Raw genomic sequence first — 104,800 nt, 5'->3', positions numbered from 1 at the left:
CATGATCGCGATCACCAGCGCACCGCGCTTGTACTTCGCGAGCTCCGAGGCCTCGGGCCGCTTCACCTTGATGATGATGTCGGCGTCCTTCAGCGCATCGGCGCTGACGGTGGCGCCGGCCGCCGTGAGCTCCGAATCGGGCAGGCCCGACTTGACGCCCGCGCCCGGCTCGACCGCGACCTCGGCGCCCAGCGCCTTGAACTTCTTGATGGTATCGGGCGAGACCGCAACCCGCGGCTCGGACGCATCGATTTCCTTGGCAACGGCGATCTTCACGCTCACAGCACCACTCTTTGAGAACCAACGAGGTCATTCACCAAATCGGCGACGCAAGCACGGCATTGCCCAGAGGATCGTCCTCGATCTCAGGTGGCCGCCTGCGTCGCAGGATTTTCCAGCTTGCCAACGCCGACGCATCGATCGCGCGGCGTCTCGAGCCCAAAGGAGACAATTCCGCCGGGCTCGAAGTCGGCGCAGCGCTGCGCAAACTTGACGATCTCAGCGCGAGCCTTGCGATCTCGCACCCTCATGAACGACGCGAGAAGAACAAGGCATTCGTCGGAACCCACCTCGTCCCTCGCTCGCGCGGTACCGCCCATGAGAGTCCCGTCATTCCTGCTCACCTACGGTCATCCACCCAAGTAAGCAGATCGTACGTGCTCATCGTCGATGAGATCCTTGCCGCTGCCGGAAAGAACGATCGAACCGGTCTCCAGAAGATACGCGTAGTCGCACATCTCGAGCGCCGAGTAGGCGTTCTGTTCGACCATCAAGACGGTCGTCCCGGCTTTCCTGATGCCATCGATGATCGAGAACACCTGTTCGACGATGTTGGGCGCCAGGCCGAGCGATGGCTCGTCGAACATCATGAGCCTGGGCTTGGACATGATCGCGCGGCCGATCGCCAGCATCTGCTGCTCACCGCCGGATAGCGTCCCGGCAACCTGATGCCGCCGCTCGGCCAACCGCGGAAACATCCCGAAGATCCGTTCCCGATCGGCCGCGATCTCCCGACGGTCGGTCCGCAGATACGCGCCCATGTCGAGATTTTCGTCGACGGTCATGTCAGGGAATACCCGCCGCCCCTCTGGGCAGTGTGCGATTCCCTTGCCCAGGATTTCCCGCGCTGAGCACTTCGTGATGTCGTGCCCATCGAACGTAATCCGTCCGGCGGCCGAAGGCAGGATGCCCGAGATCGCCCGCAACGTAGTGCTTTTGCCGGCACCGTTCGCTCCGATCAGCGCGACCAGCTGCCCCTGCCCGATCGACAAGGTGACGCCCTTGAGAGCTTCGACCTTGCCATACCGGCAAACAAGACCATTAATGTGCAGCATGCCGGCTGGCTCCTTCACCCAGATAGGCACGAATGACCTCGGGATTGCCGCGGATCGCCGCAGGCGGCCCTTCGGCAATGATGCGGCCGTAGTTGAGCACGACGATGCGATCGGAGACGCCCATGACCATGGGCACGTCGTGCTCCACCAGCAGAATCGACATACCGCGGCCGTGCAGCTTGTTGAGCAGTTCCATGAACCGGGCGGTTTCCGTCGCGTTCATGCCCGACACCGGCTCATCCAGCAAAAGCATCGACGGGTCTGTTGCAAGGGCAAGGGCGACGCCGAGCAAACGCTGGTCGCCATAAGACAGCGACCCGGCGAGTTCGTCGGCCCGGCGCGCGATCCCGACGATCTCGAGCAGCTCGTGCGCAAGACTCCTCAACTCCGCCTCCGCGCGCCCTTCGCGCGGCAGCGCCAGCAGCGTATCCAGCAGCGTCGACCGGCTCCGCCGGTGCAGGCCGATCATCACATTTTCGAAGACAGTCACGCTCTGGAACACGCTGGTACGCTGAAAGGTCCGCGCCAGGCCGAGCGAGGTGACTTCATGCGGCTTGAGGTTGCTGAGCGAGGTATTCTTATAGCGCACCTCGCCCTTGGTCGGCCGCAGAAAGCCGGTGATGACGTTGAAGGCCGTCGTCTTGCCGGCGCCGTTCGGTCCGATCAGGCTGACGATCTCACCCTGGTTGACGACGAAGCTCATGTCGGTGATCGCAATCAGTCCACCGAAATGCACGGCGATATGCTCAACGGACAGAACCGGCTGCGAAGCGTTGGAGGGCATGGTGCTCATGGCGTGTCGTGCATCTTGGCTTGGAGAGGCTCCGGATCAACGCTGGTATTCGGCGCGGAGAACCACTTCTCGACGGCGGGGACAATTCCCTTCGGCAACACGAAGACGATGATGATCATCAGCAGGCCATAAAGAATCCACTGAATCTCGGGGGTGGCGAAAGATCGAGCGGCGACGGGAATGAAGCCGAAGATGAGACCGCCAACGATAGGTCCCGCAAGGGTCCCCTTGCCGCCCGAGATCACCATGATCACCATCGTGACCGTGTAAAGGAACGCAAACACGTCGGGGTCGATGATCTTGAGGTAATGGGCGTAGAGGCTGCCGGCGGCCCCCGCGATGCCGGCCGAAAAGATCGCGGCCAGCACCAAATAGCGGGTCACGTCGATCCCGACCGAGACTGCGAGCGACTCGTTCTCCTTGAGCGCGATCATTGCGCGCCCGACGCGGGAGTAAACCAGACGCTGGATGACGATGTAGGACACCACAAGGACGGCAAGCACGAGATAGTAGTTGGATTGCTTGCTGTAGAAGTCGAGATAGCCGACTCCCGGGAATCCCAGCGTCATCGGCGGGATCGAGGTCAAGGCCAGCGGGCCTTGGGTCAACTCGACCCAATTCAGTGCGACCAGCCGGACCACTTCCGCAAAGCTGATGGTCACGATGACGAAGTAGGCACCCCGCACCTTGAAGGACAGCTTCCCGACAGCATAGCCGCAGAGCGCTGCGACCAGGGTGCCGATCACGAACCCGGTCCAGACCGGCCAGGGCTCGTGAACCACGCGGATACCGCCGATCAACTCGACATCGAAGCCCAGCGATACGAGCGCGCTGGTGTAGGCTCCAATTCCGAAGAATGCGACGTGACCAAGGCTCAGCTGTCCGGTGTACCCGAGCAGGAGATTGAGGCTCATCGCCGCAACAATGAGGATACCCGTCGTGATGAAGGCGTTCAGCAAATACGGATCGTGCAGCCAAAGCGGGACGGATGCGAACGCTGCGAGCGCGATATAAGGGACCAAGCGCTTCATCCGATCCGCTCCGCGCGTGCAAACAGGCCGGTCGGCTTGAAGAGGAGAACGACGATGATGATCAGAAAGCCCATGGCATCGCGGTAGCCCGACGAAACGTAGCCGGCACCAAGCTCCTCGGCCAACGCCAGCAGGAAGCCGCCGATGGTGGCCCCGCCGATGCTGCCGAGGCCGCCCAGGATGACGATGGCGAAAGCCTTCAGCGAAGCGAGATTGCCCATTTGCGGGGAGATGACGTAGACGGGCCCGAGCAGTGCACCCGCCGCCGCCGCGAGGCTCGAGCCGATCGCGAACGTCGCCATGTAGATGAACTGGATGTTGACACCCATGAGCGACGCAGCGTCACGATCCTGGAAGGTGGCCCGCATCGCTTTTCCGAGCTTTGTGCGGTTGATCAGGAGATAGGACACGCCGATCAGGGCAAGGGCAGCGCAGAAGACGAACAAGCGCAACCAGGACACCGAAATCGAGCCAATGACGAGCGGAAGCTCCGGGAACGGGGTCGAAACCGACTTCGCGACACCACCCCAGACGAACTGCTCGCCATTCTGCATCACAATCATGGCGCCGATCATGACCAGCATGGTCGTATCGATGTCCGCGCCACGCATCGGGCGCAGCAGGACGACCTCGATCAGCGCACCGGCAAAGCAGCCCAGAACGACCGCCACGATCAGCGCAAGAAAGAAATTGAGGCCGAGCATCACGCCGACGAAATACAGCGCATAGGCCCCGAAGGAGTATAGCTCACCGTGCGCGAAATTGACGACGCGCATGATGCCGAAGATGAGCGTGAGCCCAATGCCCAGCAGGGCGTAGGTGCTGCCCAGAATGAGCGTGTTGACGATGTGTTGCAGAAGCTCGGTCATGCTGATTTTTTCGGCCGAAAGACCGCTGATCCTCTCTTCAGAGCATGTTCAATGGGCGAGGCAATGCCAAGGCGCCACCAATTATGGTGGCGCCTTCCGCAATCGTCGAGCTCAGGAGCCCGACAGGACGATCTTTTCGTTCACGATCTTGATCAGATAGAGGTTGGGCATGCTCTGGCCGCTTTCCTTGCCGGCCGGCCCCTGCTTCTGGAACTTGATCTGACCATTCAGGCCGGGAAAGTCGGTCGTCCAAAGCGCATCGGTGATCGCCGCGGGCTCTGCCTTGCCGGCCCGCTGGATCGCATTGGCGATCGTGCGAATTCCGTCGTAGCCGCGGAAGCTCTCGGTCGCACCGGCGATCGCATAGCCACGCTTCTTCCACTCGCCGAGGAAATACTTCGTTGCCGCCGGGTCCGGGGTCTTGTCCGGATACCAGGGCGCGAAGGTCGTCAGATGCATGGAGCCGTTCGCTGCGGCGCCGGCCTGCTCGATCAGCTGATCCGGATTCTGCGAGCCGCCGGTGGTGACGATCCGCTTGGTGATGCCGAGCGCTGCGGCTTGCTTCAACACCAGGGTGAGCTGCTCGACCGCGGTCGTGACCATGATCGTGTCCGAGTCGGTTGCCTTGATCTTGGCGAGCTGCGCGCTCATGTCCTGGGCGGCCTGATCCATGATCTCGACGAGGCCGACCTGAATGTTCTGGGCTTTCATGATCTTGCCGAAGTCCTCGGCTGATCCACGGCCCCAGTCATTGTTGATGACGAGGAAGTCCGCCTTCTTGATCCCGAGCGACGGCATGATGGCCTTGAACTCGGTCGCCTCGACCGACGACGGCGGCGAGATGCGGAAGATGTAGGAATTGCCCGACGTCGTGATCTTGCTCGAGGAGGAGGTCTCCACCACCATCGGGACCTTGTATTCCATGAGCTTCGGCATCACCGCGAGCGTCAGGCTCGAGCCCCAGGCGCCCATGATCACGGGCACCTTGTCGCCGGTGATCAACTTCTCGGCGACGGCGGCAGCCTCCGTCGGATTGCTCTTGTTGTCCTCGATGACCAGCTCGATCTTGCGACCGAGCAAGCCGCCCTTGGCGTTGATTTCGTCGGCGGCAATCTTGGCGCCGTTCACGACATAGGTACCGGAAGCGGCGAACGGACCGGTGAGCGGCTCATTGACACCGATCTTGATGGTCTGTGCCGCGGCGCCCGTCGCCAGTGCGGTCGACATTGCCGCGGCAAGGGCCGCGCCCGTAATCAATCCGTGTGCTCGCTTCATCTTTCCTCCTGTGCTCGCTTGAGCCATGCCTAGGGAACGAAACACCAGTGCAGCGCGCCAGCTTATGGTTGCTGGCCATTCGTCACCGCCGGGATGATCCTATCATCCTATTCTTAGTATCTTAAAGATACTTCTAATCCGTCGTCAAGCAGGCGCCCTGCTCTATTTTTGTTTTCGCAGTGCCCTCATTTGACGCAGCCGCTCATCATTTGCGCGATTACTTTCGCCTAGACCAATTTCGAAACTCCTTCGACGGACACGATGCCGCGCGTACCGATCAGGCGTTCGCCAGATTCGCTTCCTTGTTGAACTCGATGGTGAGTTGATCCCATTCACCCAGGCTGTCCTGAATTTTGCTCCAGAACGACTGCGAGCGGCGCCGCTCAAAATCGGCGACTGAAACGCCTTGCTGCTCGACCCAGGTGTAGTAGCCGAGGTTGAAGACGGCCCGGCGCGACAGCTCCGTCAGCTCGACGACATTGTCGGAGGCAGCGCCGAGCAGGCAGGCGCCGAAGATTTCGGCGGCGTTCACCTGATCAAGGCCGCGCGCGTAGTGCTTCTCTTCGAATTGCCTGCGTTCGCTGCCGTACATGGCAGCACTGTCCGTCGCCACGGCGACGATGGCCTTTTCCGGCCCGTAATTCATCTGCTTTGCCAGCTTGATCGAGGCGATGATGTTGGCGAGCCCGGAGATGCCGATATGGTCAAAGGCGCGCACCAGCGTGGGGTCGAGACCGCGGCGCGTCTCGAGATAATCCCGGCCTGCTTTCGAGCCGAACAGCAGGTTGAGCCGGTCCGTGGTTCGGTCCGAGACCCCGACGACGAAGTCGAGATTCATGACATTATGAATGAGCGGGATGTGCTTGTCGCCGATCCCCTGGATGTTGTGCTCGCCATAGCCATTGTTGAGCATCGTCGGACACTCGAGCGCCTCGACGGCAACGACTTTCGAGCCCCAACGTCTCTTGAGGAAATCACCCGCGGCGATCGTTCCCGACGACCCGGTTGCCGAAACGAAGGCCGCCAGTTCGTGGTTATCGTCCTGATTGAACGCCTTGAAGGCGTCTTCCGCCGCGCGCCCCGTGCATTCATGGTGGATGAGATAGTTCGAGAACGACGAGAACTGGTTGAGAATGACGTTGCTGTCGTCCCGCCTGAGCTCCGCGCACTTGTCGTAGATCTCCTTGACGTTGCTCTCGGTGCCGGGTGTCCGGATGATGTCGGCCGGATCCGTCACCCACTTCTCGAGCCATTCGAAGCGCTCGCGGCTCATCCCTTCGGGCAAGACGGCAACGCCGCGACAGCCGAGGATTCGTGAAACGGCGACACCGCCGCGACAATAATTGCCGGTGGAGGGCCAAACAGCCTTCTGTCCGGACGGATCGAACCGCCCGGTCACGAGCTGCTCGATCAAGGCGGCATAGGCCGGCAGGACCTTGTGCGCGCCGATCATCGGAAAGCGATCGCCGAGCAGCACGATGATCTTGGCATCGACGCCCGTGATCTCCTTTGGCAGCACGATATGCCCCGGCACCAGGTCCCTGCCCCTGCGGTTTTCCGCATTGTACCAGTGCATGCGCCAGAGGTTCGCTGCGCTCGGCTCATCCGGCCCGACCGCCGCGATGTCCTCCCATACCTTGGCCGACGGAAGCGGTGGATGCGCGAGCTGAGAGAAGGTCGGCAGCGTCAGGTTAAGTTTGCGCGCTTGCGCCGCGGCCTGCCGCCAGCCTTTCCTGTCGACAACACTCGGCTCGATTACAAACGCCATCTTCAAGTATCCCTGTTGGAGAGTTCTCTGCTCTCTTGGCCTCGCCCCGGGGTCCTTTAGCACCCCGCGGATCGCATTCCCGTGCCGGCCTGCCGCTCGCAGACCGCGTCAAATGAGCGCTGCCTCCGGACGTCGTCAGCGACGCCATACGTCGTCGTGCGCTGACGCGGCACACGGCCTGCGGAAACGATGATCGATTCGAGCTCCTGCGGCGTCATTTCCTGGCCGTGCGAGGCACCGGCCGAGCGGGAGATGCTCTCATCCATCAGCGTACCGCCGAGGTCGTTGACGCCAGCCGAAAGGCAGTGCCGCAGCCCCTCCGGTCCCATCTTGACCCAGGACGCCTGGATATTGGTGATGTGTGGGTTGAGCACGAGGCGCGACACCGCATGCATCAGGACCGCCTCGCGGAAGCTTGGCCCCGGACGCGCCCGGCCCTTGAGATAGACCGGCGCTTCCATGTGGACGAACGGCAACGGCACGAGCTCGGTAAATCCGCCGGTCTCGGCCTGCAAGCGCCGCAGCCGGAGCAGATGCCGCGCCCAATGGTCGTAGCGCTCGATATGGCCGAACATGATGGTGGCCGTCGATCGGAGCCCGATCGAATGCGCCGTGCGCATCACGTCGAGCCACTGCTGGGTCCTAATCTTGTCCGCGCAAAGCGTCTCACGCACCTCGTCGTCGAGGATCTCAGCAGCCGTTCCTGGCAAGGTGCCGAGGCCTGCCGCCTTCAGCTCCTGCAGGAATTCGGCGACAGAAATGCCAAGCGTGTGCGCGCCTTGATGGATCTCGAGCGGCGAGAACGCATGGAGATGCATGGCCGGGACGGCGCCCTTCACGGCCCGGCAGATATCCAGATACTTCTGCCCGGTGTAGGAAGGATGGATGCCGCCCTGCATGCACACCTCAGAAGCGCCGCGGTCCCAGGCCTCGGTGACTCGCTGCGCGACTTCGGACATTTCGAGGTCGTAGGGCCGGCCCCGCAAATTCTCGCTCATCTTGCCCTTCGAAAAGGCGCAGAATTGGCATTTGAAGGAGCAGATGTTTGTGTAGTTGATGTTGCGGCATACGACGTAGGACACCACATCGCCGTTGACGCTGCTTCGCAGTTCGTCGGCCGCTCGGCAAACGCTGGTGAAGTTGCTCTCGTGAGCGCGGAACAGCCTGACGATCTCGCCCTCCGAAAGCTCAGCGCCGCGCTGGGCCTTGGCAATGACCGATGTGACCTCGCCGCCATGCGCGGTGCGCGGAGCGGATTTCAGCCATCCGAGCTCGCGCGACGGAACTCCGCCGATGTGGCCGGGATGCCAGTCGTCTGTGCGCGGAAATCCATCCCCGTCGATGCGATCGAGGACCGACTTCAACAGCTTGTTGTCGAGCCAGCGCGAGGGATAGCGCGCGAAGCTCGGATAGATCGGCAACCGCTTCTCGAGCCGCTTGCCGGTTGACCGGGTTGCAGCCTCTAGCAGCCGCAGATGCGGCCACGGTGCTTCGGGATTGACGTGGTCGGGCGTGACAGGCGACACGCCGCCCCAATCATTGATCCCTGCCGCAACGACGCGCCCCAAAGCCGCCGGGCTCAAGTTCGGCGGCGCCTGAATGTTCATCTCCGGCTCGAAGATCAAGCGGGCGACAGCGATGGTCCAGAGATGATCGTCCACGGAAGGCGCCGGCGCATCGGCCATGCGCGTCCCAACCTTCGGCCGGAAGTTCTGGACGATGATCTCCTGCAGATGTCCGTGCGTATCATTCAGGTCGCGCAGCGCGAGCAATGCATCGATCCGTTCGGCCCTTGTCTCCCCGATGCCGATCAGGATTCCGGATGTGAATGGAATGGCCAGCTCGCCGGCAGTCTTGATTGTCTGAAGCCTGACGGCCGGCACCTTGTCCGGCGATCCGAAGTGGGGGCCGCCCTTCGCGCAAAGCCGATCGGAAGCTGACTCCAGCATGATCCCCTGAGAGACCGATACCTTGCGCAGCATGGCAAGGTCGAGCTCGCTCATGATCCCGGGATTGACGTGAGGCAGCAGGCCGGTCTGCTCGAAGACAGCCTTGGCGACCTCGGCGAGATACGACAGCGACGATTCGTGGCCCAGCCTTGTCAGCTCCTCACGCGCGACGCGGTAGCGAAGCTCGGGCTTATCGCCGAGCGTAAATAGCGCCTCATGGCAGCCGGCCTCCTTGCCGGCCTTGGCGATAGCGACCGCTTCCTCGATCGAGAGATACGGCTTCACGTTCGAACGCGGCGCGTGAGCGAACGTGCAGTAGTGACAGACATCGCGGCAAAGCTGGGTGAGCGGGATGAACACCTTGGGCGAATAGGTGATGACATCGCCGTGCGCGGCATCCCTTCGGCTGGCTGCGGCCGTCAGGAGCTCGCCAATATCAGCAAGATCGATCAGCTCGTAGGCTTCGCTTCGCGACAGGCGACGGTCGAACGGGAGATTCAAGACGGACGTCATCAGAACAGCCTCACGGGAACGGGATGGTCGTCGCTGCAGAAGCGCTCGGCAATCTTGAGCTCATCAAGAAACGAACCTGTCGTTCCGAGGTTCTGCGACGAGATCAGATACGGACCAAAATCGATTGGGCAGTCGATATCCTTGCCGATGCCATGGGACTTGAACACGCTGCAGCTCAGTTGCCGCTGCCGCGCCAGAGCACGGTGCGCCCGGAAACTCTCTTCGCCAAATCGAGGCTCCAGCATGTCCGGCGACCGCATCGCCAGAGCATTTGTGCCACCGTCGTAAAGCGCCGGCACGAGCACGATCGGCGTGTGGTCCAGTAACCGGATGACGTGCTCGAAGTCCTCCGGACGAGCGAACGGAATATCGGCAGGGACAACAAGAACCCGCCGTTCATACGGTTGGAACGCATCGAGGCCGCGCCGCACTGCGGCATTTACACCGGTCTCGACCTCATCAAAGATCATGGCCGCGCCAAAGTGCTTGGCGATCGCGAACGCTTCTGGATCGGCGCTCACCACGGCGATGCCGGCCAGTGAGCGCGTATCCCGCAGGTTTCCGAGAACATCGCACAGCATGGCTTGCGCCAGTTTTGCGCGCTCGGTCGCCACCAGGATATCGCCCAGCCTGCTCTTTGCCTGACTGAACCGTTTGACAGGCACCAGGGCCCAGGTTTCGGAATCGTCCATCGCTTTGCTCAGCTTTGTAATCGATCAAGAAATCGGAGACACTCGCGTGCCAACTGAACACGCTCATCCTTCGAGCGCATGATCGTGTTCGTGACATGCACGGGAATGCCGACCGCATCGGCGTCGGCCTGGTCTTCGCGATCCATCACCAAACCATCGAGGAAGCCATAGTGCCTGACGATCGAGGCGCAGTTCGTCGCGACGCCGAGCTCGTTCATGATCTTTGCGGTCGGCCCCTTGATGGCGCGGCCGCCGACCAGCGGCGAGACGGCAACGATCGGCGCCCTGGTCGCATCCAGGGCCGCCCGGATACCGGGTACAGCCAGGATCGGACCGATGCTGAGATACGGATTTGACGGACAGACAATGATGGCATCAGCCGCGCCAATGGCCGCCAATGCGGCGCCGGTCGCCGTTGCACCACTGGGGTTCTGGAATTCGATCTTCCTGACCTTGGGCCGCGCCTGCTGCTCGACGAAATAGCGTTGAAACGCCAGCTTCTGATCGGCCGTCACCACGATGGTGGCAAACGGATCGTCGGTCATCGGCAGGATGCGCGCTTCAATGCCGAGATGCGATGCAATCCTGCCGGTGAAATCGGTCAAAGTTACGCCAGCGCTCAGCGCGCGCGAGCGCAAGACGTGCATGGCAAGGTCGCGGTCTCCCAAACGAAACCACGTCTCGCCTTTCAGGCCGCCGAGCGCCTCCATGAAATTCCAGCTTTCGCCGGCTCGCCCCCAGCCACGCTCTTCGTCAGCAAGCTCGCCCAGCGTATAGACGACCGTATCGATGTCCGGCGAGATCGTGAGACCGAGATGCTCGAAGTCGTCACCTGTGTTGACGATCACGGCGAGCCTGGTGCCCAACAAGCGATTGAGGCCATAGGCAAGCTTGGCGCCGCCGACCCCGCCGCAAAGCGCAACAACGTTGAGGTCAGCGCCGCTCATCGGAACATATCCTGGCTCTTGGGTCGCGCGAGCGCGGCCGCGGGTGAGACCGGTCCATCAAGTGTGAGGCCACGGACGAGGATGATCGGCACCCCCTCGCCCGCTTGTCCCATCAGGAGTGAAGCGGCGCCGGCGATCTCATCGGCGATGGCAATCTCGGTGACGCGCATCGCCCGGCCGAACATGTCGGGGACGCCGATCTGGCTCAACAGCGAGGGGATGCCGGCAGCGCCGATCGCCACGCCGACGACACCATTGCGCCAGGGACGGCCGAAACTGTCGTTGATGATGATTCCAAGATCGAGATCACCGGCCACGTCCAGCGCCACCTTCAGCTTCTGCGCGGATCCGTCGGGATCTTTGGGCAGCAGCAGGACGCGCTCTTCGCCTTCACGATGCTCGATGTTCGATTGATCGATACCGGCGTTGGCCATGACGAAGCCGAGCCGGTGCGCGGCGATGACGACGTTCGGCCGTGTCTTGACCACTTCGGTGGATTCGCGCAGCACGACCTCAAGGAAGCGCGGATCCTTGCCGACCGTCGCCGCCAGTTCGAACGCCTCCGGGGAAGGCTCGACGTCGCTCAGCCGAACGTACCGCCCTTCCGATTTCGAGACGATTTTCTGCGCAATGACGAGGATGTCGCCGCGCTGCAGCTCGAGCGACATCCCGGCCAGGCCCTGCCTGATGAGCGCGGCAAGATCCGCGCCCGGCTCGACGCGCCGAATGTCCTGCAGGGCGATGTATTCGACTCGCGTCCCCACAGGCATGGATCAGACACCCGGGCTAGTGGACAGGCCGGTGATGCGGATGCCGGCGCCGGGCACCTTGTAGCGCCGATTGATCCCGATCAGCACGGATGTGAGCGCCTCGGCCGCCGCCGAATTCGCCAGCACGCCACCGTCGATGCCGGCGGATGCGACTTCGTTGGCGAGACCGATGACGACGTCGCGCGCCGCCTTGTCGTCGCCAAAGACCAGAACGTCGCAATCCGCCCGGCTGCCCTGATGCAGCTTGGTCGCACCCACATTGTGGAAGGCGGAGACGACCCGCACGCCGGGTCCGAGCAATTGCTGCGCGATCTGCGCGGCCGAGCCGGCGGACGGAAGCTGGACGACGGACACTTTCGGCGGCACCAGCGGGACCGCGGCATCCACGACGATCTTACCTTGAACCACGTCCTTGACTTCGTTCAGTGTCGCTTCATGGCTCGCGAACGGCACCGCAACGACCACGATGTCGCCAGCCCGCGCGGCGGCGGAATTGTCGTCGCCCGCGACGTCGCCGGTCATGACCTGCGCCGTGCTCCTGGCCTTCTCCGCAGAGCGTGAACCGAGAATGACTTTGTAACCGGCAGCAAGCCAGCATTTCGCGAGGCCGGATCCCAAGTCGCCGGTTCCTCCAAGGATGGCAATCGTCGGTTTCGTGTTCATGTCTCGGTGGCCTTTCCAGGATTAGTCGAGGGGCATTTCGGTGAGCGGCACGAGCCTGACGCCGGCCTTCTCGAGGCCCTCGCGTACTGCACGAGCCGTGGCGACGCCCGTGGGCTCGTCGCCATGGACGCACAGCGAGTGGACCTTGCATGTGATCTTCTTGCCGTTGCGGGAGGTGATTGTGTTGTTTAACACCATGTCGAGCACCTGCCGGGTGGCGACCGCCGCGTCCTTGATGACCGAGCCCGCGATCTTGCGTGATGTCAGATTGCCGTCGTCGTCGTACTGGCGATCGCAGAAGCCTTCGATAGCGACGGGAAGTCCGAGCTTGCGGCCAGCCTTCTCCATCTCGGACCCCGCGAGAGCCACATAGATGATGCGCGGATCGACGGCCTTGATGGCGCGGCCGATGGCCAGCGCATATTCGGCGTCTTCGGCGGCCATGTTGTTGAGTGCGCCGTGCGGCTTGAGGTGGGTGACCCGCTCGCCTTCGTAGGCCGCCATCGCCTGCAGCGCGCCAATCTGATAAGCGACCATGTATTCGAGGTCATCGGGGCGCATATCGATGCGCCGACGCCCGAAACCCCAGAGATCGTTGAAACCGGGATGGGCACCGATCGTGACGCCGAGGCGCTTGGCTTCGCGCACGACGTTGCGCATCACCCGCGGGTCACCGGCGTGAAAGCCGCAGGCGATATTCGCCGATCCGATGATCTTGAGGATTCCGGCATCGTCGCCGACGTCGTAGGCGCCGAACCCTTCGGCCATGTCGGCGTTCAAGTTGATCGATATGGTCATCCGTCACCTCGTCTGCTTGAGCTATAATGTCCTATCATTAGTAAGACAATCCCTTCTGCAAACAATTTTTCCTGCTTTTCCGAACGTCGCTTTGCAGCGGCGACAGCAGGCGGCCGCCTGACGAGATCCGTATTGAACTATCATCCCAATGATAGTATGTATCCCCAACCTTGGCAAGCTACGCTGCCCAATGACGACACGTCCGATCGGCGGCGGCAGCTCCCACCAAACAACTCATCGCGAAGGCCGGTTCGAATGTTCCTGTCGAATACAAGTTCATCTCACGACCAACCGCTTGACCCGGCGGATGCCGCCACGCTGGCGCGTGAAGAAGCCCGCGAAGTCGAGCGCTTTCTCGCCTTCCGACCGAACCACGCGGAAACGCCGCTGCGATCGCTGCCGGCGCTCGCCCGCGAATTCGAGGTGAAGTCCATCCACATCAAGGACGAATCGCATCGGCTCGGCCTCGGCAGCTTCAAGGCTCTGGGCGGATCCTACGCCGTCGTCAGGCTACTGCTGGAGCATGCCGGCAACAAGCTGGGCCGCGCGGTGGATATCAGCGAGATCGGTACACCTGCGATACGCGAGATCGCGCGCGGCCTGACGGTCGGCTGCGCCACCGACGGAAATCATGGGCGATCGGTCGCGGCCGGCGCGCAGATGGTCGGAGCCAAGGCGGTCATCTTCGTGCATTCCGGAGTTACCGATGAGCGCGTGCAGGCAATTGCCCGCTTCGGCGCAGAAATCGTGCGGGTGCCCGGCACTTACGACGACTCCGTCGCGGTCGCCGACAAGGTCTGCCAGGACAACCATTGGATCGTCGTCTCTGATACGTCCTGGCCCGGCTATGAGCGCATCCCCGGACTGGTCATGCAGGGCTATACGGCGATGCTGAACGAGATCCTCCGGCAGCAGCCGGAGACGCCCACCCACGTCTTCATCCAGGCCGGCGTCGGCGGCCTCGCAGCCGCGGTCGCCGGTTACTTTGATGTCGTCTTCGGCAAGAGCCGGCCGACATTCGTGGTCGTCGAGCCCGAACGGGCTGCCTGCCTCTATCAAAGCGCCATCGCGGGCGCGCCGATCAAGATCGCGCATGGCGAGCCGACGATCATGGCCATGCTCGAATGCTACGAGCCTTCTCTGGTTGCGTGGCGTATCCTGTCGCGGAAAGCGGACGCGTTCATGATGGTCGGCGAGGAAGGTGCTGCGGCAGCGATGCGCCGGCTCGCACATCCGACGGGCGACGATCCGGCCATTGTGGCCGGCGAAAGCGGTGCTGCCGGATTGGCCGGCCTTTGGCGCGCCGCCAAGAGCAGTGCCGCGCGTGAATCGCTGGGCTTGAACCAGGCGTCGCGCGTGCTGCTGATCAACACTGAAGGCGCGACCGACCAAAAGCGCTACACGGAAATCGTGGGCGCCTCGCCGGCCAGCATCCTCGCCTAGAGCATTTTCGGTTCTGATTACATCAGAACCGAAGCTCTGGATTCTTGTTTTGACGCGTTTTCTTCACGCGAACCGGTGGCCACTTCGCTCGAAAACGCGCTAGCGCGGATCAGGAGCGGGCCTTGCGCCCGCTCCTTCGTCAAGCCTTCGTTCGCTTCTTCGATTTTTCGAGAAGATCGGAACGGAGCGCGAAGCAACTGCGATGATAGTGGATATTGGCGACGTAGATGGCGATGTCGTTGCTATCGACCAGCACCAGGCGACAATCGGCGGTTGGTTCGCCGAGGCCGATCTTGAGCAGCTCGGCCGTCTCGGGATCGGCCACGCCGATCGTCACGACCTGATGAGCATGGGCGAGCGTGATGTCGTCCATCTCCATGATCTTCGTCAGCGCGGCCGTGTGGGTGAAGCGCTTGCGGTCCTTGAGATAGAGGTTGCGCGCCAGATGGAGGTTGACGACCGAAAACGGCTCGTCCTCGTTGTATTGCACGCTTCTGAGAAAAGCGTAGCTGGCGGCGGGCTGCCCTTCATGCGCAGCGAGCCGGGGCGGCTCCGCATTCTCCTCGACATAGACGCGCTTGAGGACGTTGTTCCTGACGGAATCGACCATCGACTCGAAATCATTGGCGAGGTTCAGCCAGTGACGATTCTTGGGTCTTCCGGACACGAACGTCCCGCGTCCCTGCTGCGCGTCGAGCAGACCCTCGTTCCGCAACATCTCGATCGCCTGCCGGACCGTAACGCGCGCGACGCCGAATTCGGTTTCGAGCTCCTCGATGGTCGAGATCTTGTCGCCCTCTTGCCATCGCCCGGACTCAACCCGTTGACGCATGACCGATGCAACCTGCACATAGAGGGGGACGCGGCTGCGCTCGTAATTTGGGACTAGCTTATTCATGATAGTAAGATAGTCCATTTCATCGCTGAAGGCGAGTTTTTATCGCCGAACAACTAAGGTCGTCGCAAGAGCCATCGAAGCGCTCGTCTCATATAATCCAACGCCATCGATCGCATGAGCGCGCCGGCGTCGAATTCCCTGACCATGGCCGGCTCGCCCTCGCCGCCTCCCGATCGATGGGAGAGCCGCGTCTCGAGGTTCTGGACAAAAACAGCGATGATTCGTCCGGCCACGTCCTGGATCAGGCCCGAGCGGCTGAACTGCGCCAGAGCCCCGGTCAAGGTGAAGCCGATGCTGAGATCGACCCTGGTTTGGTTTTCCACGTCACCCGGCTTGACGGCATAACCGATCAGACCGCGGGTTGAGGAGTTGCTGCGCTTATCCTTGCCTGCGCCGACAATCGTGCCCGTGCGGGTCGCATCGTCGCGCGCCACATCGGCGACGCCTTGAAATTCGGCAGAGATCGGCCCGACCTTGATCTTGATCTGGCCGTCGACGTGACCGTCGACCGGCTCTCCGGCCAGCGATGCGCCCGGCAGGCAGGCCGCGACCGCGCCGATGTCGGAGAAGAAATGCCAGACCTCATCGACCGGATGCCCGACGGTGAAGCTCTGCGTGAAGGTCGTTTGCGGCTTCCAGCTCGTATCCCTGAGCGAGGCCGCCGCTGCCGGAGCTTCGGCCTTTTTCACAGCTGGTGCGGCGTTTGCCTTGGGCCGAGCCGCAGCCGCGGCAACCGCGGTCGCGTTGCCGGAGCCCGACGGTCCAAGACGCGTCCGGTTTCCATTGGGAATCGCCGCGATCCCTCGCGCCCTGCGGTCCGCGATCACACCCTGGATGGCGCGGACGATGCCGACATAGCCGGTGCAGCGACAGAGGTTTCCGCTCATGGCCACGCGGATATCGCGCTCGCTGGGGTCCTGCATGCGCAGCACCACATCGCGCGCCGACACAACCATCCCCGGCGTGCAATAACCGCATTGAAGGCCATGTTCCCGTGTGAACGCCGCACGCAATTCGCGCGTGATCTCGTCGTCGTCAAGTCCTTCGATCGTCGTGACGTCGGCCTGCTGGCAAGCCATCGCGAACGTGATGCAGGAGCGCGTGGGCACGCCGTCGACGAGGAGAGTGCACGCGCCGCAGACGCCGTGCTCGCAACCCAGATGGGTGCCGGTCAGATTGAGCTTCTCGCGGAGAAAGTCCGCAAGATGCGTCCGCGGCTGGATCTCCGCGCTGACCGCGCTGCCGTTGACATTGAGGTTGCAGGTGCTCATTGCGGCCGTGCCTGCTCGATCGCGCGGCGCAGCGCGACGACATGGGTTTGCTTGTCCAGGGGATCGACCATCCCTGCCTTCTCCAGAATCTCGTCGACGGCCCCGCCGTCGAAACTATCGCTTAGCCGCGGAGCGCGGCCGTCTCCGATCACGTTGCCTGCCTTGGCAATGACGATCGGACGGCTCTCCGTCGCGCCGATCACCGCACGACTGATGCCGCGATCTGGGTCGGTCACGAAGGCGCCGATCGCGTGAGCAAATTCGCCGGTCTTGCGGCAGCTCTTGTAGTAACCCCAGCGCGCCGATTTGCTCAGTCGCGGCACCATGACGCGAACGAGAACTTCGCCGGGGCGCAGGTCGGCTTCAAGCGCGCCCACCATGTAGTCCTCAACGGCCACGGTCCGCTCACCGGCCGGGCCGCGCAGCACGACTTTTGCTCCAACCGCGGCGAGGATAGAGTGCCAGTCGGCCGACGGATCGGCATGGGTCAGGCTTCCGCCGATGGTGCCGCGATTGCGCACCGCGCGATACGCGATGCCGTTGGCCACCGTCGGTAGCGCACCGCGCGTGACGTCGGTGACGCGAAGGTCCTCGATATCGGCATGCGTGACACAAGCCCCGATCGAGATCTCGTCGGCCCCGTCACTGAAACAACGGAGCTCTTCGATCCCGGTAAGGTCGACGATCAGATCGGGCTGCACCAGCCTGAGATTCAACATCGGCCCGAGCGACTGGCTCCCGGCCATCATCTTGACGGTCCGGCTGTCGTCCGCGATGAGCCTGATCACCGCATCGACCGCATCGGGGCGTGCATAGTCGAAATTGACAGGTTTCACGCCGGCAACCCTTCCGCCAGTTCGGGCGCCTTCGCCTTGCGGCTCCCGGCTGCGGCCCGAATGGCTTCGAGAACACGCCGTGGCGTCATTGGCGTGTGCAAGACCTGGGCTCCAAGAGGCCGCAATGCGTCATTGACCGCGTTGCCGATCGCTCCGGGAGGCGCAATGGCACCGCCCTCGCCGATGCCTTTGACACCGAACTCCGTATAGGGCGCCAACGTCTCCATGTGGCCGAGCTTGGGCGCCGGCACCTCGGTCGGGCCCGGCAGCAGATAATCGGCAAAGGTCGATGCGAGCGGCTGCCCCGACGTATCAAAGTTCATCTCTTCATACATTGCGGTGCCGATGCCTTGCGCCAGCCCGCCATAGATTTGCCCGTCGACGACCATGGGGTTGATCAGCTGGCCACCGTCTTCGACGACCACGTAGTCGATCAACTCGATATCGCCCAACTCCGGATCGACGGCGACCACCGCGATATGGGTCGCATAGCTGAACGTGCCGGAATCACGCGCCGGCTTGTAGCCGATGGTGACCTCGAGGCCCCTCGGATCGACAGTTGCCGGCAGATCCTGCGGCCTGCGATACCAGGTGTGCGCAATTTCATCGATCTTCACGCTGTTGGACGGACCAACGACCGCGCCGTTCTCGAGCTTGACGCTCTCGACCTCGGTCTGCAGCAGATGCGCGCCAATGCCCTTGACGAGCTTGGCGAGCTCACGCGAGGCCGTCGCAACCGCGCCGCCGGACATCACCGCGCAGCGCGATCCCCAGCTGCCCGTCGAGTAAGGCGTGTACTCGGTGTCGCCGTGAACCAGCTTGATGCGCGCGACGTCGATGCCCAGGATCTCGTGCGCGACCTGCGGAAGCGTGGTCTCCATGCTCTGACCATGCGAATGCGCGCCGATCCGCAGCTCGAGGCCGCCGTCGGGGGTCATGCGGGCGGTTGCCTGTTCGTGTCCCGGAACCATCGGGATGCCCCAGCCTGCGTAGACGGACGTGCCGTGCGCGCCCTGCTCGCAATAGACTGATAGACCGACGCCGATCAACCGACCGTCCGGCTCGCCCTTCTTTTGGCGTGCGCGCAGACCGGCCAGATCGATCTTCGCCAGAGCCTGCCGCAGCGACTCCGGATAGTTTCCGCTGTCGAAATGCTTCTTGGTGATGTTGTCGAACGGCATCTGCTCCGGCCGCACCAAATTCTTGAGCCTCACCTCGTACGGCTCGAGACCGCATTCGTGTGCGATCGCGTCCATCATCAGTTCGATCGCATAGCAAACGCCGGTTCGGGCAACGCCGCGGTAAGGCAGGATCGGGCACTTGTTGGTGGACACCGACCAGGTGCGGCAGCGATAGGATGGGAAATCGTACGGCCCGGGCAGGATGCTGGCGATCTGCGCAGCCTCCAGACAGGCCGAAAACGGATAGGACGAATAAGCGCCGGAATCGACCGAAGCCTCGCACTCGACACCGCGCAGTTTCCCGTCGCGATCGGCATAGACGGTGATGTTGTAGTGATGCTCGCGGCAATTCGCGCCCGCCGTCAAATGCTCGCGACGATCCTCGATCCAGCGCACCGGATAGCCGCAGCGCATGGCGAGCCAGCCAAGGCAAACATCCTCCGTCAGCACGATACCCTTGTAGCCGAAGCCGCCGCCGACATCGGGCGAGACGATGCGGATCTTCAGCTGCTCGAGATTGAGGCATTCCGACAGGCCGTTGCGCACAATGTGCGGCTGCTGATTGCCGGTGTAAAGGACGAGCTGGTCCATCCGCTTGTGCCAGACCGCAACCGTGCCGCGGCCTTCCATCGGCGCCATGCTCTGCCGCGCGGTTGATATCTCGCGTGTGATCTTGATCGGAGCGTCGTAGGCCGCTTCCATGTTGATGTCGACAAACGTCTCGAGGAAGACATTGTCGCCCCACTCCTCGTGCACCAGGGCCGAGTCCGGACGCCGCGCCAGCAGCATGTCATGCACGGCCGGCAATTCCTCGAAATCAACTTCGACGGCGGCCGCAATGTCCTCGGCTTCCGCGCGGGTATCGGCGACGCACATAGCGATCAATTCGCCGACTTGTCGGACCTTCTCGAACGCAAGGATCGGCTGATCGGAAGGCTTGAAGCCCGGCAGTCCGGACACAGCGCGAATCGGACGCGTGTCGGCCGCGATATCCGACGCGATGAACACGCTGCCGCGGAGATGCGCCGGGATACGGATGTCCTTGATCCGCGCATGGGCAAGCGGGCTACGGACGAACGCGACATCGCGCATGCCGGGCAAACGAATATCGCCGACATATTCGCCCCGTCCGCGGAGAAAGCGATCATCTTCCTTTCGGGGAACGGAAGCTCCAACGCCCTGCTTTGCCACTCCGTCTCCCCTCTTGTCGCCCGTGTCCGGAGCGATCGACGGCTCGAACACAAATTCATTCTATTATCGCGAAGATAGCATCACTAGAATTGAGCGTCGAGTCTCGAGAACCCTCCCGCGTGCGACAATAGCGAGTTCGCACCACCGACGCCGCCAAAAAAAGGAGGGGCCCAAACCTTGGGCCCCTTCCCGATCGATCCGGCCCTTGAGATTACTTGGCTGGGGCGGAATTGCACCAGTCGTAGATGCTGAGCGCCATGACCTTGATGGCCGTCAGGTAATCATCGATCGAGACATACTCGTCGTTCGCATGCATGACCGCCGTCGAGCCGGGCCCGAAGATCACGGTCGGCGTATTCGCGTACTTGTTCAAGAACCGCGTATCCGCCGCACCCTGGCGCCCCGAGATCGTCGGCTTCTTGCCGGTTACTTCGGTATAGACATCGCAGACGGTGCGCACGATCGGGTGTTGGACCGGAATCTCGGAAGCCTCGGCGTCGTAGCCGACGAACTTCACGACGGGCGGATGGTCCTTCATCCAGGGATCCTGCGACGCAACCTCGGCAATCTTCTTGACGAGGCTCTGCTTGACGCCCTCGTGGTCCTCGCTCGGCACGGTACCGATCGATCCCTTCAGAACGGCGCTCGCCGGGAAGGCGCTCGGATAGTTGCCGGCCTGGAAGCTGCCGATGATGCAGGGCAAGGAGTCGATGGCGCTCGGGTAGAGTGCGTGCTTGACGTTCGCAACGCGCTCGTCTTCCAGCTCCTGCACGGCTTTCACGATCTTGTTGCCGAGCTCGATGGCGCTGATGCCGAGGTAGCGCTGCTGGATACCGGCGGGCTTACCTTCGATGTCGATCTGGAACCAGATGCGCCCGATGCAGGCCGGCTGCACGAACAGGTCGCTGGTTTCGCCGGAAATACCGGCATCCGCCTTGTATCCGCGGATGACGGTGTCGAGCGTGCCGTGTCCGCTGACTTCCTCGTCGATGACGATGTTGATCATGACATCGCCCTTCGGCGTGAGCCCAAGCTCCTTCAGGTACTGGACCGCGAGCACGTGGCTGGCGACGCCGCTCTTCATGTCGCACGAACCGCGGCCATAGATGCGTCCGTTCTTGATCGAGGCCGACCACGGATTGTCGCTCCATCCCTCGCCGTTGCCGACGGGGATCACGTCGGTGTGACCGTTGAGAAGCAGCGAGCGACCACCGCCGGTGCCCTTCAGGGTCGCAACGATATTGGGACGGTTCTCGTAGCCGCGGTCGACCGGGCGATAGCCGGGATGCTTCTTCAGCTCCTCCCAATTGGTCTCCCACATGTCGACCTCAAGACCGACCTCGGTCAGGTAGCCGTGCATATGCTTCTGGATCGCGGCTTCGTCGCCGGTCACGCTCGGGATCGCGACCATATCCTGGAGGAACTTGATCGCGTGATCTTTCGAAGCGTCGACCTTGTCGATGATCTTCTTGCGTACGGGGTCAGTCATCTGCTTGTCGCCTGTGTTGTGCGTTTTCCGATTTCGTTACTTGGCGCGCAGGCGCGGGATGATCTCACGCGCGATGGTTTCGACCTGGTCCGCCTGATACTTGTACGGGACGAAGATGATCTTCTGGACCCCAAGCGCGATGTGCTCGCGAAGCTGGGCGACGCACTCATCGACCGAGCCCATGATGGCGCTCTCGCGGCTGCAATCGCTGTGAGCCGGGAAATCCCATTCCTTGTTGAGCCAGTCCATCATGTCGGCTTCGACTGCCTGCCGCGATTTGCCGATCATGATCGGCAATTGCGAGGCGTTCTTCAAAGTCGAGGGATCCTTGCCGCCCTCCTTGGCGAAATTGACGATCTTGTCCCAGGACTTCTTGAAGTCGGCGGGACGATAGAAGTAGGTCAGCCAGCCATCCCCGTTTAGGGCGGCGCGCTTCAGCACGGGATCGGCGTATCCGCCGATCAGCAGCGGAATTTGCGGCTGCGCCGGCTTGGGGTACATCACCGCCTTCGAAATGTTGTGGCGCATGTATTCGCCGGAAACCGACTCTTCGGTCCACAGCCGGCGCATGATCTCGAGATTTTCATCCATGATCTTGCCGCGCTTTTCGAAGGGAATGCCGAGCGCGTCGAACTCCCGCTTGTACCATCCTGACGCCATGCCCATGATCAGGCGGCCCTCGGACAGCTGATCCATGCTCGATAGCTGCTTGGCGAGCGCCACCGCGTTGCGCAGCGGCAGCACCAGAATGCCGGTGCCCATCTTGATCCGCTTGGTGCGCGCGGCGATGCCCGTCAGCGTCGTCAGGGAGTCGATGATCGGGAAATTCGGATCCACGCCGAGAAGCATGTGATCCCAGACCCAGACCGAATCGTAGCCGAGTTCCTCGACCCGAACGCCATACTCGACGAGCGCCCGGGCGTTGGGCATTTCGGGATAAGCGGTGAAGTTGCGCGCGGCAATACCAAACGTGTTGGCGAGCGTGGTCATCAAGAGATCTCCGGACTTGGTGTAGCTTTAAGCGGTGAAGAGACGGTCGGGATCGAGCATCCGCAGCGTCTCGAGTTCGTGATCGGTCGGCGGCGACGTGACGTGGAGCATTTCGTCGAAGTCGAGCCTGAAGCCGGTATTGTCCTGCACTTCCTCGCGGCTGACGCCGGGATTGAGCGCCAGCACCTTGATGCGACGGGTCCTGTCGTCGAAGCCGAACACGGCGAGCTCGGTAATCACGCGCCACATGCCGCCGCTCGGCAGGCCGGAGTCGCGCCGGCTGGTGCCGCCGCGGATGAATCCGGGGCTCGTGATGAAATCGACCTTTTCGACGAAGCGACGCTTCTCGTGCTTCATCGCGACGATCATGTTGGTCAGGCTGGAGATGTCGTTGCCGCCGCCGGTACCCGGCAGGCGCGTCTTCGGCTTCGCCGGGTCGCCGATGAACGACGAGTTCAGATTGCCGAACTGATCGATCTGGGCGCCGCCCATGAAACCGACATCGACGTAACCGCGCTGGAGCAGCAGCAAGACATCGGCGCTGCCGAGGACCATGTTGGCGCGCTTGGTGCAGCGCTGGTCGTTGGTCGAGGGCGGCAATTTGCCCGGCTCGACGAAGGCGCCGACCACGCCGCCCTCGAACAGGATGGTCAGGGCCGGACAGCGGGTGCGCTGGGCCAGGGTTGCAGCGAGCAGCGGCGTGCCGATGCCGGCGAACACCACCTGCCCGTCCTGCAGCTGGCGCGCGCTCAAGATCGCGAGGATTTCGCTTGCGGTGTAGCGCTGCGCCTCAGTCATTATAGATGCTCCTGCCCTTCTGCGTTGCCTCCAACACCTCATCCATGCCGATCAGCGAGAGATATTCGTTCCAGGACTTCGGGCTGTAGAAATAGCGGTCGAGGTATTCCTGCATGCCCTTCACGGGATCCGCGTTGACCTGCGCGACATAGGCTTCCATGTGCCGCATCATGGGCTCATAGAGGCCGTAGCACTCGTGCGGCGCCGACCCGTAGGGAACCTCGACCACGGCGTCGACGCAGAAGAACGGGATCTTCGTCTGGTCCGGCGCGCGCCTGATCTGGTCGTTCGAGACGATCCGCTCGGTCGTGAGGATCACGCTGTTGGCAGCGAGCGCGAGGTCGATGTCCATGAACTGCAGGCCGTCGATCTGGGCGTTGCCGTAGGGGTCGCAGCGCTGGACATGGATCAGCGCGACGTCGGGATTGAGCGCGGGAACCAGCAGCAGCTTCTCGCCCGTGAACGGGCAGTCGATCTGCTTGGCCTCGGGACGCTGACCAACGATATCCGACCCCAGCATGGCGCGGGTCGGCAGGAACGGAACACCCATGCCGCCGGCGCGAAAGCGCATGCCGACCGCCATGTGGCTCCATTCTTCATAGCGCTTGCCGCCATTTTCCACGTGATGCCGCATCACCTTGGACAGGCCCCAGAGAATCCCCTGGGCGAACCAGCTGGTGACGACGTGGTTCGCAATGCCGGATCCGAACACGAGGTCGCCGTCCGTCGAGACGATGCAGCGCGAAATCGAAAGATCCTTGCGATGCTGGCGGATCAGCTCCCAGAGCATCGCCATCGGCGTGCGGGACATCGTTGACCCGCCAATTCCCACCTTCATGCCGTCTTGGACGAAACCTGCCGCTTCCTCGAGCGACACCACCTTCTCGCGCAGGCTTCGGTCGCGCTGCGCCATCTTCTCTCTGAGCCGCGTGTACGGCTCCACCAGGGTATCCGGCAAAACATCCTCCTTGTCGGCAATCGGCAGCGGCTGAGGAGCGAACCGCAGGCCCTTCCTGCCAATTGAACCTATCGTACTAATGTTAGTCCCATACGTCTAGCGGAATCTTCGCCACGCCCAATCGTGACGGATTCAGCCTCCGCGAAATGCCTTGGGTTTGCGATCGCCGAGCGCACAGTGAACCGACGAGCAATCCCTTCGCAGCCTGCTCTTCCCGACTTTCACGGCTCTCGCTATCCGCTGTGCGAGCGGCCGGAGTCGCCGCAGTGCTGACCTGGTCAGCTCAGGACGCGAACTCGAAGCGACGGCATAAGGACCATAAGCCGATAGATAGGATGTCCTGCCCTGCATCACGGCCTTTGGCACAGATCATGCTTATGAACCAGCGTCGCTTTCGAGAGCGTCGCATGAACCGCGCTGCTTCGATGGCGATCGCCCGGTTGAAGCGACCGCGTGGCGCGGCAGCGGGCGCAGAGGCGTCAACAAGAACCAATAAGAAAGGATGGACCGTGGAGCATTATCTTACCTCGACACCTGATCATCTTCATTGGGGACTGTGGGATGGCCGGCTCAGCCCCGTCATCAGAATTGCGTCTGGTGATCGGGTGACGATCGAGACGCTATCGGCCGAGCCGGACGAAGCACTCGATCTCGCGGACGACTCGGTCGAGTCGGTTGCTCGCAGCGACATCCTCGCTTCGCGCGGGGCTGCACCGCGGCTATTGACCGGGCCTATCCATATCGAGGGGGCCGAACCTGGTGACGCGCTCGAGGTCCGTGTCCTCGATGTCCGCCTGCGATCGGACTGGGGTTGGAACATGAGGACCCCGACGAGTGCCGCGCCGGAAGCGTCATTGGACTTCTGCTGCCGACATGTCCCGCTCGATCGCACGCGCAATATCGCGCGCCTGCCCTGGGGACGGGAGCTCAAGTTATCGCCGTGTTTCGGCAATTTTGGTGTCGCGCCGCCGGCGAACTGGGACCCCCGCGAGCCGAACGAAGCGAATGGTTTCAGCGGGCGCATCGACGACAGGGATCTCGGCGTCGGATGCACCGCCTATTTCCCGATTTTCGTCGCAGGCGCACTGTTCTCGGCGGGTCATGGCCATGCGTTGCTCGACGATGGAGCTGCGCAGCTCTCCGCCATCGAAACGGCGCTCGCCGGCACGTTCGAGTTTCATATTCGCCGCAATCTGCGTCTTGCGACCCCGCAGGTCGAGATCACATCCGCGTCGGTGAGCCTATCGATCGTCAATGCGCTGATACCGCAAGGCCGCAGCCGCCGCACGAACTAATGATGCACGCCGCGCACAGCGCCTTGGCTCGTCGGCGGCCGGCGCGATGACACCACCGTCTATTGCTGCTGCAACGCACGATCAACGATGGCCACGGCTTCCGGAGGTGCCTTGGCCTTCCACATTGCGATGGGCGCCGACGCAGCTTGCTTGAGCGCGGCGAGAACAGGAGCCGGCGCCGGCTCCGTGATCTGAACCCCGTTGGCCCGCATGCGTGCGTAATTCTCGGCCGTGCGATTGGCCAGGAGCTGGAACTGGCTTTGTTCCGTCTCGGCAGCCACCTGCATCACCTGCCGTTGAACCGATTCCGGGAGCGCTTCAAACACATCGGTCCTCACAAAGGCAATCGAGATCGGGATCGCGTAGTTGATCGCCGTGAAATGGGTGAGATCCTCCCAGAGCTTTCGGCCGGCACCGCCGTCGCCCGACGTCAGGATGGCATTCAACAGACGGCTTTTTACCCTGCCGATTGCCTCGTTGAACGGAAGGTACTCCGCCGTTGCACCGACCGCACGCATCACCTCGGCCGAATTGTAGTCATACGTCCGCGCGGCAATGGATCGCAGGTCCGCGGGCGTCGAGATCGGCTGGGCACTCCAGAGACCGGTGGACGGCCAAATGGTGATGTACAGGAGCTTGAGGCCATGCGCGGCCAACGCCTTCTCATAGAGTGGCCGCGCCCGCTCGTTGATGGACCGCGCCGCCTCGATGGACTGGACAACAAACGGCAGCGACGGCAGGCCAAACACCGGATCGGACGCTTCGAGCGGCCCGGCAAAGGCGTCGCCACCGGCAATCCGCCCCTCCTGAGCCGCACGCAACATTTCGCCGGAGCTGATCTTCAACTCGTTATCGAATGCATTCCGGACCGTAACATATCCGTGCGTCTGCGCGGACATGAGCTCCGCGAATTTTGCCAGACCGACACCGGAGATATTGCTTCGAGGATATTCCGTCGCCATTTGCCACGTCACTTGAGCGGACGCAGGTACGCTGAAGATGACCGTCGACGCGATAAGAAGCGCCGCCATGACAGAGCGCACGCCTGCCCAGTTGGTCGACGAAGGCAAAGCAGAATCCGAATTGAGCACCGGAATGTCCCGCGAGCACGGTTTGACTTCGATCAGTCTTGCCTATGCGGTCGGTGCCGTCAAATGACCCAGCTATCTGCGGCTCGTCGTGCGCTCGTTCCGTTCAATCGGTGTCGGCCTTCTCGCCACTCTGCACATGCCGTCCTAGATAAAACTCTCGAAGGCGAGCCGCTCGGCCGGCGTCAAATGCAGGCCATGCTTGGTGCGCCGATCCAGGTAGTCGGCGGACCTCGTGGCCCACTCCTTGTCGCGCAGATACACCGCTTCGCATTCATAGAAGTCGCCGCCGAAATGCCGGCCCAGATCGACCGAGCTGCGGGCCGACCCAAGCAGCTCGCGCGCGCGTGTCCCGTAGAGACGCGCATAGTGATGGATGAGCCTCTGCGGCAGATCTGGATAGTCGCGCGCGAGCCCCTTCGAGAAATCATCGAAGCTGCCGCCGATGTCGCCACCCGGCAGCGGCCGATCCGCGGTCCAGGCCGACGACAGTTTTGGAAACCACGGCGCGAGGCGCTGCATCGCCTGCTCCGCCAGCCGGCGGTACGTCGTGATCTTGCCGCCGAAGATCGAGAGCAGCGGCGGCGCGCCCTCGGCGCCATGAACCTCGAACACATAGTCGCGCGTCACCGCCGATGGATTATCGGCGTTGTCGTCGTAGAGCGGCCGAACGCCGGAGAAGGCGTGCACGATCTCGCCCTGCTGCGGCGGCGTCCGGAAATAGCGGCGCAGCACCTGCAACAGATAGTCGGTCTCGTCCTCACTGATCGCGACGTCCTCGGCGCGACCCTGATAGGGAATGTCGGTGGTGCCGATCAGCGCGAGATCGTTTTCATAGGGGTTGACGAAGATCACGCGCCGGTCGGTGTTCTGCAGCAGATAGGCCTGTGGCCCGTTCCAGAATTTCGGCACCACGATATGGCTGCCCTTGACCAGCCGCACGCTCTGGGCGGAGTTCAGCCCCGCCACGCCCTGGATGACATCCTGCACCCACGGCCCGGCGGCGTTGACCAGCGCGCGCGACCGCACGATTTGCGCCGTGCCGTCATCGCCCCGCATCTCGAGCAACCAGATCTCGCCGTCGCGGCGCGCACGCACCGCCCGCGTGCGCGGCAGGATGCGCGCACCGTTCTGCGCAGCATCGATCAGGTTGAGGATCACCAAGCGGGCATCATCAACCCAGCAATCCGAGTATTCAAAGCCGTGCCGGAATTCTCGACGCAGCGGCGCGCCGTCCGGGGCCCGCGACAGATCCAGGCTGCGGCTCGCCGGCAGCTGCTTGCGGCCGCCGAGATGGTCGTAGAGCAACAGCCCGGTGCGGACCAGCCAGGCCGGCCGCTGCTCCGGCGAATGCGGCAGCACGAAGCGCATCGGCCAGATGATATGGGGCGCGGACGCGAGCAGCACCTCGCGCTCGATCAGCGCCTCGCGGACCAGGCGAAACTCGTAATATTCGAGATAGCGCAGCCCACCATGGATCAGCTTGCCCGAGCGCGACGAGGTGCCCTCGGCGAAATCGTCCTTCTCGCAGATCAGCACCTTCAGTCCACGGCCGGCGGCGTCGCGGGCGATGCCGGCGCCGTTGATGCCGCCACCGATGACCGCGATATCGACCAGCCCGTGATCCCTGCCTGCGACCGGCGCAGTGCCCGTCATCGCTTGCTGCTACGCCGTTTCTCGGCGCGGCGCGGCGCCGCCTTTGCCGTGGCGCGGGCCTTGCTCGGCTTTGGCGCCTGCAACCCGTAGGTGGAGAACCCCTTCGCGGTGTCGGCGATCTCCTCGTCGCTCAGGATGATCCGCGAGTCGAGCGCAAGCGAGAGGTAGTATTGCCGCGCGATGGTCTCGAGCTCGACCGCGAGCCACATCGCCTTGTCGAGATTGGCGCCTAGCGCGATCATGCCGTGATTGGCGAGCAGGCAGCCGTTGCGGCCCTCCAGCGCGGCGATCGCATGATCAGACAATTCCTTGGTGCCGTAGCGCGCGTAGCCGGCGCAGCGGATGTCGGTGCCGCCGAATGCCGCCATCATGTAGTGGCAGGCCGGGATCGGCTTGCGCGCGATCGCAAGCACGGTCGCATAGGTCGAGTGGGTATGGACGATGGCGCCGACATCGGGCCGGGCGCGCGTGATGTCGAGATGAAAGCGCCATTCGGTGGACGGCTGCAGCGGCCCCTCCCACGTCCCATAGTCGCCCTCGAGCGGCATCGACGCGATCATCTCCGGTCTCATCGAATCATACGGGGTCGCCGACGGCGTGATCAGCATCCGGTCCTGGTAGCGGGCAGAGATGTTGCCTGATGTCCCCTGGTTGAGACCCGACGCATTCATCCATCGGCACTTGGCTATGATCGCCTCGCGCAATTGTCGCTCCTCACGGGTCATACGGACTGCCTTTCTCTTCAGCACGAATTGCCTCTTCAACACGGATTGCGTGGCGGTTCGCCGGCCAGATAGCGGCGAACCTCTTCCGCCGCCTGCTCGGCGGCCACGGTGACGGTACGCACCGAAGCGCCGGCGATATGCGGCGTCAGCGTGACGTTAGGAAGTCGCAAGAGCGGCCAGTCCGCCGGGACCGGCTCGACTGCGAAAGTGTCGAGCATGGCGCCGCCGAGATGTCCCGATGCCAGCGCATCATGCAGCGCCTCATAATCGACCAGCGGGCCGCGCGCGGTGTTGATCAGGAGCGCGCCCGGCTTGATCCGCGCCAGCGCGTCGCGCCCGATGAAGCGGGTGGTCTCCGGCGTCACCCGCGCGTGCAGCGTAACGACGTCGGCGCGGCCGAGCAATTCGCCGAGCGCGACATGCTCGACGCCGTCATTGCGGTCCTGGGCGCTGAGCTGGACATAGGGATCGGCGACCAGGATCTTGCAGCCGAAGGCTTTCAGCAGCTTCACCACGCGGCTGCCGATCGCGCCGTAGCCGACAATGCCGACCGTCATCTCGCCGAGCTCGCGCCCGGTGCGGTCGGCACGATAGAGATCGCCGCGCCATTCCCCGCCGCGCAGTGCCTCATGGCCGCTGCGGATCAGGCGTGTCTCGGCCAGAATAGCGCCGATGGTGAACTCCGCCACCGCGCTCGCATTGCGGCCGGGCGTATTGACCACCAGCACATTGTGATCGCGCGCCGCCTGCATGTCGATGTTGACCGGACCGCCGCGCGACACCACGACGAACTTCAGCTTCGGCAGCCGCTCCAGCATCGACCGCGAGATCGGCGCCAAATGGGTGACGAGCAGCTCGGCATCACCGACAAAGCCGATGATCTCGTCAGGCTGCCCCATGAATTCCTTCAGGCCGTCGAGTTTCGAGCCCGCGTAACCGTGCTCCATCGGCTCGTCCGGCCAGGGCTGCTCCAGACTGCGGATCTCGACGCCATTGCCGCATGCTGCCCGGATATGCTCGGCGAACACCGAGGGTAACATGAAGCGGTCGCCGACGATCGCGATGGACTTAGACATGGTCGCCTCCGGCGCGCAGCGCGGCGAGTTGCTTCCAGACCGGCCGCGACGCCAGCCTCGCATCGAGATAGGTCGGGAAGATGCTGGCGTAGCGCTTCGCCAGCGCGGCGTCAGGCGATTGCGGCGCGCTCAGATGCGGCGCGACCCACTGCTCGGCGCAGGCGCGCATGTCGGGATAGGCATCGATGGTGACGGCCGCGATCATCGCAACGCCCGCGGCGCCGGCCTCGCCGCGGCTACAGATCCGGACGTCGCAATCCAGTGCGGCGCCGAGGATGGCGCCAAGCGCACGGCTCTTTGCCGCGCCGCCCGTGATCCTGACATCGCGCGGCAGCGCCCCCATCGCGGCGTAGCAATCCCGTGCGGCGAAGGCCAAGCCCTCCATCACGCCGCGCATCAAATCTCCGTAGCGGTGGCGCGAGCGCAGGCCGAAGAATTGCGCGCTGGCCTCATGCGAGACGAACGGACCGCGCTCGCCGGCATCGGAGATGAACGGATGGAACAGCACCTCGCCCGGCCTGGCCCGCAGCACCTGGTCATCGAGCCGCCGGATCAGTTCGGCGCGCGTGCGCGTCACGCCCTCCGCCGCCAGCAAGTCGCATGCGAGATCGAGCATCCAGTCGATGTTCAGCGTCGCCGCCATGTTCGACTGCATCTGGGCATAGTGACCCGGCACCGGGAACGGCATGGTGTAGCCGGTTGCTTCCCGATTCAGCGTCACCGCATCTGCGCTCGAGACCAGCCGCATGTGCATGCCGGTCGAGCCGATGATGGTGCAGCCGACATCGGGTGACGGATCGTAGAGCCCGGCACCGAGCGCATTGCAGATCACGTCCACATAACCAAGGCAGACCGGCACGCCTTCCGGCAGGCCGATCTCGATCGCAGCAGCAGTCGTGAGCGGATGCGTCATGACCGCGCCGTCAACCACCGGCGGAAACAGCCGTGTCAGGTCGGCGATGCCGATCAACCGCGCGGTCTCCGCATCGAAGCCTCGCTTGCGGAAATCGCCGCAGGAGAACGTGGCCTCCGACGGATCGGTTGCCCGCTCGCCGGTGAGCAGGAAATAGAGCCAGTCCTTGCAATGGAAAGCTGTGCTCGCGTTGGCGATCGCCTCAGACCTGTGCGCATGCAGCCACGCCAGCTGCGGCCCCTGCTGACAGGCGTTGAGCCCGGAGCCGGTGCGGCGGTAGAGCGGCGTGTTGCGCTCGCTGGCGCGAATCTCCTCGACCAGCCGGCCGGCGCGCGAGTCGAGCCACAGCAGCGCCGGCGCCACCGGCCGGCCGTCGTCATCGATCAGCCAGGTGCCGTCGCCCTGCCCGGTCACCGCAATCACCGCGATCCGTGCGGACAAGTCAGGCACTGACTTCGCCAGCGCACGAATGACCGCGACCGTATCGGTCCAGGTCCGCGCCATGTCCTGCTCGACATGTCCGCCGGTCAGGCTGTTGTACGCATTCGGCTGCGAGACATCGGCAAGTTGCTCGCCGGTGAGCGTAAACGCCACCGCCTTGATCAGCGAGGTGCCGGCGTCGATGCCGATGATGACGTCGCGGCTAGCGGAAGCGGTCATCGTCAGGACACCTCCGCATGGCGGATGCAGGATCCGTCGCGGCCGAAGATGTGCAGGTGACGCGGCTCCAACGCGAACGGGACACTATCGCCCGGCCGCGCGGCGACCCGCCCCGGCATCACCGCGATCAGCATGCGGCCGCCGCAATCTCCGGCGACGTGCGACTGATCGCCGAGCCACTGGTTGGAGACGACCTTGACCCTGACGTCGCCGGTCCCGACCGCAATCTTCTGCGGACGAATGCCGATCCGCACCTGTGGTGTGCTGGCGAGCGCTTTCGCCGCCTCGCCGTCGAGCCCGGCGCCATCGATATCGAAACGCATATCCGTTCCGACCGATAGGCGGTAACCGCCATCCGACCGCGTCACGTCCGCATCGAGCAGGTTCATCGGCGGCTCGCCGATGAAGCTCGCCACGAACAGATTGGCGGGCCGGCCCTTCAATTCCTTTTCGCTGGCGAACTGCTGCAGCACGCCGCCTTCCATCACCGCGATACGGTCGGCCAGCGCGCTGGCTTCGGTCTGGTCGTGGGTGACAAAGATCGCGGTCATGCCGCGCTCGGCGAGCAGGCTCTTGATCCGGCCGCGCAGCACCGCGCGCAGCTGCGGTTCGAGCTGGCCCATCGGCTCATCGAGCAGATAGAGATCGGCATCGCGCACCAGCGCCCGCGCCAGAGACACGCGTTGCTGCTGGCCGCCGGAGATCGCGCGGGGATAGCTGTCGAGGATATCCTCGATCTCGACCAAACGGGCAATCTCGTCGACACGACGCGTCACTTCGTTGCGCGATAGCTGGGTGGATTTCAGCGCGAACGCGATGTTCTCGCGCACCGTGAGCGGTGGATAGAGCGAGTAGCCCTCGAAGGCCATTGCGACCTTGCGCCGCGCCGGCGGCAGCGCGTGGATGTGCCGCCCGCCGAGCGCAATCAATCCGGCCGAGACGTCCTCGAACCCCGCGATCATGCGCAAGGTCGAGGTCTTGCCGCAGCCCGACGATCCCAACAGCGCGACGATCTCGCCCTTCTCGACCGCCATGTCGAGGGCGCGCACGGCATGCACCGGCGGCTTGCCGCGGCTGCGGTAGACCTTGTCGATGCCTCGAAGCTCGAGCATGTCCATGACCATCCCGCTCCTATGCCGCCTTGAGCCGGTGCGACGGCCCGATCCGGAGCCCGGTCGCGCGATCGAACAGCATCGCCGCATCGGGCGCGAAGCGGACGAACACGGTGTCGTCAGCCGCACCTTGCGGCGCATCCGGCGGCAGCGCCGCCAGCCATTCGGTTCCGTCGGCAAGACGGAGCAGCAACACCGCCTTCTCGTGCATCGGCGTGATCGCAAGGATGCGCGCCGGGATGGCGTCGTCCGTGGATGCCGACGAGACCACGAGATCCTCCGGCCGGACGCCGAGCCAACACGCACCGGCAGGCGCGGCGCCATCGGCCGCACCGAGCCGTATCCTGGCGCCGGCGACCATGGCAGACTGCATGCCGTGCTCCGCGACCGGCGAAACCTCGGCGAGGTTGATGGTCGGGTCGCCGAACAGCCGCGCGACCGCGACCGACGCGGGCTGGGCATAGATATCGGCTGGTGTCGCGACCTGTGCGAGCCGGCCGTCGATCAGAACCGCAATGCGGTCGGCGATCGCCATCGCTTCGCGATAATCCTGGGTCACGTAGAGCACCGCGGCGGTCCCGCGCCGCAGCAGGTTCGGCAGTTCGAGCCGCATCTCGTAGCGCAGCTTGGCGTCGACGTTGCGCAAGGGATCATCGAGCAGCAGCACATCCGGATTGCCGATCAGCGCCCGCGCCAACGCGGTCCGCTGTTTCTGTCCGTTCGACAATTCGCGCGGCGTGTGGCCGAGCACGTGCTCGATCTTGAGCAGCTTGCTGATCGAGGCAACCCGGCCCGCGACATCGTCTCCGCCGGCCCGAGCGCGCAGGCCGCTCGCAATGTTGTCACGGGCCGTCATGTGCGGGAACAGGGCGAAATTCTGGAACGCCATGCCGATCCCGCGCCGCTCCGGCGGAGCGCCGACGACCGAGCGGCCGCCCACCAGGATGGCGCCGTCGTCGGGTTCGAACATGCCCGCGATCATGCGCAGCAACACGGTCTTGCCGCTGCCGGACGGCCCGAACACCGCCACGATCTCGCCGGGCTCGACAGCCAGCGACAGCCCGTCGGCGGGCCGTGCCGCACCGAAAGCCTTGCTTACCGAATTGATCTCGAGACGTGCCATCCGGTCAGCCTTTCACCGCGCCGAGCGAGAGACCCTCGACCAGATAGCGCTGCGCGTAGAGCGCGAGCAACAGGGTCGGCGTCACCGACAGCACGATCGCCGCCGCGATCTGGCCGTACTGGATTCCCGATGCGGTGACGAAGGCCAGCGCGCCGACCGTCACGGGCTGCTTGTCGGCGGAGGCCAGGATCAGGGCGAAGACGAAATTGTTCCAGCAGAAGATGAACGACAGCAGTCCGGCCGCGGCGATGCCCGGTCCCGCCAGCGGCACCGCGATCCTGGTGAAAGCTTCGCGCCAGGAATGCCCGGCCAACCGGTAGGCATGCTCGATATCGGGGCTGATATCCTCGAAATAGCCGCGCACGATCCACAGGATCAACGGCAGCGCGATCAGCTGATAGACCCAGACGATGCCGAAGTAGGTGTCGTTGAGACCGAGCTCCTGGTAGTACAGCGACAGCGGTAGCAGCACGAGCAGCGGCGGCGCGAAGCGGAACGAGAGCAGCGTGAACGCGATGGTCTCGCCGAGGCGGAACTTGAAGCGCGCAAAGGCGTAGGCGGCCGGCACGCCGAGCAGCAGCGCCAGCAGCACCGCCGCGCTCGACAGCACGACGCTGTTGAAGAGGTTGCGCATGAAGGAGATCTGCAGATTGCCGGCGGCGGTGCGCAGCTGGCCGGAGATCAGCGCCTCGTAGTTCGCAAGCGTCGGCTCGAACAGGATCCGCGGCGGAATCCGCAATATCTGATCGTTGCTCTGGAACGACATCAGGAAGATCCAGACGATCGGAAACATGAAGAAGATCAGGATCAGCGAGAGCGCCACGCCGCGGAAGATGCGACCGGCAAGACTGGAATGTTCCATCGCGCCCCTCCCCCTCACGCGTGGCCGTGCGCACGCGCACGCAGCCGCAGCCAGTTCTTGATGAAGATGTTGGACAGGATGTTGGTGATCAGCCAGAGGATCATCAGAAGCGCCGCCGACCTGCCGACATTGGTGTACTGGAAGAACTCCAGATAGGCCTGCACCTGGAACACCATCAGCCGGTCGCCCGGGCCGCCCTGCGTCATCGCATAGATGATGTCGAACTGCTGGATCGAGTCGAGCAGGCGGAACAGCGACGCCGTGATGATGTAGGGCGCAAGCATCGGCAGCGTGATCCGGAAGAAGACAAAACTCGCCGGCACGCCGTCGAGCGCCGCGGCCTCGAACGGCTGCCGCGGCAACGAGCGCAGGCCGGCCAGCAGCAGGATCATGATGAAGGGCGTGTAGACCCAGACGTCGACCAGCACGACCGTGAACAGCGCGCTTGACGGATCGGAGGCCCATTTGAAGTCGGTGACGCCGAACAGGCTGACCAGATAGGACAGGATGCCGAAGCTTGGATTGGTCATCAGCTTCCACATCAGCGCGGCAATCGCCGGCGCTGTCATCAGCGGCAGCAGCAGCATGATCGACACCGCATTGTGGAAGCGGCTCGGCCGGCGCAGCAGCAGCGCGATGCCGAGCCCGAGCAGAAGCTCGACCACGACCGTCACCGCGGTGTAGGTGATCGAGATCTGGAGCGTGTTCCAGAACGCCGGATCGGACAGGAAGTCGATGTAATTGCCGGCGCCGATGAAGCCGCGCAGGTAAGGCAGGTTCAGCCGGTAGCGCTGCAGCGAATAGACCGCCGCGGTCACGAACGGAACCAGGATCGCCACGCAGACGAGCAACGCCGGCAGGCTGAGCAGATAGGGCAAGAGGCGCACGCGCGGCCTTGGCTTGGCCGGCGCCGCCTGGGCGTTCGTCTGGAGAAGTTGGACCATGCTCATGATGATAAGAGATCGCGTTCGGCTGGCAAACGCCGCCGGCTCGGATGGGACAAGGCTCCGAGCCGGCGGATGGGTGCGGTGCGGGGGATCATGCACCGCACAGTTGATCCGTCAGCCGAGACCGGCTTGCTTGAGCTGGCGGTTGATGCTGTCGGCGAGCTTGTCGAGCCCCTCGTCGACGCTGACCTCCTTCGCGACCATCTTCTGCAGCGAGGCGGCCCATTCCGTCGTGAGATCGAAGAACAGCGGCTGCGCCGTGAAGTAGATCTTGGCGCCGGGCGACGACATGTCGTGCTGTTCCAGATAGCCAGGATACGATTTCGCGATGCGGTCGCGGAACTCGCTGTCCTTCCACACCGAGGTGCGCACCGGATTGACGAAGTCCATCTTGCGCGCACCGAACAGATCGTGCTCGACGGACGCGGCCCACTGCATGAACAGCCATGCGGCGTCCTTCTGCTTGGAGAAGGTCGACATCGCGAGCGACCAGATCCAGACGTTCGGGGTCGGCGCCTTGGCGGCCGGGTTGGCGGCAAACGGCGCGTAGCCGAGATTCCCCTTCTCCTTGTTGTCGCCGCCATTCATGAAGTAGCCGAGGATGTCGGCGTCGAAGATCATGCCGGAGGCGCCGGCGCCGAGATCGGTGCCGACCTGGTACCAGGTGTAGGTCGACCAGTTCTTCGGGCCCGAGGTCTGGATCATCTTGACCCATTTGTCGTGGAAGTCCTTCGAGGCCTTGGTGTTCATCGCGGCCTTCAGCTTGCCGCCCTCCATCACAAAATCTTTCTGGCCGAAGTTCGAATAGGCCGACAGGAAGCCGGGATGGATGGTCGCCCAGGAGCGCGAGCCGCGCACGCCGACGCCGTAGGGGCCGCCGGCGTCCTTGGTGATCTTGGCAGCGACGTCCAGCATCTCGTCAAGGTTCTTCGGCGGCTTGACGCCGACCTTGTCGAAGACGTTGCGGTTATAGGTGATGTTGTTGAGCTCATAGCCCCAGGGGATGCACCACTGCTTGGCCTTGCCCGAGCCGAGCTCGGAGCCGGCGACACCGTCCCACGCCGTGGAGGCGCGCAGGCCCGGCAGCACGTCGTCCCAGGCGAAGGCCGGATTGGTCTTGGCGGGATCCTTGATGTAGGTGTTGAGGTCCTCGATCCAGCCCGCCGGACCGTAGGTCCAGGTCATGTAGGCGCCGGTCATGAAGGCGTCGTACTGGTCCGACTTCGACGACAGCGCTGCCGTCACCTTGTCGAAATAGACGTCCTCGGGGAAGATGTCGTAGGTGACGTTCATGCCGGTCAGCGACTTGAACGCCTCGATGTCGCCGATCATCGCGTCGACATAAGGGTGCTTGTTGAGCAGCAGCTTGACGCTCTTGCCGCTCTGGGCCTTCCAGTTGAAGTCCGCGGCCATCGCCTTCGACATCGAGGAGGCGAAGGCGGCGTTGGCGGCGATACCCGCGATGCCGAGCTTGGCGGCACCGTCGAGGAGATCGCGGCGGCTGATGCGTTTGGCAGCGTAGGAGTCGAACAGATTCTTCTCGCGATCGAACATGTATTTCCTCTCCTTGTTGACGCTTGTTTTATTTGTCCTTCCGGGTCTTGCTTCTTGGCTTGCCGGATGTGGTCTCCGGCTTGTCGGTTGCGAGCGCCTTTGCGGTCACCTCGTCGATGATGAGGCCGTGCAGCACGCCGCTGCGCAGCACGCCGCGCAGCGCGGTCACCTTGGCCGGCCCGCCGGCGATGGCGACGATCCGGTGCTTCCTGAGATCGGCCATGCTCATGGAGGTGGCGCGGGCCGAGAGATCGGTGTCCAGCACCGCTCCGTCGGCGCTGAAGAAATGTCCGAGCAGATCGGCGCAGGCGCCGACACGCTTCAGCTCGGCGACCTCGTCGGGCTTGATCATGCCGCTCGACACCAGGAAGCCGTCGCGGCTGACCTGTCCGATGCCGACGAACAGCAGCGAGGCCTTGCGCGCCAGCGCGAACACGTCGGCGATGCCGAACTGCTGCATCAACACGGCGCGATCGGCGACCGAATTGGCGAACACCGGCACCGGCAGCAGATAGGCTTCTGCGCCGGTGCGTTCGGCGAGGCGATGGATCACATCGAACGGATTGGCGGCAAACTTCCGCGTCAGTCCGCCGAGCAGCGAGACGAATTGCGCGTCGCGCGCCGGGGTCTGCGGCATCTGCTCGACCACGGCGGCGAGCGTGCGGCCATGGCCGACGCCGATCACCTTGTCGTCGCCGCGCTCGAGGGTCTGGCGCAGGAAGCTCGCGCCTTCCAGCGCCAGCGCCTTCAGCGGCAGGTCGCTCTCGCCGAGATCCGGCGCGACGCGACAGAACGAAAGACCGAAGCGCTGCGTGAGGTCGTTCTCCAGCGCGACGCATTCGGCGACCGGCCCCTCGACGAAAACGCGGATCATGCCTTCGCGGCTGGCGCGCGCGATCAGGCGGTGCGCCTTGGTGCTCTGGATGTTGAGGCGGTCGGCGACCTCCGACTGGGTCAGCCCCGCCGCGAAGTACAGCCACGCCGCGCGGGTCGCGAGCGACGCCTCGCCGTCGATGATCGGCAGCCTGTCGGGCGGTGTGGCCATGTCCGGAAAAGTCCGCTTGCAAAATTCTTCACGTCCTGCAAAAAATTGCAGAGGCCGAACGGGGCGTCAATCCCCCAAACGTGCTGCAGCGCAACCAACGTCGATGCGCGCGCACCAGAGAGCGGTGAAGTCGGATGGGAGGTTTGTATCTCGGCATCGATGTCGGAACCGGCGGCGTCCGCGCCTGTGCGATCGATCCGCAGGCCGGCATTCGCGGCTTCGCTTCAGTTGCGCTGCCCGCACCGCGCGTCGACGGCAACGCCATCGACCAGACACCGGAGCTCTGGTGGCAAGCGGCAGTCGCTGCAATCGGCAAGCTCGGCGAGACCGTCGGTCTCGGCGACATCACGCGCATCGTCGTCGACGGCACGTCGGGCACGCTGCTGCTGGTCGACGCGGCCGGCCGCCCCTGCTCGCCGGGGCTGATGTACAATGATGCGCGCGCTACCCATGAGGCCGCGCGCGTAGCTGCAATCGCACCGCTCGAGAGCGGCGCGCATGGCGCGAGCAGCGCACTCGCCAAGCTGCTCTATCTGCTGGATCACGGCTATATCGGCGATGCGCGCCACGCCGTTCACCAGGCGGACTGGATCGCTGGCCGGCTCGCGAACCATCACGGCATCAGCGACGAGAACAACGCGCTGAAGCTCGGTTACGATCCGGTCGCGCGCGCCTGGCCGCCCTGGCTTGATCAGCTCGGCGTGCGCGACGATCTGCTTCCCGAGGTGCTGGAGCCGGGAACGCCATTCGCCGAGCTGGATCCGCAGGTCGCGCGGTCGCTGGGACTGCCGCCCACAGCGCAGGTCGCAGCCGGCACCACCGATGGCGTTGCGGCCTTCATCGCGACGCGGGCCGACCAGCCGGGCGATGCCGTCACCTCGCTCGGCACCACGCTGGTGGTGAAGCAGCTTGCGACCCAGCCGATCTTCGCGGCCGACCTGGGCGTCTATTCGCACCGGCTCGGCGCGCGCTGGCTCGCCGGCGGCGCCTCGAACTCCGGCGGCGCCGCGCTTCTGGTGCACTTCACCGCCGACGAGATGGAGCGCCTGACGCCGCAGGTGACGCCGGAGGCGCCGACCGGGCTCGACTATTATCCGCTTCCGAAACCCGGCGAACGCTTCCCGATCGCGGATCCACAGCTTGCCGCGCGGATCACGCCGCGCCCGGCGGAAGATTGCCGCTTCTTCCAGGGCCTGCTCGAAGGCATCGCCTCAGTCGAAGCCCTCGCCTACCGGCAGCTGGCGCGGCTCGGCGCACCACGCTTGCGGCGCGTCATCGGCATCGGCGGCGGCGCCAAGAACGATGCATGGACCAGGATCAGGCACCGCGTGCTCGGCGTTCCGGTCTCGGTCGCCGAACAGACCGAAGCGAGCTACGGCGCAGCATTGCTCGCGCTGAACGGAGGTCCGCCATGAAGGCCGATGCGACCGCGATCGCCGGCCTTCACGCCATCGTCGACCGCTTCGATCACGTGCTGCTCGACCAATGGGGTACGTTGCACGAGGGACTGGCGGTGTTCCCTGCAGCGCTGGACTGCGTGGCCAGACTGCGCGAGGCCGGCAAGCGCATCCTGATCCTTTCCAATTCCGGCAAGCGCGCGAGCAGCAACCAGCGGCGTCTCGCGGCGCTCGGCCTGCCGCCGGAGGCCTATGACGGTGTGTTGTCGTCGGGCGAGGTCACCTGGCACGGGCTGCATGCGCGCGAGCAGGCTCCCTTTGCCGAGCTCGGACGCGCTTGCTTGCTGATCTCGCGCGACGGCGACCGCTCGATCGTCGATGGCGCCGATCTCACGATGGCTTCGACCGTGTACGAGGCTGATTTCATCCTGCTCGGCGGGCTCGACGATGATACGGCCGAGCCAGAGCGCTGGCGTGCGCTGCTGACGGCGGCCGCCGCGCGGCGACTGCCGATGCTGTGCGCCAATCCGGACCTGGTCATGTTCGGCGCTGCGGGCCTGATCTCCGCTCCGGGCGCGCTTGCCGCGTTCTATCAATCGCTCGGCGGCACGGTGCTGTTCGTCGGCAAGCCGTATCCGCCGATGTTTGCCGCCGCGCGCGAGCAATTGGGGCATCCGCCGCCGGAGCGGATCCTCGTCATCGGCGATTCCCTCGATCACGATATCGCCGGTGGACGCACCGCCGGGATGCTGACCTTGCTGATCGGCTCCGGCGCGCACCGCGCGACGCTGTCGCAAGCGAGCGATCTGCCGCAGGCGGTCAAGACCGCGGCCGGCGCAGCGTCGCGGATGCCGCACTGGACGATGGACCATCTGACCTGGTGAGAACAGCCCGATGCGACCGCCTCAAACGCTGAACGAACTGCGCCGCATGTCGGCACGCGTCGGCGGCAATATCCTGCTGGTGCAAGGCGCCGGCGGCAATTCGTCGGTCAAGGATGGCGACGTGCTGTGGGTGAAGGCGTCAGGCACCTGGCTGGCCGATGCCGAGGACAAGGACATTTTCGTGCCGGTCGCCTTGTCGGCCGCGCGCACAGCACTGACGCAGGGCGACGAACGCGTGCCGCTTGCGCCGAATGCCGGAACGACGCTGCGCGCCTCGATCGAGACCTCGCTGCATGCTCTAATGCCGCACCGGATCGTGCTGCATGTCCATTCCGTCAACACCATCGCATGGGCAGTGCGAACCGACGCCCGCACCGAATTTGCCCGGCGAATGGACGGACTGGCCTGGCGCTACCTCACCTATCACCACCCGGGGCTGCCGCTCGCACGCGCGGTCAGCGCGGCGATCGCAGAGGATGCGGTCGACGTCCTGATCCTCGGCAATCACGGCCTGGTGGTCGGTGCTTACACCTGCGACGCGGCGGAGGCTTTGGTTGCCGAAATCGAGCAACGCCTCGCGCTGGAGCCGCGTCACGCGCCGGCTGCCGATCACGACGCGCTCCGCAAGATCTGCGCAGGCACGAACTATCGCCTGCCCCTAGATCCGCGCGCCCACGACACCGCCACCGACCGCTACAGCCGCGCGATCGCGACCAGCGGCTCGCTTTATCCGGATCACGTCGTCTTCCTTGGCCCGGGCCTACCGGTGCTGGAGCATCGCGAGAAGCTGAGCACCATGATCGCGCAAAGCACCGCGAGCGGGCTGCCGCCGCCGGTTGCGCTTCTCGTCCCTGATATCGGCAGCCTCATCCGCGAGGATGCGAGCGACGGCGCGGAAGCCATGCTGAGCTGCCTCGCACTGGTCACCAGCCGGTTGCCTTTGACCGCACGCGTCAACTATCTGACGGCAGAGAATGAGCACGCGTTGCTGAACTGGGACGCCGAGCGATATCGTCAACAGCTGACTGCCGACCGCTGATGCGAAACGCCCGCCGCTTCATCCCTTCTCGGCGGACAGGAACAGCCGATAGGCCGGATTCTCGCTCTCGTTCCAATAGGGATAGCCGAGTGCATCGAGCGCCTGAACGAACCGCGCGCGCTCCTGCGGCTTGACCTCGATGCCCGCCAGGATGCGTCCGTAGTCGGCGCCGTGATTGCGGTAATGGAACAGCGAAATGTTCCAGTCGGGCGCCAGGCTCTCGAGGAATTTCAGCAACGCGCCGGGACGCTCCGGAAACTCGAAGCGGTAGATCACCTCGTCCTTGAGAAGCGGCGCGCGGCCACCCACCATGTAGCGCACATGATCCTTGGCCATCTCGTTCTCGCTCAGATCCAGGATCGGATAGCCCTCGCGCCGCAGCAGTTCCATGACTTCGCGCTTCTCGGCCTCGCCGCGGCTCAGCGCGATGCCGACGAAGAGCTGCGCCGGCGCGGTCGTCTCGGCGAAGCGGTAGTTGAATTCCGTAATCGCCCGCGAGCCGAGGATGCGGATGAAGTGGCGATAGCTGCCCGGCTTCTCCGGCACGGTCACCGCAAGCAGCGCCTCCCGATGTTCGCCGACCTCGGCGCGATCGGCAATGGTGCGCAGCCGGTCGAAATTCAGATTGGCCCCACTGTTGACAGCAATCAGGCTGCCGTCGCTCAGCGCGCCGCGCTCGGCGTAGGCCTTGAGGCCGGCGAGCGCCAATGCCCCGGACGGCTCGGCCACCGATCGCACATCGTCGAAGATATCCTTGATCGCCGCGCACATGGCGTCGGTGTCCACGGTGACGACCTCGTCGAGCAAGTCGCGGCAGAGCCGGAACGTCTCCGTTCCAACCTTGCGGACGGCGACGCCGTCGGCGAACAGCCCGACCTGATCCAGCGCGACGACGTTGCCCTTGGCGAGCGCGGCCGCCATCGAAGCCGCGTCGGCCGGCTCTACGCCGACGACCTTGATCGAGGGATTGAGGAACTTCACGAAGGCGGCGACGCCGGCCGCAAGCCCTCCTCCGCCGATCGGCACGAAGATCGCCTCGATCGGATCGGGATGCTGCCGCAGGATTTCCATCCCAACGGTCCCTTGGCCTGCAATCACGTCCGGATCGTCGAACGGATGCACGAATGTCAGGCCGCGCGCGACCTCGATCTCCCTGGCTTTGGTTTGCGCGTCGTCGAACGTGTCGCCATGCAGCACGACGTCGCCGCCCAGACGCCGGACGGCTTCGACCTTGATGGCGGGCGTCGTCCTCGGCATCACGATCGTCGCGGGAATGCCGAGCTTGCGCGCCGACAGCGCCACACCCTGCGCGTGATTGCCTGCCGACGCGCAGATGACGCCTTGTCTCCGCTGCGCATCCGGCAGCCTGACGATCTTGTTGTAGGCGCCGCGAAGCTTGAACGAGAAGATCGGCTGAAAATCCTCCCGCTTCAGCAGGACGGCGCGCGACAGGCGCTCGGAGAGCCGCGGCATCGGATCGAGCGGCGTCTCCACCGCCACGTCGTAGACACGGGCGGTCAGGATGCTTTGGGCGTAGTCGCGGAGCGCGTTGGCGGCAGCGGTCATCGGGTCGCTTTGTCGATGGGGAGGCAATCCATATCGGTTGCACCTGCCCATCATCGGCGCCGACCTGGCGAGCAGACGGCACGGAGCCGCCGCTACATCCAGGTCGAAGCATCGCATGGCCGGAGGCTCGCGTGAAGCAAAGACCGCCGGATCAATCGCCTGGCCGAGCGCATATGAAGTCGTCCGGGCCGTCGCAGGGGGCGCTGCCAAAATATCGAAAACAACCCCATGCAAAGTAGCCAGCGGCGGCCGGCGTCGACCGCACCACTTGACACGTCGGGCAACTCAGGAATATATTTCTAATATTCCGAAATCAACCGACGAGCGCCTCCAGCACCGCAGTTGAATCGGTGACCCAGCCAAAAAATGCCGCCTTGGCGGTGACCGCTTCACGCCATGAGACGCGACGAATTCCATCCCCTGCCATGGTCACCGGGCGCTTCCCAGCCCACCTCGGAGACGAGCAGCGTGTCCTCCAGCTTGATGTAGCCGCGCGCCGGATGCAGCAGCGCGGTCTCGATCGAGATCACCATCCCGCGTTCGAGCGGCCGGTCGGCATCATACGGCGCGTAAGGCACCGGGCCGCTCGCGGTGAGGCGCGGCGCTTCGTGGCTGACAAGCCCGATGCCGTGTGCGGTGAAGTCGAGTACGGCGCGATGCGGCGAGGCTTTGACGGCTGCCTCGCCCGCCGCAATGATGTCGCCGCCCATGGCGCCCGGCCGGATCGCGCGTCGGGCCACCTGCTGAATCTCCTCGACTCCTTGCAGCAACTCGCGGAGCTCGTTGTCGGGCTCACCTAGAAGTCCCATGCGGCTGAGGTCGCCGATATAGCCCCGGTAATTTCCGCCGGAATCGATCGAGATCACGTCGCCCTCCGCAAGAAGCTGGTTCGACGGCGCGCGGTTATGGCTCTTGCCCGCGGCAATCAAGCAATACTCGAAGACAAGATCGCGTTCCTGCTCCTCACAGCGCAGACGAGCGACGACATCGTTCTTGGTCATGCCCGGCGTGCAGCCCTTGAACGTGGCCATCATCGCATCGACGACCCGTTCCGAAGCCTCCCTGATGAGATCCAGTTCGACCGGAGACTTGACGGCGCGAAGCCGCTCCAGCGTGAAATGGGCCTCGCGGAGCTCGACGTCGCCAAGCCCGGCAAGCAGATGATCCCTGGCGTCGGCCGGCAGGAAGCCTGCCTCGATGCCGACGCGCCTGGCGGCGCCCCCGAGCTTTTTCACATGATCAATCGCGAGGCCGATCGCATCGAGCGTTCCCCACGCGCCCGCTTTGACTGAAGGCGCCGATATCCGTCCGAGCTCATGCTCGAACTTTTCCATGCGGTTGCCGATGTAGGCGGAATTTTCAGGGTGTCCTTTCTGATAGACGAACACCGGCAGATAGCGGCTGGTGCCGATCGCCTCCATGACGTCGAAGAAGAAGAAACGATATCCACCGAGCAGGTACTGCACGTTGTGACGCGAGGTGACGATCAGGACGTCGAGCCCCGCCTCATCCATCAGCCGGTCGAGTTTTGCAGTATCGAACGGCGCCGTTGTTGCGACCACGTCGTGCGCATTGTCCATGGTAAAACCTTCCGTCTTTCACTGTCCCGCTGCCGCTTTTGCGGCCAGCGGCGTCGGTGCGGCGCTCGAGCCCGCGTTTTCACCAAACAGAGCCACCGGGCGGCCGTGCGGCTCGACGCCGAGGAACGTAAAGGCAAGGCCGATCAGGAGGCCCGCGCCAGCAAGAAAGAAAAACGCCGGCATCACCGCCGCTGCGGTCGCGCTGGGATGCACGACATTATCCGCGCCGGCGATCAATGCGAGACATAGGGGACCTACGATCTTGCCGACCCCGTTCGAGAGCTGGGCAAGGCCGACCGCGCGTCCCGAAAGCTGGACCGGAAAGATCTCGGCGGGATAGGGCCCGATGTTCGAAAATCCACCGTCGAAGAACACGGCGCCGATGATCAGGAAGACCAGAAACAACGGGACCGAGCCGGCAAAGTCGGCGTGAAAATAGGCCGCCAGCGCCAGCGATACCGCGGTGCCATAGCCCATCAACTGGCCGCACGGCTTGCGGCCGATCCGATTGGCGAGAAAGGCAAAGCCGGTTCGGCCAACGACACCGGCGAGGCTGACATAGATGAACATCTTCGCCGCATCCTGGGGCGCGACGCCAAGCAGTAGCGCCACAATCGTCGGTCCCCACAGGAAGACGCCGTAATTCGCTGTGCTGGCGCCGAACCAGACCAGGACCGTCAACCAGAAGCGCCGCTGCTCGGCAAAGAGATCGGCGAATGTCGCCGGGTTCGCTGGCGGCAGCGTGGGCAGGACAAATGACTCGCCGCCGACCCGGTAGAGCTTTCGGATGGCCGCCTGCGCCTCGCGCACGCGGCCCTTGCTGATCAGCCAGCGTGGCGATTCCGGCATGATGATCATGGTCAGAACCGCGAGGATGATCGGCAGAAAGCCGACCGCCGCCAGGCCGCGCCAGCCGACCAGCGGCAACAGGAAGCTCGCCGTCACCGAAGCCGACAGTACGCCGAAGGCGACTGGAACGACGACGAGGCTCGTGACCAGCGTGCGGTGACGGGTCGGTGCGAACTCGACGATGGCAGGAACTGCCGCCGCCGCACCCGCGGCAAGGCCGAAGCCGACGAAAAAGCGCAGGATCGCAAATGCAACCCAGCCGTCTTCCGGAATGAACGCGATCGCGCCGGAAGTCAGGCCGCACAGCAGAACGCCGGCAACCGCCAACGGCTTGCGCCCGAAGCGATCGGCGAGGACCCCCGCGGCGAATGCTCCCAGCATCGCCCCGATGCCGGCGCTCATCAGCATGATCGAGGTCTGCCCGAACGTCAGGTGCCATTTCGGCGCCAACACCGAGACCAGAAACCCGACCACGAAGAAATCGAAGAAATCCACCACGCCGGAGATGGCGAAGATGATGATCGATAGCCAATAGCGCGTCGTCACCGGCGCTTCGTCGAACGGCACTGCGCTCGCTTGCTCTGCCATGGTCTCCCCCTGTTGTTGTCAAGCCGCCTTCTTTTTTGAATTCAGAAATGTCGCCACCGCTTCCGCGACCCGCTCGGGGGCCTGGATCGACGCGACATGGCCGACGCCTGCGATGGTCCTGGTCTCGACGTGCGCAAGGTCGCGGGCGAGCGCAAATGTCTCCGCGTTCGGGATCAGCCGGTCGTCGCCGCCCGCGAGCAGCAGCGTCGGGCGATCAAAGCCGGTCAGATCGGCGGCGACAGGCTGTGCGAGCAAGGCGCCGCGTCGTGCCTTCTGGCCGTCGTCGCGGTTGGAGCCACGAAAGATGTCGATCAGTTCGGGCCGAACGCGCAGATACTCAGGCGGAAAGAAGAACTCCGCGATCCTCGGCGCGTTGCCTGCGGCGTCCGCGCGAAACGACGCGAGCGTGCGGAAGACATCCGCATTCACCTCCAGTGGGCTCCTGTTGACCTTCCAGGTGCTGCTCAGGATCAGGCGATCGATGCGGCCGGGATGGCGGGCCGCCAGCACTTGCGCGATCTGGCCGCCCAGCGAGGTTCCGAAGACATGGGCACGATCGTAACCGAGCCCTCCGATCAAGGCCGCGGCATCATCAGCCAGGTCGGCCAGCGAATAGGACGACGGCGGATTGCAGGTGGCGCCGGAATCGCGCTGGTCATAAGCGATCACGGTAAAATGCGCCGCCAGCGCGGGCGCAAGGCCGTCGAACATCGAATGATCGGCCTCGCCGCCATGCAGCAGCACGATCGGTTCGCCGCGTCCGGTTTTCTCAAACGCCGTGACGACGCCGCCAGATTCGAACGATTGCATGGGAGCCTCCGCTAGTGCAGCAACGTCGAAAGCGCGCCGGCCAATTCCTTCGCCGGATCCGACGGCACCCACGGCATCCGCCACGCCACGTGCCCATCGGGGCGCACCAGCACGGCGCCGCGCATACCCAGCTGGAATCCGTCTGCCGGGTCGGCTGACGGCAGTTGTTTGAGCGAGAGCGGCAGGCCGGTCTTCTCCGACACCTGCTTCCCCGCCTCCAGCCACTCGCTGCCGAGCGGACCGGTGACGACGGTGAATTCCTTGTCGAACCAGTCGAGCGTGGATTTCTTGCGCGAAGGCTCCAGCCACATATGCGGAAAGCGCGCGCCGGGACGGTCGGACGGCGTGTAGTAGCGAGAGTTCAGCGCCTTCGCGACCGTGCCATCGGGAATGACAGCGCCCTCCTCGTAATTGTGTCCGAGGTTCTGCCCGATGCTGTGCAGGTGATTGTCCATATCGTTGATCCAGAACCTGATCCGGTCCGGATTGCGCGATCGCACGGCATCATCCGTCAACCCAAATCGCAGCCGATTGCCGTAGCTGAAATTGGCATTGGATTGCGCGATCGGGCGGCGCTCGCTGGAATAGCTGTCGAGCAGCTTTTCGTCCGCACGGCCCTTCAGCACGAAGGCGAGCTTCCAGGCGAGATTATGCGCGTCCTGAACGCCGGAGTTTAGGCCGAAGCCGCCGGTGGGTGGAAAGCGGTGCGCGCAGTCGCCGACCAGAAACACCCGGCCCTTTCGAAAGGTCTCGGCCACCTGCATGCTGACGCGCCAGATCGAACGATTGAGAAGCGTGACGTCGAGGTCCGGGATGCCAACATGGCCGCGTGCGATCTCGATGAACTCCTGGTCGGTCCACGGCCGCTCGCGATCGTCCTTGGTCAGGCCGATTTGCGTCACGGTGAGCCAGCGATCGCGGCCGTTGGTGTTCAGGATGCCGGCGCGCGGCAGATCGGCCCTGTCCGGGACGATGATGAAGCCCGCGGCCTCACGCGCGATCGGCAACCGCGACAGATCGGCCCGCCAATACTCGTTCGACATCACCGCCAGCGTGGAGGGCCCGACCATCTCGATCCCCGCGCTGCGCCGCGTCTGGCTGCCCGCGCCATCGGCGGCGATCAGGTAGGTCGCCGTCCACTGCGTCACCTCACCGGACTTTTCGCAACGTGTCGTGACGTTGACGCCGTTGTTGGTCTCCTCGAACGATTCACAGGCCGTATTGAACAGGACCGTGGCGTGTTTTGACTGCTCGACCACGCGCAGAATTTCCTCCTCGACGGCGTCCTGCGCGACCAGGCTCTTCCAGGCAGGGGTATGCCCGACATTCGGCTCGGGACGGGTGCGGCCGAACTCGTGACCCGCGATGCTATCGAGGAACACGAACATATCGGAGTTGTCCTGCAGGCCGCGATCGCGGATCGCCTGCTCGATTCCCCACTGCCGGAAGATCTCCATGGTGCGGACCCAGCAGCCGCGCGACTTGGGATGATCCGTCGTCGTCGGGCTCTTCTCGAACACGACGCAGTCGATGCCGAAGCGATCGAGCAGCAGCGACATCGCAAGGCCGACCGGCCCGCCGCCGGCGATGAATACGGACGTCTGGCGTGCCTCGTCGGTGGCGATGCCCATGCTCGTCTCTCCTCCGTTTGATCGTTGGGGAGAGACTGCTCTCTTTTTGGTATCTCACAAGAATATGTTTGATATGGTATCCATCTCGAATTGAGATGGAGCGCCCGTCATGGACCTGCGGCAAATCCGCTATTTCGTTGCCGTCGCCGAGCGTGGCGGCTTTGCCGCCGCAGCGAGCACGCTGAACGTCGCCCAGTCGGCGCTCAGCCGCCACGTCAAGGAGCTCGAAGACGAATTGGGCGGCGCCCTGCTCGAACGCGGCGCGCGCGGAGTCTCGGTTACGGAATCCGGCAAGGTGCTGCTGGCGCGCGGGCGCTGGCTGCTCGGCACGATCGACGACATCAAGGCCGAGGTGCGCACGGAAAATCGCGAGCCGAGCGGTACGGTGCGGATCGGCGCGCCGCCAAGCCTCGGCGATATCCTCTACCCGCCGCTGGCCCAGACATTCGTGAAGCAATTTCCACGCGTGCGGCTCGAGCTCAGTGAAGGCTTGACGGAAAACGCATCCGAACGGCTGCTACGGGGCGAGCTCGATCTGGCGATCGTGACGACGCCGCCCCCCAACGATCACCTCGACTATGAACTGCTCATGGTCGAGCAGGTGTTCCTGATCGGACCGGCGCGCGATCCGTTGCTGAAGCGCGGCAGACTGACCCGCAAGGAATTCGACGCCCTACCATCCGCCGTGGGCCCGCTCAGCCGCAACCCGTTCCCGTCGACCATGCTCTGCGCGGTACGGGTCGACAACAGCACGCCGATGAAGCGCATGGTGGCATCGGGCCTCGGCTATGCATTGCTACCGTTCTCCGGCATTCACCAGGAAGTCGCTGCCGGTACGCTAGCGGCAGCGCTGTTGCCGTGGATGCGCGCCGACCGCGTCCTGGCATTGCCGCGCGGACGGCCGGTGAGCCGGGCAACGCGTGAAGCGATTGCAACGTTGAAGAAGATCTGCCGCGCTTTGATCGATGACGGGACTATCCTGACCGCGCCGGCGCGCAAGAGCTGAGCACGATTCCGCGCTGCACGCGCGGGCTCCATTCGCGGCATCCCGCCACCCGTTCCCGACGGCCCGGTCTCACCGCGTCAGCTCCGGGCCACCAATCGCCTTGACCATAGTTGTCATGACAACTATAGAGTCATTCCAAGATTGGCGATCAAGCCGGCTGTTCCCGCCGTGGAACGCGCCTTGCAGCCGGCGGCAAGTCGTAGGGAGGACGTGATGAACGCTGCTTCGCAGAACCACGCGGCACGGCTGCGGGAGATTTCCCGGCTGATTGACGACCGCCCGAGCGAACGCATCTTCCAGATCGATCGCCGGATCTTCAGCGATCCCGACGTGTTCGACGCCGAGCTCAGGCATATTTTCGAGGCCACGTGGAATTTCATCGGCCTGGAATCCCAGGTCACCCGGCCCAACGACTTCGTCACCACCCATATCGGCCGGCATCCGATTCTGGTGATGCGGAGCGCCGAGGGCAAGGTCGGCGCCTTCCTCAACACCTGCCGGCATCGCGGCACGGTCGTCTGCCCCTTCAAACAGGGCCGGCAGAAATTCCATGTCTGCCGCTATCATGGCTGGGCCTACGACTCGAGCGGCCGCAACATCTCGGTGACCGAGGAAGCGAGCGGGCAGTATCCGCCCTCCTTCTCGAACCAGAATCACGACCTGCTCCCGGTCGCCCGGCTCGGCTCGTATCGCGGATTCCTGTTCGCAAGCCTCTCTGCCGACGTTCCACAACTGGAAGATTTTCTCGGCGACACCCGCGCCTTCCTCGACCTCCTCATCGATCAGAGCGACAGCGGTGAAGTCGAGTTCGTGCCGGGCGCCAGCTCCTACACGTTTGATGCAAACTGGAAACTGCAGTTCGAGAATGGTCTCGACTATTATCATTTCGCGACCACCCACAGCTCCTACGTCGATATCCTGAAGAAGCGCAACGCCACCGCCGGACCGGACGCCGGATTCACGGCGGAGCCGGAAGGCGAACAGGAAGGACAAGGCAGCTTCAGCTTCGACTATGGCCATGCCGTCAACTGGTCGATCAAGCGGACGCAACTCTATGGCCGTCCGCTCGGCATGGATCCGGCGCGTCTCGATGCCGTGCGGCAGCGCGTCGGCAGCACCCGCGCCAAGTGGATGCTTCGGCAACGCAACCTCACGATTTTTCCGAACCTGCAGGTGATCGACATCCTGTCGGCGCAGGTACGAACCTGGCGGCCGCTGGCGCCGGACAAGACCGAGATGGTGTCGCACTGTCTGGCTCCGGTCGGCGAAAGCGCTGCGGCGCGCACGCTTCGGATTCGCAACTACGAAGATTTCTTCAACGCCTCGGGGCTCGCGAGCTCCGACGACAACGTGATGTATGAATTCTGCCAGACCGGCTACGACGCGACATCAGCCGCGCCCACGCAAGGCTATCTGCGCGGCGTCGCGGAGGTCGGCCATGGCGAAAGCGCGCATACGCGCGAGCTCGGCATAACGGCGTCCGAATGGTCGTTCGGCCCCACCAGCTTCGGCGGCGAGACGAATTTCCACCCCGGCTATCGTGAATGGCGCAGGCTGTTGCAGCACGCCGCGGGGGAGACGGCGTGATGGCTGGCAGCGCAATCGAACAAGCCGACGCTCACGCGGTCGCCGCCGCTGTCATCTTCCGCGAGGCCCGCCTGCTCGACACCGGCGAATGGACCGATTGGGTCGCGATGTACAGCGAGGACGCCGTCTACTGGGTGCCGGGATGGCTCGACGAATACACCACGACCAGTGATCCCGATACGCAGGTCTCGCTGCTCTACCACGATGCACGGCGCGGACTGGAAGAGCGGATCGCTCGCATCGAGTCGCGCAAATCGATCACCGCGCTGCCGTTGCCGCGCACCGTGCACCAGATCTCGAACCTGGAGGCGTCCGAGAGCGGACCTGATGAGATCATCTGTCACTCGGTGTTCTCGGTGCACGTCTACGACCCGCGTGTCGCCAAGGAGCATCTGCGCCATGGGCGCTATCAGCACACGCTGAGGCGCGAAGGCGAGACCTGGAAGATCGCGCGCAAGGTCATCACGCTGGTCAATGACCGCGTTCCGACCGTGCTCGATTTCTACAGCATTTGAGAAGACACATGACGGATCAAGGAATCTGGCACGAAGCTGCCACGCTCGGCGCATTGAACGAAGGCGAGCCCTACGGCATCGAGATCGCCGGCCACTACATCGCGCTCTATCGCGTCGGCAATGAGTACTACGCCACGAGCAATATCTGCACCCATGCGGAGGCGCTGCTGTCGGACGGCATGCTGGACGGATGCGAGATCGAGTGCCCGCTGCATATGGGCCGTTTCGACATCAGGACCGGCGAGGCGCTGACCAGTCCGGTGGAGATCGATATCCGGACCTATGCCGTGCGCGTGGCGGGCGAACGGCTGGAAGTCTGCGTGTCCGAATAAGGCCACCATCAAAAATCAAGAATCGGGGGAAGCCGGGATGACCGAAGTCGTGATGGACAAGGCGGTGAGTGTGACCGCCGATCCGGAGATCGAACGCACCACCATCCGCAAGGTCGCGCTGCGCCTGATGTGGTTCGTGATGGCGATGTATTTTCTCGCCATTCTCGACCGCGGCAATATCTCCTTTGCCGCGCTGCAGATGAACAAGGAGCTCGGGCTCAATGCCGAGATGTTCGGCATCGCGGTCGGCATCATGTATTTTACCTATTCGATCTTCGAGATCCCAAGCAATCTGATCCTCGCCAGGTACGGCGCCCGCGTCACGCTGACGCGGATCGCGATCCTGTGGGGCATTGCCACGGTGCTGATGGCCTTCACGCAAGGCCCGCTCAGCCTCTATGCATTCCGCGGCTTCCTCGGCTTTGCCGAGTCCGGCCTGTTTCCCGGCGTCATGCTGCTGCTGAGCCTCTGGTTTCCGTTCAGCTACCGCGCCCGCTACAATGCGATGTTCAACTATGCGGTGCCGATCTCCTATATCTTCGCCTCGCTGATCTCCGGCGTCATCCTCGAACTGAACGGAACGTTCGGGATTTCGGGCTGGAAATGGCTGTTCATCCTCGAAGGCGTGCCGCCCATCATCCTGGGGATCGTCGGCATCTTCTACCTGACCGACCGCCCGCAGCAGGCGACGTGGCTGTCGACGGCGCAGCGCAACTGGCTGACCGGTGCGCTGGAGCGCGACGCCAAGGCGACCGGGGTGGTGCATGCCGAGGGCGTGCTCAGGACCATCACCAAGCCGATGGTGCTGCTGTTCGGCCTGTGCAATTTCGGGCTGTTCTGCGGGCTGGCTTCGCTGTTTCCCTGGCTGCCCCAGATCATTAAATCGTTCGGCCTGCCGAATTCGCAGGTCGGCTTCGTGACCGCGATCCCGCCGATCGCCGGCCTGATCGGCATGATTGCACTGTCGCGGCACTCGGACCACGTCGGTGAACGCTTCTACTATGCCGCGGCGACCTTCGTGATCGCGGCAGCGGGCTTCGCGATAGCAGCCTTTTCGACATCGCCGGTCTGGATCATCGTCGGATTCATGGTTGCCAATGTCGGCGTCTATGGTACGCAGGCCGTGTTCTGGACCATTCCGCAGTCCTACATGTCGCGGCAGAGCGCGCCGGGAGCGATCGGCCTGGTCAGTACCATCGGCAGCATCGGAGGTGCGACGATCCCGATCGTGATCGGACGCGCCAAGGATGCCTCCGGCAGCTTCACTACCGGCTTCCTCGTGGTATCAGGCGTTCTCCTCGTCGCGGCGGTCCTGGTCTTGATCGCGCGCACACAACTCGTGAAAGAATGAAAAGCCGGACTGCTCGTACCAAAGTCGCTGACGCGCGCCGCGCCCCGCAGGAGGACGCACGTTCGGAGCTGGTGATCGATTTCGAACGCTATGTGCCGACGGTGCTGTCGAGCCTGGTCGCGAAGTTGCGCGCGAATGCCAATGCGTTCTTCCCGCAAGCCTACGGCGTCTCGCTCGCGGAATGGCGGGTGCTGTCCTTTCTCAGGGAGCATGAGCCCGCCAGCGCCTACGACATCTGGACCAACGCGCAGCTCGACAAGGCCGTCGTCAGCCGCGAGACGACGTCGCTGAAGAATAAGGGGCTGATCGAGCTGACCCCGGTCCGAGGCAGCGCCCGGAACCGGAGCGAGATCCGCCTGACGGCGCAGGGCGTGGCGCTGCTCGACCGCAGCCTCGATGAAATCCTGCGCCGACACAGCAACCTCACGGCCGGCCTCGATGCCAGAACGCTGGACACCTTCTTCCGTGTCGTTGATCACATCGAGCACCGCATTCCTCACATGGCCGATCCGTCCGAACATGCCGCGCCGGCCCATGCGCCGGTCAAGCGCATTGCGAAGCGGCGATCGCCGAGCGGCGGCTGAAAGCGGCGGGCCGCGAAGGCGGCGATGCGCAGATCGAAATACGAGTCACGGTGCGGTGAGTGCACGAAGGAACCGGGCGTAATTTATGTTTCAGTAAGCAAGTTGTAGCTAAGGTCGATCAGTGAGTTGCGTATAGGAGACTTCCAGTGATCGACTTTGACGAACTTCGTAGTATCGCCGCGGATGTTCGTATCTTTATCGATGCCTCGGAAGACAAGGGCAGCGCCCTGAAGGCCATCGTCGAGGCCTACGATGTCGTCCTCGGCATTTTCCCGGCCGGCCCCGGAATGGACCTTCACGTGGTCAAGGGCACCGAAGTTCTCAACCACATCGCGCAGACCCAGGCCTCGTCGGGTTTCACGCACACCGCCATCGCATTCCAGACCCGCGAGCAGGCTGTTGCGCTTGAGCACCTGATGGCGGCCTAGCGACCGGCGCAGAGCGCCTGGCGGCTGCGCAATTTGCTTTAAGATCAACCGATTGCCCGCCATGCGGCGGGGGCGATATGCACTTTGTGCCAATCTTGTCCCCAGGGCGCGCGGTCCTGGCAAAACGACGTCCCTACCCATCAATTCCGTGCCGTCGTCCACGTTGCCTTCCCGAGCAAAACCGGCAAAAATCCCGCCCACGATTCCGCCGTGGGACGCATGGATATGGGCCAGCACCTGACGGTTCACAGCGGCGAGCTTGACGGCTTCGAGGGGCTCCACGACGCCGTCAAAGGCTCGCATGTCGAGGTCATGCAGCTTGAGCGCGGCAAGCTGCGCGGAACGTTGTCCCATGTCGGGATCGGCGATTTTTCGCTCAGCATCGGCGCATTCAATGTCGGGGTCCGCACCCAGCGTACTTCGGCCGACAACAAGCTGATCATCGGAATGCTGCTGAACGCCACGGATCGCGTCACGCATTGGGCATTCGACATGCAGCCGGCCGACGTACTGGTGATCCCACCGTCGGTCGAGCATGACGGCGTCTTTCACAAGGCCTCGTCCTATGCAGCCATTCGCTTCGACATGGCCGATCTGCCCGACATATTCGGCGGCGAGCCGCGGCTCGCCGATGCCGAAACCTGGCAGGCAAAGAACCACTTTCGCGCCGACCCCGCGCTCGGCATGGCCGGGGCGGCCAGACTGCCGCAGATCGTCGCGCATCTCGCCCGGTATCCGGACGCGCTGTCGGACTCCTCGTCCGAGTTCTGGAAGCGCGCGATCATCGAATGCGTCAGGCCGACGGCCATCACATCGCTGCCGTCAGACGGAACCAGCTATCTGCCGTCGGCGATGAGGCTGGTGCGCCACGTCGAGGACTATCTGCACGCCGCGGGCGCCCGCCCGGTCCATGTCTCGGAAATCTGCACCGAGCTTCGGCTGTCGCGACGCAGCCTGCACCGCGCCTTCCACGAGGTGTTCGGCGTCGGCCCGGTGACGTTCCTGCGCTACAAGCGGCTCTGCATGATCCGTTCGATCCTGCGCGAAAGCACGCCGGAGCAGACCACCGTTTCCAAGGTCGCGATCGAACAGGGCTTCATCGAGCTCGGGCGCTTCTCGCAATACTACCGCGCGATGTTCGGAGAGTACCCGTCGCAGACGCTCGGCTACGCCGGCTAGAACAAGCTCATTTCGATCGTCCCGGATCGCCATTGCCCGACAGCACCAGCGCGGCGCCGCCGACGCCGCGCCGGAAGGCCTCATCGAAGGTGACGCCGCGAAACTGCCATGTGTAGTCCTTGCCGCGCCACGCCATCCGCCATTGCGTGGCCCAGCCGAGATCCTTGTCATCCCAGACCAGTTGCCCGACCAGGATGGCCTCGCCGCCCTGCGGCGCCACGATCGCACTGAGCTGCGCGGGCTGCATCTTCAGGAGCCCGACGGCCGTGACTTTGGCGCGCGTCAGCGCAGCCGAATCAGGCAGCACGAAGCGCATGCCGCGCTTGCCGGCGGCAGCCGCGAGTGCATCGCGCTGCAGATCGGACTGCGTCCCGTCCGATGTGACGATGAAGTCCTTCGGTCCGTGCAGCATCTCGACGAACACGCCGAGCGCCGGCCGCTGCGATCGCCACGGCTTGAGGCCGAGCTCGGCGAGAACGCCGTCGATCTTGCTCTGGTCGAAAGCCACCGTCAGGTCGTAAGGCCGGTCGCGGGTGCCCTGCTCGTCATGATGCGGCTTGCCGGCATACTGGTCGTGATAGTCGAAACTACTGACGAACTCCCTGACCCTGGATTTGAAGCCTGCGAGACGGCGGTCGCTCGCCAGCATCGGCTGACCTGACACCTTGATCAGGACGTCCTCGAGACATGCACCGAAGCCGATGATGCGGTTCGGCTCGCCCTGGCCGGTGACGACGGTCTGCGCGCGGTAGAGGCTGTCATCCGCCGCCATCGCAGCGCTGCAACAGATCAATGCCGCGGCAAGCAGCGTTCGGACCACACCCCGTGCGAACGTGGCGATCGGATTGGGTTTCGTCTCAAGCAAGGCAGCCATGGTCACCTCCGCTCGGTCACTTCATCAACGGCACATTGGCGGTATTTTTTGGCAGCGCCAACATGTTCGGACATGGGCGCCATTCCATCGGCCGCACTGCACGCTATGGCCACGCGTGGCAGGCCTGACATATGCTGGGTGAATGCGCGGCGGCGCCGGGTGCGCTGCCCAAGACAAGAAGATCGACGAGAACAGCCAGCAGGAGACGCCCCGTGAAATGCTATGAGTTGCAAGGCCCCGGCGGCGTCGATGCGCTTGCGCTGGTCGACAAACCGGTTCCACAGGCCGGCCCCGGCGAGGTGCTGGTGCGGCTGAAGGCGGCGACGCTGAACTATCGCGACCTGCTCACGGTCAAGGGCGGCTACGGTTCGAGGCAGAAGTTTCCGCTGGTGCCGGTCTCCGACGGCGCCGGTGTCGTCGAGGCAGTCGGCGCCGGGGTCAGGAGTTTCGCACCCGGCGATCGCGTGATCGGCAGCTTCTTCGAAAGCTGGCTCGGCGGCGAGCCCAGCGAGGCGCGGATGCGCGCGGCGCTCGGCGGCAGCGTCGACGGCGTGCTGACCGAATACCGGGTGTTTCCGGCGCACGCGCTGGTGCGCACGCCGGACCATCTCAGCGACATCGAAGCCGCAGCGCTGCCGTGCGCCGGCCTCACGGCATGGAGCGCGGTGGTCAAACTCGGCGACATCAAACCGGGAAAGACCGTGCTGACCCAGGGCACCGGCGGCGTGTCGCTGTTCGCGCTGCAATTTGCCAAGATGTGCGGCGCCCGCGTCATCGCGACCTCCTCCAGCGACGCCAAGATCGTGCGGCTCAAGCAGCTCGGCGCCGATGTCACGCTCAACTACAAGACCACGCCCGACTGGGGCAAGAAGGCGCGCGAGCTGACCGGGCGCGGCGTCGACCTCGTCGTCGAGGTCGGCGGCGTCGGCACGCTGAATGAGTCGATCCGCGCGACGAAAATCGGCGGCACCATCGCCTTCATCGGCGTGCTCGCCGGTCCCGCTTCTTCCGACACAAGGCTGCCACTGATGGTGATGCAGCAGCAGCGGCTGCAGGGCGTCACCGTCGGCTCGATCGAGGATCTGCAGGCGCTGTGCGACGGGATCAGCATGCACGGCGTCAAGCCGGTGATCGACAAGGTGTTCGCGCTCGACCAGGTCAAGGACGCGTTCGCCCACATGGCGAGCGGCGCGCATTTCGGCAAGATCGCGATTGCGATCGGCTGATTTGCCCACAAGCAAGGCCTAGCGCCCCGTGAACTGGGCCTTGCGCTTCTCGACGAAGGCCTGACGGCCTTCCTTCGCGTCGGCGCTTTCGCGGATCACCATCTGCAGCTCGATTTCGTGGCGGAACTGATCGGCGTAGCTCGCGTGCTCGCTCTCCTCGAGCAGCTGCCGCGTCGCGACCAGCGCGCGCGTCGGGCCATCGGCGAGGCGGCCGGCGAGTGCTTTCGCCTCGTCGAGCAGCCTTGCGTCATCGACCACGTCGCGCACCAATCCCCACTCCTTGGCCCGCTCAGCCGACAACGGCTCGTTCAGCAGCATCAGCTCAAGCGCGCGCTGGCGCCCGATCAGGCGCGGCAAGAGCCAGGTCGAACCGAGGTCGGGCACCAAGCCGATCCGGCTGAACACCTGGATGAAGCTTGCCGAGCGCGCGGCCAGGATGATGTCGCCGGACATCGCAAGGCTGAAGCCGCCGCCGGCCGCGACGCCGTTGACGGCGACCACCACCGGCATCCGGCACTCGCGCAAGGCCTGCATCGCCGGCCAGTAATGCTTCATCACGCCGGTATAGATGTTGTCGCCGAGCGAGTTGAACGCCTTGAGATTCTGCCCGGAGCAGAAGCCGCGTCCCTCCCCGGTCAAGACCAGCGCACGGATGCCGGGCTCGACGCCCATCTCGCCGATGGCGCGCGCGAGATCGCCGAGCAGTTCCGGCGTCATGGCATTCAGGCTGGCGGGATCGTTGAGCGTCAGAATGCCGACCTTGCCGTCCCGCTCACACTTCACACTGCTCATTTTCCGCTCCCCGAAATTGGTTCTTGTTGCACTGACAGTGCCATGCTTGGCATGCTACGCCAACGCGACCCGCCCGCAACAAGAACAGCGAAAGCAACGCCATGTCCGACCAGTTCTCCAACTCGCAAGTGATCCGCAAGCCGGCCGTCAGCGCCAAGGGCGGCATCGTCGCCGCGCAGTCGCGCAAGGCGGCCGAAGTCGGCGCGGAGGTATTGGCAGCGGGCGGCGATTGCGTCGACGCCGTGATCGCAACCACCTTTGCCCTCGGCGTGCTGGAGCCGTGGATGAGCGGCGCCGGCGGCGGCGGCGCGATGGTGCTGTACCGCGCCAAGGAGAACCGCGTCGAGGTGATCGACTACGGCATGCGCGCGCCGGACGGCCTGCGCCTCGAGGACTATCCGCTGACCGGCGGCGCGGCCTCCGACCTGTTCCCCTGGGCGCGGGTCAAGGACGACCGCAATCTGCACGGACCGGGCTCGATCGCGGTGCCCGGCGTCGTCGCCGGCATGGAAGAGGCGCATCTCCGCCACGCCAAAATGCCGTGGAAGGACCTGTTGGCACCGAGCGTCAAGCTCGCCGGTGAAGGCCTGCTCGTGGATTGGTGGACCACCGACATGGTCGCTAGCTCCGCCGCGGATCTGCGGCGCTATCCGGCCAGCGCCGCGGCGTATCTGCTGGACGGCCTGCCGCCGAATGCGCAATGGGGCATCAAGTCGGTGGTCCGCATGCCGCAGGATAGGCTGCAGGCGACGATGGCGCAGCTTGCCGCGGCCGGCCCGCGCGATTTCTACGAAGGCGATCTGGCGCGCAGCATCGCCGACGACATCCAGGCCGCTGGTGGCGCACTGTCGGTGCGCGATCTCGCTGCCTTCCGCGCCCATCTGCGCGAACCGCTCAAGATCCCCTATCGCGGCGGCACGGTCTACGCGACGCCGGAGCTGACCGCGGGTCCGACCATGGCGCGCACGCTCGGCTTGCTGCAGAAGGCGCTCGCGCCCGCGCAGGGCGGCCCGGATGCGGCCACCTATGCTGCCTACGCCGAGGCGCTGCAGGCCGCCTATCGCGAGCGGCTGAAGGACATGGGCGATGTCGACGGCCGCCGCGCGCTCGGCGCCGAGGCGATCGCGCCATCCTGCACCACGCATTTCTCCGCGGTCGACCGCGACGGCAATATGGCCGCGGTGACGCAGACGCTGCTGTCGACCTTCGGCTCCAAATTCGTGACGCCGAACACCGGCCTCACCATGAACAACGGCATCATGTGGTTCGATCCGACGCAAGGCAATCCGAACTCGCTCGCACCCGGCAAGCGCTGCCTGACCAATTACACGCCCGTGGTGGCTGAGGCTGCCGACGGCCGCCGTCTTGCCGCCGGTGCATCCGGCGGCCGCCGCATCCTGCCCGCGGTGTCGCAGCTGCTCTCCTTCGTGATGGACTTCGGCATGGATCTCGACACCGCGATCCATCAGCCACGCATCGACGCGAGCGAAGGCAATGTCGTGATCGGCGATGTCCGCCTGCCGCAAGCTGTGCGTGAGGTGCTGCGCGGCAGCTTCGACTATGCGGAGGCCCGCATCCAGACCCAGCCCAAGAAGTTCGCCTGCCCCAGCATCGTGCTGCGCGACGGCACCACAAACAGCGGTGCCACCGAGCCGTTTCATCCGTGGAGCGATGCAATCGCGGAGGGGTGAATCGATTGCGGCGCACATAACAACAAGCATCCCGGGGAGGCCGTCATGAACTACGAGCAAATCACGTGCGACATCGACGGCTCCCTGATGATCGTCACGCTCAATCGCCCGGACAAGCTCAATGCCTACACCGGCACCATGGGCGCGGAGATCGCCGACGCGTTCCAGCGCGCCGACGAAGATGACAGCGTCCGCGCGATCATCGTCACCGGCGCGGGCCGTGGGTTCTGTGCCGGCGCCGACGTCTCCGGCGGCGCCAACAGCTTTGACACATCGGGCAGCCACGGCGCCGGCGTGTTCGCAAGCGCCGGCCAGCGCAGCGGCCGCTTCGTCGAGGCGATCTTCAACTGCCGAAAGCCCTCGATCGCCGCGATCAACGGCGCTGCAGTCGGCGTCGGCATCACCATGACCTTGCCGATGGATATCCGTATCGCCTCGCGCGGCGCCAAGATCGGCTTCATCTTCGCGCGCCGCGGGCTGGTGCCGGAGGCCGGCAGTGCGTGGTTCCTGCCAAAGCTCGTCGGCCTGCCGCAGTCGCTGCGCTGGTGCCTCTCCGGCCGGACCTTCGATGCGGACGAGGCGCTGACCGGCGGCCTCGTCAGCGAGGTGGTCGAGCCGGATGCCTTGCTCGAGCGGGCGCGGCAGATCGCCCACGAGATGACGGCGGAGACGTCGGCCGTGTCGGTCGCGCTGACCCGCCAGATGCTCTGGCGCTTCGCCGGCGCGCCTGATCCATTCGAATTGCTTGCGATCGACAAGCCGATGTCGGTCGAGCGCGGCGGCCACGCCGACGTGCGCGAGGGCGTGCAGTCCTTCATCGAGAAGCGGAAGCCGGCCTTTTCGGGCAAGGTCTCGCAGGACATGCCGAGCCAGTATCCGTGGTGGTCGCCGTCGGAATGATCGGAGATCGCGGCGCGGAGACCGCCGCGCTTCGAGACGGCCGCTGCACCTCACGGTCGCACCTCACGCACCACCGTCGTCCCGGCGAAGGCCAGGACCCATAACCACCGCGCGCGGTGATGAATGGGATAGCGGCCCCAGCGTCGCGCAACGATTGAGATTTGGGGTAATGGGTCCCGGCCTTCGCCGGGACGACACTGAAGATGTGGTACGGCCGGTGAGTCACATATAGGCATTCCCGCGACGCGCGGGCACAGTCCGATCAGCAGCGCGGGATTCGAAACGTGAACCGTGTCTCGGCAGCGGAGGACGTCACCTCGAGCTTGCCGTTGTGGGCGCGCGCAATTTCCGCGGCGATGTAGAGGCCCAAACCCAGGCCTTCGTAGGTCGACTGGTGCGCAACGCGAAAGAAGGGCTGGAACAACCTCTCGATCACCGCCGGAGAGATCGGCGCCCCGCCATTGGCGACCGACAATTCGAAGCCCTCGTTGTCGGTTGCCGCAGACACCCTGACTGACGAATTGCCATCGCCGTGCTTCAGGGCATTGCCGACCAAATTGGACAGCAATTGCGCGATCCGGGCCGGATCCGAATTGATGCCGCGATTGATGGCGAAATCGGTCTGGATCACACGATCGGGCCATGCTGCCCGCAATTCATTCACGACCTGCTCAAGCGCCGGCAGCAATTGCGCGTCGGCGCTGCGCTTCAGTTTGAAGCCGCCGCCCAGACGGGCGCGCGCAAAGTCCAGGACGTCGTCGATCAGGGTAGCCATGCGCTTTACGCTGTTCTGAAGCAACCCGACATAGGTCATCGACTTTTCGTTGAGCGGCTCCTTCAGCAACAACCTCATGCCCGCGTCGATCGAGGCGAGCGGATTGCGCAGATCGTGCGCGAGCACCGCGATAAACTGCTCGCGGAGCTCGTCCGCTTGCTGGTGGCCTAGCAGCGCCGCCTCGCTGGTCGCGACCCGCTCCTGCGCCTGCAGATGAAACGCGATCAGCGACGCGAACAATTTGAACATGTTGACGACTTCCGGCGTGTTCACCTTCGCCGGGTGCGGATCGATCGCGCAGAGCGTCCCGAAAAACGTGCCGTCGGCGAGCACGATCGGAATCGAGATGTAGCTTTGAAATCCGTACATCGCCGGCGTGTGGTGGTCGCGAAACGCCGGATCATCGGCAACGTGGTCGATGACGACGCCGTGTCCGCTCGCCCGGATTTCGTCGCAGATCGTGGTCTCGACCTTCAGCTCGCCACCGGGCTTCAGTCCGAACGCGATGTTGTCCCGAACTGCGCAGGCAATCCAGCGGCTTTCCGTGACCCTCGCTACCGCGGCAAAGCCCATGCCTGTGCTGCGGCACACGACGTCGAGGATGGTCGGAACTGCATCGATCCGGCTAATCGCCAGGATGTCAGCCTTCAGGTCAGCGGGGAGCTCTGTCGTCGCGGCGGCCGACGAGCCTTCCAAGTCCGTGGCAATCAAATCGGGAATTCGGATTTACCTCACGCAAACACCGGGAGCAAAAAAGCCCGATCATGGGTCACGCACAATGCGGATCGTCAATGATCTCAGGATGGCCCGAAATTTCGACCGCTGTCCACATCAAAGATGGTTCCGCGATTTCCCAGGCTCGGATCGCTCGGACGCGGCAGATAAATCAGCGATTGACGCTTTTGCGATGGCGCCGAAGGACATTGCAGGACGCAAACGGGCTGATACATTTCGACGCAACAACGGACAATGGTGACCGGCTTGAGCGATGCAAACGCAGACGTGCCGCCCGGCGCCCAGCTCCTTGGACGCGAGTGGCTGGGATTCGACGGCGAAATCGCCTCGATCCGCTTCGCGGGGCAGCCTCTCTTCACCAACCGGCACGGAACGATCCAGGGCGGCTTCCTCGCCGCGATGCTGGATTCGGCCACGGGTCTCGGCGCCCTCGCTGCGCTCCCGTCCACCAGGACCGTGGTGACCAGAACCCTCACCACGCGGTTTCACAAGCCGGCGCGCGTCGGGCCGATCACGGCCAAGGCCAAGGTCGTCTCGCAGACCGACCGCGACATGATCGTCGAGGCCGATCTGATTGACGCTGACAATGTGACGGTTGCCAGCGCCACGGCCGAATTGCGGATTCTGGACAAGCGATAGCCATGCGTTGTGCTCCCTTCTTGTTGTCAGCCCTGTTGCTGCTTGCGGCCTCTGCGGCGCACGCGGCTGGACTGCGGCACTTCGACGTTCCCGCCGGTCCCGACGGACCTGCGATCAGAGGGGTCGCCTGGCACCCCTGCGCCGAACCCCCGCACGAGATCGACGCCCGCGGCGGCAGAACGTTCTTCGGCGTCAACGACTGCCCGATCGCGGGAGACAAGCTGCCGCTGATCGTGATCTCGCATGGCCGGCGTGGCTGGCTCGGCGGCCACCATGACACGGCCGCAGCGCTGGCGGATGCCGGTTTCATCGTCGTGACGATCAATCATCCAACCGATACCGAGCGCGACACCAGCGGCACCGACAGCCTTGCCGTCACGGTCGAGCGGCCCGCCGACATCAAGCGCGCGACCGACTACGCGCTTCAAGGCTGGCCCGATGCGGTTCACATCGATGCCGGACGCATCGGTCTCTATGGTTTCTCCTGGGGCGGCTATACGGGCCTCGCGGCGATTGGCGGCGAGCCCGATCTCCGCAAGGGCCTGCCGAACTGCCAGACATCGAGCCTGCGGGCCTGCAAGGAGCTCGACGGCGGAGAAATACCAAGCGGACCGGTCGTCCATGATCCGCGGATCAAGGCAGCGATCATCGTCGATCCCTTTCCTGTGCTGTTCTTTGCCGCCGAGAACCTGAAAGCCGTGACGATCCCCGTTCAATTGTGGAGCTCGGACCCCGCGCAGAATGGCGATGGTCTCTCCGGCTGCTGTGCCGCCGCCATCAACGACAGGCTTCCGTCCAAACCGGAATTTCACCTGGTTAAGGATGCGAAGCACTTCTCCTTCCTCGCGACCTGCACGCCGGCGGAGACAGCGAAGATGGCCGCCATCTGCACCGACGCGCCGGGCTTCGACCGCGTCGCGTTTCATCAGCGCTTCCACGCCGCCGCCATCGCGTTCTTCAGAACGCACCTTGGCGAAGCCGGAACGCGATAGCGGCAGCTAGACCCCGAGCTTGTCCCTGACCCGCCCGGTCAGCACGGCCGTGGTGACGCCGACGCGCCAGAAGGCGTGCATCGGGATCGGCTTGATGCCCGTCACGGGCATGTCGATCTCGGCCTTGGGGCCTTCGATCAGGCGGCTGGCGAGCTGTGCGCCCATCGCGGTCGAGAGCGCGACGCCGCGGCCGTTGCAGCCGAGCGAGATCAATAGATTCTCCGCGGGCGCATGGACATGCGGATAATGATCGGTGGTGATGGCGAGGCGGCTGTTCCAGCCATGGGTCCAGCTAACGCCTTTGAGCTGCGGCCACAGCCGCTCGGCGTAGCGGATCAGATAGGCGACGTCGGTCGGCTTGCTGATCCAGCGCATCGGGCCGCGGCCGCCCATCAGCAGCCGGTTGTGCTGGTCGATGCGATAATAGACCGTGATATGGCCGCTTTCGTAGAGCACCGGACGGCCCGGCATGATCGAACGCGCGACCTCCTCGGACAGCGGCGCGGTCGCCGCGATCGAGGAGAACACCGGCACGATGGTGCGGCGGAGCGCGGGCCACAGATCATCGGTAAAGCCATTGGTCGCGAGCAGCACCTTGTCGGCATGCACGACCGCGCGCGGGGTCTCGATCCGCCAGCTTCCGCCGTCACGGCGCAACGACAGCGCCGGCGTCTCGCCATGGACGGCGACGCCGGCCCCGATCGCGGCGCGCGCCAGGCCGCGCGCGTAACTCAGCGGATGCAGGTCGCCGCCGCGCGCATCCAGCATCGCACAGAGGTAACGGTCGCTGCCGGTCATCTCGCGCATCTCGGCGGCGTTGAGCAGTTTCACCGGCATGCCGCGCCGGATGCACTGCTTGGCTGTGGTCTCGATCGCCGCCGCGCTGGCCTCATTGTAGGCGGCGCGCAGCGTGCCGTTCTGCCGCGCCTCGCAGGGAATCTGGTAGCGGCGGATCAGGTCGTGCGTGAAATTGGTGGTGCCGTAGGAGAATTCGATCATGCGGCGGCCGAGATCGGCGCCGAAATCCGCTTCGATCTGGTCGGGGTCGTGCTTCAACCCGGGATTGGTCTGACCGCCATTGTTGCCGGAGGCGCCCCAGCCCGGCTCCTGCGCCTCCAGCACGGTCGCAAGCACGCCCTGCTCGGCAAGATGCAACGCAGTCGACAAGCCGGTGAAACCGCCGCCGATGATCGCGACCGGCACGCTCTTGTCTGACGTCAGCGGCGGCGTCGGCGTCGCCTCCACCGCAGTGTCGGCGTAGAGACTCGGTGGCAGCGGAAGGCGGGTGGGCGCGTTCATTGGGCGGGACCGGATCAAAGCGGATGCAGCACGCGGCGCAGGAAATCCTGGGTGCGCGGGTGCTGCGGTTGGTTGAGGACGGATTTGGCGGCGCCCTGCTCGACGATGACGCCGCCGTCGATGAACAGCACGCGGTCGGCGACGTCGCGGGCAAAGCCCATCTCATGGGTGACGACGACCATGGTCATGCCGTCGTCGGCGAGCTTGCGCATCACCGAGAGCACCTCGCCGACCAGTTCGGGATCGAGCGCCGAGGTCGGCTCATCGAACAGGATCGCCTTCGGCTGCATCGCCAGCGCCCGCGCAATCGCGACGCGCTGCTGCTGACCGCCAGAGAGCTTTGGCGGATGCACCTCGGCCTTGTCGGCGAGCCCGACCTGCGCGAGCAGCGCACGGCCACGGGCGATCGCCGCCTCGCGCGGCTCCTTCTTCACATAGAGCGGCCCCTCGATGACGTTCTCGAGCGCGGTGCGATGCGGAAACAGGTTGAAGCGCTGGAACACCATCGAGACCTGGGTGCGGATCGCCACGATCGAGCGATTGCCCTGATCGACGCGCGCACCCTCGACGCTGATCTCGCCGCGATCGTAGCTCTCGAGCCCGTTGATGCAGCGCAGGATAGTCGACTTGCCGGAGCCCGACGGGCCGATGATGCAGACCACCTCGCTCTTGGCGACCGAGGCGGTGATGCCCTTCAGCACCTCGACCTTGCCAAAACTCTTGTGGACGTCGTTGAGCTCGATCATTTGCGGTTCGCCTTGTTCTCGAAGTGCCGAACCAGCAGGATGAGCGGAATGCTCATGGTGAGATACATCAGCGCCACCAGCGTGAATACGCTGGTGTTCTTGAAGGTCGAGGAGGCGATCAGCTTGCCTTGCAATGCGAGCTCGGCGACCGTGATGGTGGAGGCCTGCGAGGAATCCTTCAGCATCATGATCATGATGTTGCCGTAGGGCGGCAGGATGATCCTGACCGCCTGCGGCAGCACCACGCGGCGCATGGTGAGCCACCAGCCCATCCCGATGGTTTGCGCCGCCTCGATCTGCCCCTTGTCGATCGCCTCGATGCCGGCGCGGAAGTTTTCCGCCTGATAGGCCGAATAGGCGATGCCGAGCCCGATGATCGCGGCCTGCAGCGCCGATAGCGCGATGCCGAAATCGGGCATCACGAAATAGATGTAGAACAGCAGCACGATGATCGGGATGCCGCGGATCACATTGATCACCGCGGCGCTGAGGCCTGTGAGGACGCGAATTCCGGACACCCGCATCAGCGCCCACACCAGCCCGAGCACGGTCGAGAGCAACAGCGAGCCGACGGTGACGACGATGGTCAGCCAGACACCCTGCAACAGGATCGGCACGAACTCGACGGCATCATGGAAGAATTTTTGCATCGGCTAGTCGTATCCAGTCCCGTCACATGCTCGAATACGCCCCGTCACCCTGAGGAGCGCGTAGCGCGTCTCGAAGGGTCGACGGCCACCAGCCGGGCCGTGCATCCTTCGAGACGCGGCGTAGACGCCGCTCCTCAGGATGACGGATCACCTCGGGACGCACGCGTCACGACGCGCTGGCCTTCTGGCCCCATTTCTCCAGGATCTTCGCGATCGTGCCATTGGCCTTGAGCTTCGCCAGCGAGGCGTTGATCTTGGCCAGCAGCTCGGTATCGCTCTTGCGGATGCCGATCGCGACCGTGCCGACGGTGACGGGCTTGTAGCCATCGACCAGACGCACATCGGCGAAATTGCCCTGCTGCAGATTGTAGGCGAGGATCGGATAGTCGGCGAAGCCGGCCTTGAGGCGGCCCGCATTCACGTCGCGCAGGATGTCGGGAATGGTGTCGTAAACCTTGACCTCGCTGAACAGCCCGGTCTTCTTCAGCGCATCGACGAACGCAGTGCCGACCTGGGCGCCGACCACGGTGCCCTTCAGATCTTCCTGCGAGGAGTAAGCCTTGGTGTCGGCCTTCGGCACCACCAGGCCTTCGCCATAGGTGTAGACCGGCTCGGAGAAATCGATCACCTCCTTGCGCGCGGCAGTGGCGAACATCGCGGCGGCGATGATGTCGATCTTGTTCGCGGTCAGCGAAGGAATCAGTGCCGAGAACTGCATCGGCTCGATCTGCACCGAGAAGCCGGCGTCCTTGCCGATCTCGGTGGCGAGATCGACCATGATGCCCTGGATCGAATTGGTCTTGGTGTCGAGGAAGGTGAAGGGGATGCCGGTCGGCGTCGAGCCGACCTTGAGCACCTGTTGCGCCCCTGACGGCGTGCTGACGGCAAGGGCAAGCGCCGCCACCGCGGCCTGAACGAGACGCTGAAAGGACATCGCACACCTCCCAAACTGGCGCCGGCGCCACCTCGCCCGCTGTGTCAGCGCTTTTGGTTGCGGGCGACGCCGTTCCGGACTATTTTCACTAATATGAAATTGTGGTCACGAAACCGCGGCCAATGCAAGCGGTTTTCATGCACATGAAGGAAGCGGACTGACGTGAGCGGCGGCAAGAGAATGCGCAAAGGCGCGGCAGCGAAGCCCGTGACGCCACGCCGCGCGGCCAAAAAGCCCGTGAAGAAGCCGGCCGAGCCGGCGATGGATCTCGCGGTCGGACGCCGCATCCGCGACCTGCGCCGTACCAAGCAGATGTCGCTGGAGGTGGTCGCCGCGCGTACCGACCTGTCGATCGGCTTCATCAGCCAGATCGAGCGCGGCCTGTCGTCGCCCTCGCTGCGCGTGCTGGCGACGCTGGCCGACGTGCTGGGCGTCGGCATCGCCGCGCTGTTCGGCGCGACGCCGAAAGACGACAGCGCCGGCGGCGTCGTGACTCGCGAGGTGCAGCGCGCCGAACTGAAGCTATGGCGCACCGGGATCTCGAAGCAGTTGCTGAGTCCGGCCGGCAGCGAGAGCCGGCTCAATCTGTTCCTGGTGCATCTCGAGCCCCGCGGCAACACCGGCGACGAGTTCTACACCCATGACGGCGAAGAGGCCGGCCTCGTGCTGTCAGGCGAGATGACACTCACAGTCGACACCGAGACCTGGACACTGAAGCAGGGCGACAGCTTCCGCTTCGCCAGCCGCAGGCCGCATCGGTTTTCCAACCCGGCCCGCGATGCCAACGCCGTGGTGCTGTGGGTGAACTGCGTGACGGCGGCGGGGTAAAGTCTCGCTCTCTCCGTTCGTCGTCCCGGCGAAGGCCGGGACCCATAACCACGAATGCGAGTTGTTGCGCGACGCTGCGGCCCCAGCCTTCTCAAATAACACAACCCTGTGGTTATGGGTCCCGGCCTTCGCCGGGACGACACCTGTTATTACGGAGCCCTCACGTCAAGACGCATCACTTCAACCCCATCACGATCTCCTCGATCTTGATCGGGAAACTCCGCACCCGGATGCCGGTGGCGTGGAACACGGCGTTGGCGACTGCGCCGGCGCTGCCGGTGATGCCGATCTCGCCGACGCCCTTGATGCCGAGCGGGTTCACATGCGGATCGTGCTCGTCGACGGTGATCACATCCATCGGCGGCACGTCGGCATTCACGGGCACATAATACTCGGCGAGGTTCGCATTGAGGATGCGGCCCGAACGATGGTCCATCACCGCCTCCTCGTGCAGCGCGAACGAGAGGCCCCAGATCATGCCGCCGTAGAGCTGGCTCTGCACCATCAACGGATTGACGATGCGGCCGGCGGCGAATGCGCCGACCAGCCGCGTGGCGCGGATCTGGCCGAGTTCCGGATCGACCTTGACCTCGGCAAACACGGCGCCATGCGCGTGCATCGCATATTGCGACTGCGCCGCCGCATCGGCCGCGCCGCTGCCGGTGGCGTCGACCTCGGCAAGGCCAGCGCGCGCCAGAATGTCAGCGTAGCCTTCGCTGCGCGCATCGTCGTCGCGGCGATGCAGCCGGCCGCCCCGCGCCACCACGCCGGCGTTCCCGGCGCCGAACAGCGGCGAGCGCTGGTCCGTGGTCGCGAACTCGGCGAGTTTTGCAATCACGGCAGCACCCGCGTTATGGATCGCGGCGCCGACGGTTGCGGTATGCCCCGAGCCGCCGGCGATGCCGGCATCGGGCAGATCGGAGCTGCCGGAGCGGAACGTCAGCTGATCGAAATCGAGACCGAGCGAGTCCGCTGAGATCTGCGCAAGCGCGGTCCAGGCGCCCTGCCCCATGTCGTGCGCACCGGTCTCCATCACGCCCTTGCCGTCGGCACGGATCACCGCGCGCGCATTGCCCTGGAACATGATGGCCGGGAAGGTCGCAGTGCCGACGCCCCAGCCGACCAGGAAGCCGTTTTCGTCACGCATCTGCTTCGGCTGCAACGGACGGCCCGCCCAGCCGAACCGTTCGGCGGCCTTTGCGTAGCACTGGCGCAGCGCCTTGGAAGAGAACGGCTTGCCGGTGGTCGGCTCGACCTCGGCGTAGTTCTTCAACCGGAACTCCAGCGGATCGATGCCGCAGGCGAACGCCGCCTCGTCGATCGCGCTTTCCAGCACGATCGATCCGGTGGCCTCGCCCGGCGCGCGCATGAACAGCGGCGTGCCGGTGTCGACACGCACCGCCTCATGCGCGGTACGGATGGCCGGGCTGGCATAGAGCGTGTGCGAGGCGTCCGCCGCGGGCTCGTAGAAATCGTCGAAGCTCGACGTCGTGACGCGCGCCTCATGATTGATCGCGGTCAGCGCGCCCGCATCGTCGGTGCCGATCCGGATGCGCTGGCGGGTCGGCGGACGATGGCCGACCGGGCCATACATCTGACTGCGGCGCAGCACGAGCTTGACCGGACGCCCGATCAGCTTGGCGGCCATGATGCCGAGCACCTGCGGTCCGGAGATCAGCCCCTTGGAGCCGAAGCCGCCACCGAGGAAAGGGCTGTTGATGTGGATATTCGCCGGCGGAATGCCGAACAGCCCGGCGATCCGCATCTGCGCGAACCCCATGCCCTGGCTCGGCGTGTCGATGAACAGGCGGTCGCCGTCCCACACCGCGACGATCGCATGCGGCTCCATCGCATTGTGATATTGCGCCGGCGTCTCGTAGGTCGCGTCTGTCAGCTTCGCAGCCGCAGCCATGCCGGCGTCGATGTCGCCGTGGCGAACTTCGGCGGGATTGCCGATGCCGACCACCGGCGGCGCGTAGGCCTCACCGGCGTCGAGGCCGACGCGCGCGATCTCGACCTGGTAGCGCGGCGACAGCAGTGCCGCGCCTTCGGTCGCGGCTTCCAGCGTCTCCGCGATCACGACCGCAATCGCCTGGTTGGCGTAGCGCACCTCGTCGCTCTGCAACAGCTCCATGCGGAAGGCGAACGGGTTGCCCTTGGCGTCGGGGTCTTCGGCAAGTTCAGGCTTGTGCGCCGGCGTCATCACGTCGATCACGCCGGGATGGCGCTTGGCGGCGGCGACATCGAGCGCGGTGACGCGGCCGCGCGCGATGCAGCTCGTCGCGATCACGGCATAGACCATGCCGGGCGGATGATTGTCCGCGGCGTAGCGGGCCTTGCCCGTGACCTTCAGCACGCCATCGGTGCGGGTCATCGGCTGGCCGATGTTCGAGCCGTGCCTGATATGGGCGGGGTCGCGGGTCAGACTGAGTTCAACCGTCATGCGTTACGCTCCTGCAACGGACGAGAAGGGAGAACCGGGCAGCGCGGGAATGCGGTCCGGCGTGCCGGCGGCGGCGAGGGTGAGCGCGCGCACGACGATGCGCTGCGCGAGCTCGATCTTGAAAGCGTTGTCGCCGGACGGCTTTGCGTCGGCGAGCGCGGCGCGCGCCGCCTCGCGATAGACCGCAGCATCCGGCGAGGCGCCTGCGAGCACATGCTCGGCCTCGCGCGCCCGCCACGGCTTTGCCGCAACGCCGCCGAGCGCGAGCCGCGCTTCGCGGATCTTGCCGTCCTCGATGCGCAGGCTAGCTGCGGCCGAGACCACGGCGAAGGCATAGGACGTGCGCTCGCGCACCTTGATGTAGCGGGCATGCCTGGCAAAACCTTGCGCCTCGGCCGGCAGCCGCAGCGCGACGATCAGGTCACCCCGCTCCAGCGCGGTCTCGCGCTCCGGCGTTTCGCCGGGCAGCCGATGCAGCGCTTCGAGCGGCAGCTCGCGCCGGCCGCTTTTGCCCTCGATCTCGACGACGGCGTCGAGCGCAACCAGCGGCACGCAGAAGTCCGATGGATGGGTGGCGATGCAGCCCTCGCTCCAGCCGAGCACCGCGTGCAGCCGGTTCTCGCCCTTCAACGCGTCGCAGCCTGCGCCCGGCCAGCGCCGGTTGCAGGCGCTGCCGGCATCGTAGAAATAGGCGCAGCGAGTCCGCTGCATCAGATTGCCGCCCACGGTCGCGGCATTGCGCAGCTGCGCCGATGCGCCCGACAGCAACGCCTCGGCGACCACAGGATAGTTGCGCGCGAACGCGGCGTCATGTGCGAGATCGGCGTTGCGCACCAGCGCGCCGATGCGCAAGCTGCCGTCGGGGAGATGCTCGATACGATCGAGCCCGGGCAGACGCGTGACGTCAACGAGACGGCTCGGCCGGCTGACGCCGCCCTTCATCAGGTCGAGCAGATTGGTGCCGGAGGCGAGATAGCTTGCGCCCTTTTCGGAAGCCGCCGCGATCGCATCCGCGACGCTGGCCGGCCTGACATAATCGAAATTCATCATGCGGAGCGCCTCTGCTTGCTGGCGGTCATGTTGGATTGTGCCTCGAGCACGGCTTCGGTGATCCCCTGATAGGCGCCGCAGCGGCAGAGATTGCCGCTCATGCATTCGCGCACGCGCTCGGGGTCGTCGCCGGCCTGCCCTTCCTGGATCAGGCCGATGCCGCTCATGATCTGCCCCGGGGTGCAGAAGCCGCACTGGAAGCCGTCATGGGCGATGAAGGCGGCCTGCACCGGATGCAACTCGCCGCCGCGCCCGACGCCTTCGATGGTGGTGATCTCGGCGCCGTCATGGCTGACGGCGAGCGCGAGGCAGGAATTGATGCGACGGCCGTCGACCAGGATGGTGCACGCGCCGCACTGGCCGCGGTCGCACCCCTTCTTGGTTCCGGTGAGGTCGAGCCGCTCACGCAACAGGTCGAGCAGGGTGACGCGGGGGTCGTCGAGGGCAATGTCCCGGCGGACGCCGTTGATGGTGAGACTGATGGGGAGATTCATGCGGGGCTCCGATCCGTGTATGGTCGGGTGGAATCGAGGCAACGCGAACCCGTGGCCGCCGATACATGATCGGCGCGCCTTGTCAGGCCCGGTGCTGGTCGCCATATACGGAGGCATCCTCCGTTTACAAGGGAGGGTGAAAAGAAAAAGGAATGGCCGGTTCATCACCAGAAATTGTCCGCAAGCCGCGCGCCGACGCCGTGCGCAACCGCGAGCGCGTGCTGGAAGCGGCCAAGGCCGTGTTTTCGGCCGGCGGCAGCGAGGCGAGTCTGGAGGCCGTCGCGCGCCATGCCGGCGTCGGCATCGGCACGCTGTATCGCCACTTCCCGACCCGCGAGGCGCTGTATGAGGCGGTCTATCGCCGCGAGGTCGAGCAGCTCGGCGATCTTGCCGAGCAGCTGCAATGCGCGCCCGAGCCGGTCGAGGCGCTGCGGCGCTGGCTGCGCGCCAATGTAGAATTCGTCGCGACCAAGAAGGGCATGGTCGCCGCACTCGCGCTGGTCGCGCACGGCTCGACCGAGCTGCACGCCTATTCGTTCGACCGCCTCACCAAGGCGATCGGCACCCTGCTCGCGCGTGCCGTCGCCGCCGGCGCCATCCGCGACGACATCAGTGCCGAGGACGTGCTGCGTGCGCTGATTGGCATGTGCTACATGCACGACCAGCCGGGCTGGCAGACCACGGCGCTGCGGCTCCTGGATGTGTTCGTGGATGGCTTGCAGGTGCAGCCGGCCGACAACATGACGGAATCGCGCAAGCCAAAACCGGCGCCAAAGAAAGCCAGCTCCAAGCCGTCACGCTAGCCGGCGGTGTGAAGTAGCCCGCATGAGCCAACGGGTCGCGCGAATGCGCGCCCGATGACAGGCTCCGCGACATGCGGGACCAACTGCCCCGGATATCGCGGTGCTGATCCAGGCTACGCCATCGAGGCCGATCGCCGACCGCCGCAGTGAAATCAGGGACGTCCGGTGCGTGGGCTCAGCCACCGCATGATGATCATGTGCGGTGTTCGCCGGCTGCGCGGCAGGCCGTGGCGCTGCAGCGCAGCCTTGGCAAAGGCTGCTGCCTGCTCGCTGGAAGACCGTTTCTCGCGCGCCAGCAACATCCATTCGCGAATGACGGCGCGCCGTACCTTGGACATGGGAATTTCCTTTCAGGACGAACGACGTTCGCCGTTGCGCACAATAGGCAGCGCTGTCAGGCCGCCAGCCGCAGCGGATGAGCCTGCGATCGGCGAGCCGACAGCGCACAACCGCATTCGTGCACGATGCCCTGCTCGACGACGAAACCGCGCCGCTCCAGCGACGCCCGCAGGCTCTGATTGGCCGAGGCCTTCTGCGCATCGACCCAGACCACCAGCACCGCGCGGGCATCAAGGAAGGTCGTCAACCAGTCCAGCGACGGTTCGAGTGCGAGAAGCGTGCGCCGCCGCCAATCGACCAGCGCGACGTCATACTGACCGGCCGGGCGACCGCAATTTCCCGATGACGCCGCGCGCGAAAAGCCGCGCCGGTGCAATTCGAACATCAATTCCGTGCTCTTCGCGCCGACCACGACGATGCGCTGCTGGGTCGAACAACCGGCCAGCGCAATCATCGGTTCAATAATTCTGTCACCGGCGGAAACCTGAAGCGAAGACATGACATCACCTGTACCCGTTTGCTCTCGCGCGTCCGGCCGAGCCTCAGCGGCCTGCCGTCCGCGGGAACGTTTGCATGGGCCTCAATATCTTCAGGACTGGATATGAATTCGAGAGCGCTGCGGGATCCGCGGCATATGAGCGGCATAAGCCCGCGCCATTCTGCCGGTGGGGACACCGGGCTTCTCGCTGGTCGAGCCCATGCCACAAATATATCGTAATCAGATATACTTGGCGCGGAGGACACGTTTTGGGCGCACGAATTCCGGCCATTGAACGAAGGTCGAATGGGCGATCCGGTGTTTCCATTCGCGCGCCGTCCCCGGGAATGAGTATGCTGGCAAAAAACAGGCAGACGCGAACTCCGCGATCTGCCGATTGGCCATGGCGAGGAAACGCGCGTTCGCGCTCGAACTTTTCGAGCACGAGTCCCGGCATTCGGGAAAAGATGCGCCTGCCGTTCATTTGGATTGTAGAAATGAACGAGAGCATCTCATCTCCGTTTATCCGCTACCCTATTGGCACCTCGCTGCTGATGGCCGGCATTCTGTTCGTCGGCATGGTCGCCTATCCATTGCTGCCGGTCGCACCGCTGCCGCAGGTCGACTTTCCGACCATCCAGATCTCCGCAAGCCTGCCCGGCGCCAGCCCCGAAACCATGGCCTCCTCGGTGGCGCAGCCGCTGGAGCGGCAGTTCGCGCAGATTCCCGGCATCGCCCAGATGACCTCGACGAGCTCGCTCGGGTCGACCGCGGTCACCATCCAGTTCGATCTGAACCGCAACATCGACGGCGCCGCCAACGACATCCAGGCCGCAATCAATGCCGCCGGCGGCCAGCTGCCCAAGAACCTGCCGTCGCCGCCGACCTATCGCAAGGTCAACCCGGCCGACTCGCCGATCCTGCTGCTGTCGGCGACCTCGGACACCTTGCCGCTGATCCGGGTGAGCGATGCGGTCGACGCCCAGCTCGGGCAGCAGATCAGCCAGATTTCAGGCGTCGCCCAGGTGTTCATCGGCGGACAGCAGAAGCCCGCGATCCGCGTGCAGATCGATCCCGCCAAGCTGGTCGCCAAGGGGCTCTCGCTGGAAGACATCCGCAGCCAGATCGCCATCACGACGGTCGACAGCCCGAAGGGCAACATCGACGGCGCGAGCCGCGCCTACACGATCTACGCCAACGATCAGCTCCCGGATGCCAACGACTGGAATGACGTCATCGTCGCCTACCGCAACGGCGGTCCACTGCGGATTCGCGACATCGGCCGGGCCGTCGCCGGGCCGGAAGACATGAAGCAGGCGGCCTGGGCAGACGGCAAGCGCGGCGTCTTCCTCGTCATCTTCAAGCAACCCGGCGCCAACGTCATCGGCACGGTCGACAGGATCAAGGCGCAGCTTCCGAGACTGATTGCCGCCATTCCGCCCGCGATCAAGATCAAGATCATCAGCGACAGGACATTGACCATCCGCGCCGCCGTCGAGGACGTGCAGATCACGCTGCTGATCACCATCGTTCTGGTCGTCATGGTGATCTTCATCTTCCTGCGCAGCTTCTGGGCCACGGTGATTCCTGCCGTCACCGTGCCGCTCGCGCTGCTCGGCGCCTGCGCGCTGATGTGGGTGTTCGGCTATACGCTCGACAATCTGTCGCTGATGGCGCTGACGATTGCGGTCGGCTTCGTGGTCGACGACGCCATCGTCATGCTGGAGAACATCACGCGCTACGTCGAGCAGGGCGAGCGGCCGCTTGCCGCGGCCCTCCGAGGCGCCGGCGAGATCGGATTCACGATCCTGTCGATCAGCATTTCATTGGTCGCGGTGCTGATCCCGCTGCTGCTGATGGGGGGTGTCATCGGCCGGCTGTTCCGCGAGTTCGCGGTGACGCTCGCGATGGCGATCTTCGTCTCGCTGGTGGTGTCGCTGACGCTGACGCCGATGATGGCGTCGCGCTTCCTGCGCGCGCACGGCGAAACCAGGCACGGCCGGCTCTACCAATGGAGCGAAGCGGCATTCGAGCGGATGCTGCATGGCTATGAGCGCGGGCTCGATCTGGCACTCGGCTGGAGCCGGACCACGCTGTGCATCTTCTTCGCGACGGTGGCGCTGTCGGTATATCTGTTCGTGATCATTCCGAAGGGATTCTTCCCGCAACAGGACAACGGCTTCCTGAACGCCGTGTCGGAGATGGCCCAGGACATCTCGTTTGCCGACATGAAGCAGCATCAGGAGGAGCTCAGCCGGATCGTCCGGGCTGACCCTGCGGTCGACAGCATGGCCGAGTTCATCGGCGGCGGCGGCACCGCGCTGAATTCCGGCCGCATGTACATCACGCTGAAGCCGCACGAGGAGCGCAACGCGGATGCACAGCAGATCATTGCGCGGCTGCGGCCGAAGCTCGAGGCGGTCGAGGGAGCACGGCTCTACATGCAAGCTTCGCAGGACGTCCGGCTCGGCGGCCGCGCCACGCGCACGCAGTTCGAATACACGCTGCAGGATGCGAATCTCGCCGAGCTGAACCAATGGGCGCCGAAGATCCTGGCCAGCATGAAGACCCTGCCCCAACTGCGCGACGTCGCCACCGACCAGCAGACCGAGGGAACGACGGTGACGATGACCATCGATCGCGACACCGCGTCGCGCTACGGCATCCAGCCGCAGCTGATCGACGACACGCTGTATGACGCGTTCGGCCAGCGCCAGGTGACGCAATACTTCACCCAGCTCAACAGCTATCACGTTATCCTGGAGATCCTCCCCGAACTGCAGGGCAAGCTCGACACGCTCAACAAGCTCTACATCAGGTCACCGACGACGGGCGACGAAGTGCCGCTCTCGGTGTTCTGCAAGTGGACGACGGTTCCGGTGCGTCCGCTCGCGATCGCCCACCAGGGGCAGTTTCCCGCAACCACGATCAGCTTCAACCTCGCGCAAGGGGTCGCGCTCGGCCAGGCCACCGACGCCATCCAGGACGCCGTCGCCAATCTGGGGGCGCCGGCCACGCTCAGCTCGAGCTTCCAGGGCACCGCGCAGGCCTTCCAGCAGTCACTGAGCTCAGTGCCGCTGCTGATCCTGGCCGCGCTGGTCGTGGTCTATCTGATCCTCGGCATGCTCTACGAAAGCTACATCCATCCGCTCACGATCCTCTCCACGTTGCCGTCGGCCGGTGTCGGCGCGCTGGCGATCCTGATGGCGTTCGGGTTCGACTTCAGCCTGATCGCGCTGATCGGCATCATCCTCCTGATCGGGATCGTGAAGAAGAACGGCATCATGATGGTCGATTTCGCGATCGCCGCCGAACGCGAGGAGCATCTGTCGCCGCGTGAATCGATCCGGAAGGCGGCGCTGCTGCGTTTCCGCCCGATCATGATGACGACGATGGCCGCCCTGCTCGGCGGCGTCCCGCTTATGCTGGGCACCGGAACGGGGTCGGAAATCCGTCAGCCGCTCGGCTATGCGATGGTCGGCGGCCTGATCGTGAGCCAGGCGCTCACGCTGTTCACGACCCCGGTGGTCTACCTTTATCTCGACAGATTCTCGAACGCGCTTTCGAACTGGACGGCGACCAAGCGGGACGACGATGCCGAACCGCCGTTGAAGAACGCCGCCGAATAGCCTTTCGCGTGCGACGACGAGACCTACCCGAAGCGGTGATCGTAGCGGGTGATCGACAGCTCCTTGGTGTCGATCTCGGGCTTCTTGCCGGAGAGCATGTCGGCCAGCACCCGGCCCGAGCCGCAGGCCATGGTCCAGCCGAGCGTGCCGTGGCCGGTGTTGAGGTGCAGGTTGGCAAACCGCGTCGCGCCGATCACCGGGGGGCCGTCCGGCGTCATCGGGCGCAGGCCGCACCAGAAGGTGGCCTTTGCAAGATCGCCGCCGCGCGGAAACAGATCGGTCAGCGAATGGTCCAGCGTCGCGCGCCGCGCGTCGTAGAGCTTGGTCGAATAGCCCGAGATCTCGGCGGTGCCGCCGACCCGGATGCGGTCGCCGAGCCGCGTGATCGCGACCTTGTAGCTCTCATCCATCACGGTCGATTCCGGTGCGCCGGACGCGTCCTTGATCGGCACCGTGATCGAATAGCCCTTCACCGGATAGACCGGCAGCGAGATGCCGAGCGGCCGCACCAGATGCGGCGAATAGCTGCCGAGTGCGAGGACATAGGCGTCCGCAGTCATCAGGCCGGCGCTGGTCGCAACGCCGGTGATGCGGGTAGCATCCGCGTTCAGGCCGTCGATGCCGACATTGAAGTTGAAGCGCACGCCGATCTTCTCGGCTTCCAGCGCTAAGGCCTGCGTGAACATGTGGCAATCGCCGGTCTCGTCATGCGGCAACCGAAGCCCGCCGGCGAATTTCTGCTTGACGCCGGCCAGCGCCGGCTCGGCCTTGATGCAGCCCTCGCGGTCCAGCACCTCGAACGGCACGCCGTATTGCTTCAGCACCGCGATGTCGTCGCCGGTGTGGTCGAGCTGGGCCTGCTCGCGAAACAGCTGCAAGGTGCCCTGCGCGCGCTCGTCGTAGCGGATGCCGATCTCGCTGCGCAGCGCCTGCAGGCAGTCGCGGCTGTATTCCGCGATCGGGATCATCCGGCTCTTGTTCACCGCGTAGCGCGACGTGGTGCAGTTGCGCAGCATCTTCAGCAGCCACAGCCACATCACGGGATCGAGCTTCGGGCGGATCACCAGCGGGCCGTGCTTCATCAAGAGCCACTTCACCGCTTTCACCGGCACGCCGGGTCCGGCCCAGGGCGACGAATAGCCCGGCGACACCTCGCCGGCATTGGCAAAGGAGGTTTCAAGCGCAGGCTTCGGCTGACGGTCGATCACCGTCACCTCATGGCCGGCGCGCGCAAGATAATAGGCCGAGGTGACGCCGATCACGCCACTGCCGAGAACAAGGACCTTCACTTTTCCTCACATCCTGCAGCGAAAACGCAATCGCCGCTGCGAAACTACTCTGCTTCGCAACGGCGACAGCAATTTGTAGAGCTAGCTAACGATTAGCCAGCAAGTATCAGGCCACGCGCTTGATGGCGTCGCCGAGGATCGAGACGATATCGTCGATATGCGACTTCTCGACGATCAAGGGCGGCGACAGCGCGAGCGAATCGCCGCTCATGCGGAAGTAGAGGCCGCGGTTGAAGCAATCGACCATGACGTCGTAGCCACGCGCGCCGACGGCACCATCGCGCGGCGCGAGCTCGACCGCGCCCATCAGGCCCTGATTGCGGATGTCGACGACGTTCGGCAGACCCTTCAGCGAATGCAGGCCATCGCGCCAGTAGTCGGAGAGCGAGGCGCCGCGAGTCAGGAGACCCTCGTCCTTGTAGATGTCGAGCGTGGCAAGACCCGCCGCGCAGGCCACCGGATGCGCCGAATAGGTGTAGCCGTGGAACAGCTCCATGGCGTTGTCCGGGCCGACCATCAGCCCGTCATGGACCTGGCGGCTGGCGAACACCGCGCCGCACGGCACGGTACCGTTGGTGATGCCCTTGGCGGTCGTCATCATGTCCGGCGTGACGCCGTAGAAGTTGGCGGCGAACGGTGTGCCGAGGCGGCCGAAGCCGGTGATGACCTCGTCGAAGATCAGCAGGATGCCGTGCTTGGTGCAGAGCTCGCGCAGGCGCTGCAGATAGCCCTTCGGCGCCGGCAGCACCGCGGTCGAACCGGGCACCGGCTCGACGATCACGGCGGCGATGGTGTCGGCGCCATGCAGCGCGACCATCCGCTCGACGTCGTCGGCGAGCTCGGCGCCATGGTCCGGCTGGTCCTTGGCGAAGGCGTTGCGGGCGAGATCATGGGTGTGACGGATGTGGTCGACACCCGGCAGATGGGTCGCGAACTGGCGGCGGTTGGCGACCATGCCGCCGACCGACAGACCGCCGAAGCCGACGCCGTGATAGCCACGCTCGCGGCCGATCAGGCGGGTGCGGGTCCCCTGCCCGTTGGCGCGATGATAGGCCAGCGCGATCTTCAGCGCGGTATCGACCGATTCAGAGCCCGAATTGGTGAAGAAGATCCGATCCAGCCCCTTCGGGGCGATCTCGGCGAGGCGCTCGGCGAAATCGAACGCCAGCGGGTGGCCCATGTTGAACGAGGGCGCGAAGTCCAGCGTGGACAGCTGGCGCTCGACGGCAGCCGCGATCTGCGGGCGGCCATGGCCGGCGTTGACGCACCAGAGACCGGCGGAGCCGTCGATCACCTGCCGGCCGTCGACCGAGGTGTAGTACATGCCCTTGGCGGAGGAGAACAGCCGCGGCGCTTTCTTGAACTGCCGGTTGGCCGTGAAGGGCATCCAGAACGAATCTGTCTTGATGGTGTTCGGAATCTGATGAACGGTCACGGCGCACTCCATGGGCTGGGGATGCGTAGTCGGACCACTCTTCAGGGCACTCAACAAGTCCTTTTCTGTCGCAGCGCAAGCCATTGATCTTGTTGGGGCGCTCTGCCAAGATTTGTTCGATCCGCAACACCTGCAACAGGGATTTGTGATGAGCGTCGATATCGGCGGACGGCTGCGATTCATCCGCGCGCGGCACAAGCTGTCGCAGCGCGAGCTCGCCAAGCGCTCCGGCGTCACCAATTCGACGATTTCGCTAATCGAATCCAACCAGATGAACCCGTCGGTCGGCGCGCTCAAGCGCATCCTCGACGGCATCCCGATGGGGCTCGCAGAATTCTTCGCGATCGAGCCGGAGCGGCCGCGCAAGGCCTTCTACCGCGCCGACGAGCTGACCGAGATCGGCAAGAAGCCGATCTCCTACCTCCAGATCGGCGACAGCCTGTTCGGACGTGCGTTGCAGATCCTGAAAGAGCGCTACGAGCCCGGCAGCGACACCGGCCGGGTGCCGCTGGTGCATGAAGGCGAGGAAGGCGGCATCGTGGTCTCGGGCCGGCTCGAGGTCACCGTCGACGACGAGCGGCGGGTGCTCAACGCCGGCGACGCCTACTACTTCGAAAGCCGCCGCCCGCACCGCTTCCGCTGCATCGGCGCCAAGCCGTGCGAGGTGATTTCGGCCTGCACGCCGCCGACATTTTGAACCCGGCGCAGGCGCTGCGCGACCCAAGCCGCAAGGGCCGCATGTCGCGGCCTTGCGGGTGACGTCGATGCCTTGCTCCCCACGGCTTGCGGCCGCCGTCGCGGCCATCTCGGTCCTCGCCTCCGGGCCGTCTCTTGCGATGGACGATTTCCTGCGCGCATCGAGCAGCGCGCCGACCGCGATCAGCCTGTGCGGCGATGGCGGCGATAACAGGATCAAGACTGCCGACTGCAGGAAGGCCGGCTACGACAAGCTCGTTGCGCAGATCGACAAGGCGTTCGACGCGGCGCTCGGCAGGCTACCGGCCAACGTCAAGCCGCTGTTGAAGCGCGACCAGGCCTGGTTCAACGAGATGATCATCGACGCCGCGGACGTGCTCACCGAAACCGATGAGGACGAGCTGAAGGCTGGTTTTGCCGCAGCCTTGCGCCGCCGCGCGGCTGCGCTTGGCGGGCTGGCATCCGGCCGTCCGGGCATGTCGGGCAACTGGGTCAATGCCTTCGGCAGTATCACGCTGACACCGACTGAGGGCGGCGCCTATCGCCTCGCCGCCGATCTGCGCGGCGACTATGGCGGCGACCGCCGGCGAACCTGCAAGCTCACCGCCGATCTGAAGCCCTCGGGGACCGGCTGGCTCTTCGGCCCGGTGGTGATCGAGGCGGAGACAGCGGCCGACAAGCCCAAGACCGAAGCCAGGGCCGCCGCAAGCAAGCCGCCAACCATAAAACTCCGCCGCCAGGGCGAGACGTTGCGGATCGTCGGCAGCATCGATGACGAGGAGTTTGGCGGGCTCAACGACTGCTCGTCGATGTGGCAGGTCACCGGCAGCTATTTTGCCGCCGGCAAGAATGCGGCACCCGACAAGGCCGACACCGCGTTCGTCGCGCCGACCTTCGACTGCAGCAGGCCCGAGACCGCGACCGACGAGGAGATCTGCGCCGATCCTGATCTCGCCGCCAACGACCAGCGGCTGAACCGCGCCTGGAAGGCGTTGCAGCCGCGGCTCGACGAAGCGACGCGGCGCGCGCTGATCGACGACCAGCGCAACTGGGTGAAGAGCCAGACCGAACAATTCCCGGAATTCCTGCATCCGGCCTGGAACAAGCAGAGCTCGCAGGTCCACTTCACCGTCGATGCGCGCGATCACGTCAACGGCTTGCAGCGCGAACGCCTGGCGCTGCTCGAAGGCTTTGACGACAAGCGCAGCGGGCTCGCCGGCGTCTGGCTGGCCTATAACGCCATCATCAAGGTCACCGCAGAGAAAGACGGCACGCTGAAGGCTGTCGGATGGAAGTGGGACCAGGGCGACTGGAAGGCCGGCTGCGACTACGAGATGACGGGCAAGATGGTCGGCGGCGCGTTCCGCTCCGACGAGCAGCGCAAGAATCCGGATACGCTCGAGCGCGACCATGCGATGCTGATCGTCAACCGGCAGGACGATGCCTTTGCCAAAAAGCGCACCGGGAAGGATGGCACCGAAGACAGCGACGACGAGGCGAAATGCAAGCGCCGGCTCGATAACTCCTCGACCGCACGGCTGTTTCCCGCACGCCCCTCGCCCGACATCGACAAGTTCAAGGGCTCGATCAGATAGAGCGCTCTCAAGCGAAGTGGATGCCCCGTTTCGATTCAAATCGGAGCGGAAAGGCTGTGGTCACACGACGCTATCACAAATCGCGGGTCTGCCGGTCGCCCCACGCGATGACGGCGGCAATGGTGGCGAACATCGCGGTGACTGCGATCATGACGAGGATGGTGTCGAGAGGCATGGGTCGTCTCCTTATGGTGGAGAGACCTAGCGCGCCTGCGTGCGGATCGCCTTGTGCTGGATCAAAAGCCGACGCCGTAGCGTCAGCTCGCGCCGCTCAGCCGGAGCCGTTCGAGATCGAGCAGCCGCACACCATCGGGCACGATCAACACCACCTTCTCGCGCGCAAGGCGGGTCAGGGTGCGGCTCACCGTCTCGATGGTGAGACCGAGATAGTCGGCGATGTCCTGCCGGCTCATCGGCAGCGGCACGGTGACGGACACGCTTCCGATCCGGGCGTATCGCGTCTGCATGTTGAGCAGGAATGCGGCGATCTTCTCCTCGGCAGTGCGCCGCCCGAGCAGCAGCATCTGGTCCTGCGCCAGGCTCAGCTCGTGCCCCGCGAACTCATGCAGGCGGCGCAGCAGGTGCGGCTTGCCGTCGACATAGGTGAGGAACGCCGATCGCGCGAAACGGCAAACCGCGACCGCGTTGACCGCCTCCGCGGTGACGCCGTAGCGGTCCTGCAGCGCAAGCCCGAGGAAGTCGCCCGGCAGCGCGAAACCCACGATCTGGCGGCGACCATCGGGCAATGATTTGTAGAGCCGCACCACCCCGTCGGTGACGTTGAACACGCTCCCCGCCAGCGCACTCTGCTCGAACAGCGTCGTTCTTGCCGGGACCTGCTTCGCCTGGCTGATCCGGTCGAGCTCCTCGAGCTCGGACGATTCCAGTGCGGCGCAGACGCTGAACAGCCTGACCTTGCAATCCTCGCAGCCGTTCGTGGCATGGCCGTGCCTGCAGTCGCACGGAGTCGCGCCGGCGCACGAATCCAGCAGTGGTTCGGCAATGCTCATGGCTTCGGGGGTCCGCGAGGTTAGAATCTCGACACTATCAACCCCGATTTGATCTGGATCAACGGCCGGCCGCATTGATGCAGATCAATGCTGCGCCGCCGTTTCCCCAGCAGTAGTGCCCATCATCGGGGAAATCCGGCGATGAATGAGCAATTCCAAGCACTTCCAATCGACCATCAGCATGCGATCGCGGCCTATCCGCTGGTGTTCATGCATGATGCCAGTATTACCACGGAGCAATGGCTGCGGTTCGTGCGCCGGCGCAGCCGCGGCAGCTCGCCCGAGACCGGGCTGATCGCGATCCGCGATCGCCGCGGCGTGATCCATGCCCTGTTCAGTTATCGCATCGACAGCGACCTGCGCGTCCGCAAGCGGCTCAGCATCAGCGATCTCATCGTTGCGCACCTGCCCGGCTCGCGGATCGACGAGGCGGTATCGAACGTCATCGCCGAGGTTTCGGCGCAATACGGCTGCCAGAACGTCACCATCGAGCAGCCATTCGCAGCCCGCTATCCGCGGCGCGCGCGGTGCCCGACTGCCGAGGCGCTGCGGCACCCCAAGCGGCGCGTCAACTGAGATCGCGCGGCTCGATCCGGCTCGGCCGCGCGCGGCCGATTCGTGTGCGGGCCTGGCCGGCGAACGCGCCCTGCTCCGTTGCCGCCACAGCCGCGCGGGAGTAGCCTTGCGGCGGCTGGAAGGTCCGATCGCCGACGGAGCCATCGCATGCGCATGATCCTGCTGTTGGTCGCTATTCTGCTGGGCTCGCTCGCTCCCGCAGCAGCCGATGACGTCACAACGGCGCAAGGCGTGATCCGCGCCCAGGAGCAGGCGTTCGGTCGCGACGACGCCGCGGCGGCCTATTCCTATGCCGCACCCGCGATCCGGCAGATCTTTCCGCAGGCCGATATCTTCATGTCGATGGTGCAGAACCAATACGCGCCGGTCTATCGCCACAGGAGCTTCGAGTTCGGCGCGGCGCAGAGCGCAGGCGATCGGATCGCGCAACGCGTTCAGATCGTCGACGCCAATGGCGAGGCGTGGGAGGCGCTCTACACGCTGGAGCGGCAGGCCGACGGCAGTTTGAAGATCACCGGCTGCTCGTTGCTGAAGGCCGGTCAATCGGTGTGAGCGAGAGTTACGCGATCGCCAGCCGCTGCCGCGACCGCATCATGAGCAGCAGGATGATGCTGACATTAAGCAGGTTCCAGGCCAGGCCATTGGCGAAGGCTGCGGCATAGGAGCCGGTGGCGTCGAAGATCACGCCCGAGATCCAGCCGCCGAACGACATGCCGAACACCGAGGCGAAGATCACGATGCCGATCCGGGTCGCGGCCTCGGCGGCCGGCATCGCCTCGCGCACGATGATGGCGTAGCTCGGCACGATGCCGCCCTGGAACAGGCCGAACATCGCCGAGATGACGTAGAGCGAGGTCAGGCTGTCGAAGAACAGGTAGAACAAGAGCGCCGCGCCCTGCGCGATCGAGCCGATCAGCAGCGTGCGGATGCCGCCGATCCGGTCGGCAAGGAAGCCGGAGCCGATCCGGCTGATGATGCCGAATCCCAGCATCAGCGACAGCATCTCGGCGCCGCGCGCCACGCCGTAGCCGAGATCGCCGCAATAGGCGACGATGTGAACCTGCGGCATCGACATCGCCACGCAGCAGGAGATCGACGCCAGCGACAGGATCGCGGTCAGCGCATTAGTGGAGAGCCGCATGTCGACCCGCGGCGGCGCCGCGTTGACATGGTTGCGCCGGGTCGCCGCGCCCATCAACAGACGCAGCACCACGAGCGCAAGCGCCATCGCGATCGCGGTGAAGATGCCGATCGCGATATGGGTGGTGCGCCAGCCGACGCTCTGCATCCCGAAATTGACCAGCGGCGGCCACACCGTGCCGCCGACATAATTGCCGCTGGCGGCGATCGCGACCGCAAGGCCGCGGTAGCGCTCGAACCAGTGCGAGGCCTCCGCCATCAGGGGGCCGAAGGTAGCAGCCGACGACAGGCCGATCGCGAAATGCACCAGGATGAAGGCCCAGATCGACGTCGCGTAGCCGGCGCAGATATAGCCGAGGCCGAGAATACCGATCCCGGCGCCGATTGCCGTGACGATGCCGTAGCGATCGCTGATCTTGCCGGTCACGACCTGCCCGAGGCCGAAGCCGAGCATCACCATGGTGAAGGCAAGCGACGCCGTTCCGCGGGTCGCGCCGAAGTCGGTCTGCACAGCCGGCAACGCCACCACGACCGACCACATGCCGACGCTACCGAGCGAGCCGATCACCACGGCTATCGCAAGGCGCAGCCATGCCCGGCGCGAGTCGGGAATGAACACTGCGGCTTCAGGGGAAAATTCAGAAGAAATTACCACGGCACGCGGAACTTCGTCGGCATTTGCCTCCGGGTCAAGCCACATTGCAGAGAGATTAGGCATGCGTCAGCAAGGGGGACGCACTGCCTTCACCGGCGCGTGAGGCGGCTCAATTGCCGTAGTTCGGATCCTGCGCCTGGAACGGACCGCACTTCGCACCGATGCCGAAGCGCTGATCGAAATCCACGGTGCCGCCGCTGACCGGTATGCGGGTCGGCGGCAAGCCGCGTGTGTACTGGTCGACGGTGACGGACTTCTTGTCCGCACTCATCGTCACATGCACCGGCTCCAGGTCCTTGCCCTTGTTGAGCTCGGTCAGATCGAGCGTGTAGTAGCCATCCGCCGTCTTGCCCGCGGCCATGCCGCCATGCGGCGCGAAGACGACGGATTGCGGCAGGTAGACCTCCATCAGGACACCGTTACCCTTGCAGGCGATCATGCGGATCATCCAGGCCCGGTCGTCCGGCAGCGTCACCGCGGACGCCGGCACAGACAGCAGCGCGATCGCGGCAGCAAGCCCTGCTGTCATGGTTCGACCTGCCCGGTTCGACATCGATGCCTCGAGTGGCTGAGTGGCGTTGCTGCCGTTTGGTCGGAGGCCGGGCCGCGAAAGTTCAATCAGCATCGTGCACCGCAGCGATCGCAGCGGACCGATCGAGCGGGAATATCGTCCGTCGAACCGTGATCCATGTTGATGAGAAAAACTGCTAAAATGCGAGCCGGTTCACATTGGCGGCTCGCCGTCCGGACCTATCATCCCGCCCGGTTGGCGCGCAGCTCGCAAGGTTAAAGGATCGAAGCGCACATCGTTCGGAGGATCGTCATGCATTCGTCGTCAGCAGAGTGGTTGCCCGTTGCGTCAGCGCCGTCGGACCGGGAGCTTGAGGTCTGTGTCCTCGACTATGACGGCATGGTGCACGCGCTGATGTTCCCGTGCCACCGGGACGGTGCCGAATGGATCGACCATGCCGGCAGCAGGCATCTCGACATCCAGCCGACGCATTGGCGCAAATGGATGCTCTCAACCAATTGACGCCGCCATGATCGGTCTCGGGCAGCCGACGCCGATCTCGCGCCGGTCGGAATATTGAGCTAGACTTGCCACGTGAGGTTCAAGGGTGGGCCAGGAGGCTCGTCATGGAATCACACGTGATCCCCTTCGAAAATCGCTGGACCAACGGCCGGCATGCCTGGGAGTGGCATTGCGAGCTCGAGCGGCTGGGTGTGCCTGCGGTCCGGACGATGTACTGCGAGCATGAGACGCACTATCGCGACGAGCCTGCCGTGGTGTTCGACATCCCCACGGGCTTTGTCCACGACTGGCTGGCCTTCCACGACCGGCGCGCTGCCCGGCAGCAATTGCTGTGGCGCGCCAGCGTCATCACGCTCGGCCTCATCGCCGCATCGGGCGCCGTGCTGGGCGCGCTGAGATAGAGGCAGCGAACCCGCCCCGAAGGACAGCCGGGCGCTCCGACCCGCCCGCCCCGGCCGGGATGCCCCATGCCCGGCGCCTGCGACGACCCGCGCACCCCGCAAAACGCACCTGTTAACCCTTTGCTAACCATACACCCGGCAAGAATTGCCGAGTGAAGTCGAGTGTCGTCGAACGCGTATAGCGGGTGGAGATCCCCGTGGACGCCAGCGCGGTGCCTCACTTTCGGAACGGCGGCCCTGCGGCCGTCGCGCAGACGCTTGGCGGCCGTAGCCGCCAGTCGCGGGGGAGAGCGGCTACCATGGTCGACGTCACGGCGGGTCAGGGCACGGCAGGCAAGGGCGGATTGCCTGGTCTCGGCGAGATCGGCGACATCCTCAAGCGCGGCGATCTCGCGCTGGCGCTCGGCGTCCTCACCATCCTGGTGGTGCTGATCCTGCCGCTGCCCTCGATCGTGCTCGACCTCTTTCTGGCGGTCTCGATCACGATCTCGATCCTGATCCTGATGACCTCGCTGTTCATCCAGGCGCCGCTGGAATTCTCGTCGTTTCCGACCATCCTGCTGATCTCGACCATGATGCGGCTGTCGCTGAACATGGCCTCGACCCGGCTGATCCTGAGCCACGGCCACGAGGGCACGGCGGCTGCCGGCCATGTCATCGAGGCGTTCGGCAACTTCGTGATGGGCGGCAACTTCGTGATCGGCATCATCGTGTTCGCGATCCTGGTGATCGTGAACTTCGTGGTCATCACCAAGGGTTCGGGCCGTATCGCCGAAGTCGCGGCGCGCTTCCAACTGGACTCGATGCCCGGCAAGCAGATGGCGATCGACGCCGACCTGTCCGCCGGACTGATCGACGAGAAGGCCGCCAAGGAGCGCCGCAAGGCGCTGGAAGACGAGAGCGGCTTCTTCGGCGCGATGGACGGCGCCTCGAAGTTCGTCCGCGGCGACGCCATCGCCGGCCTCCTGATCGTCGGCATCAACATCGTCGGCGGCATCATCATCGGCGTTGCCCAGCAGGGCCTCTCCTTCGGCGAAGCCGCCCGCACCTACACCGTGCTGACGGTCGGCGACGGCCTCGTCACCCAGGTGCCGGCGCTGATCGTCTCGACCGCCGCCGGCCTCCTGGTTTCCAAGGCCGGCATTACCGGCGCCGCCGACAAGGCGCTGATGCGCCAGCTCTCCGGCTATCCGCAGGCGCTCGGCATGTCGGCCGGCGTCATGCTGGTGCTGGCGCTGCTGCCGGGCATTCCGACGCTGCCGTTCATGGCGCTGGGCTCCGGCGCCGCGGCGCTGGCCTGGAACGCGCGCAAGAAGAAGCGGGTCGCCAACGCCGCCGAGGCCGCCGCCGCTGCCGCCCCCGCTGCAGCCGCGGCCGCGGCCGCTGCCGCCGCGGAAGAGCCGATCGCCGCCGCGCTGAAGATCGACGACCTCAAGATCGAGCTCGGCTACGCGCTGCTGCCGCTGGTCAACGGCCCTGACGGCACCGACCGCCTCACCGAGCAGATCAAGGCGCTGCGCCGCTCGCTCGCGATCGAGATGGGCTTCGTGATGCCGGCGGTGCGTATCCTCGACAATGTCCAGCTCGAGGCCAACAGCTACGCCATCAAGATCAAGGAAGTCGACGCCGGCACCGGGAAGATCTGGCCGAGCCAGTTCATGGTCATGGATCCCGCCGGCAACCAGGTGCAGCTCCCCGGCATCCACACCATCGAACCGACCTTCGGCCTGCCCGCGACCTGGGTCGATGCCGGCCTGAAGGAAGAGGCCGCGCTGAAGGGCTACACCGTGGTCGATGCCGCGACCGTGCTGTCGACGCACCTGACCGAGCTGCTCAAGACCAACATGTCGGACTTGCTGTCCTATGGCGAGGTGCAGAAGCTCTTGAAGGACCTGCCGAAGGAGCAGGGCGAGCTGATCAAGGACATCGTGCCGAGCCAGGTCACGGTGTCGGGTATCCAGCGCGTGCTGCAATTGCTGCTCGCCGAGCGCATCTCGATCCGCGATCTCTCCACCATTCTCGAGGGCATCGCCGACGCGCTGGCGTTCTCGCGCAATCCGGCCACCATGGTCGAGCATGTCCGCGCCCGGCTGGCGCGGCAGATCTGCGCCCAGAACACCTCGCCGAACGGCTATCTGCCGCTGATCGCGCTGTCGGCGCGCTGGGAGCAGGCGTTTGCCGAATCGATCGTCGGTCAAGGCGACGATCGCAGCCTGGCGATGCAGCCCTCCAAGCTGTCGGAATTCATGACCGCCGTGCGCAACGCTTTCGAACAGGCGGCGCGCGAAGGCGAGGCGCCGGTGCTGGTGACCTCGGCCGCGATCCGGCCATTCGTTCGCTCGCTGGTGGAACGGTTCCGCTCACAAACCACCGTCTTGTCGCAGGCCGAGATCCATCCGCGGGCCCGGCTGAAGACCGTCGGCAGCGTGTAGAGCTTCTTGTTTGGACGTTTTCTTCACGCGAACCGGCGTCCATCCCGCATCGGGTGCGGGACAGGCTTCGGTTGAAAACGCTCTAGCCGCCGCAAATCATTTGCGTTTTCGCCTGTGCTTTCTCGCCACAGGCAACTGATTTGTGCGGAACAGTCCGGAACGGTCCTATCTCGGGTAACATGATCCGGATTTCAAGCAAGTAACTGATATTACATCCAGTTAATGTAGGTTTCGGGAGCCGGGGGCGGTTTTTGATCGCGCCCGATCACGTCTCATCACGCCCTTGTGATGGCCTCTAGGGAACGGAATCAGCAAATCCTACGTTGGTGGGGCACGAGACGTTGAACCGGGCAAGAGACCAAACCGACAGATTTACTGAGAGCAGGAAGGCGGCAGGAGACTTCCATGAACCACTCGATCTACAGCGCCGATCGTATGACGCACCTGAAGATTGTGGTTGTGGCGTTGTTCGCCGGTATCCTGGTCGCGGGCTTCGGCATCGCGGCACACAATTCGTCGGACGAGGGTTACACCCAGACGGCACGTGTCATGAAGGCCGGCAAGCCGGTCGCGATCACGAGTACGAGCAACTCGCTGGTCCGCTAACAGGAGAGTTTCACGAATTCACGTAGTGTTCTTTACAGCCCCCCAAAGTCGCTGCGTGGATATTTAAGACCCCCAACTACCCCCAAGTTGACTATCGAAAACGCCCGCTCCCCACGGGCGTTTTCTTTTTGTGCGGGTGGTGGGTCGAACTCACTTCCCCGAGATGCCAGGCTGCATCCACGTCATTGCGAGCCACCCGGTCGGCGCGAAGCGCCGCCGGATGACAGGCTCCGCGAAGCAATCCATTGCCACCGAGTACGTGGAACGATGGATTGCTTCGCTGCGCTCGCAATGACGGGACCACCTCTGACGACGAGGTACGTTGGCCTATCGCGTCGAACCCGACGCGGGCGGTACGGTCTCGATCAGCTTGCCGGTGAAGATCGGCGCCGAAGTCGGCTGGCCGTTCGGCGAACCGCCGGCCTGCTCGACCGTCACCGCGTAGGTCGCGCCGTTGATCACGTCGGGATCGTAGCCCGACAGCACCGGACGCGCGGTGAAATCATCGGCGCCGATCACGCCGAGCGAGCGCGGCTGCGGCAGTCTGTCGGAGATCAGCCAGAGCTCAAAGCTCTTGCCGGGCTCGGACGGAGCGCCGACCTTGCGCACGGTGAAATTCTTGGTCGCGCCGTCGATGGTCATGATGAAGGCCGGGCCGCCATTCTGTCCCTGCAGCAGCGCGACATATTGCGCCGACGGCGCGAGCGCCGGCGCCGGCGTCTTCACTTCGACGGTCTGGATGCGCGGCTTCGGACGGATCGCATTCGGCAAGGCGTCGGGCCGGTAGATCTGCAGGCCGAGCGTGACCAGCAGCGCGGCTGCGATCGCGGTCGCGGCTGAGGCGATGCCGCGCCAGCGCTTCACGCGGCCCGCAAGCGCGATCATGTTGGTGCTGTCGTTGACGCCAAAACGTGGCTGGATTGGTGGCCGCCGAATCTCGGCCGGCTGTGGGATTTCTGATGGCTGCGACGGCTCCGGATCGAAGGCCGAGCCGAATTGCGGATCGTCGGTTATCGGCGGTGCCACAGTCGCTTCCGGCGTCTCGGGCAGCACCAGCGGCGCCTGCGGCGCGCCGGCATGGCCGATCGCCGCCTTGATGTTTTCCCAGACCACCGGGCGCGGCTCGACCAGGCCGACCATCTGGTTCAGCGGCCCGAGCCTGAACTCCCAGGCTTGCACGAGCGCGGCGAACTCGGTGTCCACGGCCATCATGGTCTCGACCTGCGTGCGCTCGTCGGCATCGAGCGTACCGAGCGCATATTCCGCGGCGAGCGCGATATGGTCTTCGCTATAGGCCATCAATCAGAGTCCAAGACACTCCCGGATATCCATCAGGCTGCGGCGCAGCCAGGTCTTCACCGTGTTCACCGGCGTCTCGAACTTTGCGGCGAGCTGCTCGCGGCTCCAGCCGTTGTAATAGGCAAGCAGCACGAGCTTCTGACGATCGGGCTCCAGACGACCGACGCACTCCAGCAACCGCTTCAACTCTTCCGTCATTTCCCGCCGCGCCAGCGGATCGGGCGAGTCGGCGGCGACTTCCATCGCGGCAGGCTCATCTTCCAGCGAGGTTTCGCCTCGCTTGCGCACGACATCGATGGCGCGGTTGCGCGCGATCGACGCCATCCACGTGATCGGGGACGACAGGGCCGGGTTGAACTGCCCCGCGCTGTTCCAGATCTTGACGTAAGCCTCCTGAATGACCTCCTCGGCGAGGTCCTGACGCCGCAAGATACGGAGCACGACGCCAAAGAGTTTCGAGCGGGTCGCGGCGTACAGCCGCTCAAAGGCGGCCTGATCCCCCTTCGCGACGGCGGCGATCAGCCAGACGAGCTCAGCCGGCGTCAGCATTCAGCGCCCTCCAAGCCTGCATCCCCCAATCGCCCCATTGCCACCGCGCCGCCGATCATCATCTGGTCCGCACCGGTGGTAGCATATTTTGGGACAGCACGATCCGCCAAGTGGCCGACGAGTGGCCGGCTTGTGGACAGCGCTCAACAAAAAGCCCGGGCGATCGGCCCGGGCTCTCAATCTGGTCAGCGGAGGGAGCGAGGGTTCAGGCGATGACGCCGAGACGGGCCCGCATCAGGCCGATCGAATCCATGTCGGCTTGCTCGCGGGCGCTCTCCTCCGCGCGTTCGCGCGCCTGGTCGCGCTCGTCGAGCAGCTCGACCTTCTTCAGTTCCTCGAATGCTTCCGACAGCAACGCCTTGGCGTCGTCGAGCTGGGCACGCAGCTCGTCGGCCGAACGGGTCAGGTTTTCGCGGCGCTGGATCGCGGCCTTGGCGTAGGTCGGATAGGCGAAGTGCGAGGGATCATTGATCCCGGCGCGCTCCTGCTCGGTCTGGATCTCGCGCTCGAGCTCGACGGACATGCGCTGGAAGTCCGCGATCATGCCCTCGATCTGGGTAACCCGACGGCGCTTTTCATCGACCTGAAACTTCTTCAGGCGGATCAGCGTTTCACGTGACTTCATCGACTCATACTCCCCAGAAGTCCCAATTCTGAACGCGGGACAGAACCGGCTCCCCCCTGGGCCCCGCCGGCATAGCTATGGTGTGCCGGGGATGATGGCCTGACAAAGTTAGCGTTCCGTTTCCAAACCCGACAGGATTTGAGCGAGTTGCCGGTAGCCGTCGCCCAGGCTCGTGGCCTCGTCCTTGGCCTGGCGCAGGAAGCTTTCCAATGGCTCGTGCAGCCGGATCGCCTCGTCGACCTCCGGGCTGGAACCCGGCCGGTAGGCGCCGAGCCGGATCAGTTCCTCCATGTCGGCATAGGTTGCCATCACCTGCCGCGCCTTGTTGATGAACGGCAGGAAGTCGGGGTCGGCGGACCGCGGCATGGTGCGCGAGACCGACTTGAGGATGTTGACCGCGGGATAGCGGCCGCGCTCGGCGATCGCACGCTGCATCACAATATGGCCGTCGAGGATGCCGCGCACCGCGTCCGCGATCGGCTCATTGTGATCGTCGCCGTCGACCAGCACGGTGAAGATCGCGGTGATGGTGCCGACGCTGGTGCCCGGCCCTGCCCGTTCCAACAGCTTTGGCAATTCGGTGAACACCGTCGGCGTGTAGCCCTTGGCGGTCGGCGGCTCGCCTGCCGAGAGGCCGATCTCGCGCTGCGCCATCGCAAAGCGCGTCACCGAGTCCATCAGGCACAGCACATCCTGGTCCTCGTCGCGGAAATACTCGGCGATGGCGAGCGTCAGATACGCCGCCTGGCGCCGCATCAGCGCCGGCTCGTCCGAGGTGGCGACCACCACGACCGAGCGCGCCAGCCCCTCCTCGCCGAGATCCTCCTGGAGGAATTCCTGCACCTCGCGGCCCCGTTCGCCGATCAGCCCAATCACCGAGATCGCGGCATCGACATTTCGCGCCAGCATCGACAGCAGCACCGACTTGCCGACGCCGGAGCCCGCGAAGATGCCGAGCCGCTGGCCGCGGCAGCAGGTCAGGAAGGTGTTGAGGCCGCGCACACCGAGATCAAGCGGCGCACCGACCCGCTTGCGTGAATGCGCCGGCGGCGGCGAGTTGCGGTAGGACATCGGCGAAGCGCCCTGCTGCAGCGGCCCCTTGCCGTCGATCGGCTCGCCCATCGCGTTGACGACGCGGCCGAGCCAGGCCGGCGACGGCCGCACCTGGCTCGCCGCATTGGCGATCACCGCGCGGCACCCGCGCCTGACGCCCTCGAGCCCGCCGAACGGCATCACCACCGCGTTCTCGCCGGAGAAGCCGATCACTTCGGCCGGGATGAAGCGGCCGGCGCCGACATCGATCACGATGCGGGCGCCGACCGACATCGCGTGAATCGGGCCGGCGATCTCGACCATGAGCCCGCGGACGCCGACCACACGGCCATAAATATTGACGCCGTCGATGTCCCCGATCTGCTCCGCGAGCGCCTTCATTGCGAAAACCTTAAGTTTCGGCAATTTTGCGCCGGCCGCTTAACTTCGTGTTTACCCGCATCATTAATCATTGCGTCACTGTCTTTGGTGACTGAGGTCGCTCGCCCATCAGAAGAAGGGCGAGTCGCGAGAGTCGGTTAGGCCCGGCTCTTAATGTGGAAACTGAACGAGCGCGGTTAGGAAAAGCTTCTTCTACGCAATATCTTAGGGCGATTCGACAAAAATTGCACGGTTAGAGCTTGCGTCGATGAATCAGTTTTTGTTAACCATATCTCGTCAGGATCCGAATCAGTTGTTCAAAGGCGTTTTGAGTGCCGCAAGTGCGGCCGACCTGACGCCCGGAGCGGCGACTATAGGGGACTGGCATGCGCGTTTTGCTGATTGAAGATGATAGCGCCGTCGCGCAGTCGATCGAATTGATGCTTAAATCCGAGAGTTTCAACGTCTACACGACGGATCTCGGTGAAGAAGGCGTCGATCTCGGCAAGCTTTACGACTACGACATCATCCTGCTCGACCTCAACCTGCCCGACATGTCCGGCTACGACGTGCTCAAGCAGCTCCGGGTTTCGAAGATCAAGACTCCCATTCTGATCCTCTCCGGCCTCGCCGGCATCGAGGACAAGGTCAAGGGTCTCGGCGTCGGCGCCGACGACTACATGACCAAACCCTTCCACAAGGACGAGCTGGTCGCCCGCATCCACGCGATCGTGCGCCGCTCCAAGGGTCACGCTCAGTCGGTCATCCAGACCGGCGATCTCGTGGTCAATCTGGACACCAAGACGGTCGAGGTCGGCGGTCAGCGCGTGCACCTCACCGGCAAGGAATACCAGATGCTGGAGCTGCTCTCGCTCCGCAAGGGCACCACGCTCACCAAGGAAATGTTCCTCAACCATCTCTACGGCGGCATGGATGAGCCGGAGCTGAAGATCATCGACGTCTTCATCTGCAAGCTCCGCAAGAAGCTCGCCAACGCCTCCGAAGGCCGCAATTTCATCGAGACCGTGTGGGGCCGCGGCTACGTGCTGCGCGAGCCGCACGAGGCCGACGAACGCATTCCCGCCTGACGCTTCGCTTTCTGCAGCAAACCTCCTGGACCCCGCCGCAAATGGCGGGGTTTTTGTTTTTGGGAGGTTACGCTACCGGGATCGCAGTCAAAGCGGCGAGGAGATCCGCGCCCTTCGGAACGCCGAGCCCGGTGCAGGCGCTCCAGCCGGGGCCGGCATCGTAGCCCTTGCCACCGACGCGGTTGTTGCCCTGCACGACCACACGGAATGCGCCGGGGTTGGAATAGAGCGCGGCGTTGAGCAAGCCGATCTGCTCGCCGCGCGCGGCGATCGCAATCGCGACCAGAGCGGCCCATAGCGGTGTCGCGGCGCTGGTCCCGCTCATCGCCATCGCCTCTCCGTTGACGATGATGCGGTAGCCCGGGCTTGCCGCGGCCGCGCAGGCGACGTCAGGGACGCCGCGCCGGATAGCGCCGTCGTTCTGCGACTTCGGCAGCGTCAAATGCGACTGATAATCGGGGACCGGAAACGCGTCGCTGATGCCGCCGCCGGTGCCGACCGCACCGGCGTTCCACACCGCCTCCGCTGCAGCCGATCCATTACCTGCGGCAGCCAAGGGCTGGGTGCCGCCGCAGCTCGTCGCATAGGGGCTCGAGGCGGGAAACCAGACATGGAGCTTGCCGTCGGTCAGGCCGCTCGTCGCGAGCTGATCACCAGAGGCGAACAGCACGCTGACGCGCAGCCGCGCTGCATCGGCCAAGACCGCCTGCATCGCGTCGCGGCCCGGCTCGGTCCAGTATTTCTCGGCGCTGCCCCAGCTGACGGAGACCACCTGCGGCGCATGCTCTTCATCGAACACCGCCTGATGGATCGCGTCGGTCAGACCGGCGGCGGAGTTCTCGGCAAAGTAGACCACGATCTTGCCCTTCGGCAGCAGGCCGGCGAGCACCTGGAGATCGAGCGCGATCTCCTGATCGGCGACATCGTTGCTGCCGAAGCTGCCATCATTGCCGGTCGGCGGCACGTTGACGACAACCGGCGGCGGCCGGTTCATGCCGGCGACCGCCATGGCGAGATCGCTGGCGAGATAGCCGCCGCCGAGAGCGATGATGCCGACGCAGATCGACGACACGTCGCGATCCAGCGGAATGCCGTAGAGGGCCGCGATGTCGGTCGGCCACAGTCCGCTGCCGCTGCCCGTGTCGGCCTGGGCCTGCACCAGCGGCGTCCTGGTCCGCAGCGGCCGCTGATCGAAGCCGAGGATGGCGCGGGTCCATGGCGCGATCTCGGCCGGCACCGTCAAGCCGCCGACGCGGGCGCGAAACGCGCGCTCGCCGTCGCGGTAGGTGCGCAGCGTCGCGCCGAAGATCTCGGCCATCTGCCGCGCGGTGCCTGCCAGCTCGACCGTGCGCGCGACCGGATCGCTGCGGCCGACGGTCAACCCGCGCTCTGCCGCCAGCCGCACCACGCGGGCGATGGCGCGGGCATGGCTGCGGTGACGCTGGGTCGCAAGCTGGTGCCGCGTGATCGGCGCGGCAAGCCGGGCCAGATCACCGGCGCTGCCCGGCGCAAACTTGTCGGGGGTCCGCCGCTTCACATAGACCACGATGGGGATCCGCTCGTCGGGATTGACATCGCCGACCAGCGTCGCGCCAACAGGCGCGGCGCGGTTGCTGCCGGCAAGCGGAACCCTGCGCTCGGAGGTGCCCGCCATCAGTGCGGTCTCACTTTCCGGCGCATGGGCTCGGCTGCGCCGGATTCTGTGTATCGTCGTAGGCGCAGAACGGGATCGACCACACGAAGTCGGCCGCGGTCGCGATGCGGGTGAGACCCGGCTTGCCTTCGAAGATCGGCGGCTGGCCCGCGAACTTCCAGTACCATTCGGGCAGCAGCGGCCCGAGCGGAGCAACCGGGCCATTCGGACCGAACGACAGGAATCCCGCCTGCGACGCCGGCGTGCCGTCCGCCTTGAAGGCCGCGCGGCCATGGCAGGTGATGCAGGACGACGTCGCAACGAAGCCGTCCTCGGTAACGGAATTGCCGACCCTGATGTCGAGCCCGACATTGTCGACGAAATCCACCTGCGACCCTTTCAGGCAGTAATTGTTGTAGACCGGATCGATGTCCGCGCTCGACAGCATCGTCGTCAGCGCGGCCGTCTTCACGCAATCCGGATAGCCCTGGCCGGCGGTCCGGTTCGACGGCACGAACGCGGTCTGCGCGCCAAAATTGTCGCGGCAGCCGATGATGTCGCAGCGGCCCGGATTGAACCGGTGCTCGAATGTCGCCCAGGTCCAGTTCGGCACCTGCTTGCTGATCACATGCATCGAGACCAGGGCGTACTGCACACCGGCCGCGCTGTTGACGTGATAGAGTTGCGGCACCTGCGCCAGCGTCACCTTGTTGTTGGTGAATTGCGGAATGTCGCTGACCGGCAGCCAATTCCCCTTCACCTCGATGGAATCGACCGGGAACGACAGCGCCTTGCCGAAGGCGGCTTTCACGCCCGACAGCTTGTAGAGGTTGTTCTGGACGATGAAATCAAACGTCGGCTTGTTGTGACGCGTCTCCTCCATCTGCCCCTGCGCGGCGCCCGGTGGCAGCGCCGGCAGCAATCCGCCGCTCTGCTGCACGCCTTCCCGTGCCACCTGCGGCAGGATCGGCGGGCGCAACGACGGCGGCGTCGGAGCCGCCGGGAACTGCGGATTGGGCTGGAACAGATCGGTATCGCTCGCCCAGGTCTCGAACGTCGAATTGCTGCCGCCGGCGCGGGTGTTGGCCTGAATGAAGAGCTGCCAGGCGACCTGATCGGGCGCGGTCATCGCCGGATTCAGCGGCGATTGCGCCGCGGCCGGAAGCGCGGGAAGCACAAGCAGACCACAGACGAGCAGTGTGTCGATCGACCTTCTCATCTTGCTCTCCACATCGGGTTCAAGGTTGGGGTTCAAGGTTGGAATCCGTCTCCCATCCAGCTCGCATAGGTATCGAGCGCGTCCTGCGACCATCGGTGACCGGGTGGCATGAAGCCGGATGACAGCGCAGCGAAGACGCGGCGTGCGTTGGCGTGATCGGCAAAGTCGTCATTGCCGGCCGGGTCGCAGATCCAGTCGGCGTCGCCGAGCCGAACGCCCTTTGGGGTCATGCAGGCGACGTCGCCCGGTCGAAACATCGGCAGGATGTCGTTGCCAAAACTGGTCGTCATCGGGATCACCGAACCCATTCGCGACATGCACTTCTGGTTGCATACCGTATAGACGGCTATCGCGAAGGCCGCTGTGAAGCGGCTCACACCGCCGCGCAGCAATTTTCCGCCGGCCGTCCGCGGCCGCCGCAGCCCACAGCTCAGATCGAACCGAAGCTTCGCGAACCACGACCAATCAGCTATAGGATGACGATCTAGGGCTGTTCGGGCGCATCACATGATCCTGCAATCCCTCGCCGGCCTGCCGGCGTTCCTGGTCTATTTCTGCACGGCGCTGATCGCCGTGGTCGCCTACCTCTTCGTCTACACCCGCGTCACACCGCACGACGAATTCCAGCTGATCCGCGACAACGATCCCGCGGCGGCGATCGCGCTCGGCTTGAGCCTGCTCGGCTTCGTGCTGCCGGTGGTCAGCGCCATCGCCCATTCCGCCAATGTGGTGGACTGCCTGATCTGGAGCATCATCGCGCTGATCGTGCAGATCATCGTCTATTACATCGTGAAGATCCCGGTGCCGAACCTGTCGGCGCGGATCGCCTCCGGCGAGATGGCGGCGGCGATCTGGCTCGGGCTGTCCTCGCTGGCCGCAGGCGCGCTGAACGCAGCTTGCATGATCTACTGAGCCATTGAGCCGAACCATGGCGCGCAAACCAAACCCGGAATTCGGCAAGCGGCGGCCAAGCGTGCCGGCGGTGGCGACGCGGCCGGAGCCGCCTTCCAAGCGTTCCAATCATGTCGCGCTGCTGATGATGGGCACGCTCGCGGTCGGCGGCGGCGCCTACGCGGTGATGCCGCGGCAGAATTGCCAGCCCGTCCCGCCACCGCCTCCGGGCGTGACCGCGCCGGCCCCCCTGCAACCCGGCGCCGATTGCGCGCCGCGCGGTTCGTCGTCGGGGTCGGGCGGCGGTGGTGGCGGCGGCTCGTCGCGCAGCAGCTTCTACAGCAGCAGCTCCTCGTCCGGCGGCTCTTCATCCTCGTCGAGTTCATCGTCAAGCTCGTCGGTCAGCCGCGGCGGCTTCGGCTCGTTCGCGCATGCGTTCGGCTTCGGCGGTGGCTGACACGCACTTTGCCGTGTCGTCATGCGCTTTCGCTTGCCCGGCGATCGGCGCTGATGGACACTCGGCGCGGCTGCGCAGAAGGCAAGGATCGCGTCCATGAAACGCTCGCGACGGGTCTGGCTGAAAATGATGGGAAGCGTCGCGATCGGCGCAGCCTCGATGGGCCTGTCGCCAAGCCAGGCCCGCAGTCATCACCATGCCGGGCACAAAGCCAAGCGGAAGCCCGAGCAGTTATCACCCTCCGGTGGCTTCGGCGGCACGCCACGCACCATTGCCCGCTACGACAACGCACATAGCGGCGGCTGACACCGAGCTGACACGCATCGTCTGAAGATCACGGACCCCTTCATGCAACGCATCGCATGTTCCGAGCGCGACGATTGGCAGGCAACCGCCGAAAGCGCCGGATTCACTTTCCACACCATCGACGGCGAACGCTACTGGGACGAGCGCGCCTATTACGCCTTCACGCTCGACGAGATCGAGCGCGATATCGAGGCGCCGACCGGCGAGATCGACGCGATGTGCCTCGAGCTCGCCGGGCGCGCGCTCAAGGATGAACAATATCTGCGCCGGCTGAAGATACCGGAAGCGTTCTGGGACCTGATCGCGGCGAGCTGGCGCCGCAAGGAGCCGAGCCTCTACGGCCGGCTCGACCTCAAATTCAGCGGCAGCGGCCCGGCCAAGCTGCTCGAATACAATGCCGACACGCCGACCTCGATCTTCGAGGCGGCGGTGTTTCAATGGACCTGGCTCGAACAGGCGATCGAACGCAACATCATCCCGAAGCGCGCCGACCAGTTCAACTCGATCCACGAGGCGCTGATCGAGGCCTGGAAGACGATCGGCGCGACCCAGGCGCTGCATCTCACCGGGCTGACCGGCAATGCCGAGGATGCCGGCACGCTCGCCTATCTCGAGGACACCGCGGCGCAGGCCGGGCTGAAGACCACGCTGCTCGACATCGAACAGATCGGACTGCGCAATGACGGCCAGTTCGTCGACCTCGACGAAAGCCCGATCGCGCTCGCGTTCAAGCTCTATCCATGGGAGTGGATGTTCCACGACGCGTTCGGCAAGAACCTCGCGACGGCGCCGACGCAATGGATCGAGCCGCCATGGAAGGCGATCCTGTCCAACAAGGGCATCCTGCCGCTGTTGTGGGAGCTGTTCCCGAATCACCCCAATTTGCTGCCGGCCTATTTCGAGGACGACCCGCAGGCCGCGCAGCTCGGCACCTCGTTCGTGCGCAAGCCGATCTATTCGCGCGAGGGCGCCAATGTCGAACTGGTCAGCGCCGGCATCACGCTGGTCGCGGAAGAAGGCCCCTACGGAGCCGAGGGCTTCATCCGGCAGGCCCTCGCACCGCTGCCGAATTTCTCCGGCCAGTACCCCGTGCTCGGCAGCTGGCTGGTCGACGGCACGCCCTGTGGGCTCTCGATCCGCGAGGACGAGAACCCGATCACCGGCAACACATCGCGCTTCCTGCCGCACGCGATTTTGTAGCGCGTCGACGCGGTTACGGTTTCATCCGTCATCCTGAGGAGCGCGTAGCGCGTCTCGAAGGATGAACGGCCCGGCTGGTCGCCGTCGACCCTTCGAGACGGCCGCGTTGCGGCCTCCTCAGGAGGACGGACCAAGCAGCATCGCGCTACTAATTCGGAAGATCCAGCTCACCGCGCAGCGGACGCGACCGCCTTCAGCACATGCGCGGCGCCGGCGCGCGCGACTGGCGCGGTACTGGGCTGATAGAGCCCGCGGCGGTCGGGATAGGGCCTGAACAGATTGGTGATGCCGACCACGGATTCCGCCGCACCAAGCGCCAGCACGCCGTCGGGCTCGAGCATCCGGGAGATCTTGCCGAAGATGCCTGCCTTGGTCTGCTGATCGAAATAGATCAGCACATTGCGGCAGAAGATCACATCGAAGGTGCCGAGATGCGAAATGTCCTGCAGCAGATTGAGCTGGCGGTGCTGCACCATGCCGCGGATATCGGCGTTGAGCTGCCAGAGCTCGCCCTTCTGCACAAAGTGCTTGACCAGCAGCTGGATCGGCAGGCCGCGCTGCACCTCGAACTGGCTGAACAGGCCGGCCTTGGACTTTTCGAGCACCGCCTGCGACAGGTCGGTGGCGATGATCTCGATGCGCCAGCCGGTGAACAGCGCAGTCATTTCCTTCAGCAGCATCGCGATCGAATAAGGCTCCTGCCCGGTCGACGAGGCCGCGCACCAGACGCGCAAACTGCGGCGCGCGGCGCGGGCTTGCGCCAGTGCCGGCAGCACCGCTTCCTTCAGATGATCGAACGGGATCTTGTCGCGAAAGAAGAAGGTCTCGTTGGTGGTCATCGCCTCGACCACCTCCGACGTCAGCATCTCGGCGCCGCCCTTCATCTTCTGGACGAGTTCGGGGATGCCGGCGAGGTTCGACCGGCGCGCCAAGGGCAGCAGGCGGCTCTCGACGAGATATTGCTTGTCGGCCGACAGATCGAGGCCGGAACGTTCCTTCAGCAGCTTACGCAGATACTCGTAGTCCAGCGGCGTCACGAACGGTCTCCCGCAAACACGCGAACAAGCTTCGATGCGATCTGGTTGAGCGGCAGCACGGCGGCGCAGATGCCGGCATTGACCGCAGCACCAGGCATGCCCCACACCACGCTGCTCGCTTCGTCCTGGGCGATCACGCTGCCGCCGGCGGCGACGATGTCCTTGCCGCCGCGCATGCCGTCGGAGCCCATGCCGGTCAGGATCACCGACATGATGCTGCCCTGCCAGACGTCGATCGCGGAGGTGAACATCGGATCCACCGCGGGCTTGCAGAAATTGACCGGCGGCCCGTCGTCGAGCACGATCGTGGCATCGATGCCGTGGCGGGCGATCCGCATGTGGCGTCCGCCCGGCGCCAGATAGATCTGACCCGGCCTGATGCTCTCGCCGTCGATTCCCTCATGCGCCGGCCGCTTGCTGGTGCGCGCCAGATGCTCGGCGAGAATGGTGGTGAAGGTCGGCGGCATGTGCTGGGTGATCAGCACCGGGACGCGGTCGATCACCGGGCCGATCTCTGCGACCAGCGACATCAGCGCCTGCGGGCCGCCGGTGGAGGAGCCGATCAGCAGCACCTTCGGCTGCAGCAGGCCGAACGAACGGCGCGTGATCTGAGTGGGCGCCGCGGGCGCTGCGACGGGGGCCAGCCCCGTGCGCGGCTTGTCGTGCCCGGGCGCGAGCGGCGGGCTCGCCGTCGTATGCACCGGGCTGCGCCGCGCCTTGGCGCCGAGATGACGGATCTTCTGGATCAGGTCGTGGCGGAAGGTTTCCGCGGCGGTCGCCTCGCGCGTGCTCTCCGGCTTCGGAATGTAGTCGGACGCGCCAAGCGAGAGCGCCTTCAGGCTGATCTCCGCATTGCGGCGGGTCAGCGTCGAGGCCATGATGATGACGAGGTCGCGTTTCTTCGCCAAGAGCTGCGGCAGCGCCGAGATGCCGTCGAGGTCGGGCATCTCGATATCGAGCACCGCGACGTCGGGGTTGAAGCGCTCGAGCTGGTTGACGGCGTCGAGGCCGGTGCGCAGCGAGGCCACGACCTCCATGTCGGGCTCGGCGCCGATCCAGCGCGAGATCATCCCTCGGATGACCACGGAATCGTCGACGACCATCACCCGCACCTTGTCGGAACGGGTCGATGTCGGGACCGCAGCACTTGTCAACGCAACACTCATGACTTCACCAGCAACGCAACACGCGCACAACAACCGTTGAGCCGAAGGCTTTTTGCCGCCGGATCGAAGGTAGACCTTAGATGAGCCCGACTTCCTGGAACTTCGCGGTGACGATGTCCCGGTCGAACGGCTTCATGATGTATTCGTTGGCACCGGCATGCAGCGCGCGTGCGATATGCGCGACGTCATTCTCGGTGGTGCAGAACACGACCTTGGGCTGATCGCCGCCGGGCATGCGGCGGAGATTGCCGAGGAACTCGTAGCCGTCCATGACAGGCATGTTCCAGTCGAGCAGCACGGCCTCGGGCATCGCGCGCTTGCAGGCCTCGAGCGCCTTGGCGCCGTCCTCGGCCTCGACGATCTGGAAATCGAGCCCTTCCAGGATACGGCGGGCGACTTTGCGAATGACGCTTGAGTCATCGACAACAAGACACGTTCTCATTTGCGACCTCTACTTCCTCATCCCCGGTGGGATGTTTCAGTTCTTCGATTCTGTCGGCCCGTCTCAGGCCGCTTTGGCATCAGGCACCAGTTCGAGCACGCGATCGACATCGAGGACGACCATGAGCTGTCCGTCGAGGCGGTGGACGCCGCCGGCGAGCCTGGCCATGCGGGGATCGAGGTTGACCGGATTGTCCTGGCGGCTGTCGTCGGACAGCCGCAACACCTCGCCGATCTGGTCGATCAAGAGGCCATAGGATTCGCCGCGCTGGTCGACGCCGACCGCCATCGGCGGCTTGCCGTCATCGGCCTTCGGCAGGCCGAGCCGGGCGCGCATATCGACCACGGTGACGATGCGGCCGCGCAGATTGAGCACGCCGGCGATCTCGCTGGAGGCCAGCGGCACCCGCGTCAGCCGCTCCGGCATGAACACGTCCTGCACCCGCGAGATC

General features: G+C 64.7%; 100 protein-coding genes and 1 pseudogene. 35 read left to right on the top strand and 66 right to left on the bottom strand.

What is annotated here, in order from left to right; translation table 11 throughout:
* From BraRD5C2_RS36690 to BraRD5C2_RS36625, 14 genes and pseudogenes are all read right to left on the bottom strand, one after another.
* Nucleotides 1–276: pseudogene (locus tag BraRD5C2_RS36690) on the bottom strand (NAD(P)(+) transhydrogenase (Re/Si-specific) subunit alpha); the annotation flags it as partial.
* Between the two features lie 89 nt (nt 277–365).
* Nucleotides 366–569 carry a hypothetical protein gene (locus tag BraRD5C2_RS36685; protein ID WP_223976866.1) on the bottom strand — a complete coding sequence of 68 codons (204 nt, stop codon included), beginning with the start codon at nt 567–569 and terminating at the stop codon, nt 366–368.
* Nucleotides 570–629: 60 nt separating this feature from the next.
* Nucleotides 630–1,334: an ABC transporter ATP-binding protein gene (locus tag BraRD5C2_RS36680; RefSeq protein WP_223976864.1), complete on the bottom strand. Its 705-nt coding sequence runs from the start codon at nt 1,332–1,334 to the stop codon at nt 630–632.
* Nucleotides 1,321–2,127, bottom strand: a complete 807-nt coding sequence (locus BraRD5C2_RS36675) for an ABC transporter ATP-binding protein (RefSeq protein WP_223976863.1) — start codon at nt 2,125–2,127, stop codon at nt 1,321–1,323. Before BraRD5C2_RS36675 ends, BraRD5C2_RS36680 begins: the two co-directional genes overlap by 14 nt.
* Complete coding sequence (locus BraRD5C2_RS36670) at nt 2,124–3,158, bottom strand: branched-chain amino acid ABC transporter permease (protein WP_223976860.1); 1,035 nt, start codon at nt 3,156–3,158, stop codon at nt 2,124–2,126. The genes BraRD5C2_RS36675 and BraRD5C2_RS36670 overlap by 4 nt, the downstream gene beginning before the upstream one ends.
* Nucleotides 3,155–4,027 carry a branched-chain amino acid ABC transporter permease gene (locus tag BraRD5C2_RS36665; protein ID WP_092116278.1) on the bottom strand — a complete coding sequence of 291 codons (873 nt, stop codon included), beginning with the start codon at nt 4,025–4,027 and terminating at the stop codon, nt 3,155–3,157. The genes BraRD5C2_RS36670 and BraRD5C2_RS36665 overlap by 4 nt, the downstream gene beginning before the upstream one ends.
* A 111-nt stretch (nt 4,028–4,138) precedes the next feature.
* A complete protein-coding gene (locus tag BraRD5C2_RS36660; RefSeq protein ID WP_223976858.1) occupies nt 4,139–5,302 on the bottom strand; it encodes an ABC transporter substrate-binding protein in 1,164 nt (387 codons plus the stop codon).
* Between the two features lie 277 nt (nt 5,303–5,579).
* Nucleotides 5,580–7,070, bottom strand: a complete 1,491-nt coding sequence (locus tag BraRD5C2_RS36655) for a pyridoxal-phosphate dependent enzyme (RefSeq protein WP_223976856.1) — start codon at nt 7,068–7,070, stop codon at nt 5,580–5,582.
* 56 nt (nt 7,071–7,126) lie between these two features.
* Nucleotides 7,127–9,532: a 5-amino-6-(D-ribitylamino)uracil--L-tyrosine 4-hydroxyphenyl transferase CofH gene (cofH, locus tag BraRD5C2_RS36650; protein ID WP_223976855.1), complete on the bottom strand. Its 2,406-nt coding sequence runs from the start codon at nt 9,530–9,532 to the stop codon at nt 7,127–7,129.
* Nucleotides 9,532–10,224 (bottom strand): 2-phospho-L-lactate guanylyltransferase, encoded by a 693-nt coding sequence (gene cofC, locus BraRD5C2_RS36645; protein WP_223976853.1) that lies wholly within the window; start codon nt 10,222–10,224, stop codon nt 9,532–9,534. Before cofC ends, cofH begins: the two co-directional genes overlap by 1 nt.
* A gap of 8 nt (nt 10,225–10,232) precedes the next feature.
* Nucleotides 10,233–11,171 carry a 2-phospho-L-lactate transferase gene (gene cofD / locus BraRD5C2_RS36640; RefSeq protein ID WP_223976851.1) on the bottom strand — a complete coding sequence of 313 codons (939 nt, stop codon included), beginning with the start codon at nt 11,169–11,171 and terminating at the stop codon, nt 10,233–10,235.
* Complete coding sequence (gene cofE / locus BraRD5C2_RS36635) at nt 11,168–11,941, bottom strand: coenzyme F420-0:L-glutamate ligase (protein WP_223976848.1); 774 nt, start codon at nt 11,939–11,941, stop codon at nt 11,168–11,170. The genes cofD and cofE overlap by 4 nt, the downstream gene beginning before the upstream one ends.
* Before the next feature lie 3 nt (nt 11,942–11,944).
* Nucleotides 11,945–12,604 (bottom strand): NADPH-dependent F420 reductase, encoded by a 660-nt coding sequence (gene npdG, locus BraRD5C2_RS36630; RefSeq protein WP_223976846.1) that lies wholly within the window; start codon nt 12,602–12,604, stop codon nt 11,945–11,947.
* A 21-nt stretch (nt 12,605–12,625) separates the two neighbouring features.
* Complete coding sequence (locus BraRD5C2_RS36625) at nt 12,626–13,402, bottom strand: LamB/YcsF family protein (protein ID WP_223976844.1); 777 nt, start codon at nt 13,400–13,402, stop codon at nt 12,626–12,628.
* Between the two features lie 255 nt (nt 13,403–13,657).
* On the opposite strand from BraRD5C2_RS36625, the gene BraRD5C2_RS36620 reads away from it, so the two are divergent.
* The gene (locus tag BraRD5C2_RS36620) at nt 13,658–14,845 is read left to right on the top strand and encodes a diaminopropionate ammonia-lyase (protein WP_223977043.1); all 1,188 of its coding nucleotides are present in this window, start codon (nt 13,658–13,660) and stop codon (nt 14,843–14,845) included.
* A 139-nt stretch (nt 14,846–14,984) separates the two neighbouring features.
* On the opposite strand, the gene BraRD5C2_RS36615 is transcribed toward BraRD5C2_RS36620, so the two are convergent.
* From BraRD5C2_RS36615 to BraRD5C2_RS36580, 8 genes are all read right to left on the bottom strand, one after another.
* Complete coding sequence (locus BraRD5C2_RS36615) at nt 14,985–15,743, bottom strand: GntR family transcriptional regulator (protein WP_223976842.1); 759 nt, start codon at nt 15,741–15,743, stop codon at nt 14,985–14,987.
* A gap of 53 nt (nt 15,744–15,796) precedes the next feature.
* Nucleotides 15,797–17,014: a xanthine dehydrogenase family Fe-S subunit gene (locus tag BraRD5C2_RS36610; RefSeq protein ID WP_223976840.1), complete on the bottom strand. Its 1,218-nt coding sequence runs from the start codon at nt 17,012–17,014 to the stop codon at nt 15,797–15,799.
* Complete coding sequence (locus tag BraRD5C2_RS36605; RefSeq protein ID WP_223976838.1) at nt 17,011–17,850, bottom strand: FAD binding domain-containing protein; 840 nt, start codon at nt 17,848–17,850, stop codon at nt 17,011–17,013. The genes BraRD5C2_RS36610 and BraRD5C2_RS36605 overlap by 4 nt, the downstream gene beginning before the upstream one ends.
* Nucleotides 17,847–20,222, bottom strand: coding sequence for a xanthine dehydrogenase family protein molybdopterin-binding subunit (locus BraRD5C2_RS36600; protein WP_223976836.1), 2,376 nt, complete (start codon nt 20,220–20,222; stop codon nt 17,847–17,849). The genes BraRD5C2_RS36605 and BraRD5C2_RS36600 overlap by 4 nt, the downstream gene beginning before the upstream one ends.
* A gap of 211 nt (nt 20,223–20,433) precedes the next feature.
* Nucleotides 20,434–21,711, bottom strand: coding sequence for an ArgE/DapE family deacylase (locus tag BraRD5C2_RS36595; RefSeq protein ID WP_223976834.1), 1,278 nt, complete (start codon nt 21,709–21,711; stop codon nt 20,434–20,436).
* A 36-nt stretch (nt 21,712–21,747) separates the two neighbouring features.
* Nucleotides 21,748–22,701: an LLM class flavin-dependent oxidoreductase gene (locus BraRD5C2_RS36590; protein ID WP_223976832.1), complete on the bottom strand. Its 954-nt coding sequence runs from the start codon at nt 22,699–22,701 to the stop codon at nt 21,748–21,750.
* 27 nt (nt 22,702–22,728) lie between these two features.
* Nucleotides 22,729–23,499 (bottom strand): CoA-transferase subunit beta, encoded by a 771-nt coding sequence (locus tag BraRD5C2_RS36585; RefSeq protein ID WP_223976830.1) that lies wholly within the window; start codon nt 23,497–23,499, stop codon nt 22,729–22,731.
* Nucleotides 23,492–24,412 carry a CoA transferase subunit A gene (locus BraRD5C2_RS36580; protein ID WP_223977041.1) on the bottom strand — a complete coding sequence of 307 codons (921 nt, stop codon included), beginning with the start codon at nt 24,410–24,412 and terminating at the stop codon, nt 23,492–23,494. Before BraRD5C2_RS36580 ends, BraRD5C2_RS36585 begins: the two co-directional genes overlap by 8 nt.
* A gap of 452 nt (nt 24,413–24,864) precedes the next feature.
* On the opposite strand from BraRD5C2_RS36580, the gene BraRD5C2_RS36575 reads away from it, so the two are divergent.
* Nucleotides 24,865–25,752 carry an acetamidase/formamidase family protein gene (locus tag BraRD5C2_RS36575; RefSeq protein WP_223976828.1) on the top strand — a complete coding sequence of 296 codons (888 nt, stop codon included), beginning with the start codon at nt 24,865–24,867 and terminating at the stop codon, nt 25,750–25,752.
* A gap of 59 nt (nt 25,753–25,811) precedes the next feature.
* Here BraRD5C2_RS36575 and BraRD5C2_RS36570 read toward each other — a convergent pair whose 3' ends face one another.
* Nucleotides 25,812–26,783, bottom strand: coding sequence for a TRAP transporter substrate-binding protein (locus tag BraRD5C2_RS36570; protein ID WP_223976826.1), 972 nt, complete (start codon nt 26,781–26,783; stop codon nt 25,812–25,814).
* Between BraRD5C2_RS36570 and BraRD5C2_RS39490 the strand changes: the two genes are divergently transcribed.
* Complete coding sequence (locus BraRD5C2_RS39490) at nt 26,782–26,910, top strand: hypothetical protein (RefSeq protein ID WP_263010095.1); 129 nt, start codon at nt 26,782–26,784, stop codon at nt 26,908–26,910. The two genes, BraRD5C2_RS36570 and BraRD5C2_RS39490, sit on opposite strands and share 2 nt — an antisense overlap.
* Nucleotides 26,911–26,987: 77 nt before the next feature.
* Here the strand turns inward: BraRD5C2_RS39490 and BraRD5C2_RS36565 are convergent, their stop codons facing one another.
* The 10 genes from BraRD5C2_RS36565 to BraRD5C2_RS36520 all read right to left on the bottom strand — a co-directional run bounded on the left by BraRD5C2_RS36565 (nt 26,988) and on the right by BraRD5C2_RS36520 (nt 38,513).
* Nucleotides 26,988–28,496 (bottom strand): glycerol-3-phosphate dehydrogenase, encoded by a 1,509-nt coding sequence (locus tag BraRD5C2_RS36565; RefSeq protein WP_223976824.1) that lies wholly within the window; start codon nt 28,494–28,496, stop codon nt 26,988–26,990.
* Complete coding sequence (locus BraRD5C2_RS36560; RefSeq protein WP_223977039.1) at nt 28,493–29,221, bottom strand: class II aldolase/adducin family protein; 729 nt, start codon at nt 29,219–29,221, stop codon at nt 28,493–28,495. The genes BraRD5C2_RS36565 and BraRD5C2_RS36560 overlap by 4 nt, the downstream gene beginning before the upstream one ends.
* Before the next feature lie 35 nt (nt 29,222–29,256).
* Nucleotides 29,257–30,297 carry a 2-hydroxyacid dehydrogenase gene (locus BraRD5C2_RS36555; RefSeq protein WP_223976822.1) on the bottom strand — a complete coding sequence of 347 codons (1,041 nt, stop codon included), beginning with the start codon at nt 30,295–30,297 and terminating at the stop codon, nt 29,257–29,259.
* On the bottom strand, nt 30,290–31,870 hold the full coding sequence (locus BraRD5C2_RS36550; RefSeq protein WP_223976820.1) for an FGGY-family carbohydrate kinase: 1,581 nt from the start codon (nt 31,868–31,870) through the stop codon (nt 30,290–30,292). Before BraRD5C2_RS36550 ends, BraRD5C2_RS36555 begins: the two co-directional genes overlap by 8 nt.
* Nucleotides 31,871–31,872: 2 nt before the next feature.
* On the bottom strand, nt 31,873–32,988 hold the full coding sequence (locus BraRD5C2_RS36545; protein ID WP_374708093.1) for an ABC transporter ATP-binding protein: 1,116 nt from the start codon (nt 32,986–32,988) through the stop codon (nt 31,873–31,875).
* A gap of 13 nt (nt 32,989–33,001) precedes the next feature.
* The gene (locus tag BraRD5C2_RS36540; protein ID WP_223976816.1) at nt 33,002–34,105 is read right to left on the bottom strand and encodes an ABC transporter ATP-binding protein; all 1,104 of its coding nucleotides are present in this window, start codon (nt 34,103–34,105) and stop codon (nt 33,002–33,004) included.
* Between the two features lie 4 nt (nt 34,106–34,109).
* Complete coding sequence (locus tag BraRD5C2_RS36535; protein ID WP_223976814.1) at nt 34,110–34,967, bottom strand: carbohydrate ABC transporter permease; 858 nt, start codon at nt 34,965–34,967, stop codon at nt 34,110–34,112.
* A gap of 14 nt (nt 34,968–34,981) precedes the next feature.
* A complete protein-coding gene (locus tag BraRD5C2_RS36530; protein WP_223977037.1) occupies nt 34,982–35,911 on the bottom strand; it encodes a carbohydrate ABC transporter permease in 930 nt (309 codons plus the stop codon).
* A gap of 117 nt (nt 35,912–36,028) precedes the next feature.
* The gene (locus BraRD5C2_RS36525; protein WP_223976812.1) at nt 36,029–37,468 is read right to left on the bottom strand and encodes an extracellular solute-binding protein; all 1,440 of its coding nucleotides are present in this window, start codon (nt 37,466–37,468) and stop codon (nt 36,029–36,031) included.
* Nucleotides 37,469–37,496: 28 nt separating this feature from the next.
* A complete protein-coding gene (locus tag BraRD5C2_RS36520) occupies nt 37,497–38,513 on the bottom strand; it encodes a sugar-binding transcriptional regulator (RefSeq protein WP_223976810.1) in 1,017 nt (338 codons plus the stop codon).
* A gap of 134 nt (nt 38,514–38,647) precedes the next feature.
* Here BraRD5C2_RS36520 and BraRD5C2_RS36515 point away from each other — a divergent pair, with 134 nt between their 5' ends.
* Genes BraRD5C2_RS36515 through BraRD5C2_RS36505 form a run of 3 tightly spaced genes read left to right on the top strand, consistent with a single transcriptional unit; the run spans nt 38,648 to nt 41,833 of the window.
* Nucleotides 38,648–39,928 carry an FGGY-family carbohydrate kinase gene (locus BraRD5C2_RS36515; protein ID WP_223976808.1) on the top strand — a complete coding sequence of 427 codons (1,281 nt, stop codon included), beginning with the start codon at nt 38,648–38,650 and terminating at the stop codon, nt 39,926–39,928.
* Nucleotides 39,925–40,794, top strand: a complete 870-nt coding sequence (locus BraRD5C2_RS36510; protein ID WP_223976807.1) for a TIGR01459 family HAD-type hydrolase — start codon at nt 39,925–39,927, stop codon at nt 40,792–40,794. Before BraRD5C2_RS36515 ends, BraRD5C2_RS36510 begins: the two co-directional genes overlap by 4 nt.
* A 10-nt stretch (nt 40,795–40,804) precedes the next feature.
* Nucleotides 40,805–41,833 (top strand): class II aldolase/adducin family protein, encoded by a 1,029-nt coding sequence (locus tag BraRD5C2_RS36505; RefSeq protein ID WP_223976805.1) that lies wholly within the window; start codon nt 40,805–40,807, stop codon nt 41,831–41,833.
* An 18-nt stretch (nt 41,834–41,851) separates the two neighbouring features.
* On the opposite strand, the gene ilvA is transcribed toward BraRD5C2_RS36505, so the two are convergent.
* From ilvA to BraRD5C2_RS36480, 5 genes are all read right to left on the bottom strand, one after another.
* Complete coding sequence (gene ilvA / locus BraRD5C2_RS36500; RefSeq protein WP_223976802.1) at nt 41,852–43,399, bottom strand: threonine ammonia-lyase, biosynthetic; 1,548 nt, start codon at nt 43,397–43,399, stop codon at nt 41,852–41,854.
* Between the two features lie 389 nt (nt 43,400–43,788).
* The gene (locus BraRD5C2_RS36495) at nt 43,789–44,979 is read right to left on the bottom strand and encodes a M24 family metallopeptidase (protein WP_223976800.1); all 1,191 of its coding nucleotides are present in this window, start codon (nt 44,977–44,979) and stop codon (nt 43,789–43,791) included.
* 18 nt (nt 44,980–44,997) lie between these two features.
* Nucleotides 44,998–46,416 carry an MFS transporter gene (locus BraRD5C2_RS36490; protein ID WP_223976798.1) on the bottom strand — a complete coding sequence of 473 codons (1,419 nt, stop codon included), beginning with the start codon at nt 46,414–46,416 and terminating at the stop codon, nt 44,998–45,000.
* An 18-nt stretch (nt 46,417–46,434) separates the two neighbouring features.
* A complete protein-coding gene (locus tag BraRD5C2_RS36485; RefSeq protein WP_223976796.1) occupies nt 46,435–47,226 on the bottom strand; it encodes an alpha/beta fold hydrolase in 792 nt (263 codons plus the stop codon).
* Between the two features lie 11 nt (nt 47,227–47,237).
* Nucleotides 47,238–48,857, bottom strand: coding sequence for an FAD-dependent monooxygenase (locus tag BraRD5C2_RS36480; protein WP_223976794.1), 1,620 nt, complete (start codon nt 48,855–48,857; stop codon nt 47,238–47,240).
* Nucleotides 48,858–48,966: 109 nt separating this feature from the next.
* Between BraRD5C2_RS36480 and BraRD5C2_RS36475 the strand changes: the two genes are divergently transcribed.
* The 8 genes from BraRD5C2_RS36475 (at nt 48,967) to BraRD5C2_RS36440 (ending at nt 55,839) form a co-directional block, all read left to right on the top strand.
* The gene (locus tag BraRD5C2_RS36475) at nt 48,967–49,863 is read left to right on the top strand and encodes a LysR family transcriptional regulator (protein WP_223976792.1); all 897 of its coding nucleotides are present in this window, start codon (nt 48,967–48,969) and stop codon (nt 49,861–49,863) included.
* Nucleotides 49,864–50,076: 213 nt separating this feature from the next.
* Complete coding sequence (locus BraRD5C2_RS36470) at nt 50,077–51,450, top strand: aromatic ring-hydroxylating oxygenase subunit alpha (RefSeq protein WP_223976790.1); 1,374 nt, start codon at nt 50,077–50,079, stop codon at nt 51,448–51,450.
* The gene (locus tag BraRD5C2_RS36465) at nt 51,450–51,965 is read left to right on the top strand and encodes an aromatic-ring-hydroxylating dioxygenase subunit beta (RefSeq protein ID WP_223976788.1); all 516 of its coding nucleotides are present in this window, start codon (nt 51,450–51,452) and stop codon (nt 51,963–51,965) included. The genes BraRD5C2_RS36470 and BraRD5C2_RS36465 overlap by 1 nt, the downstream gene beginning before the upstream one ends.
* 8 nt (nt 51,966–51,973) lie before the next feature.
* A complete protein-coding gene (locus BraRD5C2_RS36460) occupies nt 51,974–52,297 on the top strand; it encodes a non-heme iron oxygenase ferredoxin subunit (protein WP_223976786.1) in 324 nt (107 codons plus the stop codon).
* Between the two features lie 37 nt (nt 52,298–52,334).
* The gene (locus BraRD5C2_RS36455; protein WP_223976784.1) at nt 52,335–53,648 is read left to right on the top strand and encodes an MFS transporter; all 1,314 of its coding nucleotides are present in this window, start codon (nt 52,335–52,337) and stop codon (nt 53,646–53,648) included.
* Between the two features lie 71 nt (nt 53,649–53,719).
* Complete coding sequence (locus tag BraRD5C2_RS36450; protein WP_223976782.1) at nt 53,720–54,232, top strand: MarR family winged helix-turn-helix transcriptional regulator; 513 nt, start codon at nt 53,720–53,722, stop codon at nt 54,230–54,232.
* Nucleotides 54,233–54,378: 146 nt separating this feature from the next.
* Nucleotides 54,379–54,660: a hypothetical protein gene (locus BraRD5C2_RS36445; RefSeq protein WP_223976780.1), complete on the top strand. Its 282-nt coding sequence runs from the start codon at nt 54,379–54,381 to the stop codon at nt 54,658–54,660.
* Nucleotides 54,661–54,885: 225 nt separating this feature from the next.
* A complete protein-coding gene (locus BraRD5C2_RS36440; RefSeq protein ID WP_223977035.1) occupies nt 54,886–55,839 on the top strand; it encodes a helix-turn-helix domain-containing protein in 954 nt (317 codons plus the stop codon).
* Nucleotides 55,840–55,846: 7 nt separating this feature from the next.
* On the opposite strand, the gene BraRD5C2_RS36435 is transcribed toward BraRD5C2_RS36440, so the two are convergent.
* Nucleotides 55,847–56,713, bottom strand: coding sequence for a DUF2066 domain-containing protein (locus BraRD5C2_RS36435; protein ID WP_223976778.1), 867 nt, complete (start codon nt 56,711–56,713; stop codon nt 55,847–55,849).
* 212 nt (nt 56,714–56,925) lie between these two features.
* Between BraRD5C2_RS36435 and BraRD5C2_RS36430 the strand changes: the two genes are divergently transcribed.
* On the top strand, nt 56,926–57,939 hold the full coding sequence (locus BraRD5C2_RS36430; RefSeq protein ID WP_223976776.1) for a zinc-dependent alcohol dehydrogenase family protein: 1,014 nt from the start codon (nt 56,926–56,928) through the stop codon (nt 57,937–57,939).
* An 18-nt stretch (nt 57,940–57,957) separates the two neighbouring features.
* Here the strand turns inward: BraRD5C2_RS36430 and BraRD5C2_RS36425 are convergent, their stop codons facing one another.
* Entirely contained in the window at nt 57,958–58,731 is a 774-nt protein-coding gene (locus BraRD5C2_RS36425; RefSeq protein WP_223976774.1) for an enoyl-CoA hydratase-related protein, read from the bottom strand.
* A 101-nt stretch (nt 58,732–58,832) separates the two neighbouring features.
* Here BraRD5C2_RS36425 and BraRD5C2_RS36420 point away from each other — a divergent pair, with 101 nt between their 5' ends.
* Both BraRD5C2_RS36420 and BraRD5C2_RS36415 read left to right on the top strand, forming a co-directional pair.
* On the top strand, nt 58,833–60,422 hold the full coding sequence (locus BraRD5C2_RS36420; RefSeq protein ID WP_223976771.1) for a gamma-glutamyltransferase: 1,590 nt from the start codon (nt 58,833–58,835) through the stop codon (nt 60,420–60,422).
* Nucleotides 60,423–60,467: 45 nt separating this feature from the next.
* On the top strand, nt 60,468–61,322 hold the full coding sequence (locus BraRD5C2_RS36415; RefSeq protein ID WP_223976768.1) for an enoyl-CoA hydratase-related protein: 855 nt from the start codon (nt 60,468–60,470) through the stop codon (nt 61,320–61,322).
* 262 nt (nt 61,323–61,584) lie between these two features.
* Here BraRD5C2_RS36415 and BraRD5C2_RS36410 read toward each other — a convergent pair whose 3' ends face one another.
* Nucleotides 61,585–62,808, bottom strand: coding sequence for a GAF domain-containing sensor histidine kinase (locus BraRD5C2_RS36410; protein WP_223976765.1), 1,224 nt, complete (start codon nt 62,806–62,808; stop codon nt 61,585–61,587).
* Between the two features lie 270 nt (nt 62,809–63,078).
* Here BraRD5C2_RS36410 and BraRD5C2_RS36405 point away from each other — a divergent pair, with 270 nt between their 5' ends.
* Both BraRD5C2_RS36405 and BraRD5C2_RS36400 read left to right on the top strand, forming a co-directional pair.
* Nucleotides 63,079–63,471, top strand: coding sequence for a PaaI family thioesterase (locus BraRD5C2_RS36405; protein WP_374708092.1), 393 nt, complete (start codon nt 63,079–63,081; stop codon nt 63,469–63,471).
* 20 nt (nt 63,472–63,491) lie between these two features.
* The gene (locus BraRD5C2_RS36400; protein ID WP_223976759.1) at nt 63,492–64,463 is read left to right on the top strand and encodes an alpha/beta hydrolase family protein; all 972 of its coding nucleotides are present in this window, start codon (nt 63,492–63,494) and stop codon (nt 64,461–64,463) included.
* Between the two features lie 6 nt (nt 64,464–64,469).
* Here BraRD5C2_RS36400 and BraRD5C2_RS36395 read toward each other — a convergent pair whose 3' ends face one another.
* From BraRD5C2_RS36395 to BraRD5C2_RS36380, 4 genes are all read right to left on the bottom strand, one after another.
* A complete protein-coding gene (locus BraRD5C2_RS36395) occupies nt 64,470–65,762 on the bottom strand; it encodes an NAD(P)/FAD-dependent oxidoreductase (protein WP_223976756.1) in 1,293 nt (430 codons plus the stop codon).
* A gap of 14 nt (nt 65,763–65,776) precedes the next feature.
* Nucleotides 65,777–66,508 (bottom strand): amino acid ABC transporter ATP-binding protein, encoded by a 732-nt coding sequence (locus tag BraRD5C2_RS36390; RefSeq protein WP_097676801.1) that lies wholly within the window; start codon nt 66,506–66,508, stop codon nt 65,777–65,779.
* A complete protein-coding gene (locus tag BraRD5C2_RS36385; RefSeq protein ID WP_223976753.1) occupies nt 66,505–67,158 on the bottom strand; it encodes an amino acid ABC transporter permease in 654 nt (217 codons plus the stop codon). Before BraRD5C2_RS36385 ends, BraRD5C2_RS36390 begins: the two co-directional genes overlap by 4 nt.
* A 166-nt stretch (nt 67,159–67,324) precedes the next feature.
* Nucleotides 67,325–68,092: an ABC transporter substrate-binding protein gene (locus BraRD5C2_RS36380; RefSeq protein WP_223976750.1), complete on the bottom strand. Its 768-nt coding sequence runs from the start codon at nt 68,090–68,092 to the stop codon at nt 67,325–67,327.
* A 180-nt stretch (nt 68,093–68,272) separates the two neighbouring features.
* On the opposite strand from BraRD5C2_RS36380, the gene BraRD5C2_RS36375 reads away from it, so the two are divergent.
* Nucleotides 68,273–68,920, top strand: a complete 648-nt coding sequence (locus BraRD5C2_RS36375) for a cupin domain-containing protein (protein ID WP_223976746.1) — start codon at nt 68,273–68,275, stop codon at nt 68,918–68,920.
* A 175-nt stretch (nt 68,921–69,095) separates the two neighbouring features.
* Here BraRD5C2_RS36375 and BraRD5C2_RS36370 read toward each other — a convergent pair whose 3' ends face one another.
* Genes BraRD5C2_RS36370 through BraRD5C2_RS36360 form a run of 3 tightly spaced genes read right to left on the bottom strand, consistent with a single transcriptional unit; the run spans nt 69,096 to nt 72,907 of the window.
* Nucleotides 69,096–71,363, bottom strand: a complete 2,268-nt coding sequence (locus tag BraRD5C2_RS36370; RefSeq protein WP_223976744.1) for a xanthine dehydrogenase family protein molybdopterin-binding subunit — start codon at nt 71,361–71,363, stop codon at nt 69,096–69,098.
* 3 nt (nt 71,364–71,366) lie between these two features.
* Nucleotides 71,367–72,413 carry an FAD binding domain-containing protein gene (locus BraRD5C2_RS36365; RefSeq protein WP_223976742.1) on the bottom strand — a complete coding sequence of 349 codons (1,047 nt, stop codon included), beginning with the start codon at nt 72,411–72,413 and terminating at the stop codon, nt 71,367–71,369.
* Entirely contained in the window at nt 72,410–72,907 is a 498-nt protein-coding gene (locus tag BraRD5C2_RS36360; RefSeq protein ID WP_092116377.1) for a (2Fe-2S)-binding protein, read from the bottom strand. Before BraRD5C2_RS36360 ends, BraRD5C2_RS36365 begins: the two co-directional genes overlap by 4 nt.
* Nucleotides 72,908–73,059: 152 nt before the next feature.
* Between BraRD5C2_RS36360 and BraRD5C2_RS36355 the strand changes: the two genes are divergently transcribed.
* On the top strand, nt 73,060–73,710 hold the full coding sequence (locus BraRD5C2_RS36355; RefSeq protein ID WP_223976740.1) for a TetR/AcrR family transcriptional regulator: 651 nt from the start codon (nt 73,060–73,062) through the stop codon (nt 73,708–73,710).
* 152 nt (nt 73,711–73,862) lie between these two features.
* On the opposite strand, the gene BraRD5C2_RS36350 is transcribed toward BraRD5C2_RS36355, so the two are convergent.
* Together BraRD5C2_RS36350 and BraRD5C2_RS36345 are read right to left on the bottom strand one after the other, a co-directional pair.
* Entirely contained in the window at nt 73,863–74,048 is a 186-nt protein-coding gene (locus tag BraRD5C2_RS36350; protein WP_223976738.1) for a hypothetical protein, read from the bottom strand.
* A gap of 56 nt (nt 74,049–74,104) precedes the next feature.
* Complete coding sequence (locus BraRD5C2_RS36345) at nt 74,105–74,503, bottom strand: hypothetical protein (RefSeq protein ID WP_223976736.1); 399 nt, start codon at nt 74,501–74,503, stop codon at nt 74,105–74,107.
* A gap of 521 nt (nt 74,504–75,024) precedes the next feature.
* Here BraRD5C2_RS36345 and BraRD5C2_RS36340 point away from each other — a divergent pair.
* The gene (locus tag BraRD5C2_RS36340; RefSeq protein WP_223976735.1) at nt 75,025–78,156 is read left to right on the top strand and encodes a multidrug efflux RND transporter permease subunit; all 3,132 of its coding nucleotides are present in this window, start codon (nt 75,025–75,027) and stop codon (nt 78,154–78,156) included.
* A gap of 23 nt (nt 78,157–78,179) precedes the next feature.
* Here BraRD5C2_RS36340 and BraRD5C2_RS36335 read toward each other — a convergent pair whose 3' ends face one another.
* Both BraRD5C2_RS36335 and aptA read right to left on the bottom strand, forming a co-directional pair.
* A complete protein-coding gene (locus BraRD5C2_RS36335; protein ID WP_223976733.1) occupies nt 78,180–79,445 on the bottom strand; it encodes a D-amino acid dehydrogenase in 1,266 nt (421 codons plus the stop codon).
* 106 nt (nt 79,446–79,551) lie between these two features.
* Nucleotides 79,552–80,892 carry an omega-aminotransferase AptA gene (gene aptA, locus BraRD5C2_RS36330; protein ID WP_223976731.1) on the bottom strand — a complete coding sequence of 447 codons (1,341 nt, stop codon included), beginning with the start codon at nt 80,890–80,892 and terminating at the stop codon, nt 79,552–79,554.
* 136 nt (nt 80,893–81,028) lie between these two features.
* Here aptA and BraRD5C2_RS36325 point away from each other — a divergent pair, with 136 nt between their 5' ends.
* Together BraRD5C2_RS36325 and BraRD5C2_RS36320 are read left to right on the top strand one after the other, a co-directional pair.
* Entirely contained in the window at nt 81,029–81,577 is a 549-nt protein-coding gene (locus tag BraRD5C2_RS36325; protein ID WP_018273259.1) for a cupin domain-containing protein, read from the top strand.
* Between the two features lie 67 nt (nt 81,578–81,644).
* Nucleotides 81,645–83,171, top strand: a complete 1,527-nt coding sequence (locus BraRD5C2_RS36320; protein ID WP_223976729.1) for a lysozyme inhibitor LprI family protein — start codon at nt 81,645–81,647, stop codon at nt 83,169–83,171.
* Nucleotides 83,172–83,428: 257 nt separating this feature from the next.
* Here BraRD5C2_RS36320 and BraRD5C2_RS36315 read toward each other — a convergent pair whose 3' ends face one another.
* A complete protein-coding gene (locus BraRD5C2_RS36315) occupies nt 83,429–84,181 on the bottom strand; it encodes a helix-turn-helix domain-containing protein (RefSeq protein WP_223976727.1) in 753 nt (250 codons plus the stop codon).
* An 87-nt stretch (nt 84,182–84,268) separates the two neighbouring features.
* Here BraRD5C2_RS36315 and BraRD5C2_RS36310 point away from each other — a divergent pair, with 87 nt between their 5' ends.
* Nucleotides 84,269–84,757, top strand: a complete 489-nt coding sequence (locus BraRD5C2_RS36310; protein ID WP_223976725.1) for a hypothetical protein — start codon at nt 84,269–84,271, stop codon at nt 84,755–84,757.
* Between the two features lie 147 nt (nt 84,758–84,904).
* Entirely contained in the window at nt 84,905–85,309 is a 405-nt protein-coding gene (locus BraRD5C2_RS36305; protein WP_223976723.1) for a DUF4864 domain-containing protein, read from the top strand.
* Between the two features lie 7 nt (nt 85,310–85,316).
* Here BraRD5C2_RS36305 and BraRD5C2_RS36300 read toward each other — a convergent pair whose 3' ends face one another.
* Nucleotides 85,317–86,516 (bottom strand): MFS transporter, encoded by a 1,200-nt coding sequence (locus tag BraRD5C2_RS36300; protein ID WP_223976720.1) that lies wholly within the window; start codon nt 86,514–86,516, stop codon nt 85,317–85,319.
* 145 nt (nt 86,517–86,661) lie between these two features.
* Nucleotides 86,662–87,081: a hypothetical protein gene (locus BraRD5C2_RS36295; RefSeq protein ID WP_223976718.1), complete on the bottom strand. Its 420-nt coding sequence runs from the start codon at nt 87,079–87,081 to the stop codon at nt 86,662–86,664.
* 294 nt (nt 87,082–87,375) lie between these two features.
* Between BraRD5C2_RS36295 and BraRD5C2_RS36290 the strand changes: the two genes are divergently transcribed.
* From BraRD5C2_RS36290 to BraRD5C2_RS36275, 4 genes are all read left to right on the top strand, one after another.
* Nucleotides 87,376–87,585, top strand: coding sequence for a hypothetical protein (locus BraRD5C2_RS36290; RefSeq protein ID WP_223976716.1), 210 nt, complete (start codon nt 87,376–87,378; stop codon nt 87,583–87,585).
* A gap of 104 nt (nt 87,586–87,689) precedes the next feature.
* Complete coding sequence (locus tag BraRD5C2_RS36285) at nt 87,690–87,986, top strand: hypothetical protein (RefSeq protein ID WP_223976714.1); 297 nt, start codon at nt 87,690–87,692, stop codon at nt 87,984–87,986.
* Nucleotides 87,987–88,285: 299 nt separating this feature from the next.
* Nucleotides 88,286–90,418 carry a flagellar biosynthesis protein FlhA gene (gene flhA / locus BraRD5C2_RS36280; RefSeq protein ID WP_223976712.1) on the top strand — a complete coding sequence of 711 codons (2,133 nt, stop codon included), beginning with the start codon at nt 88,286–88,288 and terminating at the stop codon, nt 90,416–90,418.
* 405 nt (nt 90,419–90,823) lie between these two features.
* Nucleotides 90,824–91,024: a hypothetical protein gene (locus BraRD5C2_RS36275; protein ID WP_092090232.1), complete on the top strand. Its 201-nt coding sequence runs from the start codon at nt 90,824–90,826 to the stop codon at nt 91,022–91,024.
* A gap of 327 nt (nt 91,025–91,351) precedes the next feature.
* On the opposite strand, the gene BraRD5C2_RS36270 is transcribed toward BraRD5C2_RS36275, so the two are convergent.
* From BraRD5C2_RS36270 to fliI, 4 genes are all read right to left on the bottom strand, one after another.
* On the bottom strand, nt 91,352–92,323 hold the full coding sequence (locus tag BraRD5C2_RS36270; protein WP_223976709.1) for an anti-sigma factor: 972 nt from the start codon (nt 92,321–92,323) through the stop codon (nt 91,352–91,354).
* A gap of 3 nt (nt 92,324–92,326) precedes the next feature.
* Entirely contained in the window at nt 92,327–92,872 is a 546-nt protein-coding gene (locus BraRD5C2_RS36265; RefSeq protein WP_212316404.1) for a sigma-70 family RNA polymerase sigma factor, read from the bottom strand.
* 205 nt (nt 92,873–93,077) lie between these two features.
* Nucleotides 93,078–93,497 (bottom strand): flagellar export protein FliJ, encoded by a 420-nt coding sequence (gene fliJ, locus BraRD5C2_RS36260; RefSeq protein WP_021081901.1) that lies wholly within the window; start codon nt 93,495–93,497, stop codon nt 93,078–93,080.
* Between the two features lie 108 nt (nt 93,498–93,605).
* The gene (gene fliI, locus BraRD5C2_RS36255; protein WP_223976707.1) at nt 93,606–94,931 is read right to left on the bottom strand and encodes a flagellar protein export ATPase FliI; all 1,326 of its coding nucleotides are present in this window, start codon (nt 94,929–94,931) and stop codon (nt 93,606–93,608) included.
* A 365-nt stretch (nt 94,932–95,296) separates the two neighbouring features.
* Here fliI and ctrA point away from each other — a divergent pair, with 365 nt between their 5' ends.
* Nucleotides 95,297–95,998 (top strand): response regulator transcription factor CtrA, encoded by a 702-nt coding sequence (gene ctrA / locus BraRD5C2_RS36250; protein ID WP_016848562.1) that lies wholly within the window; start codon nt 95,297–95,299, stop codon nt 95,996–95,998.
* Between the two features lie 67 nt (nt 95,999–96,065).
* Here ctrA and BraRD5C2_RS36245 read toward each other — a convergent pair whose 3' ends face one another.
* The 3 genes from BraRD5C2_RS36245 to BraRD5C2_RS36235 are packed head-to-tail and all read right to left on the bottom strand — an operon-like array spanning nt 96,066 to nt 99,140.
* Nucleotides 96,066–97,652, bottom strand: coding sequence for a S53 family peptidase (locus BraRD5C2_RS36245; RefSeq protein WP_223976705.1), 1,587 nt, complete (start codon nt 97,650–97,652; stop codon nt 96,066–96,068).
* Between the two features lie 10 nt (nt 97,653–97,662).
* Nucleotides 97,663–98,850: a hypothetical protein gene (locus tag BraRD5C2_RS36240; protein WP_223976703.1), complete on the bottom strand. Its 1,188-nt coding sequence runs from the start codon at nt 98,848–98,850 to the stop codon at nt 97,663–97,665.
* A gap of 32 nt (nt 98,851–98,882) precedes the next feature.
* Nucleotides 98,883–99,140, bottom strand: a complete 258-nt coding sequence (locus BraRD5C2_RS36235; RefSeq protein WP_223976701.1) for a hypothetical protein — start codon at nt 99,138–99,140, stop codon at nt 98,883–98,885.
* 217 nt (nt 99,141–99,357) lie between these two features.
* Here BraRD5C2_RS36235 and BraRD5C2_RS36230 point away from each other — a divergent pair, with 217 nt between their 5' ends.
* The 4 genes from BraRD5C2_RS36230 to BraRD5C2_RS36215 all read left to right on the top strand — a co-directional run bounded on the left by BraRD5C2_RS36230 (nt 99,358) and on the right by BraRD5C2_RS36215 (nt 101,704).
* Nucleotides 99,358–99,762, top strand: a complete 405-nt coding sequence (locus BraRD5C2_RS36230) for a DUF350 domain-containing protein (protein ID WP_024583958.1) — start codon at nt 99,358–99,360, stop codon at nt 99,760–99,762.
* A gap of 16 nt (nt 99,763–99,778) precedes the next feature.
* Entirely contained in the window at nt 99,779–100,198 is a 420-nt protein-coding gene (locus tag BraRD5C2_RS36225) for a hypothetical protein (protein ID WP_223976699.1), read from the top strand.
* Between the two features lie 96 nt (nt 100,199–100,294).
* Nucleotides 100,295–100,504 (top strand): hypothetical protein, encoded by a 210-nt coding sequence (locus BraRD5C2_RS36220; protein ID WP_223976697.1) that lies wholly within the window; start codon nt 100,295–100,297, stop codon nt 100,502–100,504.
* Nucleotides 100,505–100,546: 42 nt separating this feature from the next.
* Entirely contained in the window at nt 100,547–101,704 is a 1,158-nt protein-coding gene (locus tag BraRD5C2_RS36215; RefSeq protein WP_223976695.1) for a glutathionylspermidine synthase family protein, read from the top strand.
* Nucleotides 101,705–101,871: 167 nt separating this feature from the next.
* Here BraRD5C2_RS36215 and BraRD5C2_RS36210 read toward each other — a convergent pair whose 3' ends face one another.
* The 4 genes from BraRD5C2_RS36210 to BraRD5C2_RS36195 form a co-directional block, all read right to left on the bottom strand.
* A complete protein-coding gene (locus BraRD5C2_RS36210; RefSeq protein WP_223976693.1) occupies nt 101,872–102,741 on the bottom strand; it encodes a CheR family methyltransferase in 870 nt (289 codons plus the stop codon).
* The gene (locus tag BraRD5C2_RS36205; protein WP_223976691.1) at nt 102,738–103,907 is read right to left on the bottom strand and encodes a protein-glutamate methylesterase/protein-glutamine glutaminase; all 1,170 of its coding nucleotides are present in this window, start codon (nt 103,905–103,907) and stop codon (nt 102,738–102,740) included. The genes BraRD5C2_RS36210 and BraRD5C2_RS36205 overlap by 4 nt, the downstream gene beginning before the upstream one ends.
* Before the next feature lie 76 nt (nt 103,908–103,983).
* Nucleotides 103,984–104,349, bottom strand: a complete 366-nt coding sequence (locus BraRD5C2_RS36200) for a response regulator (RefSeq protein WP_018273268.1) — start codon at nt 104,347–104,349, stop codon at nt 103,984–103,986.
* Nucleotides 104,350–104,412: 63 nt separating this feature from the next.
* Nucleotides 104,413–104,800: chemotaxis protein CheW (locus tag BraRD5C2_RS36195; protein ID WP_223976689.1), on the bottom strand; the 388-nt coding region annotated here is incomplete at its 5' end.

Origin of the sequence: Bradyrhizobium sp. RD5-C2 (genome assembly GCF_019972155.1) — a bacterium.
Classification (GTDB): domain Bacteria; phylum Pseudomonadota; class Alphaproteobacteria; order Rhizobiales; family Xanthobacteraceae; genus Bradyrhizobium.
The sequence above is the reverse complement of the archived record's forward strand: the minus strand, read 5'-3'. Positions and strand labels throughout refer to the sequence as shown.

Bases quoted from the DNA above. Each gene is read 5' to 3' on its own strand.
- BraRD5C2_RS36545 (WP_374708093.1), bottom strand. From the start codon at position 32,988: ATGGACATGCTCGAGCTTCGAGGCATCGACAAGGTCTACCGCAGCCGC.
- flhA (WP_223976712.1), top strand. From the start codon at position 88,286: ATGGTCGACGTCACGGCGGGTCAGGGCACGGCAGGCAAGGGCGGATTG.
- BraRD5C2_RS36395 (WP_223976756.1), bottom strand. From the start codon at position 65,762: ATGAACGCGCCCACCCGCCTTCCGCTGCCACCGAGTCTCTACGCCGAC.
- BraRD5C2_RS36585 (WP_223976830.1), bottom strand. From the start codon at position 23,499: ATGACTGAGGCGCAGCGCTACACCGCAAGCGAAATCCTCGCGATCTTG.
- BraRD5C2_RS36590 (WP_223976832.1), bottom strand. From the start codon at position 22,701: ATGACCACGCTCGCCAACACGTTTGGTATTGCCGCGCGCAACTTCACC.
- BraRD5C2_RS36380 (WP_223976750.1), bottom strand. From the start codon at position 68,092: ATGTCCTTTCAGCGTCTCGTTCAGGCCGCGGTGGCGGCGCTTGCCCTT.
- BraRD5C2_RS36370 (WP_223976744.1), bottom strand. From the start codon at position 71,363: ATGACGGTTGAACTCAGTCTGACCCGCGACCCCGCCCATATCAGGCAC.
- BraRD5C2_RS36570 (WP_223976826.1), bottom strand. From the start codon at position 26,783: ATGGCGGCGCTTCTTATCGCGTCGACGGTCATCTTCAGCGTACCTGCG.
- ilvA (WP_223976802.1), bottom strand. From the start codon at position 43,399: ATGACCGCTGCCGCCAACGCGCTCCGCGACTACGCCCAAAGCATCCTG.
- BraRD5C2_RS36460 (WP_223976786.1), top strand. From the start codon at position 51,974: ATGACGGATCAAGGAATCTGGCACGAAGCTGCCACGCTCGGCGCATTG.
- BraRD5C2_RS36515 (WP_223976808.1), top strand. From the start codon at position 38,648: ATGGGAGGTTTGTATCTCGGCATCGATGTCGGAACCGGCGGCGTCCGC.
- BraRD5C2_RS36215 (WP_223976695.1), top strand. From the start codon at position 100,547: ATGCAACGCATCGCATGTTCCGAGCGCGACGATTGGCAGGCAACCGCC.
- BraRD5C2_RS36465 (WP_223976788.1), top strand. From the start codon at position 51,450: ATGGCTGGCAGCGCAATCGAACAAGCCGACGCTCACGCGGTCGCCGCC.
- BraRD5C2_RS36285 (WP_223976714.1), top strand. From the start codon at position 87,690: ATGGAATCACACGTGATCCCCTTCGAAAATCGCTGGACCAACGGCCGG.
- BraRD5C2_RS36485 (WP_223976796.1), bottom strand. From the start codon at position 47,226: ATGCAATCGTTCGAATCTGGCGGCGTCGTCACGGCGTTTGAGAAAACC.
- BraRD5C2_RS36290 (WP_223976716.1), top strand. From the start codon at position 87,376: ATGCATTCGTCGTCAGCAGAGTGGTTGCCCGTTGCGTCAGCGCCGTCG.
- BraRD5C2_RS36455 (WP_223976784.1), top strand. From the start codon at position 52,335: ATGACCGAAGTCGTGATGGACAAGGCGGTGAGTGTGACCGCCGATCCG.
- BraRD5C2_RS36270 (WP_223976709.1), bottom strand. From the start codon at position 92,323: ATGGCCTATAGCGAAGACCATATCGCGCTCGCCGCGGAATATGCGCTC.
- cofE (WP_223976848.1), bottom strand. From the start codon at position 11,941: ATGCCTGTGGGGACGCGAGTCGAATACATCGCCCTGCAGGACATTCGG.
- cofD (WP_223976851.1), bottom strand. From the start codon at position 11,171: ATGAGCGGCGCTGACCTCAACGTTGTTGCGCTTTGCGGCGGGGTCGGC.
- BraRD5C2_RS36495 (WP_223976800.1), bottom strand. From the start codon at position 44,979: ATGGACAATGCGCACGACGTGGTCGCAACAACGGCGCCGTTCGATACT.
- BraRD5C2_RS36420 (WP_223976771.1), top strand. From the start codon at position 58,833: ATGTCCGACCAGTTCTCCAACTCGCAAGTGATCCGCAAGCCGGCCGTC.
- BraRD5C2_RS36615 (WP_223976842.1), bottom strand. From the start codon at position 15,743: ATGAATAAGCTAGTCCCAAATTACGAGCGCAGCCGCGTCCCCCTCTAT.
- BraRD5C2_RS36675 (WP_223976863.1), bottom strand. From the start codon at position 2,127: ATGAGCACCATGCCCTCCAACGCTTCGCAGCCGGTTCTGTCCGTTGAG.
- BraRD5C2_RS36390 (WP_097676801.1), bottom strand. From the start codon at position 66,508: ATGATCGAGCTCAACGACGTCCACAAGAGTTTTGGCAAGGTCGAGGTG.
- BraRD5C2_RS36475 (WP_223976792.1), top strand. From the start codon at position 48,967: ATGGACCTGCGGCAAATCCGCTATTTCGTTGCCGTCGCCGAGCGTGGC.
- BraRD5C2_RS36480 (WP_223976794.1), bottom strand. From the start codon at position 48,857: ATGGGCATCGCCACCGACGAGGCACGCCAGACGTCCGTATTCATCGCC.
- BraRD5C2_RS36240 (WP_223976703.1), bottom strand. From the start codon at position 98,850: ATGAGAAGGTCGATCGACACACTGCTCGTCTGTGGTCTGCTTGTGCTT.
- BraRD5C2_RS36415 (WP_223976768.1), top strand. From the start codon at position 60,468: ATGAACTACGAGCAAATCACGTGCGACATCGACGGCTCCCTGATGATC.
- BraRD5C2_RS36200 (WP_018273268.1), bottom strand. From the start codon at position 104,349: ATGAGAACGTGTCTTGTTGTCGATGACTCAAGCGTCATTCGCAAAGTC.
- BraRD5C2_RS36425 (WP_223976774.1), bottom strand. From the start codon at position 58,731: ATGAGCAGTGTGAAGTGTGAGCGGGACGGCAAGGTCGGCATTCTGACG.
- BraRD5C2_RS36435 (WP_223976778.1), bottom strand. From the start codon at position 56,713: ATGGCTGCCTTGCTTGAGACGAAACCCAATCCGATCGCCACGTTCGCA.
- BraRD5C2_RS36355 (WP_223976740.1), top strand. From the start codon at position 73,060: ATGGCCGGTTCATCACCAGAAATTGTCCGCAAGCCGCGCGCCGACGCC.
- BraRD5C2_RS36505 (WP_223976805.1), top strand. From the start codon at position 40,805: ATGCGACCGCCTCAAACGCTGAACGAACTGCGCCGCATGTCGGCACGC.
- fliJ (WP_021081901.1), bottom strand. From the start codon at position 93,497: ATGAAGTCACGTGAAACGCTGATCCGCCTGAAGAAGTTTCAGGTCGAT.
- BraRD5C2_RS36510 (WP_223976807.1), top strand. From the start codon at position 39,925: ATGAAGGCCGATGCGACCGCGATCGCCGGCCTTCACGCCATCGTCGAC.
- BraRD5C2_RS36265 (WP_212316404.1), bottom strand. From the start codon at position 92,872: ATGCTGACGCCGGCTGAGCTCGTCTGGCTGATCGCCGCCGTCGCGAAG.
- BraRD5C2_RS36595 (WP_223976834.1), bottom strand. From the start codon at position 21,711: ATGACTGACCCCGTACGCAAGAAGATCATCGACAAGGTCGACGCTTCG.
- BraRD5C2_RS36555 (WP_223976822.1), bottom strand. From the start codon at position 30,297: ATGTCTAAGTCCATCGCGATCGTCGGCGACCGCTTCATGTTACCCTCG.
- BraRD5C2_RS36610 (WP_223976840.1), bottom strand. From the start codon at position 17,014: ATGAGCACCTGCAACCTCAATGTCAACGGCAGCGCGGTCAGCGCGGAG.
- BraRD5C2_RS36320 (WP_223976729.1), top strand. From the start codon at position 81,645: ATGCCTTGCTCCCCACGGCTTGCGGCCGCCGTCGCGGCCATCTCGGTC.
- BraRD5C2_RS36670 (WP_223976860.1), bottom strand. From the start codon at position 3,158: ATGAAGCGCTTGGTCCCTTATATCGCGCTCGCAGCGTTCGCATCCGTC.
- npdG (WP_223976846.1), bottom strand. From the start codon at position 12,604: ATGAACACGAAACCGACGATTGCCATCCTTGGAGGAACCGGCGACTTG.
- BraRD5C2_RS36625 (WP_223976844.1), bottom strand. From the start codon at position 13,402: ATGACCATATCGATCAACTTGAACGCCGACATGGCCGAAGGGTTCGGC.
- BraRD5C2_RS36655 (WP_223976856.1), bottom strand. From the start codon at position 7,070: ATGGCGTTTGTAATCGAGCCGAGTGTTGTCGACAGGAAAGGCTGGCGG.
- BraRD5C2_RS36530 (WP_223977037.1), bottom strand. From the start codon at position 35,911: ATGGTCCAACTTCTCCAGACGAACGCCCAGGCGGCGCCGGCCAAGCCA.
- BraRD5C2_RS36470 (WP_223976790.1), top strand. From the start codon at position 50,077: ATGAACGCTGCTTCGCAGAACCACGCGGCACGGCTGCGGGAGATTTCC.
- BraRD5C2_RS36680 (WP_223976864.1), bottom strand. From the start codon at position 1,334: ATGCTGCACATTAATGGTCTTGTTTGCCGGTATGGCAAGGTCGAAGCT.
- cofH (WP_223976855.1), bottom strand. From the start codon at position 9,532: ATGACGTCCGTCTTGAATCTCCCGTTCGACCGTCGCCTGTCGCGAAGC.
- BraRD5C2_RS36550 (WP_223976820.1), bottom strand. From the start codon at position 31,870: ATGACCGCTTCCGCTAGCCGCGACGTCATCATCGGCATCGACGCCGGC.
- BraRD5C2_RS36245 (WP_223976705.1), bottom strand. From the start codon at position 97,652: ATGGCGGGCACCTCCGAGCGCAGGGTTCCGCTTGCCGGCAGCAACCGC.
- BraRD5C2_RS36360 (WP_092116377.1), bottom strand. From the start codon at position 72,907: ATGAATCTCCCCATCAGTCTCACCATCAACGGCGTCCGCCGGGACATT.
- BraRD5C2_RS36535 (WP_223976814.1), bottom strand. From the start codon at position 34,967: ATGGAACATTCCAGTCTTGCCGGTCGCATCTTCCGCGGCGTGGCGCTC.
- aptA (WP_223976731.1), bottom strand. From the start codon at position 80,892: ATGGAGTGCGCCGTGACCGTTCATCAGATTCCGAACACCATCAAGACA.
- BraRD5C2_RS36340 (WP_223976735.1), top strand. From the start codon at position 75,025: ATGAACGAGAGCATCTCATCTCCGTTTATCCGCTACCCTATTGGCACC.
- BraRD5C2_RS36345 (WP_223976736.1), bottom strand. From the start codon at position 74,503: ATGATTGCGCTGGCCGGTTGTTCGACCCAGCAGCGCATCGTCGTGGTC.
- BraRD5C2_RS36375 (WP_223976746.1), top strand. From the start codon at position 68,273: ATGCGCAAAGGCGCGGCAGCGAAGCCCGTGACGCCACGCCGCGCGGCC.
- BraRD5C2_RS36660 (WP_223976858.1), bottom strand. From the start codon at position 5,302: ATGAAGCGAGCACACGGATTGATTACGGGCGCGGCCCTTGCCGCGGCA.
- BraRD5C2_RS36350 (WP_223976738.1), bottom strand. From the start codon at position 74,048: ATGTCCAAGGTACGGCGCGCCGTCATTCGCGAATGGATGTTGCTGGCG.
- fliI (WP_223976707.1), bottom strand. From the start codon at position 94,931: ATGAAGGCGCTCGCGGAGCAGATCGGGGACATCGACGGCGTCAATATT.
- BraRD5C2_RS36560 (WP_223977039.1), bottom strand. From the start codon at position 29,221: ATGACCCGTGAGGAGCGACAATTGCGCGAGGCGATCATAGCCAAGTGC.
- BraRD5C2_RS36315 (WP_223976727.1), bottom strand. From the start codon at position 84,181: ATGAGCATTGCCGAACCACTGCTGGATTCGTGCGCCGGCGCGACTCCG.
- BraRD5C2_RS36275 (WP_092090232.1), top strand. From the start codon at position 90,824: ATGAACCACTCGATCTACAGCGCCGATCGTATGACGCACCTGAAGATT.
- BraRD5C2_RS36230 (WP_024583958.1), top strand. From the start codon at position 99,358: ATGATCCTGCAATCCCTCGCCGGCCTGCCGGCGTTCCTGGTCTATTTC.
- BraRD5C2_RS36325 (WP_018273259.1), top strand. From the start codon at position 81,029: ATGAGCGTCGATATCGGCGGACGGCTGCGATTCATCCGCGCGCGGCAC.
- BraRD5C2_RS36575 (WP_223976828.1), top strand. From the start codon at position 24,865: ATGAACCGCGCTGCTTCGATGGCGATCGCCCGGTTGAAGCGACCGCGT.
- BraRD5C2_RS36235 (WP_223976701.1), bottom strand. From the start codon at position 99,140: ATGACGACCAGTTTTGGCAACGACATCCTGCCGATGTTTCGACCGGGC.
- BraRD5C2_RS36440 (WP_223977035.1), top strand. From the start codon at position 54,886: ATGGGCCAGCACCTGACGGTTCACAGCGGCGAGCTTGACGGCTTCGAG.
- BraRD5C2_RS36295 (WP_223976718.1), bottom strand. From the start codon at position 87,081: ATGACAGCAGGGCTTGCTGCCGCGATCGCGCTGCTGTCTGTGCCGGCG.
- BraRD5C2_RS36540 (WP_223976816.1), bottom strand. From the start codon at position 34,105: ATGGCACGTCTCGAGATCAATTCGGTAAGCAAGGCTTTCGGTGCGGCA.
- BraRD5C2_RS36220 (WP_223976697.1), top strand. From the start codon at position 100,295: ATGAAACGCTCGCGACGGGTCTGGCTGAAAATGATGGGAAGCGTCGCG.
- BraRD5C2_RS36565 (WP_223976824.1), bottom strand. From the start codon at position 28,496: ATGACGGGCACTGCGCCGGTCGCAGGCAGGGATCACGGGCTGGTCGAT.
- BraRD5C2_RS36365 (WP_223976742.1), bottom strand. From the start codon at position 72,413: ATGATGAATTTCGATTATGTCAGGCCGGCCAGCGTCGCGGATGCGATC.
- BraRD5C2_RS36520 (WP_223976810.1), bottom strand. From the start codon at position 38,513: ATGGCCACACCGCCCGACAGGCTGCCGATCATCGACGGCGAGGCGTCG.
- BraRD5C2_RS36525 (WP_223976812.1), bottom strand. From the start codon at position 37,468: ATGTTCGATCGCGAGAAGAATCTGTTCGACTCCTACGCTGCCAAACGC.
- BraRD5C2_RS36665 (WP_092116278.1), bottom strand. From the start codon at position 4,027: ATGACCGAGCTTCTGCAACACATCGTCAACACGCTCATTCTGGGCAGC.
- ctrA (WP_016848562.1), top strand. From the start codon at position 95,297: ATGCGCGTTTTGCTGATTGAAGATGATAGCGCCGTCGCGCAGTCGATC.
- BraRD5C2_RS36310 (WP_223976725.1), top strand. From the start codon at position 84,269: ATGCTGCGCCGCCGTTTCCCCAGCAGTAGTGCCCATCATCGGGGAAAT.
- BraRD5C2_RS36580 (WP_223977041.1), bottom strand. From the start codon at position 24,412: ATGGCGCAGCGCGACCGAAGCCTGCGCGAGAAGGTGGTGTCGCTCGAG.
- BraRD5C2_RS36205 (WP_223976691.1), bottom strand. From the start codon at position 103,907: ATGAGTGTTGCGTTGACAAGTGCTGCGGTCCCGACATCGACCCGTTCC.
- BraRD5C2_RS36385 (WP_223976753.1), bottom strand. From the start codon at position 67,158: ATGCAAAAATTCTTCCATGATGCCGTCGAGTTCGTGCCGATCCTGTTG.
- BraRD5C2_RS39490 (WP_263010095.1), top strand. From the start codon at position 26,782: ATGACAGAGCGCACGCCTGCCCAGTTGGTCGACGAAGGCAAAGCAGAA.
- BraRD5C2_RS36225 (WP_223976699.1), top strand. From the start codon at position 99,779: ATGGCGCGCAAACCAAACCCGGAATTCGGCAAGCGGCGGCCAAGCGTG.
- cofC (WP_223976853.1), bottom strand. From the start codon at position 10,224: ATGGACGATTCCGAAACCTGGGCCCTGGTGCCTGTCAAACGGTTCAGT.
- BraRD5C2_RS36620 (WP_223977043.1), top strand. From the start codon at position 13,658: ATGTTCCTGTCGAATACAAGTTCATCTCACGACCAACCGCTTGACCCG.
- BraRD5C2_RS36305 (WP_223976723.1), top strand. From the start codon at position 84,905: ATGCGCATGATCCTGCTGTTGGTCGCTATTCTGCTGGGCTCGCTCGCT.
- BraRD5C2_RS36490 (WP_223976798.1), bottom strand. From the start codon at position 46,416: ATGGCAGAGCAAGCGAGCGCAGTGCCGTTCGACGAAGCGCCGGTGACG.